We start from the raw sequence: 97,740 nt of genomic DNA, 5'->3' as shown, positions 1-97,740 counted from the left end.
CACTGCCGACGAATGCTCACGAAGCGATCGCTCGGATCAATCCAAGACCGACGTTCAGCCACCGTGCTCGGCCACTTTTTTTTTGAGCCAATCGAGCTCAACCTTCAGTCGACCGATTTGTTCATAGAGCTCTGCGGAACTCGGTTCGTCGGTGGTGGCCTTGCTCGCTGAAGGACTCTCGAAAATCGAAATCGCTCCTTCCAACAGCTGCTTTTTCCAAAGTGCAATCTGCGTCGCATGAACTTTATGAATCGATACCAATTCGCTCGTCGTCTTCAATCCACGAATCGCATCCAAGGCAACTTTCGCCTTAAATGGTCCGTCGAATTTACGTCTGCTCCGAGGCACGGTTGTCTCCCGCTCAATTGCTCGACACGATGCCTCAATAATCCTCGATCCAAACTCCGTTTTCTATCTAAGACGGTGGTCCGAAAAACGGGGTCCACTTCACAGAGAGCGGCGCGGACCCGATTTTCAATTGGCAAAGGATTGCTTGGTTGCGAATGCCTTGCGCGTTTTCGGCGATGTCAATGCGCATAGCATCACAATTTTCACTCTCTGCAGATATTCCACCCCATTCACGCAATCGAAGTTCGTTGCAAGCATCGAATTCGTCGAGGCAATAACGGAATTCCGAAGACGTGGCATAACGCTTGGGATAAAGCTGATGCGATTTTTCACATCCAAGGAATGCGAAGACTGGTGCCGACCATTGGGTGTGCCGCTCGATGAAAAGTTGAGACCGACGCATGGGCTCACGCAGCCGCATCGATTCCGCTGCGCTTTTCCTGACTCATTCTCGCAATTGCTCTGGTTCAGTCGCTGCGTCGAGTCGGCACTTCAGCCGCGCCAGACCTGTCTGCTGTGGGTCACGGACTTCGACATTTTCCCTGCGAATGAGAACCTTCACCTTTATTACCGCTTGCGCCAGTCGTACGGCGATATGCGTTTGCTGCACGAGGCACCGGGACATCTGTGTCTTGATTACGAAGTGCCCGATGTTGTGACGCTCGTCCACCTTTGCATGCTGTTCGGATGGGATGTGCATCTGATTCCGACGTTTGGTTACGGTCAGGCGCTCGTGTGTCATGACGAGTGGGTTGATTTCGGTTTCGACAACGATCAACAGTGCGACGAGACATTGCAAGAGCTTAAGCGGGCTGGCTTCCAAATCTCCTCCTGCGACGGTGTCTGACCCTCCTTGGAATAAGAGAAATGCGATTTCGATCGAAATGTTTCAGGTTCTCCATAATTAACCGATGACGGCCGTTCAGTCCGTTTGATCCCGCAGGAAAGTCTCTCGAAGATGCAGCGTTTCGGTCTGTTGGTTCTGACATTTGCCGCGTTGTGGACGGGCTACGACATTCTCACCGATGGAGGCGTTTTCGTATACTCGCGAATGATCTGGTTCCTGTTTCAGCAAACCCGCGATGGGATCAACTTTTCGACACTCAGTTGAGGCGATTAAAACAAGTATGACACTCGTTCCGCACAAGTGGATCTGTCGAAAGCGTAACTGTTCACAGACCGGCGGCTGGCTCAATTTCCAGCGCTAGAGGGAAGGCTTACCCTAGTCGATGCACTGTGGATTCCAGTTTGACCCGGAAAATGTGCCGGTCCCCCTCTCTTCGGGCTGTGAATGGTTACGTCGAAAGCTTCTGCGGCGAAGGAATTGAGAAATGGACATCGTCATTCGATTGGCAACGAATGCGGATCTCGGTCCCATTCGTGATATCTATAACTATTACGTTCATCGCTCGACCTGCACGTTCCAGCTCGAACCAGACACCGAGGACGCTCGGATAATCTGGTTTCGTGATCGTTCCCCAGCCCACCCGGTCATCGTGGCGGAATCAGGCGGTGACGTGATTGGTTGGGCGGCTCTATCCGCATGGAATCGAAGAGAGGCCTATGCTCATTCGGTCGAAGCGTCTGTGTATCTCCGCCATGATGTCCAGAGACGCGGGATCGGGCGGTCGCTGCTCTGTGATTTGATCGAACGTGCGCGGCAGGCCGGACATCATACGATCATTGGAGGTGCCTGTACGGAACAAGCCGCGAGCCTGGCACTGCAAGAATCCCTGGGATTCGAACGTGTCGCTTGTTTTAAAGAGGTTGGTCAAAAGTTCGGCCGCTGGCTGGATGTCGTCTATATGCAGTTGTTTCTGGATCACCAAACGTCATCGAACGTCGTTCGTGCATTGCCCTGACGATCTCTTCGGATCAAGTTGCTGATGTTGCTCGTTGATCGGTTTGAAAATCGAGGAGCGGTTCAATGACAACGCACGTCTCAAGACGACTGTTTGGGTTCGGTATTACTGGGATGCTTGTTGTTGCAACTATTCTTCTTTTGCCGCTATTGCAAGGTGTGAGGTGGGTCGGCAGGACGGATCTTGAAGTGCGTTTCCTATTGACCGATCGCGAAACGGGGCAGCCAATACCCAACGCGACGATCCATGTGCGTACAGGACCTGGAGGATTTTGTCGTGATCGAGAAACGCGGGAATTTACGATCGTGACAGATGCACACGGAAATGCGAAGCAGATGTGCGAGGAGTGTATGTGCTCTGGAAGTCGGAGCACTTTTGAGAATACCTATAACGTTCACCTTCCACGGTGGAGGTTTTATGCGACCGCCATCGACTACTCTGCAACTGATCCGACAGACCTCGAATTTGGTAACACGGTGCAGAAGGTTCAACGTGGCGACTCATTCGCCGTAATTTCTCTTTCAATCCGTTTGCAGAAAATTGCCACAAAGATTGATTGAGCCTCCACCAATAAGGTCGGACCGATGGTTGAGTCAACCAAAGCGGTTTGTGCGCTTACCATATTGACCGGAATGGTTTCTAGCTTGCTCCTTGGAATGCAATCAAGGCCAGAACGCTCAATCTATTGAACGGAAAGGATGCGTGACCTTGAATGTCAATTTTCTCCCGGGTGCCCTGTGCGATTTCGACGAATCCGATCGGCAGGCCTCGTCCTCAATGAATGCTACAAATCGTGTTCGCGTAATTTATCAATTAAAGGTCATACGACGAAATCCATGTCGATGCTCGCATCTCAAATCAAACGTTGTTCCCGGCTGAGTGGGCATTTTGTGCTTCGGTCTGGGAAGGTGAGCGATACCTACTTCGACAAGTACCAGTTCGAAGCAGATCCGAAGTTGCTGCATGCCATCGCGAAAGAACTGGCGTTGCTCGTTCCGCCGGGCACCGAAGTCCTGGCGGGGCTGGAAATGGGTGGGATTCCCATCGTCACGATGCTAAGCCAGGTCACGGGGCTTCCGGCGGCGTTTATCAGGAAGGAGCCGAAAGAATATGGGACATGCCGCTATGCCGAAGGCGCGACACTGGTTGGGCGGACGTTTGTGCTTGTCGAAGACGTGGTGTCGAGCGGCGGCGCCATTATCGACGCCCTGGAAAAGTTGAAAGCCGATGGTCTGACGCCGAGCCGTGCGCTCTGCGTGATCGATCGCGAGACGGGGGGCAAAGAAGCTCTTGAGTCTGTGGGATTGTCACTCAGTGCATTGTTCACGTTGTCGCAGGTCGAAGGGAGTGAGTAACGGCCCGTTGAGAGTCATTCCCGCGTGATGGTCTCCGGGCAATATGCGGGAATATCAATTCCAATCGCAATCGACCAGCGGACTGCGTTCAGAAGATCCCATGCAGTGGTCCGCCGGGGGCTGCCAGTTGATCAACTCGTTTCGTCACGGCGGGGTCTTCGATTAACGGTGGGGCGTGGTGAGGCTTTCGGCGTGCATCGATGATCAGCGATCCACGGCAGCCCCAGTGCTTCTCGTGCGTGAAGGCTTCGATACCGCTGATGTCTGCTGCGGGATTGGAACGTGTGAAGGTGACCCACAGCCAGTTGTTCAGCGATGTCGATGCGAATTGGCTGTCGTCGACGACGACGATCAGCGGAAACTGGGGGAGTGATGCAGTGAACCGAGCATGATCCGTGTTTGAGAACGATGTGTCACATTCACAGACAATCACGCCCGGTAGGGCGATTCGCGGGTTTCTCAGTCCGTCAGGCAGTGTCAGATCGGGGGGGAGCTCGGTCCCCAGTTCGCGCCGCTTTGGTCCTGCGGCGGCAATGACGACTTTCGAACCCTGATTAAATCCGCTGCCGGAATAGTCCAACGTGTCGATTGTGGTTCGGGTCTGAAAATGCAGGTCTTGAGTCCAATCCACGCGCTCCAGCAGATGCCGGAAATAAGCGGCAATATCGTGGATGTCCAGATCCGGCTGATCTTCCTGCGCGACGATCAGCAGATACTTCGCAAGCGACAATTGTCCTTGACCCAATATTGCATTGGCTGTCGTTAGCAGTTCCTGCGGAGTTCGCGTCGTTGCATAAGGCACGTAACGTTCGCTGCCGATCGCGAGGAGCAGGGGGTGGACGCCCGCCGCGTCGACTGCATGGACGGCTTTCACGCCGGGCAAGACCGTGGGAATGATGGGGCCGGTAATTTCATGAATGATTTCACCGAACGACGTGTCTTCTTGCGGCGGCCGCCCCACGACCGTGAACGGCCAGATCGCTCCCTTGCGGTGATAGACATGTTCCACTTCCATGACGGGAAACTGGTGTTGAAGGCTGTAGTAACCGAGATGGTCCCCGAACGGACCTTCAAGCTTGGTTCGTTGTGGGTCGATGGTACCGGTGATACAGAAATCGGCGTCGGCATAGATCGGCAGAGTACCGGGGCGCGAAATCATTCGGACTGGCCGACGGCCCAAGGCGGCGGCGAAGAGAAGTTCCGACAGCCCCTCGGGGAGCGGCATAACTGCCGACAGCGTCATCGCCGGCGGGCCACCGACGAAAATGTTGACCTTCAGTTTCTCACCGCGGCGAACGGCCGCTGCATGATGCACGCCGATGCTGCGGTGAATCTGGTAGTGCAGTCCGATTTCACGGTTCGGGATATAGTCGTTGCCACCGAGTTGGACCCGGTACATGCCAAGATTGGAGTTCTTGAAGCCTGGATGGTCGGGATGCTCGGTATAGACTTGAGGCAACGTGATGAAGCCGCCGCCGTCGTTTGGCCAACTCTTCAATTGCGGCAGTTGGTCGATGGTCGTTTCATGCTCGATCACGGGACCTGTCCGCGTGCGCCGCAACCACATGGTCCATAGCGATTGGGGTAGGTCAAGGTAGCGGAGCGGCCGTTTCAAGATCTGGGTCGGATCGATTTTCAATTCGACCAGATGCCGAACCGCTTCCAGCGAATCGCGGAACATGAACCGAGTTCGCTCGATGGTTCCGAACAGATTCGAAACCATGGGAAACGGACACCCTTTCACGCGTGTGAAGAGCAGTGCCGGGCCACCTGCAAGGTAGACGCGACGTTGGATTTCCGCTGCTTCTAGACACGGATCGATTTCGGTGTCGATCCGGACCAGATGGCCATGACGTTCAAGGTCAGTAACGGTTTGTGCGAGACTACGATAGCCCATGTCCGATTCAATGAATTGAGGTCGATTCTGCGTTTCATGCGTCCGGGGATCATAGTCGCAACGGCTCGTCGGGCGACAGCATCTCGCGTAGATCTCAGAGTAAGTCCCTCGCGCAATACGGCCATTCCGTTCTAGCTGAGTCGCGCGTGTCGCCTGCACGATCGTTGGCCTGCCTGCAACGAGTTCCTCGGCGTATTGATTCCGAGTTGAAGTTCCGCGTGTGGATGCGGTCGTTCCGTGACGTACGGCTTCACATCAATTATTGTTTTGGTGAACGGCGGACCTGCAGCCGAAACCGTCTTTGGTCCGACATCGCAAGTCATAACTTCAGTGTCGCGGTGCCGCTGTTCGCAAACCGTCGAAACCCGCGCGCGACCACCCCCATCGTCGCGTGCTGATGACATCCTGAGCACGAACATCTCGAATGAGGCTATCGCGTGAGTTCTGATTCCGAAAAATATGTTCCAGAGCAGTTTCCTTCGTGGTCGTTGAACGGCGAAACGCTCCCTCCTCCGCCCGACGTGCTGTATCCCGGCGAACACTGGGACTGGGCGGCGATCAATGCGAAGCCCGAGATTGATCCGACGGCCTGGGTCGCTGAGGGAGCTGTATTGATTGGCCGAGTTCGGTTGAAGGCGCGCAGTTCAATCTGGTACGGCTGTGTTTTGCGAGGGGACCAGCAGTACATCGAAGTGGGGGAAGAAACCAATGTGCAGGATGGTTCGATCCTGCATGTGGAGTCCGATACGCCTTGCATTTTGGGGAATCGCGTCACGCTGGGGCATCGCGCGATCGTGCACGGGTCGACCGTGTGTGATGGGGCGTTGATTGGAATTGCCGCTTCAGTGCTTAGCCGCTGCGTCATCGGTGAGGGGGCATTAATTGCCGCTGGAGCCGTGGTGTTGGAGCGGACTGTTGTGCCTCCACACACGCTGTGGGCTGGATGTCCCGCGAAACAGATTAAGGAGCTGACACTCCCGCAGCGTGAGCGGCTGGCGGCCACGTATCGTCATTACGTCAACAACTCTGCCGGCTATCGTCACTTTGAAGATCTGCAGAACTTGTAACGAACTCGCCAGATCGCCTGTCGGTTTTGTAACGGGAACTCGTCTTGCTCGGAAACGCGCGGCGTGGCTAGAAGACGCTCCGTGATACGCTCGTCTTGAGAGGGAATGTTGTCTTGCTCGATTCCCGAGAGCGACCGTTTCACCGGTGCGTTTCGTGAAACGTCGCAACGTCTCGACCTGCGATTCTCGCTGTTGCTTTGCCGATTTGAGGTTTTCTTCATGGCGAGTGTTGTTCAGGCGTCGGAGGTGTCGGAAGACGAGTTCCGGCCGCAGCAGTTACTGATGTTGCTGCTGTGTGTCTATTCACTGGGGTCTCTCGCCACCGAGACATTTGCGCCACTGTCGGCCGAGTATGTGGCAATCCTCGACGTCATCGATAACCTGATTTGTGGCATTTTCCTGTTCGATTTCGTTGTTGGCCTTTTGATTGCGCAGGATAAACTGCGCTTCCTGGCCTGGGGGTGGATCGATCTGGTGTCCAGTATTCCGGTGATCGACATCTTTCGTGCCGGACGCATTGTGCGCGTGATTCGCATTCTGCGGGTCTTGCGTGGGATTCGCTTGGCGTGGATTCTGGCCAGATACTTGCAGCGCGATCGCGCCAATGGGGCATTTCTTGCGGTCATTTTTTTGTCGATCCTGCTGCTCCTGCTTTCCAGTGTGGCTATTCTGCAGGTGGAGCAGGTTGAGGGAGCGAACATCCATTCCGCCTCGGACGCACTATGGTGGTCTGTCGTGACGATGACGACGGTGGGATATGGAGATAAGTATCCCGTGACGACCGTTGGTCGGATCATTGCCTCGGTAGTGATGATCTCGGGGGTGGGATTGTTCGGAGCGTTAAGCGGTTCAGTGACGTCTTGGATCTTGAACCCGGTCGAGGTCCGTCAGGAGGTCGATCTGGACGCGATTCATCTGGAACTGGCGGCCATCCGCACGCGACTCGATCACGTCCCCGCCGTCGGATTGAAAGAGCTCGATCCTCAATTGACGCGGATCATGGATTCCTGGGGAAACCTCACCGAAAACCGTCGCCGCCAGATTCTTAGACTCATGGATTCAACGGCGGAATGATTGTTCGATACGGCGCAACGAACGCCTGCCGTCCTGTGCCGACGCTCAGTCATCGCAAACAGGAATATGTTTTCAATCGGTCGGTTTGGGTTTGTCGTTGTCGGATGCGAAATCGAGATCGATTGCGCCTCTCGTATCCATTTGTGATTGATTGAGATCGCCCAGTTGGAATGACGGGTCTTGCCCCGCGTTTAACGTAGCAAGTGGTAACAAGTCGTCGGGTAAGATCTTTCTCTGCGGGGACATGCGTGTGCGGCGGCTGGACCAGATTGTCCAGGCGATCAACAAGAATCCGCCAGCGACAATGCCGCCGACAATCCAGGGATTCGTCGGTGCTGTTTTCACTACGGCGGCGCGCGACATGGCATCGAGCCGTGCGCGGCCGACAAGGAGCGGTGCACCGCGGGCATGGTCAAACGCGGTATAAGACATCACTTTCAAGAAGTAGCCGACGAATTCGATTTCCGCTCGAACATCGGTCCCGATTGGCAGATCGGCGGGCGGATCGGCGAAGACAACGACATAAGGAAACGAACGAGATTCGTCTGTCCAACCCCAGGCTTCACACACCTTGGAAATGTTCGAGGGATTCTCGGGGGCGTCGTACTGCAGGACGCGCCGGACGTGCATCCGCAATCGAATCAGTTTGGCTCGGTATTTTTCGGGTTGTTCCCAGAGCTGTGTGAATGCGATGTCCTGACTGGCGCGGCGTTCGAGTTCGGCGAATGACTGAGTCCGACTCCAGTCGATCAGTCGCCAGTAAGCGTCCATCTCGCGCGGCTTCAACGGTGCCCGGTCATTGACTCGTTCCAGCAGATCCTGAATCGCCGCGACTTCCGTTGCGTCCTGATCGTTGGAGCCAGAGACAATCGTCTCCGGGACTGTCGAGTCTGGTTTTTCTGCCTGAATTGCGCCGGCGGGGGGCTCGTCAACAAGCAGCCTCCATGTTCCCGGATCTTTCAAGCGTTCATACAAGGCCCAAAGGACAACCAGCGCCATCAGCATGGATGCCAGTCGCATCATGGTAGCCGATTGTCCAAAAGGTCGGGCAGTCTTGCGGCGCATTGCGTCTTTCCGTGCTAAAACTCCACTGTCACCCGTCAGTGAGACTCTATTTCGATTCGGTGGCCGGTGCCGCATCAACTTCCGTGAAGCTGATGCGCTGCATAAAAGTGCCATCGGGCAAATGTTGTTTGTGGCAGACGTCAATAATTCGCATCAGTTCACCATAGCGCAGCCGACCATCGACGGCGATTTGGACTCGGTCGTAGGGGATCTGTTGAACCGCGAAGGTCGCTTGCAATTGCTTGTCCAGTCGCACCATCTTCGTTTCGTCGAGGTGTCCCTCAATGACGGGATTCGATTCGATCTTGATCTCGGCCACGTCACCGCGATCGTTGGCGACGACATGAAGGTGCAAGGTCTGCATCGCCAAGACATCGGTGGTGCCTTGTCCGAATTCTTGAGGAGACTCGACATTGGTTTGTGGCACGGGCGGCGGCAGATTGAGTGCCAACTGACCTTCGATTGGTGCCGGGCGGAAGGTGAGGATGAAGAACGTCAACAATTGAAAAGCCATGTCCAGCATGGCCGCCAGGTTCATCTCCACTGATCCTTGGCTGCGCGAACGACGTCGACGACGGTGTCTGTGTCGCATGTTATTGACGCTCCTCGTGCGACAAGGCACTCAGTGAAAACTGGCGGTAACCCTGATCCTGGCAGATCTTCAAAACATTGTTGACGAGATGAAACGGTGCCGATCGATCGGCACGAATGATGACCGAGACTGGAAGTTCGCCGTTCTCGATCGCCGTTCCCACTGCCGTCAGTTGTTGCCGAAGGAGCCGCGCTTCCCGACTGACGTACTGTTCGACATCGACTTTCTGGCCGTAGGCATTCACGCGTCCTTCGGTATCAATGTTCAGCAAGAGGGGTTCCAGCTTGCCGTGATGATCCAGGGGGCGTGCCGAGCCCAGGACAGGCAGTTTGAGCGACATGTCGAGCGACGCGCCCTTAAAGTTGATGACGAGCATGAAGAACGTAATCAACTGAAAGACCATATCAAGCAGGGGCGTCAGGTTCGGCTCGGCTCGTTCCGAGAATTGTTCTGACATGACAGACGTCCTTTCACAGTGTTCAAGCGGTCGTGTCTGGGCCGGGACGTTTTTGAGCGGCCAGATACAACCGACGAATAAAGTCGTCGGCCAGATTGAGCGACTGCACGCTAAGCGTGGCGACACGGTTTTTGAACAAGGCGAAGAAATAGATCGCAGGAACCGAAAGACCGACACCTTCAAAGGTCAAAATCAGCGCTTCGGAAATCCCACCCGCCACTTCGCTGGCCTTCATCTGAGCGTCCGAGCGAGCAATCACGCTGAAGCTGGAAATCATCCCTTTGAGTGTTCCCAACAGTCCAATCAACGGGCCCAATGTCCCGACCACGGCCAGCATGCTGATTCGCTTTTCCATGTCGACGGTAATCACTTCCCCCTGACGATCAATGGCCTCACGCGCATCGGCCAGTCCCGACGAGAGCGACACCATGCCGGTCGCGATTAGTTGTCCCAATTCGCTCGGGCTCTCTTTTACCGCTTTGTAAATGGCGTTGAAGTCGCGCTTGGCAAGCAGTTCTTCGCACTGTTCGATCAATTGTGGTGGCATCACGATCGGAGCACGCAGTTCCATGAACAACTGCATGATCGTCGCGATGAAATAGATGGAAATGACCAGCAAGAGTGCTCCGATCCAGCCTGATGTGTGAATGATCCACATCAAGGCCGACTGTGGAGCAGGGGTGTTAGGCTTCTGCGCGGCATCCGCTTGAGCGACATTGGCGGCGTCGTCCGCCTGGGCAAACACCGGAAGCGGGTGTGTCAGTGTCATCGCCGACAATGCCAGGAGCATCAGCACCAGATAAAGCGGCGACAGGCGAACGGGTTGAGTCACGATCATCGAATCATTCCTGGTTGGTAAGCCATTGTCGCAATGGTTGGTAAGCCATTGTCGCAATGGTTGGTAAGCCATTGTCGCAATGGTTGGTAAGCCATTGTCGCAAGAGGTGAAGTATTGTGTTTCGTGAGTCGAAGTGAAGTGAGGCGTCACTTTATCATAAAGGGATCTGCCGGCAGCCGCATTCGCGAGGCCCGGCCCAATGCCTTCGTCTGTGTTGATAATGCCAAATCGAGATGGGCGTCCCGTGTCCGAAATGGATGCAAGCACCTGAATCAGATCGCACGAGAACGCATAACGACGTCGTGAAAGGTTGCCGTCTGCCCTGGGCCGGGCATTGGCCAATGAATGATCCCCCGATTCCAGAACACGCGTGGAAGCAACGAGGACAGTCCCTATCGAGGATGCAAAATCCTGGCCCTGAGACGAGTACCGGGGGCACTCTCCCGATTTCCACCAGGAATTAGACGCGCAGGACTTCGTGTTGATTGAATCGGATGATATGGACAGTGCAGCGATCCCCCTGAAGGCATGATCCCAAAATCGCTGGATCGAGGGGAAAGAGATATGCTGCGTGGCCGATCATCCGGCAGGTCGAGAATCCCATTCTTCGCAATGACTCTGCGAAAAGTGGCGCGCGTTCCGTCTCTGCAATCAGGGCCGCGCCTGACGCCGTTTCCGCCTTGGCTTGGGCTGCGACAACCTCGCGAAGGTGTTCGTGGCTCTCACCGTGAGGCGAACAGATCAGCAGCAGCGACAGTACGGCTGCGGCGAGTGCTGATCCGATAGTGGCTCCCGTCGTTTGCATGACAGCATCATAGAAGGGACTGACGGGCGGGTTCAATAGGGGCATTTTTCGAAACGAACCGATTGCTTGTCGAATCGGCGTGGTTTGAAGGGGACGGCATCTTGGTGACGTTTTCGACATGTCATAGACCCAAACCGTTCTTTCAACAGGCGGCGCACGCCATTGCCGACGATCGCGATTGACGGTGTTGGCGTTTTGAGTTAAAGCACGCCCCCTTCACGCAATAAAATGCCATTCGTTACGTCTCAAATCGCCCCAGACCTTTAAGGAGTCTTGTGATGCGAGTTTCTCGAGCGTTCTTCGGAAGTCTCGTCGTGGCGAGTTGCCATTCATTTGCGTTCGCTCAGGCTGGGATTTCTGACTCGGAACTGATCCTGGGCCCGATCATCCCAATCGGCATCCTTGAAGACGACGCGACGATTTCGGCTTCTCCGATTATCGAGCCGGAATTGGGCCCTGTGGTGCCTCTGGCCGGAACCACGGCGATCGAAGTCCGTCGACTTTCGGCCGCACCTCGGCTGGCCGTTTCGAATCCCGAACTTGGGATCTTTACGGTCGAAGAGGCTTCGGCTCCCACGCCACAGGTTCACACCGCACAGGCAGGAGTCATTCGTCAGCCGGCTGCCGCACCGACGATTCAGATGGTTCATCGAATGGCGCCAAATTCTCCGCGTCCGGTGGTTCATCCTGAGCAGGTGCGAGCGCATTTGACGACTGCGATTCAATCACTTCAGACCGCTGGGATGGCAGAGGAAGCGAATCAGGTACTCGCCATTCAGCAACGATTTCTGCAACGCCAATACCAGGAATTGCTCGTCGCTCACAAAGAATCCCAGGTGCAGGCTCTTCAGGAAGAGATTGCCCGGCTGAAACAAAGTCAGGCGACGACCGCGAATGATGCGCAGGTGACATTGCAATTGCAGCTTGTTCGCGTCAATCGCGACCAACGCGAGACGCTGGTGAAGGCACTTCGCGAAATGAGTTCCACGATTCATCCATCGAATCCGTTACAAGTCCTGAATCCTTGCGCGACGGAAGGCATTTTCGATGTCGAAGGTCAGGCCGTACGCGAACTCGTCAATGGCTTCACCGGAATGCAGCGTGCCAAGATTGTCGCCGAGCCGAGCGCAACCGTACTCAATGGCCGCACAGTTCATTTTGCCTGTGAGCCCGAGTCGGCAATGGCGGCGTTTGTGGTGACGCCTCGAGCGAATCGGCCGCTTTCACGAATTGCTGGATCGATGTTCGAGGTCTGTCCGAATGTGATGCCAACGGGGATGCTGCGCGTCGGACTGGTCGCCGATGTCGCGTGTCAACTCCCGAAGCCGATCGGCGACAAGGACGGAAATCCGATGCGTCGAATCCGGGTAGAAACGGTGATGGATCTCCGACCTGGTCGCACGCTCGCATTCGTCGGGCCGTCAGAATCGGCCGTGCAGGGGCAACCAAACTTGGAACACCCTTGGTGCGACCTGGTCGTCGTGACGCCGACGGTCATTCACGGTCCCGCATCAATGCCAATTCCGTCACACGCGGCGTTTCCTGTAGAACACGCGATTCCAAGACCCCTCATTGAGGCCAAGGCCATCAAACAATCGAATTCCTTTCGTTGAGTGACCGCGTTTTTCGGATGCTTGCGACGGCGTCACTCGTCGTGATTGGCGGCGCGATGCGGTTCGAAGGTCGCCAGAGCCGCGCGTGAGGCATCTTCGATCGCTTCGCTGGTCCGCCGATAAAGGGCTTCCTGGCTGCGAACCAGGGGTGAAGTACTTGGCGCGCGGACCGGTTCGTAACTGCCGTCAGACTGCAAGCGCCGCGCTTTCACGTTGTCAGCCAGGATCGTCTTCAGGATCGTGATCAAATTCCGGCGACAGGTCTTGTCTTCAACCGGAACCAAGAGTTCGACACGTCGGTCCAGATTTCGCGGCATCCAGTCGGCGCTGGAAATGAACACGCGTTCGTCGCCGCCGTGATAGAAGTACAGAATGCGAGCGTGTTCCAGAAATCGATCGATAACGCCCGTAACGGTGATATTCTCAGACAAACCAGGAACACCCGGTCGAAGGCAGCAGACACCGCGAATGCTGAGCCTGACTTTGACGCCGGCCTGTGACGCGGCGTAAAGAGCTTCGATCATTTTTTCGTCGACAAGGGCATTCAGCTTGCCAATGATCATGGCACGCTGCTTGTGACGTTTGCGATCGATCTCGGCTTCGATCATTTCGAGCAACTTCTCACGCAGGCCGAGTGGCGCCATCTCGATCTGACGGAATCGTTGCGGTTGCGAATATCCGGTCACGGCGTTGAAGAACGCCGTCGCGTCGGACCCCAGGTCGTCGTTGCAACTGATCAAACTGACGTCGCTGTAGATCCGCGAGGTGATCTCGTTGTAGTTTCCGGTTCCAAAGTGGACGTACCGCTGGATGCCTTGTGGTTCACGGCGGACGATCAGACAGATTTTGGCATGGGTCTTTAACCCGCGCACTCCGTAAACCACTTGAACGTCGGCCCGCTCCAGATCGCGCGCCCATTCGATGTTGCGCTGCTCGTCAAATCGGGCTTTCAGTTCGACCACGGCCGTGACGTACTTGCCCTTTTGCGCGGCCCGTTTCAGCGCTGCCACGATCGGACTGTTGGCACTGGTGCGATACAGGGTTTGCTTGATTGCCAGCACGTCGGGATCATCCGCCGCTTCATCGAGCAATCGTACGACCGTGTCGAACGATTCGTACGGATGGCAGAGCATGACGTCCTGACGGGAAATCGTTTCGAACAGACTTTCCGAAGGCGAGATTTGTGGCGAGGGCAGTGACGGCCAGGGTTCGTACCGCAGTGCCTCAAACCCCTGTGAATCGCACAACCGGAAATACGCGGCCAGATCCAGCGGTCCGGGAGCGAGGAAGACCCATCGATCCGGGGCGTCGATGGCGTCCTCAAGGAACTCGCGCAATTGGGAACTGGCGTGATCAGCCAATTCCAGGCGGACGCAGTCGCCCTGCCGTCGTGCATTGACGATTTCTTGCATTGTCGACAACAGGTCGGACGCCTGATCTTCTTTCAGTTCCAGATCTGCGTTGCGCGTCAGTCGAAAGGCCACGCTTTCGACAATGCTTTCGCCTGGGAAAAATCGCCCCAGGAACATGCTGACAACATCTTCCAGCAGGATGTAGCTGAAACCACTTTCCGCGGGCAATGTAATGAACCGCTGCCGATTGCGACCGAATGGGACGATGGCATAGCGCGGCAATGACGTTTCGTTATTCGGAGCCAGTCGAACGCACAAGCTGATCGAATTGTTGATTAAGGGCGGGAATCGCGGCGCGTCAAAATCGGCCGACGAATCGGACGCTGAGGCCAGTGTGTCCGCTGCCTTGGCGGCAGCGGACTTCTTTTTCCCCCCTTTGGCTTTCCGTAAGTTTGACTCGGTTGAGGTCGGGTTCATCGTGTCGACGGGGGAGACCGCGGGGCAGGCGACCGCCAGAGGTGTCAGGATCGGAAATACCTCTTGGTCGAAAAGCTTCTCGACATGTTGTGCCTGTCGTTCCGTCAATTCTTTTGGCTGGACGCGGCGCATGCCTGCAGCGGCCAAGGCCGGTTCGAGATCGGACAGCAGGCAATGATACTGCTGTGCCATAAACGACTGCATTCGCTCGCCGATGGCTTTCAACTGCTGAGTGGTCGTCAACCCGACCGGATCGGGGCGCATATCGCCTTCTGCTTCCAGCATCTGAAGGCTGCCGACCCGCACCATCGTGAATTCGTCCAGGTTGGACGCGGTAATCGCCAGAAACTTCAGACGTTCAAGCAGTGGGATCGACGAATCACTGGCCTCATCCAGAACTCGCTGATTGAATTCCAGCCAACTCAATTCACGATTAAAGAAGCGTGGCTCAGCAGACATGCCCGGAAGGTCTCTCAATGGAAAATCGCGTCGAATTCGGTGTCGTTCGATGCTTGGTGGTTACGGTACGTTCAGGACAGTGTGGTTGGCTTGCTCGTTGATGCGATGGCATCGGGTGTCATTTCGTTGCGGTGTCGTTCAGGGGCGAAACTTTCTTAGTAGAACCGGCATCCCGAAAGTCGCTTCGAACAGCGACCCCGATTGCTTCAGGGCCAATTGTTCAAGGCTCAGGTCTTCGACTTGCGGAATGGCGATCACCAGCCGACCGCCTTCGCGTGAGAATTTCAGCTCGTGCAGCCGCTGGCTGTGGGAAGCTTCGAGCGCGTCGGCCACGCGCAGCATGGCGGCCATTTTGACAACTGCGATCCGCTGATCGCGGCTGAGTGTCGTAAAGACCGTGTGCGTCGGCTTGGGCGAGGCGCGGCGGTGATATCGCGCCGTCAGGGCGACAAGCTGCACGTCGGACCGGCTGAGTCCAAACAGTTCGCTGTGCTGAATCAGATACATCGAGTGCTTGTGGTAGGCGCCGGTGCTGATATAGAGCCCGACTTCGTGCAGCAGGGCGGCGACACGCAGCAGCAACTCGTATCGCGGATCGAGCTGATGTTCTTCGCGCAGGCCCTGAAACAGAATGCCACACAGCTTTGAAACTTGTCGTGCGTGCAGTTCGTCAAATTCAAACTTGCGGCCCAGGTCGTAGGCCGATCGGATCACCTGATTGCTGAAATCTTCGTTCCAGCCCCCGCGAGAGGCCATTTCGTTCAGAAGTCCGTCGCGCAGATTGATGCTGGCGACGATGACTTCTTTCAGGTCGAACGCTTTGGCCAGCATGGTATAGGCGAGCAGGGCAGGACCCAGCGTGCCCGCTTCGGGGAACGTGATGTGGTACTTATGGACCAGCTTGTCTTCGTTCAGCGAAAGCACCGCGTCGGTCAGGTCGGCCAGGCGTTTGACCGGAATCCGTGTCAGTCGGTCAGGGTCCCATTCAGGGACAAGCTGCCGCGCGGCGAAACGCATATCACCACCCAAGGCGACCATCTCTTGAGTGGATTCGGCAGGGACCTGCTGTAGGACCTGATCGATCACCCGCTGGATCTGCGTTTCCATCAAGCGGCGTGTCGCCGATTGCGATGCTTGGTAGTTCTCGAGTGTTTGATGAATGCGAAGCGAGCCCAGCCGGTAGGTGTGTGCGAACAGCACGTCGGCATTCTGAACCTGGAGCAGTTCCGTGCTGCCGCCGCCGACTTCCGTGACGACGGTGCGGGCGTCGGTCAACTTGGGATCGCGTTTCAAAAGAGGTTGGATGCCCAAATAGGTGATTCGGTTGACTTCCGCTTCGTCAATCGGGACGACTTGGAATCCAGTCGCGGTGTAGACGCGATCGAGAAATGCGAGCTTGTTGGTGGCTTCGCGGACTGCGCTGGTCGCGACCAGACGCACTTTTTCGGGTGTCTCGATCCCGTATTCCGCCAACACGCGGCGGTAGCTTTTCAGCACCCGGACGCACTCTTCGATCGTGCTCTTTTCCAGGAAGCCTCGAGTGAACGTGTCTTTGCCCAAACTGACGGCTTGTGACAAGGACGAAAGATGTCGGACGCGGCCATCGTCTTCAATTTCGGCGATCGCCATGCGGATGGAGGTCGTGCCCACATCGATCACGGCCGAAGGCTGAGCGGTGGCACTGCGAAATGACAACGACGACGATGTTTCGAGAGGCGACATGAACTACCGAATACGTTCAAACAAGACCTGATCACGAAGCGGCATCACACGTGATTTTCGGATCGCACCTACGATCCAACTGGTGATGAACACACCCCGTGAACGCGAACTCCATAGCATCTGCAACTTTGCTTCGCGAAGCAAGCCGACTGGGGCATAAAGACGAAACGTCTTCGGTTTTCGATGTCCTGCATGTCACGAAGTCCGATTGGAAAATCCGCAAAAAGCCGCTGCCGGCCCGGCTCGACTGTAGTCGCTAGAGGGTGGCGTGAGCTATACCTCGAAGTCAGACAAGTCGCAATGTCTTTTCGAGACTCGCGAGAGCAGCACGATGTTGGTTTTTCTGATTTCTCGTTGGAAGCTCTGGACCTGGTCGCGCCGGACCTGGATTTCCGTCTTCGTGGCGACATCTCTGACGACCCCATTCGTGACCCGATGGATCTGTCTTTGGCAAATCCCTGATGTCGAGTTGCCATTTGATGTCGAAAGTAACATTCGAGAAGCTCCGCCAACGGACGACGATGCGCTTGTCAGATATCGAAACGCGGCACGGATGCTTTCTCAGTTGGACGAGGAAGACGTTGAACCGAAGTGGTTCAATTTAACTCGCCCACCGTATGGAGCGTGGGATGACAGAATCGTCCAACCACTAAAAGATCGCCATCAGGTTCTTTCAGAACTCGCGTGCCTGGTCGAAATGGGCGTTCTGCGAGATTTTTCTCAGGATACGTTTTCCGAGGTTGTGGACACTTTTTCTGACTTCCGCCGTCTCGCCCGATTTTCAGAGGCGACCGCGATTTGGCGTGCTCGTTGTGGACAGAACGAAGATGCCTGGGCGTGCCACCGAGCATCCCTTCGTATCGCGATGCATGCAGATCAGCCAGGATGGCTGCTGAATGCGTTGATAGGGCAATGCATTCGCGGTATGGCGTGCGACGGAATTCGCTATTGGGCTGCCGGACAGTCCGTCACCGCCCCGCAATTGAGAAATGCGCGTCGTGAACTCGAAGATCTCGCTGCTCGACGGCTTACCATTCTTCACATTGTGAAGGCGGAGTACGTGTTTGGTCGCAATTTCGTTATGGAAGGCAATGTTGCAGAAATTTTCTGGCCAGATTGGACAATCAAAGGGCCGCTGGAATCGCGCTTTCTTGCTTGCAAACGAGTCGGGTTGTGGTTCATTGGACAACCAGAGCTGACTCTCCGCCTGGCACGTCAGCAACTCGTAAATATCACGAACGAATGCGACAAACCGATTTCTGTGCGGCAGCCATCTCTGCGAAGTGACGACTACATCCTTTTTAAGGACGATGGTGTTCACCCGACAGCAGCAGGGCAACTGAATTCCGCGGCGTTGGATCGAGCCTTAAACTTGGTGTTGGCCACGCAAGGCGATGATCCCTTGTTTTTCAAATCCATTAAGGGACTGATCCAAAACCGTGACCGAGAGAATGCGCGAATTGCGTTAGTCTCTGTGGTGCTTGCCGCCCACGAATTCCATCGCGTCTATGGGACGTTTCCGAAGTCGCTTGACCAACTCGTACCCGGCTACCTTGACGAGATTCCGATTGATCCGCTGGATTGCGAGGGGCGGCCATTGAATTTTCGGTACGACGATTCGGACAACGCTTTCGTTTGGAGTGTCGGCCTGAGTGGTCAAGATCGTGCCAGCGATTTTGAAGATGAGGCAGAGCAGAGTCGTGACTTTGGACTTTGGATTCGTTTGCGAACGCCGGTCGATTGTGACGAAGGAAACCATACCACCGACGATGCGAACGGTGCCGCCTCGACGGAAAGGCTCCTGTTGGATCGCGAGAACGCCTTGATGAATTCTCTTTTTCATCCCAAAGAATGACTTGAGGACGGACCTCTTGGTCCGTCCTCAGAATTTTCGGCGGTCATCGGCTATTCCTTACCCGATTGATGTTTTTCTGGTTCTGCCACTTCATGCGGCAACGTGTGAATCATCGTCTGTCGCATCACCCGTGCGACGGAAATTGTTAGCCATCTCTTTCACTCGTGGATCGGAAATCTGACGGACTCCTTCATTGAGCACGGCGTCATCCGATTGCGAATCGGTCGAGTCGTTTGTTACGGCGATGTCCGGGGTGACACCGACACCCGCCATTTCGCGGCCCTGAGGGCTGTAGAACTTGGCGGTCGTCAATCGCAATCCCGCAGGTGATGACTGCAGCGGGAACAAGGTTTGGACAGTGCCTTTGCCGTAAGACTTCTCACCGACGATCAGGCCGCGGTGATTTTCTTGAATGGCGGCGGCGAAGATTTCACTGGCACTGGCACTGTTGTGATCGATCAGCACGACCAGCGGCATCTTCCATGTCTTGGCGAACTGGGCGACTTCTTTCGAATTGTCCGCTTCCGTTCGTCCTCGGGTTGAGACAATCGTTCCGCCTGGCAAGAACCGGTCTGACACCGCGATCGATGTGGTGAGCAAGCCACCGGGGTTGCCTCGCAGGTCCATCACCAGTGATTGCATTCCCTGTTGATGCAGTTTCAGCAGGGCCGCATCCAATTCGTTCGTGGTCGACTCGGCAAACTGTTCCAGTTTCAAGTATCCGACCCCTTTGGTTTCGTTCAGCATCTTGACGTCGACCACGCTGTGCATTGCGATTTTCTGTCGAACGAGAGTGACTCGCCCTGATCGGTCACCACGGATCGCTTGAATTTGAATCTGCGAACCTTCCGGTCCGACGATGAATTCAACGGCACGGTTCAGTTCCATCTGCTTCAGATCATTTCCGTCGACTTGGGTAATGACGTCACCTTTGCGGAGATCGGCTTGAGCGGCAGGCCCACCCGGCAACAGCTTGAGGATTTTCAAACCCGCTGGATGAGGTTCGACTTCGACGCCAATTCCCACCACATTGTCTCGCAGCCCCACGCTGGGACCGCCATCTTTTTCTGGCGGCAACAGCATCGAAAACTGATCAAGGCTATCAGTCGCACCGTAGACGAATTCGAGTCCGATCGCGGCAGGGTTGATATCGATTTCCTGTACCGTTTTCAGTTGGACGTTTCGCATCATGGCGATGGCATCGTTGGTACTGCGAATCTTGGCTCGCGTCCGCAATTCCTGCAGATCACTTTGAAGGCTGGCGATTGCGTTTGCATCGCCACGAACTTCCGCCGCATCCAGGAACGCAGGGACTTCCAAAGCCTGGATCAGATGATCCAGGGCACCATCGACACGTCGTGCATAGGTTGCGGGAGTGATATGGCGTCCATCGATCAGTTCCGAAACTTCGATGTACATCTGTTCGACACTGGACGATGAAAGTTGCTTCATCAACCGCTGGACACGTGGGTCCGAGTATCGCAGGGCGATCTTTTCCGCGACCGTTCGCTTATTCGCTGGAGTTGTACTCGGCGTTCGCGGTTTCTCTGTTGGACTTGTCGCTCGCGAATTCGAGATCGTCGAATCGGTCGGAATCAAGACCGGTTTCGACCCTCGTGAGCGTGTGGACGAACTACTAACGAAATCATCCGTCTTGGGTTGCTCTGGCGTATAATACGGTGATGGAACGGGCGGTGTTTCCTCGAACCGTGGACGGTCTGGCTTGAAGCGTGTCGCGACGTCCGTACGATTGGCTGGTTGCAAGTTCCAAAACGTCTGCAGCGGGGGTTGCGCACAGCGAGCACAGCCCGACTGACCATAGCTGGTATTCCAAATGGAACCTGCCAAGAGCAGGGCGAGTGTTCCAACTGTTTTCAGTGACGATGAAAAACGCATGAATCGGGTTCCTTCCAATATTGAGTCCAAAGTCATGTCTTCCTGTTTCTCTCTCATTTTCCGATGCGGCTGAGTCATTGGACTTTCGAGTTCCATCTCATCCGAACCGTCGGTTCATCGAAGTGGCTTCATCGAATCAGTGTTGGAACATCAGCGATTCGACCAGGCACTCGTCGAGTTCTCCATCCATCAGGTCAATCGTGATTTCTTGCGTTTGTGGCACATCAAGTGTCGCGAGTTCGCCACGCATCACTCGGACTGAAGGAGGGGCGTCGATCCCAATCTTGACGCTTCCTGCACCTGTCTTGATCACTCGGATGACAATGTTCGAGCCAATCTTGATTTCTTCGTCTCGTTTTCGCGTCAGTACCAACATGGCGTCTTCTCCGGTTCTTGTGGTTTTACATCCATCCGTCGATTGCGACTGACCGCACTTTGCGATCGCGTCGTTCGATGGTGAAGTGATATTGCAGGGCGCGTGCCAATCCCAGAATTCCTGTCAAGAGATGTTCGAAACTCCGTTTTTACGGCACTATTTGCCGTGTAAGCCATGCAAACGGCCTTGAGCGGCCAGATCCGCCGGTCTCATTTGTAATCCCTGCCATCCACCATCGAATTGGCTCGATGATGGAATGTAATCTTTACGATTGGGGTCAGCTTCGAATGATGACACTCGAAGTCTTTCAGCCAAGATGTTCGAGGCGCGATCAGCGCGAATGTAACGCCTGGATCGGGTGTCGATCGCCAATTGTCGCTTCGGATGGGGGCTCTGTCTGGTGACAATGAGGGCGCGATGATGGACTCATCGAGATGACAGATGGTTTTTTGAATTCGAATCGATTGATGGGTTGGGTCTTTTTGATCCCTCTGGCGGCGAAGTCAGCTCGACGCCGTCGTTTCCATCACCACAACCGTGATTCGCGGCGAATTCGGTCAGTTCGATGCGCGATGCGGCCCGGGCTTTCAATCGATCTGTTCGAGATCCTGTCGTGGGTTCGTCGTGGCGCGTTCGGTGCAGGAAATTGCTAATTTACATCTGACGCTGCTGAGTTACGAATTGCGCAGGGTGAAACGTTCAGTCCGGAGTGGTACGCCATGTTGAATCTTTCCGACGTTGTTGAGATGTGCCGCGTGGCGAGCGGCAAGAAGATCAAGTTGAAGGATCTGCCGACGAGTTGGGAGAGTGGATCTGACGAAGTCACAATAAGCCGACATCACGAAGCACGTAGGTTGCTCACAGAAGATGTGCATCAGTTGGCCGCTTCACAGGAATTGTTGTACTCGGCGAATTCCTGGTCGGTGCTGATGGTTCTGCAAGCGATGGATGCGGCAGGGAAAGACGGCACGATCGAACATGTCATGACGGGTGTGAATCCGCAAGGCGTGAAGGTCGTCAGTTTTAAACAACCATCAACCGAAGAATTGAACCACGATTTTCTGTGGCGTTGCAGCAAGGCGCTGCCCGCTCGCGGAGAGATCGGCATCTTCAATCGCTCGTACTATGAAGAAGTCTTGATCGTAAAAGTCCACCCCGAACTGCTCGCCAAGCAGCAGATTCCCGGCGCAAATCCGGCGAAGAAGTCGTTTTGGAAGGCACGCTACAAAGTGATCAATCAGTTTGAGCGGCATCTTGTCCGAAACGGGACGCAGGTGATCAAGTTCTTTCTCCACGTGTCCAAGCAAGAACAGAAGCGGCGATTTCTTGATCGAATTAATGATCCCAAGAAGAACTGGAAGTTCTCGCCCGGTGATTTGGTCGAAAGAGCTCACTGGGACGAATATATGTCGGCGTATGAAGAGATGTTAAGTGCGACGAGTACCAAGTTTGCACCTTGGTTTGTGATCCCGGCCGACGACAAGGCAACGGCTCGACTGCTGGTGGCGCAGATTCTGGCGAACTCCATTCAAAAACTGGACCTGAAGTCTCCTGTTCTGACACCTTCGCAGCATAATGCCCTCGTGGAATGCAAGGCGAAACTGGAAGCGGAAGTCGATTGATGCGGTTGGAAACGCAGACCATACACACGCCGGATGGCATCGAGCTTTTCGTGCGCACTTATCATCCCAAGAAGTTCGACCCGGCACGCACCCTGTATTGGGTGCATGGTCTGGGAGAGCATGGGGGGCGGCACGAACATCTTGCCCAGGTCCTGGCCGATCGCGGCTGGCGCATGATTATCGCGGATCTGCGTGGTCATGGGCGATCGACGGGAATCCGCACGCACGTTCGATCATTTCACGAGTATGTCGACGACATCGCGCATGTTTGGACGCAGATGGAACTGAATACCGGACGGACGGTTTTACTGGGGCACAGCATGGGAGGACTGATTGCCGCCCGTACGGCGCAATCTCAGTTGATCGCTCCGTCGTCGCTCATACTGTCGTCGCCACTTCTCGGTCTGAAATTGCGAGTGAACCCGGTCACTCTGATGCTGGGGACGCTGCTGGTACGAGTCGTTCCGACGGCTCGATTTTCCAATGGCATTGATCCGCGCAATATGACGCATGATCCCGAGTTTTCCACCCTGCGGCGCAATGATCCGTACATCAATAAGACGGTTACCGCGAGTTGGTACTTTGCGATGCGCGACGCGATGTCCGCCGCACAGGCGCACGCCGAAAATGTCAGTCTGCCTGTGCTGGCGCTGCAGGGGACGCTCGATCGTACGACCGATCCCGATGCGATGGCGGACTGGTGGTTGCGAATCCGGTCGCAAGAAAAATCGATGATCGTGTTGGAAGACCATTTCCACGAACTGTTTTTCGAGCCGGATTGGCGTGAAACCATTCAAAAGACGATCGACTGGCTGGACCTGCGAGTTCAATCCCTGTCGATTTCCGCGTCGAGTTCGACCTGAAACATGTCGAAAAGGTTCAGAGCGGCGATGCGAGACGTCATCGAACTTGTCGAGCCGGATATCATTGCAATGCGAGTGTGATTTCAATTCGTTGTAAAATCTCGACTGCGGTATTCTTCCGAAGGAATGAAGATGAACGGCTCATCGCACGCCCCCGGATTCACCGAAGATGTCGAACTGGCCGGGCATATCATTGACAGCCTGCTGTTACCCAAAGTTCTGGACGAAATCACGGGGCTTGGAGGGGATTATCGCAGTCAAGAGATTCGTATTGGACACGCGCGTCGCGATCCCAGTTACGTCCGCCTGACGGTTTCCGCACCGACCGAAGAAATTCTCGAGCGGATTTTGACGGCGATTGGACAACATGGAGCGATGCCGGTCCAGCACCAGGACGTCCGGATTGAGCTGGCGGACATCGAGGGCGCGTTCCCCGAAGGGTTTTACGCGACGACGAATGAACCGACCGAAATTCGACTTGGCGGACACTGGATCAAGGTGGAACGCCAGGAGATGGATTGCGGGATCGCCGTCGATCGCACTCAAAACCGCGCCTGGTGTGTCGCGATGGCCGATGTGAAGCCAGGTGATCCGATCATCATCGGTCGCATCGGCACTCGCGTGTTCCCCGTGGGACGGGATCGTGAGGGCGGACATTCGTTTGGTTTCATGAACAGCACCGTTTCGAGTGAAAAACCCAAGAACCTGACGGTTCGTGAAATTGCCGAAGCGATGCGCCGGGCGGCCGAAGGCAATGGCCGCATCCTGGTCGTGGCGGGGCCAGCCGTCGTCCATACCGGCAGTCGTGAACTACTGAGTTGGCTGATTCGACGCGGATATGTTGACGTGTTGTTCGCGGGAAACGCCCTGGCAACGCATGACATCGAGCAGTCCTTTTACGGGACCAGTCTGGGCATCTCGATGGAAAGCGGTGGTGGCAGCGAAGAAGGGCACGAGCATCATCTGCGTACAATCAACCGGATTCGCCGCATTGGCAGCATTCGTCAGGCGGTCGAGCAAAAGGTGCTCAACAATGGCATCATGCACGACTGCATCGTCAACAACGTCCCGTATGTACTCGCGGGCAGCATTCGTGATGATGGTCCTTTGCCGGATGTGATCACCGATTCGCTCGTGGCGCAAACCCGGATGCGAGAGCTGGTGCAAGGGGTGACGTTCTGCCTGATGATCGCGACGACGCTGCACAGCATTGCCGTGGGAAACATGCTGCCCGCCTGGGTCAAAACGGTGTGTGTCGACATCAATCCCGCCACCGTGACCAAACTGGCCGACCGCGGCACCTTTCAGACAATTGGCCTCGTCACGGACGTGGAACCGTTCCTGCGCATCCTTGTACAAGAGTTGGGCGGTTAAAATGCCACGTTGCCGCTCAGGGCATCCGTAGCGATGGAATTGTCAGAACTCGATGAGAAGTCTCATCGGAAAATGAAATTCGTCTGGGCTTCTCACGGCTCACGGTTGCGGTTGTGTCGAGCTCGCCACTGTTGGACGAGATAGGCGACACCGATCCCGACTCCGATCAACGCGACAGCGAGGAGCAGGATCACGACAACGCGCCAGGCGTTTGATGTTTCGCCTGGGTATTCAGAAAGCCTGTCAAAGTCGAACAGGGAATACTTGTTCTGGACGATCACGCATCCCGAAAGATTTGTCACAGCAAAGGCCATCGCGGCCGCCATTGTGTAGCCACCGATTACCGAGCGGCCACCGACACCATCTTTCCCCATGCTCGCGACTCCTCACGAATGGCTGATCCAACTCACTGCATCGATTGAAATCCGTCGACAACCGAAAATGGGCAGAGCGCGTCGAAGTTGCGTTGTAGGTCCGCAGGCCACGCGACTCCGCCTTATCCAACGAATGAGCGGTCCCACATTCTAGCGTCATCGTCTGTCAGGCAGATTGTCTATTTGCGATGAGCGAAGAGGGAGCACGATTTTTTGTATGGGCCCCTTTTCTTTTGCAGCCTGGTGAAGTCAGGGGGCAGCCACCCTGGCGTTCACAATGTCATGGCGTTTTTTAGTCTGGCCGGAGCCAGTCCCCGTTACTTCAACAGGCTGCTCGCCAGACGCATTTGGTTTTGTGTGGGACCGACAGCGCAACTGGACTGTTCTGATAAATTCAGAAGGAATGACGTTTGCGACTGTCTCGAGCATCTGCGAAGGTTTGCAATCAACAAATGCGATTCGTCATTGTTTCATGATCGCCGACGCTTGATCCAGCGGAAGTGATGAATCAAGTCGGAGAATTCCTCGATGCCTCAGTCTGACCCCTCCCGTGATCGGACAACGAATAGCCAACCGAACGGAAATCCGTCAAATGAGGATTCGGTGAAAGGAGGGACGCTCCCGAAGGAGCCGCTCAAGACTTCAACGGACTCTCAATCCCCCAAGCGTGACAATCCGAAAGCACCTCTCGTTGCAAAACCCTCGTCGCGCAGAAGGACCTGGGTTGTTCTTCTGATGCTGGTTGTGATCGGAGCGGGATTGTTCGCGTCGCTCTACTGGCTGCAAAAAGAGGTCGATGAAACAAATCTGGAATTGATGGGAAACATCGACGTTCGACAGGTCAATCTCGCGTTTAAGGTTGAGGGGCGAATCGAAACGCTTGCGGTCGATGAAGGCGATGCGGTGAAGGCTCATGACGTTCTCGCGACGCTTGATAAGCGGTATTTCAATGACGAACTGCGAATCCTGCGGGCCCGACGCGACAATCAGGCGGCGAATGTGGCGAAGCTTGAACATGGATCGCGGCCGGAAGAGATCGCTCAGGCCCGAGCCCAAACCGAGGATCGCGAGGCCGCGGTGACGAAGGCGAAAGAAGACTATCACCGCGCCGAATCTCTCGTCAGTAAAGGGGGCGTGTCCCGCCAGGAATTTGATCGGTACCAATCGGCATTGGACTCAGCGGAAGCACAACTGAAAGCGGCAAAGGAATCGCAGCGGTTGGTCGAGATTGGGCCACGGCAGGAAGACATCGACATGGCGAAGGCCTTTCTAGCGGAACAGGATGCGATGATCATTCAAAGTGAACGTCGTCTGGCAGACGCAGACCTGATTGCTCCAAACGATGGCACGATTCTGACACGCGCGCGAGAACGCGGTGCGATCCTGCAGCCCGGCGAAACCGTGTTGGCCCTGACGCTCACGTCCCCCGTCTGGGTTCGGACCTACGTGAACGAACGTGATCTCGGGCTGATCAAGCCCGAAATGCCCGCGCAGGTCATCACCGATTCTGCACCGGACCATCCGTACACAGGCAAGATCGGGTTTATCTCTCCCACGGCCGAGTTCACTCCGAAATCTGTGGAAACACGAGAACGACGGACGGATCTCGTTTATCGATTGCGAGTGGTTGTCGAAAATCCCGACGGGGGGCTTCGTCAGGGAATGCCCGTGACGGTGCGCGTCGAACTTCCCGCGCCTCGACAACGGACGTTCTTCGAACGCGTGCGAGATACGTTACGCGAGCGTTTCGGATCGAAACAGACAGGGAAGAAGTAGTCTCGTGAGCGATGCCCCACTCATCATTGCCGAAGGACTGACCAAGCAATTTCCGGGCACCACGGCACGGGCGATTGATCATCTTGATGCGCGGATTCAGGGCGGACGCGTGACGGGGCTAGTCGGACCGGATGGTGCCGGCAAGACGACTCTTATTCGGTTGTTCGCAGGATTGCTGCTTTCCACCGAGGGCAAGCTCACCGTGTGCGGGGCAAGTCCCACGAATCAACTGGCCGAGATTCGGCGAAAAGTCAGCTACATGCCGCAGCGTTTTGGCTTGTATGAGGACTTGTCGGTCGAGCAGAACCTGAAGCTGTATGCGGATCTGCGGAATGTGATTGGTCGCGAGCGCGACGAGGTGTTCGATCGGCTGCTGACGTTCACCGATTTGAAACGATTTACCAAGCGGTTGGCCGGCGATCTTTCTGGAGGAATGAAGCAAAAGTTGGGGCTGGCCTGTGCCCTGATTCGAACGCCAGACCTATTGCTCTTGGATGAACCCTCGGTGGGCGTCGACCCGATCTCGCGGCGTGAACTGTGGAAAATGGTTTACGAACTGGTTGATCAAGGGATCGGAGTCGTCTGGAGTACCTCGTACTTGGATGAAGCGGAGCGCTGCAGCGAAGTCATTTTGCTGTCAGAGGGAAAGTCGCTGTACTCGGGTGATCCGAAAGAGCTGACGAGTCAAGTGGCAGGTCGCAGTTTCCTGGTGGCCGGTACAGGCAAAGGGGGACGAACGCTCTTGGCGCAGGCGCTGAAGCGACGTGACGTGCTCGACGGCGTGATCCAGGGCGCCAGTGTACGCCTGGTGATGCGAAAAGGAGCCGCACCGCCAACTCCAGACGATTTGAAAGCATCCGACATCGAAATCAAACCGGCGCCGCCGCGATTCGAAGATGCGTTTGTCGACCTTTTAGGGGGCGCACCGAAGGAACAATCGGCGCTGTTCGAATCGACGGAAGCGAAGGACCCATCAAACAATCAAGCTGTAGTGGAGGCAGAGGGCCTGACCAAACGCTTTGGTTACTTTACCGCGGCCGACAACATTTCCTTTAAAATTGGACGCGGTGAAATTTTTGGTTTGCTCGGACCGAATGGTGCCGGGAAGTCGACCACATTCAAAATGATGTGTGGACTGCTCAGGCCGACCTCTGGAAGCGCGTACGTCACGGGGATGGATCTGTACGCCGCAGCAGGGGAAGCCCGTGGCCATATCGGCTATATGGCTCAGAAGTTTTCATTGTATGGCGATTTGAGCGTTCGCCAGAATCTGTCGTTCTTCGCCGGCGTGTATGGTCTCTCGGGCGAGCGGCGCGATCAGGCGATGCGACGCGTGATTGAGACCTTTCATCTCGACCCGTACCTGGATGCGAATTCGACTGAGTTGCCACTGGGCTTCAAGCAGCGCCTTGCACTGGCGTGTGCGATCATGCATGAACCGGCGGTGTTGTTCCTTGATGAACCCACCTCGGGCGTCGATCCGTTGACGCGCCGCGAATTCTGGTCACACATCAATGCGATGGTTGAGAAGGGGGTCACGATCATGGTGACGACCCACTTCCTGGATGAAGCGGAATATTGCGATCGAATTGGCCTGGTCTATCGGGGACGTGTGATTGCCGAGGGAACGCCCGATGAACTGAAGGAACGGGTTCGCAACGACGAGCGGCCAGAACCGACGCTCGAAGATGCCTTTATTGAATTGGTCGAAGAGTTTGACCGCAGTGAAGGACGCGAGCCTGAGTCGTCGTCCAATATGACGATGCAGCGCTCGACAGAACCGAAGCAAGGGGGGGACCGTCCCATGGCGGGATCGCGCCTTCGCCGGATGATGGCGCTGGTTCGCAAGGAATCTCAGCAGATTCTCCGTGACCCCAGTAGCTTCCTCATCGCGGGGATCTTGCCGTTAGTGTTGTTGTTCGTCTATGGGTTTGGGGTCTCGCTCGATTTGAAGCGTGTTCCCGTTGCACTCGTGATCGAGCAGCCATCTCCCGAAGCGAACAGTTTTCTGGCATCGTTTCGCGATTCGAAATATTTCCAGGTGCGCGTCGTGCGGCATCGGTCTCTGGTGGAAGAGGATCTTGTCTCTGGCCGAGTCAATGGTGTTGTCGTATTGGCCGCCGACTTTAGCGAGCGGCTGGGCCGCGGGGACACGGCGCCGGTTCAAGTGCTGGTGGACGGCAGTGATCCCAATACGGCAGGTTTGGTGGCGGGTTATGTTCAAATGCTGTGGGCAAACTGGATTCAACAGGAAGCGATCTCGCTCTCGAGCCTGGTCAATCGTCCTCGGGCCATTCCTTTGATTACGACCGAGCCTCGTGTCTGGTTCAATCCCGAAGTCAACAGCTATTACGCGTTGCTCCCCGGGGCGGTTGCAATCATCCTGACTCTGGTTGGAACGCTGTTGCCTTCCCTCGTCGTCGCACGGGAGTGGGAGCGCGGGACGATGGAAGCGCTGCTTACGACGCCGGTGACGCGACTGGACCTGCTTGTCGGAAAGATCGTTCCCTATTACCTGCTGGGGTTGGTTGCCATGACCCTCTCGGTCACCGTGACGGTCTTTGGTTTCGGCGTGCCATTTAAAGGTTCCGTGTTGGCCCTGTTTCTCATTTCGTCGGCCTATCTGGCGGTAACGTTGGCGCTGGGGCTGTTAATTTCAACGTTGGCGAAGAATCAGTTTGCGGCCGGGCAGGGGGCGCTGATCGCCGGATTTCTGCCGGCGTTCTTGCTGTCGGGGTACATCTTCGAGATCGATAGCATGCCCGCTCCTTTGCGATTGCTGACGGCACTACTACCGCCGCGATACTACGTCTTCAGTCTGCAAACATTGTTTCTGGCGGGAGATGTCATGAGTGTGCTGGTACCGAGCGGACTCATTCTGACGTTGATGGCATCGGTTCTCTTCGTGCGACTGGCCTGGGCAACGCAGGTCAGGTTGGAGTAGTTCCATGTGGTTGAGAATGGCATGCTTGATTATCAAAGAGCTGCTGGCCGTCTGGCGCGATCCGAAAAGTCGGTTTTTGCTGGTCGCCCCGCCGATCATTGAGTTGATGATTTTTGCGAACGCCGCCACGCAAGAAGTGAAGAATGTTCGAGTGGGTGTCTTCAATCAGGACTCGGGCATCTACGCCCGCGATCTCATTGCCCGGTTCGAAGGATCGCCGAACTTTCGCGAAGTCGTTCATTTGCGGTCACAATCCGAAATTGCACCTGCCATTGATTCACGAACAGTCTTGTTGGTGATCCAAATTGGGCAAGATTTTTCGAGGAACGTCGCGGCGCGGCAACCCACATCAGTGCAACTGCTGCTGGATGGCCGACGTTCGAATGCCTCGCAGATCATGGAGAGTTACGCCGAGCAAATTGTCGGTCAGTACAACGCGGAACTGGCCTCGACGAATTCCGCGCCGCCACCGGCCAGTTCGGTCGTTGCACGCATCTGGTTCAATCCCAATATGGACGCGTATTGGAGCACTGTGCCCAGTCTGGTCGTGATCCTCACTGCACTGGGTGGACTGATGGTGACAGCACTTTCCGTCGCTCGCGAACGCGAATTGGGGACGTTCGAGCAATTGCTCGTTTCGCCACTAAGCCCCTATGAAATTGTGGTGGGCAAAGCGGTTCCCGCATTTATCATTGGGATGGCAGAAGGGACTTTCATGGTTCTTGCTGCCGTGTTTCTGTTTCACGTCCCCTTATCAGGGCATCTCTATTTGCTGTACGCCGGGATCTCTGCATTTCTGCTGGCGATTATCGGGGTCGGGCTCTTCGTCTCCTCGTTGGCCAAAACGCAGCAGCAGGCAATCCTGGGAGCGTTCGCAACCATGGTTCCCATGACATTGCTTTCCGGGTTCGCCAGTCCGCTCCAGAACATGCCCGAGTGGCTTCAATATGTGACGCTGATGAATCCGTACCGGTATTTCGTCGTGATTGTCAAAGGCGTGTTTCTCAAGTCCATGCCGCCGTTTGTCGTGGTGCAAAACCTCGGGCCACTCCTTCTGATCGCGGCCATCACGCTTGGGGCATCCAGTTGGTTGTTCCGCCACCGAGTTGAGTGATCGGAGGATTCAGACGCACATGATCGATTCTTGCGATGAATCCACACTCGCCGATTGAATCAATTGTGCCGTTCTCTAAGTTGCGGGAAAGCCGCAAGGTCCTTTGTTTTTCTAACTTCCCAGGTGGCGAAGTTCGATGTTGGAAGTGGTCCAACAGGACGTTGGCCGACGTCGGGAGGGCGTGACGTGAAAAATGGGCCAGGATGGCGCAGTACCAAGTATGGATCAGGCAAAGCGGCAATTCTTGCCGTTGTTTTGCTGAGCGCCGCTGGCTGTACTCGTTTGAATCAGTGGGTACAAAACGGTTTTAAAGTCGGCCCAAACTACGGTCCGCCTTCTGCGCCGACCGCATCCGAATGGATCGATCACGCCGAGTCGAGTGTCATGAGCACTCCCGTGCAGGATCAGGCCTGGTGGGGGGTGTTCAATGACCCCATCTTAAATGGGCTCGTCGAGACCGCTCGCCAGCAAAATCTGACTTTGCAATCCGCAGCGGCACGTATCGTCGAAGCGCGATCCCGTCGCAGCATCGCTGCCGGAAACTTGTTTCCGCAATCGCAACAAGCGATTTCCAATTATGCGCATGCCCAGGTGACGCGGAATATTGGACTGCCATTGCCGGGGACCGTTAACGTCTTTGCCGACGGTTTCAACGCGTCGTGGGAGGCCGACTTCTGGGGCCGGTATCGACGGACGATTGAAACCGCCGATGCGACGCTCGACGCGAGTGTCGAGAGCTATGGCAATGCGATGGTCATGCTTGTCTCTGAAGTGGCGACGAACTACATCCAGCTTCGCACGTTTCAACAGCGTCTGGCGTTCGCCCATGAGAATTTGAATATCTTGCAGCGATCAACGGACCTGGCTCAATCGCGTTTCGATGCGGGAACCACGACGGAACTGGATCTGCGGCAAGCGAAAGCGAGTCTTGCGCAGACTCAGGCGACCATTCCCCCGCTCGAATCAGGGGCCAGACTTGCTGCGAATCAACTGTGCGTCCTGTTGGGAATGCCTGTCAGTGATTTGGCCGCGCAACTGGACGGGGCCTCGATTCCAGTTGCTCCCCCCGAGGTTGCGATCGGGATTCCCGCCGATCTTCTACGCCGCCGACCCGATGTGCGTCGAGCCGAGCGACAGGTCGCGGCCCAGTGTGCACAGATCGGTATCGCGGAGGCTGATTTCTACCCCAGGCTCGCGGTCAACGGATTTATTGGATATGTCGCGAATGACTTCAATGACCTGTTCCGGGGTGACAGTCTGACCACGTTCGTACTTCCGTCGCTGCAATGGAACATCCTGAACTATGGTCGGATCGTCAACAACGTTCGAGCTCAGGACGCGCTAACCCAAGCCGCGGTGCTGGACTATCAGCAAACCGTGCTCAACGCAGGCCGCGAAGTCGAAGATGCACTCGTCCAATTCATCCAGGCCCAGCGACAGACTAAGGCGCTCGAGCAAAGTGTCGACGAGTATCGTCGTGCGGTCGAAATTGCACAGACCCAGTTTGAGGGTGGAATCGCCGATTTTAACCGGGTCTACACGAGCCAGTCACAGTTGGTCACGCAGCTTGATTTGCTGGGGACGGCACGCGGAAATATCGCGCTGTCTTTGGTGCAAGTCTACAAAGCGATCGGCGGCGGTTGGGACGCGATGTGTCAGGGTGAGGATTCTGTAGAACTGGTGAACCAGCCCGCCTCAAGCTCCTTCATAGCACCCGAATAGATTCGTTCGTGCGTCTGCAATTCGATTTGTGGACAACGTCACGTTTCCCGGTCACCTGGCGACATTCGATTAGGCGTTTTTGTCTCAATCCGTGGGATTTTTTCTCTGTTACGGTTAGGATCAGGGTGAATGCGATGCAAAGCATTGGTGTCGATTGTGTCCGGCCTGTCTACTGATTGAATTCGTCTGTCATGAACTCTTCCGACGCTGGCCCGACATCACCTTCGAGAGACGAATTGTCATCGAATCGTGGCACGGCGGCACCCGAGCGATCGGCTGCGTCCAGTCGTGATGAAGATGATGAACTGATGTATCGGATGCAGGGCGGGGACCGGGCCGCCTTTGACCGGCTTGTCGAACGACATCAGGGATCGCTCGCTCATTTCTTCTTTCGCCATCTGCGTGACTGGCAACTTGCCGAAGATTTGACGCAAGAAACCCTAATCCGCGTCTACAACACGGCCTGGGATTATTTGCCCCGCGGTAGTTTTAAAGGCTGGATGTTTCGCATTGCGCGCAATCTGATGATCGACAGCACTCGGCGGCGATCGCACGATGCGCTCGTCAGCGCGATTCGATCTCAGCGCCCGCGCGATGATGAAGACGATGCTTTGGAACGACTTGCGGGAGAATTCGTGCTGCCAGAAGACAAAGCGGATCAGAATGAGTTTGCCAAGATTGTCGGTGAACTGCTGTCGAAAATTCCCGAAGACCAACGACTGACATTTACGATGCACCACTATTCGGGATTGAGCTTGCCGGAAGTGGCGGACGCGATGGAATCGAATTTGCCAACAACCAAAAGTCGCCTGCGGCTGGCCCGGGAAAAACTACGAGATTCGCTCGCCGCGCGCGGAATTCTTGATCCTCATTTACGGAGCGAAAAAAGTGCGGACGGGTCTTCCTAGAGTAGTTTCTCACCGGAATTTGATGAGCTCGCCACGAGCGGCCAGCGAAGCCTGGGGTTCGTCGGGGCCCAGCGACTTTTAGGCGACGATATAATCCCAATTGAGGCCGCCTGATGCCGAAAGAGTTCGGAATCAGAAAATTGTCCAGATAGAATAAAGTCCATGATCCGCTGACCCGTCGTTGACGTTGAGTGACTATCGACCGGACGGGTGCCAGCATTCGGAGCTTGCAAATGAGTTTTTTCAGCCGCCTAACCGACATTGTGACCTGCAATCTGACCCATTTGCTGGCTCAAGCGGAAGACCCCAAAGCGGCCATTGCCGAGATTATTCAAGAAATGCGAGAAGGGATTTCCGGGGCGCAGCGAAGCGTGAATACGGCGATGACATCGGAAGATCGGCTGCGGCAGGAAATCGATGCGCATCGGGTGCAAGTCGAGTCGTGGACAGGCAAAGCGAAAGAACAGTTGCTCGCAGGTGCCGAGACCGATGCACGACAGTGTCTGTTGCGGAAACGCGAAGTTGAAGACCTGATTGCCGGGTTGTCTCAGCAGCACAAAGCCGCGATCGCCACGCGTGAGCATCTGGCAACAATGCATCGGGCACTTGAAGCCCGCCTGGCCGAAGCGATGCGGCGGCAAGAGGCGCTTGGTGGTTCCTTAGAAGAGATTCCCACCAGCGTCCCCTCGTATCTTTCCGCGCCTCATTCGCACGCCAATGATCTCCATCGCGAGCTTGATGCTGAGCTCGAGGCGTTAAGACAAGAACTGAAATCGTAAATTGGTTTCCGTCTTCCCTCCGCTCAGGACATTCTTTCCTGCGCGACTCGATTCCCTCGCGTTCCGAAGCTTCCGCTTTTGAAATTGCGATCTTTGAGAAACTCCTCATTTAGGGGCAGTTGCACGCACGATCTCCGTTCCTCTGACCATCGCAACATTTTGCCCTGTCAGGGCAAAGGGACGGTGCAAATTGGGCAGTCGATCGCTTTCCCGCCGCCTGACAGGGTGGCGAATCTTGTGGAGGTCAGTGACCCAGGGCAGCGATCGAAACGATCACAGCCCTGGGTTTGTATGCATCCGCACGCTACGGGGCGGAGAAAGCGAGAGCTTGGTAGCGCGGAGAAGCAGGAGAGATGCAACAAAACGAATTGATTCCAGCCATCGCAGATCAATCGATCTGCCCGTCGGCGATGTGGACTCAGCCCGGCTCATGCTTCAACATTGTGACGCGCCCAAGCCGCGGCTCCCATCGCGCCGGCATCGTCGCCCAACCGGGCAATTCGCACTTCATACGATTTCGAGAATGACGGCATCACTTGCTTGGCGAGCGCTTTGCCGATTTCTTCGAGGAACAGTTTCGGCAATGCCTCGACCAGCCCCCCGCCGAGCACAATGACATCCGGTGCCAGCAGATTGACGGCGCCTGCGAGAACAAGACCCAATTGCTGTGCGCCGTTACGAAGGATCTCGTCAACGATTTTGTCGCCCGCATCGATCGATTCTTTGATCGTTCCGCTGCGAATGTTGGCCAGATCGGTTCCTGCGACGCGCAAGATGTAAGGGGCTTGCCCTCGATAAGCGGCCTTTGCAATTTCGGCCGAGAGTGCCAATCGACTGGCAATCGTTTCCAGGCAGCCACGTCGTCCGCAGCCGCACAGGGCACCGTCGGGGACCACGGGCACGTGGCCGATTTCCAGGCAGCTACCAGTCTTGCCACGGAAGATTTTGCCTTCGTAAATCATCGCTCCGCCAATCCCTGTCCCGGGAAAGACTCCTAATGCGGTGCGTGCACCGTCGGCGGCTCCAAATCGGTATTCGCCATACACTCCGGCATCGACATCGTTGCAGACGAATACGGGACAGCCGAATTCTTTCTCGAGCGATTTCTTCAGCGGAACGTTTTTCCATCCCAGATTCGGAGCTTCAAGAATCACACCCTCTTCGAGATCCAGGGGGCCCGGACAGCCGATGCCGATTCCGCCGAGCGATTCGCGTGGGAGTTGGGCTTCTTCCAGCAGCTTGGCGATGCTGGCTACGATTCGTTCGATGCCAGCTTCAACACCTTCCGAACCGCGGCTTTTCTTTCGTCGCCGACCGCGAACTTCGAATTCGTCGTTAAACAACATCGCGTTCATCTTGGTCCCCCCAAGATCGAACCCCACCCACGCACGATCACTAGCGAGCACGTCTTTCATCAGTCATCCTGCCATGACACCGTCACAGGTCACCCCGACAACGACCGCGTCGCAAGGGCTCCAGTACGCGACTCAAGAATAGCACATCGATCCAGCCGCGTCACAAGTGATGCAGGACTTGGTGTTGTTCTCGTCAAATTGCGAATGACATTTGCCAGACGCCGCCTAAGGGAATGCAAGTCCAAGTCTGTACAACGAGCACTGCTCAAATGCGACATGGAAAGGTTGACTGTGGCGAAACGGCTTAGTGTCGTTCCGTCGATGGTTGCGGCTGTTCGGCGGCGCGCTTCAAGCGAATCGCCTCTTGACGGTAACGCTCGTTGACTTCCAAATCGAATGCGGTTGCGTTTTTCAGTTCAGTGATGCGGCGATATTGAGCGTGGCAGCGATAGCAGACCAGCCGATCGGGCAAAACGGCATATAGAATCCAATCGGCCAGTCCAAAGCCCATCAGGATCAGCATTGCGATGCCGGGCATCATGTAGGCGACTGCGATCGTGCTGAACAGAATTCCCAAGCCGACAATAAACACGCCCAGCCGCTGGTCAAAATCCTTTTGCCGCCACAAATCTTCGCAACCGCAAACGAGGCACCGCGCCGGTTCTCCGTTTGTCACATCGCCCGCTGAAATCTGACGTGTCCAGCTACAATCCGGACACTCAACAGCGAGGCTGGAGTGAGTCACTTCCCCGTGAGCGATTTTCAAACATTTGGGACAGTCAAATGAGATCAGCATAGAGGACTTTAATGAAAAGCGGCGATCCGAACGAGATTTTTGTGATGCTTCAAACCTGGGATGATAAGTCGATGAACTCGGTGCGAGCGCGCCAACGAGCCTTGAGGCAATGTTCGAGAACCTGTCAGGACAGAGTGGCTGTACTACTAGAAGGGAACACGAAGTTCAGAGTAAAGCAGTGCGGCCGACATTTCACCGATAAATACGAGAATCACGCCGGCGAACAGCACACCTGTCGCCGCTTGCGTGTTCCGGTACCGTAGGATTCGAAGTGCCAGAACCGAAATCACGAGCGGTCCCAGGATGCCTGCGAGCCATCGAAGGGCAAACCAGGTCCATTGGGTTCCGCCGTGCAATTGTTCTCCAGCCGACATCCAGCCGACAACCGACACCGACAATCGCAGTAGAACCGCCCCAACCAGGAACCAACTGAGCGTCCTGAGCGGTTGGATCGACATTGTCGGGGCGGTCAGATACCAGTGTCCAAGCAGCATGCCGGTCACTGTGCTGCCCAGCACGGCAGCCGTTGCAAAGCTCGACAGAAACCGCAGTGCCCCCGCCGCGGTCATCAGCGAGTTGACACCGCCACGAGACGAGATCAGGCTGACCAGTGTGGCAGCCATGACGCAGATCATGGCGATCGTTCCGGGACGACGGCGGCCCAAAAGCCAAAAGATGGAACCGGCGTACGCGCTGACCAGTGCGATTCCAAGTGCAATTCGTGCGTACATTAGACCGGCAGGAGAGAGCGGCTGGCCGGCTGTGGCTGTTAATTGTCCCATCGTCAGCAGTCCGAGCGCCGACAACCCAATCACGATCAGCATCTGGATCCGGAAAAAGCCGGCGGTCACTTGAGCCCGTGGCATCATGCACCACATCAGGCTCATTCCGCAGATCAGCAACAGTGAGAACTCGGCAATCATTGTGGAATGCTACGGCTCGAGAACGGTTGTTCGAGGGAGGTCAGCACGAAGCTACCCGTGAGGCAGTGTTTTCACAACGCTTCGCCCCTGTGGGTTTCCACCCGGGCCCCTGACCGCCTACTAAAATCACGAGGACTGGCATCGCCCAGAGTCACAAACGTCATAGCAAACTGAATGCCAAGGTACCTATCTCTCCGTCTTGAGCAGACAGCTCGTCGAGGGGTGCCGAGACAACAGGGACCATCGACGGGTTTCGGCGTTTGATGAAAACCGGTGCCAATCAAAACTTGACTCAAGCTCTCAATTTTTCAATTGGGCAGAATTCTCTGATGACACGGACTCTATCGATCCAACGGACGGCTTAATGTGCGGACAAGCTTGTTACCAAACGTGCCGATCATTGCATCCTGCCGGTTCGACACCAATGAATTTGCACCAAAGCACTGAGGCCGCCTGATGTCCGATGCGACTTCTGACGTCCAGACAATGGACGCGTTGCGCCTGTACGTCCATGAACGACTCTGCCGCCACGAAAATCTCGTGGCCGAACAGTTTGCGTTGGAAGTCATACCGCTCACCAGAAAAGGGGAACTCTGCGGAATGCAGTTCCTGCTGCGGGGGCCACGTAGCGTTCGTTTGGGGGCCGTCTGGGCCTCGGAACACAACCAGCTGTATTTCTACGATGCCCGCGGTGAGCGTTTCCATAAAGAGCAACTGGCGGGGCGAATCCAAGTTTCGCTCGAAGCCGCCTGACGGCCTGTTGATGTCACGAATACTGACATCGCTCATTTGCCATGACTCTGTAGAGGCCATGGTTCCAGCTGCCAGGAATTCAACAGGCAGCTGAATCCTGTCGAAGTGCACAGATCGGTCTGGAAAATAGTCCTGTTGCTGCTGCGATTTCGACGCAGCAGCAACAGGGGAATCAGGCTAGGGGCGTCGTTACTTCTTCTCGACCAGCCAGATATTGCGGAAACGCACGGGGTCGCCGTGGTTCTGCAGGAAGAGCGGACCAGGTTTCTGATCCGAACGCCCGCCGCCGGGGGTGACGGCCAGTTCCAGATTGTCATGAATGACGACGTCGTTGTGTTTGATCGTGACACGTGCCGGTGAGACAACTTTGCCTTCGGCGTCAAACTTTGCGCAGGTGAAATCAACGTCATACGTCTGCCAGCTCAGCGGCGGAAAGCACATATTCACTTTGGGCTTGCTGTTCTTGTAGATCCCGCCGCATTCGTTGTCGGCGCCTTCAAGTCCAAATGAATCCAGAATTTGGCATTCGTACTGGTCACCCAGGTACATGCCGCTGTTACCGCGGCTCTGGCCGCTCTCCATAGGCATGAACGGTGTCCGGAATTCGAGATGCAGCGTGAAGTTTTCGAACGCTTGCTTTGTCCTCGTACCACCCGGCCCACCGACACCCATCAGTCCATTTTCTTGCAGGTCGCCGGGTTCCCATTGATCGACGCTGGTTCCATTGAACAGCACGATTGCGCCATCAGGAGCCGATTTCGCGAGCGTGGGCGATTCACGGTGAAGTCGTTTCAGTTCGTCGGTTCGTCCGCTGTGTTTGACGGTGATCACACCATTGGAGATCGTCGCTTCATAGCCATCGCCGCTGGCCTTCGTGATCCCGTCTTTCGTTTCCCACGTGGCTCGCAATTTTTCTTCGCCGTTCCAGCCTGCGCCGGGAAGACCGCCAATGAAAGTGACCGATTCAAATTTTCCTTCACCCTTCGCGATCACCTGAGTGCCGACAGGTTGATCGCCCAGCTTTCCGATGTATTCGCCTTGGATCTGAAAGTCGGGTCCAGCATCTTTCGCATTTTGATAGGCCACTTTTTGACGACGCTTTTCCTGGCTCATGAGGGGTGAAGCCGCAACGAAACAGAGGATGACCACCGAGAATTTCCAGTACCGATGCATTGTCGCAGGCTCCTGATGAGAAAACGGAAACACCGTTGCAAACGGGCAGAGTCTGTTACGTTAGCAGGGGACCTGACGCGATCTCAACTCTGACGGAACGAATTCATCGATCCCTGGTATCGGCACCTTGCCTGCCGGATGCGAACAGTCTTGGAGTTTGGGGCTTGCTTTCAGAGTCCTTGTGACAGAATCTCAAGCAAACTGATGATCGCGGCGACGTCTGGGTGTGAAGACAGTGGATTGTGTTGGTCTTGCTGATGGCGATCAAAAAGGATCTTGACGCCGTGGGGGGAATGCTCCGTCTGACGTCCCTTTGCCGATGCGACCAGCGAAAGCAGATGTTCTGGTGTCTTCGAGGTGACGGACTCACCGCGATCGTGTAGAGCGGTCCAAAGCCGCTTCAAGTCACGAACATACTTCATGTCCGCGTGTGCGTGGATTCCCCGAGGATCGAGACGAAAGATTTGGAGTGTCGCATCTTCCAATTGTTCGGGTGTCAAAAGGCCTGATTCGCTTTCGGCGGCCGAAATCAACGATCGCCAGGCATTCAGATAGTCGGGGTCAAGCGCCGTGGCATTTTGGTATGCCTCGATCGCGTCACGATTGCGTCCCTGTGACGATCGCAAATACCCCATCAAATAATGGACTTTGGGGTTTTTCGGCTGATCGGCCAGTAGCTTCGTGAACACACGTGTCGCAATGGTTTCCGCAAGATCCCCGCGAAACGCTCCTTCACAACCAAAGCAGTGGCTTTCGACACGTCCAAAGCTGTCGGGCATCAACTCAAATGCTCGCTGATAGTGCTTCGCGGCGCCTTCAAGGTCGCCTTGTTTGGAGAGTTGCACGGCCAGCCGTGATTGAATGCAATAGGCATCCGCGAAATGCGTCAGACTCTCGAGGTACATCTGAATGCCGCGTTTGAGTAATCCAGCGCCGTAGAACTCGTCGGCCCGTTCGGCGAGACGTATGGCGCGAACGGCCCCTTCATAGACGGCGGCGGTTTGTTCGTCGTTCTTCTGACGGAGAATTTCAGCCAGGATGGCATAGGCCCTCATGCGATCGCCGCGACCTTGTTCCCCGTCAGACGGATCAATCGAGATGGCGCGGCGGATCAATTCTTCCGCTTTGCCAACGTCTTTCCGGTCCAGGTGATAACGCGCCAGCCAAATCAAGGGGCGTTCTTCAAATTGATCGCTGGCAAAAATCTTGTCGGCCAGAGCAGGGAAGTCGTCCCCCTCCAGTTCCAGCGCCAATTTCCAACCTGCGTCAAAGCCAGGCCACTGCCAGACGATGGCTTCGGCAATTTTGCGAGCCTCGGCTGTTCGGGCCACATTGGCGAGAGCATCGGCTGCAAGAAAGGGGAGTGGCAGGGATTTTGGTTCGCCGTGCGAACCACCGAAAGTGTGATAGTGCGATCCGTCAAACCATTCGGAAAGATCGGATTCATTCCACCAGGGGGCCGTCTCGAGAAGGTCAACAATGTCTTGCCAGCGTCCCGCCGCATGATAGCTTGCGACGAGAAGCTGCAACGAACCGTCAGCGGCACCTTGCGAGATGCCGTGACCGTGACCGAGTTCTTGCTCTTGAATCGCGGTGACCTGACGAGTGAGTCTCGCTGTGAGCAATCGCTCGACCCGCGCGGACTGATCGAGTTCATTCAAGAGTTGAACAATCGATTTCAGTTGGCTTTCTTGCTCTGAATACTCGTCGTCTGACGATTCGGCGTCCATCGTGTCCGCGCGGAACACGTCCGTTCCCTTCTGGATCCATTCGGGACGGTTCATCAAAATACCGAGTCGCGCGATTCGCAGGCCAATCTTCGCCGCGGTTGGCGGATGGTCGCCCGATGGAATTGGCTTCTGCTCGTTTGCCTGGGCGAGAAGTTTCAAGTAAATCGCCACGGCCTCATCGACTCGATCCGTACTGAGCAGCGCATCCGCGAGCACGCGTTCCAGACGGGGACGACTCGTCTCGGGAAGATCGCGACGCTGCAGAACCGTCTCGATCAACTCGAGGGGCTCACGACTTTTGCCGAGGGTCGCGGCGAGATGCAGGTACGAATCCCAGAAAGGAAATTCTGGATGATCATCGAGTGAGCTGGCGAAGAACTCGCAGAATTTGGTGACGTCGGCAACGCGATTCGAGTAGGGCAGAATGTGATTGGTTAAGGTGTTTTGAAGGCTCGAGGCAAGACTCGTCAGATCACCACCCTCGTCAACGAACTCCTTCATGAATTTTTCAATGCCATCGCCACGATCGTGAACGATCAATCCCAACACATACCAGACCGACGCCTTCTTCGAATCGTAGTGTCGGTCTGGCCTGCCAGTGACATTCTTCTTGGAGAACGCTTCAAACAAGTCTGTGGTGTCGAACGATTCGCACAGCCCCCAGTGCTTTTGCGTGATTTGGTCGAGGTTTTCGCGGACAAGTTCGCGCGCCAGAACGATTGTCGGATTGTCTTGGCCACGATTGTTGCGATCCAGATTGTAAAATCGCAAATTGGCGTTCGGAAGCAGCAGTGCGCGCTTGAGCAGCGGTGCCGCGGCCTCTCGGTCTGCCATCTGCACCAGGTCGGGAATCGCGAGATAGTGACCATTCTCTTTTTCCGCCTCATCGAGTTCGTCGCGGAACGCTTCGAGCCCTGAATGCGGTTCAAATTGATTTTGAATTTTGCGAAGTTCACGTCTCTGTTGATCGCGGAGGAAGCTCTGGTCGTCAGACGACGATTGAAGCAGGCGGCTGAAAAATCCTTTTTGCTTTTTCTTACCATCGACGATCGACATGCCGTCTTTGACGTCCTGCTTTAACGCGTCGTATTGTCCATTGAGTCGATGCCCCAACATGCGCATGGCGATCGCACGCATACGTGCCGACTCTTCTGCGGGAAACTTGCGTGCATCGATCTGCCGCGAAATTTCCGGCCAGACGGACGGGGCAGGCAAAAGGGCGACAAGAGTCGCAAACCCCGGTTCGGTCTCCGTCGCATTGAATTGTTGCGCCGAATGAACCCGGTCGGCGGCTTCGAGCCACAACGCGGCGGCCTCGTCGGGAGGCAATTTCTTCAATTGGTCCGATAAGTTCTCGAGCGACTTCCGAACGGTACCGGTGTCGTCGGGTGACTTTCCATCATTCTTTTGCTTCTGCGCGCGAAGGATTACCTGCTTCGCACCAATCATCTCTTGCGCGACAATCGAGGCCGCGGTCCCGAGGGTGACCAAGGTTGTTGTCGCTGCGAACACGTACCCGCGAACACGATTCATCACAACATCTCCTCGTCACGCTTTACGATCGATCATTGAGAGACGACATGGCATGCGCCTGGGGGGAAGTCACGGACTCTCGTCACTCGTCGGTGCTCGCCATTGCATTTTGAATCTAGGAAAACACGAAGTGACAAATGTGGCACTGAAAAGGCTGTTTTGCAGACAACTTGAAGCCAAATTGGCCGACAATCGTGCTGTAAATGTCCCCGGGGACAGTAACAAGTCGAATCGTCTTGATCGAGGCCGTACCCAATCAAAAGGTGACACATCGGATGTTGTGCATCAATGGATCTCTTGATGCTTGCGAAAATTTGTCGCCATTCGTTGCGGGACGCCGCACTTGATATCGCGGGTCCCTTGAACGTCGGATGCTGTTCTCGTTAGTGTCGCTGGTTCGGATCGGGCCAGGAGATAAGGAATCCGTATTTTTTGTCGATGGATCGGATCAGGAAATGCCGTTTGCCGCTGCAGTGTCTGACAAGTCGAATCTGAAAGTTGCGATTCAAGAGACGACTCAGGTCATCGCTGATGAATTGGGATGCGTTCCCGATTTGACGCTGGTGTTTGTGACGCACCATCACGCGAGTGAATTCGCGACTCTGGCAGCCACGGTTCGCGAACGTCTTGGCGGCGGGTTGGTTCTGGGTTGTACGGGCGAAACCGTCATCGGGGGGGCTCGCGAACATGAAGACGGTCCCGCAATTTCTTTGTTAAGCGGTGTCCTGTCGGGCGCCGATCTGCTGCCGTTTCAGCTTGAGTTCGAGAATACGCCCGACGGAGTGATGTGCGGCGGACTTCCCGACGATCTGACCTCGGCGACGTCGGAAACACGTGCGGTACTGCTGTTGGGTGAACCGTTCAGTTCGGTCCCACAATCGGTCCTGGATCTTCTGGCTGACGAGTTGCCTGATATCCCCGTGGTGGGCGGTATGGCCAGTGGGGGCAATCCCGGGGAAAATCGGTTGTTTTTGAATGATCGCGAGATTGACCGCGGTGCGATTGGGGTCGTCATCCGGGGTGGGCCACGGATTCGAACGGTCGTCTCGCAGGGGTGCCGTCCAATTGGTGCGCCATTTGTTGTCACCAAAGCCGAACGCAATGTTGTGTACGAGATGGGCGGTTCTTCGCCCATGCAGCGGTTGCAAGAGCTTTACCACATGCTTCCGCCTCGAGACCAGAAACTGGTAGAGGGGGGCGTGCATATCGGTATTGCGCTGAACGAGTATCAAGAAACGTTTCATCGCGGCGACTTCCTGATTCTGAATGTCATGGGCGTCGACAAGAAATCCGGTGCGCTGAAAGCCGGCGGCACGATTCGAGTCGGTCAGACCGTGCAGTTCCAGATTCGCGATGGGGAAACGGCGGATGCCGACCTGAAGCGGTTACTCGAACGGCATTTGTCCGAGTCTCCTCGACTGCCCGCTGCCGGTCTGCTATTCAGTTGCAATGGTCGCGGGACGCGCATGTTTTCCCAGCCGAACCATGATGCCAGTCTGATTCAAGCACAACTGGGGCCGATGCCGCTTGTGGGGATTTTTGCCCAGGGAGAACTTGGGCCTGTCGGTGGTAAGAACTATATTCACGGGTTCACCGCCAGCCTTGCCTTGTTTGAAGAGGAAATGGCGTGAGCCTGAACGTCATACGAGTCGCCCGAAGCGGCTCGTCGATTTGGAAAGTCAGCCCTCAATGACCGTGCTGCACGGGTTTGAGTCTCCCGCGTCGTACCGCGACGGTTTTGTGTCCATCGGAAACTTCGACGGGGTCCATTGTGGCCACCAGTCGATGCTGTCCACTCTGGTCGCCCGCGCTCGCGCGCAACAGGTGCCCGCGGTGGCGCTGACGTTCGATCCCCATCCGATCGAACTGTTGCGGCCCGATGCAATACCACCGCGTCTGACCACCATCGAGCATCGTGCCGAGCTCCTGCAAAAGTTCGGTGTCGATTGTGTGATCGTGCTGCCCACGACACCGCGGTTCCTGACAATGACGGCGGAAGACTTTTTCCACACGATCATCCGGACGGAACTTCAGGCACGCGGTCTGGTCGAAGGTCCTAATTTCTTCTTTGGCAGAAACCGCGCGGGCAGCATCACCGTCTTGCGACAGTTCTGTACCGCTCATCAATTGACTCTCGATGTGATCCAACCGGTCATCGTCGATCAGCAACTCGTTTCATCCAGTGTCATCCGGTCATTGATCGATGCGGGTGACATCACCGAATCAGTCGGTCTGCTGGGGCACCCCTATCGACTGACAGGGAAGGTGGGGCATGGAGCCGAACGCGGGCGAACACTGGGCTTTCCTACGGCGAATCTTGTGGACTGTGCGAACCTGATTCCCGGACACGGGGTCTATGTCGCTGTCACGATGGTCGGGGGGATCCAGTACCCTGCCGCGGTGAACATCGGTCCGAATCCGACATTTGGAGAATCCGCCAAGAAAGTCGAAGTCCACCTGCTGGACTACACGGGCAACTTGTACGATCAGACGCTGAATGTCGATTTTGTGTCACGGCTGCGTGACGTAAAGAAATTTCCGTCGGTCAGGGATCTGGTGGAACAACTGCAGCGCGATGTCGCCGCGGTCAGATCGGTCGTGTCGACCAGCGGGCGGCAATAGCGACGAATGGTTGCTGCAAATGTGCGATAACGCGGCCGGTACCAATACACGCGTGCGCGGGGCCGCTGCGACATCCCGGGGCTGTCTGGCCAGGTGCTGTTGGCCTGCCGCCGGTGTCGCGAGCCAGTTTCAGAAAATGTGAAAACGAAAAAAGCGGCAGGGGCCGATCATCGACGCCTGCCGCTCATCAGTCTGGCAACGCGAACCTGCTGCGGACCCGTCCCTGGTCACAACAGATCGTTCTCCGGACGATTCATCTATGTTCTTCAAGCCAATTGTTTTTTCCGACCGACGAGGGTCCGAATGCGTTCGGCCAGCAAAGCTGAGTCGAATGGCTTGCGGAAGGTCTCGTTGAACGGGGTGCGGTCAAAACCACTGGCTGTGTCGTCATCGGTCAGAAGTGCCACGAGCACGGCGTCCGCGTATTCGTTGTTTTTACGCAGGTTTTGCGCAATCAACGTCGCTTCATGCCGACCCATGCCAAAATCAATCACCACGCAATCGGGATGCAATGATTCTGCCTGGATACCGGCCTCGAATCCACTGGCGGCGGATTCGATTTTGTAATCCTCGGGAGGCATCAATTCCAGGATCTGGCTGCGAACATTTGGATCGACTCCGACGAGGAGCAATTTGCCCATCGCTTCGTCTTCCAGTTCGCCCAGTGGCATCCCGTGTTCCTTAAGGAACCGAATCAAGTGCTCGCGTGGGATGCGCCGGTCCTGTGACCCGGGAATGCGGTAGCCTCGCAGACGTCCCGAGTCGAACCATTTGCTAACCGTGCGGGGTGCAACCTTGCAGATCTTTGCTACCTGTCCAGTAGTGAAGATCGTTCTCATCGCGGGCTCTCCAATCACTAGATAGTTCTCACACAGAAGGGCGTCGCGACCCTCCGGATCTTCACCCTCAAACGTGTTGACGAGGTCTCTTCGTCGAAGTGTTAATCTCTTCGAAAAGACCGCCGATTGCTCGGAGTCGGTGTCTTTCTTCACGTGGGAAACGACTCATCCTATTAAAGTCGTCGCTCACTCAAAAAAAGTCTTAACGTGTCGGGCATCGGCGGGCACATCGACTTGATCCCTGGTCGACACACCCGTGGAGGGAGGGAATACACGTTCCCTTTCGCAGAGCCTTAACTCTGTGTTGAGAAAAACCTGATTGTCCTGCCCCCCAGACGTTTCCGCTGTGCAACTCGCAAACTCCGGATCAATCGCCATCCAGAGTTTCGTCGTTCGCACCGCTGCAAACCGTCTAGCTATTTGAATCGTCTTTTCAGGATTCGCTCTTGACACGTTTTGTCGAAGAACTGCGCGATCCTGTCGGCGAACTTCATTTTCCCTGTCCAGTCGCCGCCGTTTCTCTGCAAACTCACGTTGGATTACCGAAATTGCCGCCGTCTCCGGTAGCGCCTGGAAAACGCATCCCGTCGACAATACGAATTGTGACCGAACCAAGGTGATGGCCAACTCGACGGCTGTGCATCAAGAGGTTGTGTTCTCATGAACAATCCTGTTTTCACAGACTTCTTGAGTGAATCCCTCTCGCATTGGCGGAAATCGTTCGCGTGGATTGCCAATCACGTCCCTTACGAGAAAGCGATTGAATTCTGTTGAAATAACGGGGAACAGTTGCCTTACAGATTCAAGAATGCCATGACAACGTGGACCTCACGCTGGTCCCCCTGATTTCAACAGGCTGATTGGGGCATGGCCGCAATGCATATAGAAGAGTACGCGGCGCCTACGGTCGGACGAGCCCCTGCGTCGTCGGTGTTGAGCAGATCGACAGCCCACGGTTTCTTTAATGGAACTCCCGAAATACGCATTCGAGAGAATCCTTTGACCTGGTTTCGATGTCCGTCCGACAACTCCAAGAGTTGATCCCGGGCGACGGTCCAAATAAACGATTCAACGCCGTTAGATGTGACGCAAATCTGTGAAAGCGCCATGCGCGCGGCGTCTCGGTCGCGGTAACGCAATCGAAACTGAATCTCGCCTGCGTGAAATCCACCTGAATTTGCCAAATAGCATAGGGACACGCTTTCTTTCAGCGTATCCTGACGATTTGTGGGGCTTGAACGCGCCTAATCGCATCGGTTGTAGCGACGACATCACGGATATCGATGTTTCAACGGAATCCGACCGTTTATTCTTTCGGGATGATGGCAATTCGCACGTCCAACCTGAGTGACGGCTGAGGAATCGACATGAGAACAAATCTCTTCTCACGCAATCATTGGAAAACACTCAGTCTGATTGTGCTGACGTGCCTGTTCACCTGTGATCTCGCCTGGGCCCAACCAGGGGGGAATGACGATCGCCGACGAGGCGGCCGCCGACGAGGTGACCCTACCAGCTTCCTTACGGCCTATCGCGATCAGTCGTTTACTCCGAGCTTGAAGCTGACAGAGGATCAGAGCAAACAATTGGAGGAATTCCGTCGGGAGTCGATCGACCTTCGCCGAAAGTTCGAAAATAGCCCCGATGAGTACGCTGCCGCCCGCAAAGAGCTTGACGAAAAAGCGATCCACCTGCTGACGGACGAACAGAAAGCGACCTGGCAAAAGCGTCTGGAAGAGATCAAGGCGGAGCAAGCGAAGGCAAACGCAGATTCTGCCGATCAACGCCCCGCTGCGGCCCCCCCAAAGAACGGGACACCTGCGGTCCCGATCGGACCGGAAACGGCTGTACAGACTCCGCAGGCCGAGACGAAGCGGACCGTCTTCGAAGAAAAGCCTCCCGAAGGGGCCATCACAATCATCTCTTTCGGGGCCACCGTCCCGGCGTCGGCAGACAAACCCGAAGTGGTCAAAGAGGCCGTGAAGGATGCGTCCGCTGTCACGCCCATCAAAGAGCAGCCAAAGTTATCCTTCAACTTCCGTTACGCTGCCTGGGCGGACGTCCTGAAATTGTTCGCGGACGTGAATGATCTGTCGCTCGATCTCAACGAAGTGCCTCCCGGCACATTCAACTATTGGGACGATCAGCAATACACGATGACCGAAGCCCTGGATATTCTGAACGGCTACCTGTTGATGAAGGGGTATGTCCTGGTCCGGCGTGATCGGTTTCTCGTCTGCCTCAACATTGCCGATCCCATTCCGCCGAACGTCGTTCCGAACGTTACGGCCGAAGAACTGCTGCAACGCGGCAAAAATGAATTGCTCAGTCTGATTCTTCCACTCGAAGGTGTTGACGCGACGAGTATGGTGACCGAAGTCAGCGCGCTCCTGGGGCCTCAGGGAAAAGCCTCGGCACTCAAGAGCACCAATTCATTGGTCTTGACCGACATCGGCAGCAATCTTCGACGAGTTGTGGAATTGCTGAAAGCCAGCAAACCGATCGACAATCGCGAGACCGCATTCCGTGCGATTCCGTTGACGCATATCACGGCGGCCGAAGCCGAGCGGACCGTTCGACGGTTGTTCGGACTGAATCCGACCGTCTCCACGGCCGCTCAGCCTGCGCCGGGACAGTTTCCCGGTCGGGGGGGCGGAGGTTGGCCGGGCGGATTTGGACGTGAAGGATTCCGCGGGCGAGGGGGAGATGGCGGTGATGGAAATGGCGCTCCGAACCAACCGGCGGCTCCCGCAGCACCCACGGCTGCGAACCCGCCCTCACCGTTCACGGGCAAGATCCAGGTTGCGGCCGACACCCGATTGAATATCCTGCTGGTCACCGCATCGGCACCGCTACTGAAAGTGGTCGAAGAGTTGGTGACAAAGCTCGACACCAATACCGATGCCTCCGGTCGCCTGCTGGAAGTCAGAAACAATCCAGTCTATTTCGAAGCCTATTCTGTCGCGGGCGGTGATTCTGCCGCCATGTCCCGCATGCTGAATAACGTGATTCCCGGCGTTGTCGTTGGCGACGATGCACGCGCCGGAAAGATCTTCGTCCAGGGAACGAAAGAAGATCACACCGAAATTCAGCGGCTGCTCAAAGCGTCGGGCGATGCCAGCAGTTCCGTCGCTGTGATTCCACTTCGCTCAGATCCCTTGATGGTGCAAAGCTCGTTGAAAAATCTGTTCGCCAACGATGCGACGAAAGCGCCGTCCATTGAGGCAGATGTGAATGGCCGTCGCTTGCTGGTTCGTGGAACCGCAGAGCAGTTGATTCAAGTGAAGGCTTTGCTTCGAGATCTTGGCGAACATGGATTTGGTGAAGCCGCCGACGGAGAGCGCGACCTCAGCACGTCTCGCACGCTCAACCTGGGGAACCACGATCCCGACGAGATCCTGAAGCTGGTTGAACGGTCGTGGGGAGCAGCCGGACATAGTCCGATTCGAGTCGTGATTCCTTCCCGAAACAATCCGATCAAAGATCGTCGCGTTCCCGGTGCCAGACCGCAGTTCAGCGACCCGAACGCGGATGAAGGGACGCCGGTTCGACCATCGCGGCGGGCCCCGGCACGATCCGAGAATGGAAAATCGACTGGAACGGAATTTCGACGTGGGGGCAATGGTCCGTCAGGGATTGAGGTCGAACGAGCTCCGAATCCACCGGCGACGCCACGTTCGGCAACGACACGCATACTTCCAAGGCGGCTGACAGTGGTCCCGGCGACGCAGACGACGGTGGAAGAGGCCTCCGAACCGGCGGCCGAGAAACGGGACAGTCGAGCGGTGAATGACGATCAGCCTGAGGTGAAGCCTGCCGCGGCGACGCTCGACCAGTCGGTGACGGATCAGTCTGTGCCGGTCGAGAAGAACGAGGCGAATCATCCTCTCGCGGATCAGTCAAAGGCCGCTGACAATCCCGATGCGATTGGAGTCACCGTTTTAGGGAACGAACTGGTACTAACCTCTCCCGATACCAAGGCGCTCGATCAGTTAGAAGCCTTGATCACCGCTGTCATCACTGCGATTCCACAGCGTCCCCAGTGGACTGTCTTTTATCTACGGACCGCCGATGCGACGGAAGCCGCGCAGATGATCGAGCGACTATTTCCGCAAAGCTCGGTCACTACAACTCCTGTTGGGAACGACAACAGTTTCTTTGGTGGATTTTCCAGCGGCTTTTCTGGGTTTGGGCGTAGCATGATGAATGCGACCGGTCTGACGCAGACATTGGGAACTGCCCAGAATTTGCGAATCATCACGGACGTCCGTTCAAATGCCTTGTTCGTGACCGGCGCGCCGGCGGTTGTTCAGGACGTCGAGGCGATGTTGGAGTTGCTGGACGCCAGCGAAGTACCGGGAACTATGCGCGATCGTTTTCCGCGTACGATTCCCGTGGAATATGCCGACGTCGACGAGGTTGCCGAGATCATCGAGAGTGTCTTCAAAGACTCCATGACGGCGGAGCCCCAACAACAGGGGAATCAGCAGTTCAATCCACTGGCGATGATGTTCGGTGGGAATCGCGGAGCACAACAGCAAGGTGCCAAGAAGCCACAGGGCGCCGAACTGTCTCTGGGTGTCGACAAGCGGACCAGCCACTTGATCGTCTCATGCAATGAAGTCATGTTTCAACGCGTCGAACTGATGGTTCAAGCTATCGACGAGCGTGCAAAAGAAGCCCATCGCACTGTCCGCATTGTGCCACTCAAAACGGCGGACCCCGCCGTAGTGCAATCCACGTTGACGTCACTCCTGCCGCGAGTCACTGTCGGTGCCACACGTTCCAAGCGAACAACGAAGCCCGACGGAACAAATCCGACACCCGGGCAGAATGTCGCACCGGATGCGACCCGCGACCCACGAATGATCCAACGCATGATGGAACAAAACGGCGGCCAGTCCGGCGGCGGACGATTCGGTGGTCGCGGCGGATCGGGCGGCAACGGTCAAAATAGTGGTGGCCGACGCGGTAACTGAGTTTTCCAACTCCACGAGGATCACAGAATCGTCGTGTGACATTGCCGCGGACTACGGAGAGTCATTCGCCGTGGATTGGCGATCGTGATTGCCGTACCGCTTGGCAGCCTGATGCGTAAACTCGGTCGATCCATTGAGTGTGAGCGAACAGAACTCCCAATGTGCGACGGCCATAGGCCGGCAATCCATATTGTGTGGCGTCAATTTGCCTTCAGTCGTGCTTCGCAGCAACTGTTCGAGGTTGAGCTGCGAAGCCATTCTGAACCCCTTGACTGTGACTTCTGAGAGATGTGGCACAAACCGAAATCGGGTGTCAGGACTCTTTCGTAGGCGACTTGAATTCATCGACGCGCGAATCTATGCTCTGATGTTCTTTAGAATGTTAGAGTTTTGGGCCAAGCCGCGAGCGGCTTTAGATTGTGTGTCGGAACATAGGCCGTCGAGGGATCTTGAATGATTCGTAGATCATCCTGTCAGGTGTCCGCGATTGAACATCCGCGTCGTGCGGGCTTCACGCTCATCGAACTGCTGGTCGTCATTGCCATTATCGCAGTTCTCATCGCATTGTTGCTGCCGGCCGTCCAGCAGGCACGACAAGCGGCATATCGAACGCAATCACGAAACAATCTTCATAATCTCGCCTTGGCGGCCTTTAACTTCGAACAGACTTTCGGCCATCTTCCCACCGGCGGCGGTTACGATAGCCCGACGCATACAGTTCCAAGTGTCTCGCAGGTCAACGGTGCCGTGACGACGATGCCGCTGGTAACAACGACGGCCCCTACCTTCAGCTACAGTCCAAGCTGGGGTGACCCATCCGATGAGCCAAAGTATCAACTTGGTTCGGCGTTCTACTCACTGTTACCGTACCTCGAACAAACTGCCTTATTCAACGATCCGTTGAAATGTATGTCGACAGCGTTGCCCGTCTTTAGCATGCCATCACGCCGATCGGGTGCTTTTCCCATCCCAGCCACAGATCCTTTTTACCCTGGTTGGAGCTATTCAGCTCCAGGTGTGACGGCGGCTGCACGATCGGATTACGCGGCCAACGATCAGGTGTTCAAGACCACCTACGGATCCAACTGGGGAAAACCGCTCTTCCTTCGAGAGATCACGGATGGAACGTCGAATACGGTGATGTTCGGAGAGAAGGCGATGGCCGCTCGGGGATGGCAAGGGAACGGCTTTTATTGGGACGAGCCTTGGATTCTTGGTGGAACCGGAGGATCGGGCCGTTGCGGCAATGAAATGTATTCGGACGGTGTTCTGAATTCGTTCCCGAACAAGGCATCAGATATCACCGTCATTGTTCCCGCGAATAGCGGGTGCGGTGGAGGAAATTGGGGCTCTCCAGATCCGGGTGCTTGCCAACTTGCATTCAGTGATGGCAGCGTAAGAACGTTGAGCTATTCGATGAGCACGACCGTTCTGGCCTACATGATTCAACCGGCTGATGGTCAAGTCATTTCTGAGTGACGTTAGGTGGAAGTCGTTTTATGGCAACGATGCTATCTCGATGGGGAGCGATCCTGATCGTAGTTCTGGCAATCAACACGGGCGGCTGTGGGAAATCGGGCCGCCCCGTTCTTGTGCCAGCGATCGGCGAAGTGATGTTCAAAGGCGAGCCGCTGACTGCGGGGTCGATCATTTTCTTTCCCGATAAGAGTGTTGACTATCAGAACGATAGGCCCTCGAGTCTGCTGCAAGTCAACGGCAGCTTTATCATGAAGACCTATCCATTCGGTGATGGAGTTTCCCCAGGGAAATACAAGGTCTGTTTGAATCCTCCCTTGGCCAACGCAATTAAGTTGCCGCAATACGGCGATCCTAAAAAGACGCCTTGGGAGATTGAAATTCCCGAGACTGGCGATAAGAACATCATCCTCGAGGCGCAATAACGTGCGCACGTTGTTCTACCCGCGAGTTGACCTCCGAACTCACGCTATCGCGACTTTGTTCGAATTCTTGAATCAGGTCGTATCCGCGAACGTTTAGAGGGGGCGGCCAATCGCACGTGGGGGTGGTGCGGGCGCGGCGGCACGTGGTTTCTCAAGTTGACATCAGATACCAGCGCCGGTTTTGAAATCGAGCCGTAGACTATGGTTGATTCAGGATTCGCTCGCTAGGGTTTGATTAATGGTATCCGCTGTCTAAAGTATTCGGTGCCCCAGCCAAGATGTTGATCGGAGAGCGACAAATGACCGTTCAGACTTGTGATACGACGATCTTGAATCGAACTCCAGTCGAGGCGATTTCGCAGGTCAAGTTTCATGCGAGCCTGAATGTTTCGGATCTTAATCGTTCCGTTCCGTTTTATGCGGCATTGTTTGGTGAGTCGCCCGTCAAATGGTATGAGGACTACGCTAAGTTTGAGCTTAACGAACCACCACTCGTGCTTTCATTGAAGCCCAAACGGGCCTGTACGGGCGGGCCTCTCAATCATCTTGGGCTGCGGCTGACGTCGCTCGAAAATCTTGAAGCAGTGCTTGCCCGCATGAAGTCGGTCAACGCGAGAATTGGTCGGCAAGATGATGTGCAGTGCTGTTATGCGCATCAGTCGAAGCTCTGGATCACCGATCCCGATGGAACATTGTGGGAAGTCTATGTTTTCCACAACGACGTTCCAGATTGGGGCGAAAAGCACAACAAAGTCAAACTCTGGTCTGCGCCGCTGAAGGCGTTCGGCATTCGTGGAATGCTCAGTCGATGGTGGAACAACGCGTTTGGTCCCAAACATCTGTCGGATCAAAGTGCGGTCGAATTCGAATCACCCATTCCTGCAGACACTTGCCAGGTTCCGTCGCCTACTGCGAATTCCTGAGGTCCTCATTTGCCTGTGAAACTCGGCGTTTCTGACTCGTATAGTCTCATCATCGTAAGATCTTGTGAGTAAGCGAATGATTCAGTCGGCGGGCGGCGAACTTCTCGACAATTCGCAGCTTGAGAGCTGTCGAAGAGAAAATGCTTCTTTAGCATATGAACGTAGTCCATTGAGGCGACGCTCACATGTGCCTTCCACGGGCCTGTTCGACGAGTCTGTAGCCTATTGGCTGACGCTACCGCTGCATTGGAGCGGGCAGATGTTTCGGAATGGCAGCGACATCCTCCGCGTGCTCGACATTCTGCGTTTCCGGCCGTTGGCTGCCGGCTTGGTGAACGTCGATCATCCTTGGGTCACAGGCGTCAGTCCGCATACGGGCGAACTGATCTGGCGCGATAATCTGATTTACAGATCGCCGCCCGCCGAGCACTTGGCGAATATCTCGGATGAGACTGTGCTACTGGCCAATGGACGGTTTCTTGCGCAGCGCGTTCGACAATCGGCAATCGTGCCCGAAGTTCCCATCGGGCCTGCGCGGCGAATGCCGCATTGCATCAACTACATGCACGGCAGCTCGCACTTCAACAGCGGGATCATTCTGCTGAATGATTTGCAGGACGCCTATCGGCACATCAACGATCCTGCCTTCCGCCGCGAGCTGGCGCGATTCGTCAAGGCGGAACGTCGAGAAGTCTTGTTCATGTTGCGCGATCGTGATTATGACCCGCGCGAGTACGCGTATCTGTCCTGTTGCATGCGGACGCATTTTCGCTGGTTCTGTAATCCGAACGGTCCACAGGCCCATGTCTTATGGGGCAACTCCGCTCCATTTCCGGCGGCGAATTTGATCACCGGGTATTGGTCCGACGACGTGTATGCATTGAAGAAATCAGGGGGCGCTGACGCTGTGGCACGTCCTCCCATTGGTCATGGGCACTATTTCCAAAGTGGCCCATACGATCAAGGTCGCGAGTACGCGATCTGGCCCGAAAAGCTACTGGCATGGGGTAGTTATTACCGAATCAGAATGCGCGGACGCAAGGGCGGAATGTTCTTCATCGACCGGCGTGATGTGTATGCCGATCAGATTGCGCGACGCGCGCAGCGCGGATTGCCGGACGAAGAACGAGCGAGGTTCTAGTCATGCTGGATCGTCCCGTTCGCCGGTTGATCGATCCCTGGTTGGATCTGCTGGCGGGAATGCTCGCCGCCGCCCGGATTCCCGCCGATGCGATCACCGTCATTGGTTTTGTGCTTGGCATGTTGGGATGCTTGGCGATTGCATCGAACCAGCCTCTCGTGGGGTTAGGGCTGATTCTTGCCAACCGTCTGGCAGACGGATTGGACGGGATGGTCGCCCGTCGCAATGGATCGTCTGACGTCGGCGGATTTCTTGATTTCGTGCTTGATATTTTGTTCTACGGAGGCGTTCCGTTTAGTTTTGCAGTGGCCGATCCGGCATTGCTGCTGCCCGCATGTTTCCTGATCTATAGCTTTATGGGAACAACCGGTTCGTTTCTGACGTATGCCGTGATTTCCGCCAAGCGCGGTGTGACCAGTGATGCCGAAAAGAAAAAATCGTTCTTCTATTCGATCGGCCTCATGGAAGGGACCGAGACGGTCATCTTCTTCGTTCTGTTCTGTGTGCTCCCGACGCATTTTGCGGTGCTAGCCTGGACCTTCGGCGTCCTTTGCTGGCTCACGATTCTGATTCGAATCGTGACGGGTGTTCTGGTTTTTCGAGGTACGCCATGATGGCTGGCCGTTTCTTTCATTCATTCGCGTTGATCTTTCTTTTGTGCGCGAGTCTGTGCTGTTCGAATGGTTGCGAATCGAAGCGTGTGGATGCTCCGGTCGCTGCTGATGCGAGCTGGGACCAGATTTTAACGCAAGCACGTGGTCAAACCGTCCGACTGTCGATGTGGGACGGCGATCCGATGATCAATGCCTACATGCGGGATTACGTCATTCCCGAGTTAAAACAACAGTTTGATGTCACCCTGAAGCTGATCGGCGGGCAGGGGCAGAATATCGTCAGCAAATTGCTGGTCGACAAAGAAGCGGAGCGCGTGCAGGGTGACATTGATCTGATGTGGATCAATGGTGAAACATTCTATCAATTGCGGAAGATGGACGGGCTGTACGGGCCATTCACGGATCGATTGCCCAACAACCGCTCTATCGACTGGAACAATCCGTTCGTCGCGATCGATTTTCAACACGTTGTCGAAGGGTTTGAATGTCCCTGGGGGAACGTCCAACTGGCATTGATCTACAATCGTAGCACCGTCGGTGAACCGCCGCTCACGATCGATGCGCTGGCGTCCTGGATCAAATCGCATCCCGGTCGATTCACCTTTGACAACAGTTTTACGGGAATGACGTTCCTCAAGTCGCTACTCTATCAGTTCGCAGGTGGGCCGCAGTCGCTCAACGGTCCGTTCAATGAAGAGGTTTACGCGTCGTCGTCGCGGAAATTGTGGGACTGGCTGATCGACGTCAAACCATTCCTGTGGCGCGAGGGCCAAACATACCCTGAAAGCGTCTCGCAACTGCATCAGCTATTCAGCAACAGTGAAGTCGACTTCACGATGAGCAACAATGATGGAGAAGTAGACAATAAGGTTCTTCAAGGCGTGCTGCCCGAGACCGCGCGGGCGTATGTTCTGGATTCGGGCACGATTCGCAATTCGCATTACTTGGGGATTCCGTTCAACGCCGCGAATATTGCAGGTACGCTCGTGGTGGCCAACTTTATGATTTCCCCGGACGCGCAACTGCGAAAGGCATTGCCGGCCGTCTGGGGTGATGGCACCGTGCTTTCCATCGAACTTTTGCCCGCCGAATGGAAAGAGAAGTTCGAGCATATTGATGGCCGAACCCGAGTGGCACCACGAAGCGAGCTCGAACAGAAAGCTCTGCTCGAACCGGCGTCCGAGGTGATGGTTCGTTTGCACGCTGATTTTCGCCGCGAGATCATCGAAAATGGCAACTAGCTGCGGCCATATTCGTTGCAATCTCGGCCAATGGTTCGGACTGTTGCTGCTTGTGATCGCGATCGTCTTTCCCATGTGCTGGGTGATCGGATATTCGGTGCTCTACAGCTTGGGTGGAATTGGGGCGTTGAGCGAGGGATGGACGCTGAAGCATTGGCATGCGGCGTTCACGGTCGGTGGCTTGAGAGAGAGCCTTCTCGTCAGTCCACTGATTGCCGGAATCGTCACGGTGATCGCAGTCGCGGTTTCGATCGGCATCGTCTTGATTGCGCCGCAATCCCGTCATAGTTTCATTGTGCTGGCGACACTAGGAATTCCACTCGCGACTCCCGCTGCTGTGGTCGCTGTGATGACGTATCAGATTCTGAGTCCTGGTGGACTTGTCGCACGATTGTGCTTTCACGCGGGATGGGTGACTTCGCCATCGCAATTTCCAGCCTTGGTCAATGATCCGTGGGCGATCGGAATCATCGTCGCACAGTCCTGTACTGCGATCCCGCTGCTGTCGCTGTTTTTTCTCAAGACTTGGACGACAGCCCGAATTGATCGTTACTGCCAATTGGCTCAGGCACTGGGAGCCAGCCAGGCACGGTCGCGGTGGCGCATCGGCTTGCCAATGCTACTCAGTCGTGGTCGGCAGATGATCATTCTGACATTTCTTCTGAACTTGGGCAGTTACGAGATTCCGTTGTTGCTTGGGCGACAGTCGCCGCAGATGTTTTCGGTCCTGACTCAGCGACGATTCGGACAATTCAACTTGCTTGAGCGGCCGCAGGCATTCGTGCTAGCGACGACCTACGTGCTACTTGTGGGAATCGGCGTCAAGCTCATGCTCGCGTGGAGGCGTTCGCATGAATGAACCTGTGCCGACCTCGGAGCGGCGGCGGAACGCACCCACCTGGTATGTGACGCTGACCCGGATTGTGTTCTACCTGATCCCGGTGTTGTTGCTCGTGATGATCTTGTTGCCATTCGCACTGATGGTGTTGATTTCACTGGGCAGCGGATGGGCATTCCCGCGGTTGCTGCCTGATCGGATGGACCTCGCGGCATGGCGACACTTCTTGTCGGATCGAGACCAGATGCTCATCGCGATTGCCACTTCGGCCGTCATGAGTCTTACGGTGGGCGTGTTCAGCGTATCGGGGGGATTATTGATCGGTCGCGCCGTTCGACGAACAGGTTCGAGATTTGCGCACTTTCTGATTTACCTTCCGTTCGTGATATCGCCGGTCGTGGTAGGTATCTGTTTGTATGACCTGTTGATCCGAATGCGGGTGATCGGAAATGTGGTGGGGGTGATTCTGATGCAAACGGTGTTCGCCTTGTCGTTTTCATCAGTCTTTTTCTACGAGCTTTGGTCGCCTCGTGCCGAACGGCTGGAGCAACTTGTCAGCAATTTCGGCGGGAGTCGGTGGGATGTCTGGCGCCACGCCGTGTTCCCGCAGATCTCGGGTTTGATTCTGGTTTGCTTTCTACAAACGGCTCTATATTCCTGGCTCGACTATGGGATCGTTTCGATCGTTGGTGGGGGCTATGTGCCATCGGTCACAACGCGGCTGTTTGGATATATTCGCGAGGCGAGTGTCAATCAAGCGGCGCAGGCCAGCCTGATCCTACTGGCGCCGGCGCTGCTCGGATTTCTCATCACGACATCGGTTTACTTTCTACGCCTGACGTTGCCAGGCGACACGAGGCAATCGTCATGACGTTTGTGGAAACCGCGCAAGCGTCATCCGCATCAAGTGCAAATTCTGCTGCTCATCAGCCTCTGATGCGGGTGCAGAACTTGTCCGTTAGGTTCGGAACGCAAGAGATCTTGCGTTCACTCAGTTTTGATCTGATGCCGGGGCAGACCCTGGTCATTTTGGGTGAATCGGGATGCGGCAAGACGACACTGATGCGGGCGCTGGCGGGGCTGATCCCCGTGACGAATGGAGAGATCCAGGTCAATTCCGTCTCCGTTGCGAGGCAGGGGTCGCGAGATCGAGGAATTATCTATCTGGACCAGGAGCCGTTGCTATTCGAGCACCTCAATGTGACAGAGAACATCGCGTTTGCGTTACGCCTGCGCCGAATGGCGGCGAAGAAGGTGGCAGACGCGGTGACTTTGATGTTGCAAGAGATTGATCTGTGTTTGCACGCGCGAAAGCGTGAGTGGCAGTTGTCAGGCGGACAGAAGCAGCGGGTCGCGTTCGCACGTGCCATCCTCGCCCATCCCCAGTTGTTGCTTTTGGATGAGCCGTTTTGCAGTCTCGACAGCCAGTCGCGAAACCAGATGCAACAACTCTTCTCGCGCCTCAGCCGTCAGCATTCGTTGACGTCGATATTTGTGACGCATGATGTGAAAGAAGCACTGGTTGTCGGCGACTGCTTCGCTCGAATGACGACGGGCAACCTGCTGATCTACCCCGATCGACGGTCGTTTATGATCGATCCTGCCACGGGAATTCCTGCTGAAATCGCATTTTGGCAGAAGTCGGCCACGCAACGTGAGTGAAGGCGTTAGTCGCTGGCAGGATTAGATGGAAGCCCAGAATGAGAAAGACTCGCATGCCATTAAAAGGATTGATCGTCGATAACGGAACCGGCTCGGGACGGGGTTATCCGGATCAGGCCGAGATTGTGTTTGATCGAGTGGTCACGTGTCGTCAGTTCCAACCGGACTTAAGCTCGTATGATTTGCTGATCGTCCCGAATGGTTCCGATCATGTGGCGATGCTTAGAATTCGCGATCAAGTGAAGCAGATGCTGGATGGAGGCAAATCCGTGTTCTGCTTCTGTGGCTGGTTCACGGATTGGCTGCCAGGTCATCGTTGGTTCCATGACAATTCTCATCCCACGAAGGAAGTGAGGCACTTTATCGGGAACGATCCTCATGGATTGCTCTCTGGTTTTGACCCGACTGATCTTGATCGCAATGCTCATGGAATCTCGGGTTGGTGGGCCTGCGGGGCGATCGAATCTGACGACCCAACGAGCGTTCTGATTCGTGACACGTGGGGAAGGAGCCTTGTCGTCGCGGACGACGAGTCGACAAATGGATTCATGTTTCTCACCGCCAGCGGTCCAGTCGGGGATTACTCGTTGTATCCGGCTTGGAGCTCCCTTTCGGTGCTTTACAAGAACGCGCTACAGCATGTCATTCGACGATCGAATCGCTGAATCGATCGTTTTGATTCACTCGAGGGAGACTTCGAAATGTTTGGGAAAATTGGGTTGATCTTCAACGGTGTCTGGTCGCAGTACGCCATGGCAACCGCTCCAAAGTATTCACCATTTTACGAATTGGTTTACGTGCACGATCTTAGTTTCGCCGATCTGAGCGGACTGGATGCACTCGTTATTCCATTTCAGTCGCATCAGGCCGCGATCGAGCAGCATCAAGATGTGCTCTATCAGTTTCTCGCATCGAATCGAAAGATTGCCGTCTTTGGTGACAGTACGCCAGGCTGGATCGATGCCCAGTGGGAACATCGTCCTACGAATAACTACTGGTGGGTCACCGATCCGACCAAGCCTCCCGTGACCGAGACGAACTACGATCATCCGGTGTTTCGTGGACTCCAGCCCCGGCAGGCATGCTGGCATACGCATGGTTGCTACACGCGGTTGCCCGATCAAGCCGAAGTGATTCAGTGCAACGCAGAAGGCGAAACCATTACTTGGCAGACGACGCGGTATGGAGGTGTTCTTTTCGTCTCGACCCTCGATCCGATCGTTGAGCACGGGATTCAGCAAATTCGTCACCTCGATCATTTTGTCGACAACTTGACGACGTGGCTTAGCGGAGTGCGACCATCTGGTTCGTTCGAAGTGCCACGCTCGGCGTATGCTTTGAACTCATGGCCTGCTGCGACGCACTGATCGACAATGGCAGGCAGAACCACGATGTCACCACCTTGGGAAGCGACACTGCGACTCATCTGTTTTCTCGGTGTCCTGATGACCATGACGCTGTGGGAGATCGCGGCTCCGCGCCGTCCTTTGACGGCGAGAAAGTCAACTCGATGGCCGGTGAACTTGGGGCTGATGGCGTTCAACACCGTGCTGGTTAGGCTCTGTTTGCCAGTCAGTGCGGTGGCGATGGCCCACTATGCGAATGAACGAGGTTGGGGCTTCCTGAATTTGTTGGCGTGGCCGCCCCTAGTGAAAGATGCCTTCGGGATTGTCGTGCTCGATTGTTTGATCTACGTTCAGCACGTACTCTTCCATGCGGTGCCGTGGCTGTGGCGAATTCATCGATTGCATCACGCAGATGTCGATCTGGATGTCACGACGGCAGTGCGGTTCCACACGCTGGAAATCCTGTTGTCGGCATTCGTCAAAGTGGCGGCTGTGCTCGTGATTGGCTGTTCCGTGACGGGAGTGGTTCTTTTTGAAATCCTGTTGAATGTGATGGCGATGTTCAATCACAGCAATGCGAAATTGCCACTTGGGATTGACCGCGTCCTCCGGTGTATTGTGGTGACCCCCGATATGCATCGAGTTCATCACTCCGCTGATTCCCAGGAAGGGAATCACAACTTTGGTTTCAATCTCTCCTGGTGGGACTTCTTGTGGCGGACCTACCGAGCGCAGCCCGCCGCAGGTCATCAGGGAATGCGGATTGGGATTAATGACGGGGCGATTTAATCCCTCTCTTATTCGCTCGTTGCCCTTTGTCGCTAAGCTCCGCTTGGCGACACTTCTTGTGCCTTCGGTTATTGTAGAGCAACAAAACGAGCAGTACCCCTCCTGTGCAGGGTGGGGTCTACGAGGAAAACTCATCCTGCGGAACCTCAACGATTCCTCAACGCGCCTTGACGTTCCAGCGTTCGTCGAAGAAATCGGCGTCGACGATTTTGCCGGGGTAGCGGGCGTTCGGCGGGGTTCGCAGATCAACGATGGCCCAGTCGGGTAGCTTTGGTACCTGACGTGCGTTGTTCAGATAGTCGTACTCGCGGTAGGTAAAGCTGCTGTTCAGAACGACATATCGTTCCGGATTCAGCGGGTTGGGGTAAACGGCCACCGGTGCGTGATTGGCCGCATCGAAGGTGCGATCACCCACCACGATATCGCGCCCCGTCCAGAGGATGGGCAGTCGGTCGGCAATCTTTGCCAGCACCGAGTTGGATTGGGTATCGCCCCAAAGGATCAGGTTTGAGTTCGCGACGTCCTCTGCGGTGATCTCACTGTCGAGTTTCACGATCGCGTCGCCGCGCATTTGCCGTCGCCAGTGCGTCACGGCATGTTCGAATTCGGCGTTGACCCAGCGTTCAACCATTTCGTTGCGAAACTTTCCGCTGGGCTTCACAAAGATGAACGAATCCATCAAGGCATCGTCGATCGGACCTTGCAAGCCGTGCTTCTTTCGCAGGCCAGACAGTTGCCCCGCTTTCCAGGCGCCGCCTTCTCGAACAAACGATCCGTTCGCGGGAATGTCGAGTGCGCTTCCACCGTCGATCCGAACTTGTTTGGGTGCTCCAGCGGGCGGTGTCACACTCAGGGCCGACACGTTTCGCGTCGTGATTGCCAGGACACCGTCCACGGGTTCGGCGACGACACGTGCTTCGCTCCAATGCTCATTCATGCCGTCGATTGTCAGCCAGTACATGCAGTTGTACTTCAGCGTGAAGGTGACCAACTGCACTTTTGCCGGTGTGCGGTTGCGGCCCTTGAGGGCCCACTCCGCTAGTTTGGCTTCGATTTGCTTTTCCGATTCGGGATGAATCTGGTGGCCGGTCATTGGGCCGATAATGTGCAGCAACTTCATCCCTTCGCGTTCAAACGCGGTTTCCATGATGTCCGCGGCCTGCTTTTGAATATCCATATCACCGCTATAGGCCACGGTCGGCAATTGCGCCAAATTGGCTGCATATCCCGGGCAGTCGTACATTCGCCAGAGCTTTTCCTCATAGACGGTCGGGCTGAGCGTTTCCTTCTGGAAGAATTTCAGGAACTCGGGGGTTTCCGAGAATCCCGCACCTGGATTGGCCGCGAACCATTGGTCTGCATAGTGAACCGCGAACTGCCAGGCGGCCGCACCACCCATCGAGAAACCACGTACGGAAATGCGGTCGTCGTCGATTCGGTACTGCCGCTTCGTTGCGTCCAACGCCTCGAACAAGTCGACTTCACCAGCAAGCTTATTCGCGTTGCAGTATCGACCGTAGAGATGCAAGGTCAGCGTATTTGCGGGCGAGATCGGACCTGCGTACCGCGTGCGATCGTTCACGAAATTGAGCTCGCTCAGCAGTTCACCTCGACCATGAAACCAGGCATCCAGGCGAATCTTGTCGGTTCCATCGAACTTGTAGCTGGCGGGAACCACCAGTCCATACGGCTGGACGGTCTGATCGAGTTTCGAAATGTAACCCCGAACCACCGTTCCCGTCTGCCTGGTCCAGGGAGCGTCTCCTGCTGTCAATTCATCTGCCCGCTGAATCCCTTGCTGCAGCAGTTTCTTGGCAATCGGAATCTCTTTCGCGTCGAATAACTCCTGATAGCGCAGAGCCTGGTCCACGGCGCGATGATAAATCAACACGTCGGGCAAAAGTGAGTTCACCTTGTCCGACTTGAGTTGGCGGAGATGATCAATTTTTTTCTGAAGATCTTGCAGTCCCGCGGTTAGCTCGGCACGGTCTGCTTCGGGAACGTCGATTCCCAGCTTCGGAACGCGGCGCACTTGATCCAGCGAGTTATCCGCGGGGCCATCGGCCAGCCCATGGCCAGTCACCAGGATCATCAATCCGACGACCAGCAGCAATCGATCGATACGAACGTCCATTAGATGTCCTTCGCAGGAGGCAGCAGTGCAGGGGGGGAAGGTTGGCGGGTTGAACGACGCGGTGTTAACAGTTTCGTCAATGCGGGGGAGCGGTCACATGTCTCCGGCGATGGTGACCTGGTGCTGCGATGGCGGGACCAGCCCAACGTCGACCGAAGTTTGGGGATCACGACAACGAATGAACGACCAATCCAGAGAGTAGTTTCGGGTAGAAATACGTGCTTTTGGGCGGCATCGTCTCGCGACCGGCGGCAATTTCACGAACATCCTCGATCGTGGCCGGTGCGACTAAACACGCAAGCTGATGCGTTTTGGCGTGCAGTGCCGCTGTGGTCTCGTCCAGTCGATGCACATATTGGAATTTCGGATCACCGCCGACGCTCTTCAAGATCAACTCTTCCAGCAGCAACCGGTGGAGCATACTGACTCCCAGCAATTGCCAGGCTTCGCTATGGTCGGCGGCGAGCGTCGACATCAGACTGTTGTCGAGGATGCGAACGAACAGCCATGTGTCATCCGCCGCTGTGCCGAATCCGAAGACATCCTGACCGCCATCAGCCTCAATCAGTTCCCAAGTCTCCGTTGCGGCCTTGTCGCCCTGACCGATGACATCGACTTCGCAGCACGATTTCAGTGCTTCGGCGACTTGGCCGGACGTCAGTGTGGCGGGTAATCCTGAAACAAGTCGGTGCGTCGGCAGAATCTGCAAGCCCGGATCCTGCATTCCGACAAAGTGCATCAGGACGAAGTTCGCGGCCGCCTGATCGTCGTTCAGCTTTCCTGCGGCTTTCAGTTCCTTGCGGTAGTTGAGCGCGGTTTCGTAGCGGTGATGACCGTCGGCGATGAAGACGGGTTGATCACGCAGGCCCGCCTTGACCTGACCGATGACCTGATGATCGGTGACCACCCACAGGCGGTGGATGACGCCGAGATGATCCGTGGCCTGCGACGGAGTCAGTTTCAGGCAGGCGTCGTCCAGGATTCGCTGCACCGATGCGGTCTCGTCGGGGTAAAGTCCGAAGATCGGAGACAGGTTCGCATTTGTGGCTCGGATCAACATCAGTCGATCCAACTTTGGTCCGGAGAGTGTCTGTTCATGCGGAAAGACATTGCCGGTACCGAATTCTTCGAGGCGAATTCTCGCCATGAAGCCACCGCGAATATAAGTCGATCCTTCCCAGGTGAACTCTTGAGAATAGACATACAACGCATCTTCCGGCTCCATCTGCAGCACGCCGTCGAGCTTCCAGTGCTTCAGAAAATCGGCGGCGCGGCCGTATTTCGCGTTGGCATCGGTGTCACTGGGTTCGCTGCGATTGAGCTCCAGACGAATGAAGTTACACGGATGGACCTTGTAGAGGCGATCCTGGAACTGCGTGTCAATGACGTCATACGGAGGGGTAATCACATCGGACAGATCGCCCACCTGAGAGACGTCGTACCGCCAACCACGAAACGGACTGACATCAACCATTTTTCAAACAGCCTTCCTGCGATCAAAAACCGAAGCGGACTCCGTTGTCCGACAAGGCGCATACAATGAAGGATGTCGGACCGGGGTTCAAGGTCTGGGTCAAAAGACCCGCAGGGCGAGACTCCAAGAAGGGAAGGGAAATGCTCAATTCAGCGAAAACCTCGCCATTCGAGCCGTTCGTCACGAGCATCGCGAGATTCTTAATCGTCACTCATTGGCGCTGGTCGCTTCATGACTTCAGACCATGTATAGGCCAAACCGGGATGGTTGGCCGGTGTCTTCAGCAGGCATCCAAGCAGGGCGGCGATTGCAAACCCGGCCAGATACGGCACGGCGGTGGTCAGCGTAATCGAGGGCTGGTAACTGGTACCGAACAGGATCTGCCAATAACTCCACAGAAACGAAATCAAGATGCTGCAGGCGACCGACAGTTTCGCGACACGTCCGTCGCATTTCAGAAACATGCCGATCAGGAATAGCGACGCCAGGGGGCCCAGAAACATATTGAACGCGGGGGCCATCATATCAATGATGTTTCGTCCCGAATGCTGTGCCAGGTAGGCCACGCCGGTCGCCAATGCGGTTACCGCGAGTCCCACGATCACAGACAGAAAACGCGCAAATCCGACATCGCTGAGGAGCGGCTTTTGGTCGGGGCGAATTCGGCCGTATAAATCCTCCGCGAAGACGGCGCTGATGCTGTTGACGCCGGAAACCAAAGTCTGCATCGCGTCGCACAAGAGCACCGCCAGAATCACACCGCCAATTCCTGCGGGAAGTTGATGCGCGAAGAAGTGCGGCAGTACTCGGTCGCCGTGCTTCACAACGGTGTGTCCGTTTTCCGTGACGAAAATGCCGTCGGGCAAATAACTCGGATGTTGCAGATAGAACGCGAGCAGGGCTAGGCCAGACAGCGCCAACAGCACGCCAATCGTCAAATCGGTCAGAGCTGCCACGATGTAGCTTCGCCGTGCGGATTTGAGCGACGTTGTGGAAAAGTACCGCTGCAGAACGACTTGATCGGAACCGTGCGTGCAGATCGTCCAGAAGAAACTGAGCATTGCGGCCGTGACCACCGTCATCCGGACCGTTGGGTCGAAACTGAAAATAATTGGCTTGGTATGCTCACCGGAATTCTCCGCCGCGATCCTCCACCAGTCTGAGGGGCCGGTTCCTGTTGTCCAGAACACGTATCCCAATGTCACGATCGTCCCTCCAAACAACATGAGCGACTGTAGGACATCGTTCCAGATCGCTGCTCGGAATCCGCCAACACTGCTGTAGACGGTGGCCGACAGTCCGACGACCACGACGATCCAGTACAGCAGCGTCTCGCGAAATAGAATGGGCGTTTCGGGCGAACCGCCCAACAGACTGAGCAGCGGGTCAGACATCCCAGCGGGAACGAGTGTCCCCAGCATTTGTGTCAGGGCGAGGGAGCCGACATAGGTCACCATCGACATCCAGCCCATTCGCAGCAGGAAAAAGAGCAAGCTGCCAATCACGCGCGTCTGTACGTCGAATCGACGCTCAAGATATTCGTACGCACTGGTAAATCTGAGACGCATGAAGAAGGGAACCCAGACACCCAAGACGACCATCATGCTGAACGGCAGTGCCAGGTACTGGGCGAACATGGCGACGCCGTTCTTGATCATCTCGCCCGGCACCCCCATGTACGAGATGCTCGACATCAGTGTCGCCAGGACGCTCAGTCCGACCGCCATCCAGGGCATCCGGCGACCGCCAAGGAAGAATTCACTCGTTGTATCCGACTTGCGCGAAGACCAGTAGACGATCCCAATCGTCACCAGCAGATACGCACCGACCGACAAAAAGTCGATCCATTGCAAACCGTTTCGTGGAGGGGGCGCCGTTCGAACGTCGGCAAAAACCAGCCCGACAAACAGTGTCGCTGAATTCATGGACCGCTTTCAAAAACGTCGATCGAGATGCAAGCGATTGAGCGGACAACTCAATCGGTCGGTGATGAACGGCGACCAGCGCCATTCATGAGAGTACGGCTCTCGCACTGACGAATCAACGAATGCGCATGTGATTGATGGGCGGGAAGCCGAAGTGAACGCCGGAATTGTCGGTTCGAAGAACCGTCGGGCAGGGGCGATCCCATGGCCGCAAAACGAGACTTATGGACGTTGGAACGGGAAAGTGTCCATCACAACGCGTAAGCTCGTGCCAAGTCCAATCGAGAGCCCCAAAGCGATCAAGATGCTCGGCCCGAGACGTGGACACGAACAGAAATCTGGGTCGGAAGTCGACCTTAACGCGCGCCCCTCGCTCGGGGGAAAGTTAGGTGAAATCGGGGGCTTTTCAGCGGCAATCCCGTTCATCTTGTCGTGCTTTTGAAGATGCGAGGCCGCTTGGATTGCAGTTGAGACCCGCACTTGGGACAACTTTGGTCCTGTGCATCGATTGAACGAGCCCAAATCGACAGACATTCGGACCCGAACGTATGTCGTCGGGACGAACCCCGCAACAACGAGGCGCGACCGCTCGGTGTTCGAAGTTCGACACGCAGTGAGATTGAAACGACACGCAGTGAGATTAAAGCATTGTCTGTTGCTACGAAGATTAAGGTGCCATGAGCGCGCTGGAAGTTTCCCACCTCACGAAGAGCTATGGTGATCGAACCGTCGTCGATGACGTGAGTTTCCACGTGGCATCGGGCGAAGTGTTCGGAATGATCGGCCCCAACGGCGCCGGGAAGTCGACGTGCATGTCGATGATCGTCGGATTGCTGAAAGCCGATTCAGGCTCGATTTCGTTCGATGGAACAGAGTACGACCTCAGTAATCCCGAACTTCGGACACAATTGGGCCTTGTTCCGCAGGAACTGGCCATCTATCCCGAGCTGACGGCTTGCCAGAATCTTCAGTTCTTCGGCGAGCTGTATGGGATGCGTGGTCAGTATTTGCGTCAACGTATTGATGATGTCTTGCATCTGACAGGCTTGACGGCGAATGCCCATCATTCCCCGAAGACGTTTTCCGGTGGCATGCAGCGGCGGCTGAATTTTGGCATCGCATTACTGCATGAACCGAAATTTGTGGTGCTCGACGAACCCACCGTCGGAATCGATCCGCAGTCACGATCCAATCTGCTCGACTGCGTCCGTGATCTCGGCCAGCGTGGAGTCGGCGTGATCTATGTGACGCACTACATGGAAGAGATCGAAGCCGTCTGTCAGCGTGTCATGATTATCGATCATGGCCGCAAACTGCGTGAGGGAACGCTCGACGAACTCATCGACCGATCGCAGATCGATCTTTGCATTACCGTCGGACCGATTCCCGCAGAACTGGTCTCGAAACTCGGCCACTATGGCAAGGTGGAAGACGCGAGCCATGGGGCCAGGCGGGTTTGTATTCGGGAGAACCTGCAAGATGCAAATGGTGAACACCGTGGAAGGATCCGTACCGTGCTTGAGCTCCTGGAAAACGCGAAAGTTCCGCTCTTGGGAATGACGTCGCAGGAAACCAGCCTCGAAACGCTATTCCTCAGCTTGACGGGCCGTAAATTGCGAGATTGAGAATTCCCATATTGACCCCGTCCGACATTGAAAAAAGTTGAGTGACTGAATGGGTATCTGGGCCCTGACGATCAAAGATATTCGCATCATCCTGCAAGACCGGGGCGCGCTGTATACGCTGCTGGCGTTGCCGGTGGTTTTTATCGCCATTCTGGGGGTCTCAACCGGCCAGTTGTTGTCCACACGCGACGAACTGAAACTGATCAAAATCGGACTCGTCGATGAAGACAAAACTGAGTTGTCCGAGCAGGTCTATCACGACCTGTCGATGATTGGCGGATTGAAAGTCGATAAGATTTCGACGCGTGATGATGCTGCCATCCGCCTGCAAGATGGGCGAAGCGGTATCGTGATCGTTCTGGGAAAGGATTTTGATGATCGGGTCGAGGAACTCGATCTTAGCGATGTCTTCGATGCTCAGAATGGAAAACTCTCACAGGGGGTTGAGGCCCTCGATATGCAGGTTCTCAGTGGTGCGTCGTATGTTGGCGTTTCCGATCTTGTCGAGTATGTCGTGTTGTCGGCCGTGCTTAAGGTCGTTTCTCCCGAAGTTGTCCGTCGAAATCCGTTGCTGCGCCGGTTGATCGATCGCATGAAAGAGCGACATGCCGAGGACGCGCTGCCGAAACCACCTGTCATCGCGGTCGTGAAGTCCGGATCAAGCATTATCTATCAGACACTCGTCCCCGCATTCATCGTGATGTTCGCCTTTTTCCTGGTGAATATCATGGCCAGTTCGTTCATCAGCGAGCGACAGCTCGGGACGTTGAAACGGATGCAGACGACGCGAATTACTCCTTCGCAACTCCTCTGCGGGAAGACGCTTCCGTTCCTCTTGATTTCGATCGCCCAGAGCAGCCTGTTGTTTCTTTCGGGCAAGATCATGTTTGGCATGTCGTGGGGCACTTATCCCTTCCTGCTGATCCCTGTCATCATCACGACCGCGGTGTCGGCGACGGGGCTGGGGTTGCTGCTCGCCACATTTGTTCGGACCGAATCCCAGGTTGCATCGTATTCCACGTTTCTGGTGGTCGTGCTGGCCGGCATCAGCGGATGTTACATGCCCCGCGACTGGCTGCCGGAACTGATGAAGACGGTCAGCTTGGGAACGCCTCACGCCTGGGCCCTCATCGCCTACCAAGAGTTGCTGACGCATCCGCACCCCAGTCTGAATGTGGTCGGCGAATGTTGTCTGATGCTGTTGGGCTTTGGGGTGATCGCATTCATCCTCGGTTGGATCAGATTTCGAAAGCTCGAGTACCACATCTAGCCGACTGATGAAGGACCGGGGACTGGCTCCGGCCAGATGAAGAAACGCCATAACATCATGAATGCCAGGGTGGGTGTCCCCCTGGCTTCAACAGTCGTCTAAGTCGTCCCTCGGCGAAGCTCTCGTCCACGCCCTGAAATGGCGAAATCGTTAGCTTGGATGACGTTTGGCCGGTCGGAACTCATTCTGGCGTGCCCAATGCCATTCACTGTGGAAATGCCTCCTGCCTGAATTCACGCATTGTTCCGAAAATCTCCGTGTCAAACGCTTTTTCCCGCGAGAGTGACAGAACTTCTGACTCGGTTTCTAGTGATGGTATGCGCTTTGCATAAGCGGTGTCATGGACAACTCCATGAACATTACCGCTCACACCAGGGAACTGAACGATGAGACGCCTCACCATCAGCGGCCTCTTGCTGCTTTGTGTTTCCGCCTGCTCTGAGACGACGAACCAGACCGCCAATAAACCTCCGGTCTCGAAGACAACTCCAACGGCTGAGGAGTCACTTGTGAGCCCCAGCGAACATCGATCGTCGAGCTCCACGCAGCCGCTTGATCAGGAAAAGTCCAATAGTGATGAGCAGGTGACTGCGGACATCCGCAAGGGCATGATGGATTCGAAAATGGCGGTCAGTTTGGAGCAGATCAAAGTCAATACGAGCGATGGCAAGGTCACACTCACCGGTCTGGTCAAAACGCTCGAAGAAAAGCAGAAAGCCGGTGAAATCGCTGAATCGATCGCCGGCGCGGATCATGTCGACAACTGGGTCGAAGTGGAATAGTCCGATCCACGCGGAACGCTCGATGCCGTTCTGCAAAATACGCTCTTTCCTGGCTGGGCCGATCCGAAATCGGTTCCCCGTTCCTTGCGCGCACGAATGGCCGATTCGTTGATGCGGCCGTTGCTCAACCACTTTTTTTAAGTCATTTGACAACCATGGCACGACTGAATTCTCGTCTCGTACCGCGCTTTGTCGTCCTGTCAAAGCCGTATTTTTTTTCTGATGAGAAGTGGGTTGCTCGCGGCCTGCTCGTCTTATTGGTCGTCTTGATGCTCACGAATACCGCCGCGAGCGTGTTGCTCAACCAGCAAACGGGCGAGTTCTCGTCTGCTCTGGCCGCCCGCGATTCCGATCGCTATTGGCGATCGATCTATTACGCGACAGCACTCATTGCGGTCGCCGTTCCAATCTATGGGTTGTACTACTTTGTTCGGGATCGATTGTCGAACTATTGGCGACGATGGATGACGCAGCGGTTCGTCGGCAATTACTTCAGTAATACGGCGTTCTACAAACTGACCTATTCCGCGGAAATCGATAATCCCGATCAACGTATTTCGGAAGACATCAATTCGTTTACGCAAAAGTCGATCTACTTCCTATTGATCTTCATCGAAACCGCATTGCAACTGATTGCATTTTGCGGTGTCTTGTGGTCGATCTCGCACATTCTGGTCTACTTCATTGTCGTATACGCCGCGATCGGAACGGGTATCACCACGCTCATCTTCGGACGGCCCCTGGTCGGACTGAACTTCTTCCAGTTGCGACGTGAGGCCGATCTACGCTTTAGTTTGGTTCGCGTTCGCGAAAATGCCGAATCGATCGCCTTTTATCGAGGTGAAGCACAGGAGTCGCAAAACATTCGCGACAAATTTGCGGAAGTCTTCCAGAACTTTAACAAGCTGGTGAACTGGCAATTCTTCTTGAACGTGTTCCAGTATTCATTCATCACGGCCACGATGATCATTCCCGGAATCATTCTCGCACCCCGCGTCATGGCGGGGGAGATCGAAATTGGTCGCGTCGTTCAAGCGACCGGTGCATTCGCTGCGATCTTCGGGGCGTTAAATATCGTCGTCAACAAGTTCGACGTACTCAGCTACTTTGCCGCGGGAATCAGCCGCCTGGATCGGTTTGCGAAGATTCTTGAAAATAAAGCCAATGAGGTCCCTGACGAGGGAAAACGTGTCTCAACCGTTGAGGGGCCGCAGTTCTCGGTCGAGAATCTGACCGTGGAGACGCCCGACGGAAAACGAACGTTAATCGCAGACCTGTCGTTGTCCATCGGTGAAGGTGAGGGACTCTTGATCGTGGGGCCAAGCGGCGGCGGCAAGAGCTCTTTGCTACGTGTGTTCGGCGGTTTGTGGGATACGGGAGACGGAACCGTCACGCGGCCATCCTTGGACAGCATGTTGTTCTTGCCCCAGCGGCCTTACATGATTATCGGCAGCCTGCGCCAGCAACTGCTTTATCCGAATAATCGTGATGGAGTCACCGATGAAGAGTTTCAGCAGATTCTCGAATCGGTGAATCTACCGAAGCTGATTGAGCGATGCGGCGGCCTGGACGTTGATGCCGATTGGGGAAAATTGCTGTCACTGGGTGAACAACAGCGTTTGGCCTTCGCGCGGGTCTTACTCGCCGAAAAACCATATGTGATCCTTGATGAAGCAACCAGCGCGCTCGATGAGAAAAATGAAGCGAGCTTGTACGAGAAATTGCGTGAAAGCAACGCGACGATCGTGAGCGTCAGTCACCGCCCGCAAGTTGCGAAATATCACACGCACGTTCTGGTTCTGGAGGGCAAAGGAAAATGGCACATCCAGGACGCGAGCGAATACCTGGCAGAAATCACGGAAGACAACTCTTCACCTGCAGCAACTGCACTTTGATGGGGCTCGCTTGCAGGGCGAGCGTCATCCCATCGTGATCGCATCCGCATCCGCGAGAAGGAAAATACTGATGACTTCCAGCGATAAATCGAAACAGGCCGCTCATTCCGCAGCAGGCAAACCCGAGGTCTCGAAGGGCATCGAACTCGATGAAGATCGGCCATTCGGCAGTAGTGGCGCGTGGGCTCCACAGGGCGGCCAACACTTGGGTGTGCCGGAACGAAACCCCGACGGATCACCCCGCGCCGCCCCCGATGAACCTGATCACGTTGGAAACACGCAAAGTACGACGAACAGCCAATAAGTCGTGTCGGATGAGTCCCGCTCTTGTATCCGGTAATGCTGGAAACCGGGACGGCAGAATCACAGCCAGTACAGGCATGCGAGTGCCAGCAGGATTCGATAGTAGCCAAACGGACTCAATCCGAATTTGCTGAGTGCTCCGACCATGAATCGCACGCTGACGACGGCCGCGACGAAGGCGACAAAAAGGGCGATCAGTGGCGTCGTCATGCCATAGTCGGCGATCATATCCTTTCCGTGCTTCAATCCTTCATAAGCGGTCGCTGCCGACAGCGTGACCAGCCCCAACAAAAAACTGAACTCAACGGCGGCCATCATCCGCATTCCGGTCCACCGGCATCCCAAAATGGTCGCGAGACTGCGGCTGAACCCCGGCCAGAACGCCAGGCATTGCATGATGCCGACAAACAGTGCGTCACGAACAGACAGTTGCGTCAATTCTTTCCCGGTGTCTTGGTTCTGCTTCATGCCAAACAGAGACTGAGCCAGAATGAGGACGCCGCCGACGAACAAGCCGATGGCAACTGGTATGACACCGAACAAATGCGCCTTGATCCATTTGTTGAACAGCAGGCCGATAACGGCCGCTGGAAAGAATGCAACCAGCAAGTTGAACAGCAGCTTAAGGCCTTCGGGATTGCGTCCCAACATGCCCGCGACGATCTGTCGGATTCGGCCGAAATACAGCACCAGCACCGCTAGAATTGCACCGGATTGAATACAGATGGCCAACGATTCGGCCGCGTCCTTTTGTCGTTGGGTGGTGTCCATTCCCAGCAAGTGCACGGCAATCAGCAGGTGGCCGGTGGAACTGACCGGAAGGTATTCCGTCACTCCCTCGACAAATCCCAGCGCCACCGCCTGGAACGGGCTCAGCGTTGCACGGGCTGGTTCGGGCGATTCGACCCTGGCCTCGGTTTGCGCGTACACCTGACGTGCCGTCAACAGAATTGCCATCAGTAGCAGGCAAACAATCGTCCGCGAAATCTTCATTCAGCTCTTTCCAAAGGCGTCCAGTTTGATGACACGATCCGGGCAACACAACAAACCGGCCGAAAATCATGAGGCGCCTTGAGGGGACGGGGACTGGCTTCGCAAGGTGCCTGTCCCCGTTCCCTCAACACACCGATACGGTCTCCGCGTAATTCTTTCGGATTCCCATCGGACCGTATCAATTCAAGTGGCAGGAACGATGACGAGGATGCCTCGACGCGTCAAGGACATTGGCGCAGGTCACGCACGAGCAAGCTTACGAATCCACCGTAATTGATGGGCCGGATCGATGCGTCTATGAGAATTTGAGGCGTCGAGCCGGCTTGCCACAGGCTGCTAAGCGAACAGCTGATGTACGACATTTCCTTCCACGTCCGTCAGGCGGAAATCGCGACCCGCATAGCGATAGGTCAACCGTTCGTGGTCCAACCCCATCAGATGCAAGATCGTGGCGTGCAGGTCATGGATATGAACCTTATCCTCGGCTGCGTAGTAGCCATAGTCATCGGTCGAGCCATACCTCAGCCCGCCCTTGACACCCCCGCCCGCCAGCCACATCGTGAATCCCTCGCAATTGTGATCGCGTCCGTTTTGCCCTTCGGCCGTGGGCGTTCGGCCGAATTCACCGCCCCACCAGACCAGTGTGTCTTCCAGCAACCCGCGCGCTTTCAGGTCGCGCAGCAATCCGGCGATCGGTTTATCAACCTCGCGTGCGTTCTTCTCGTGACCGTTCTTCAAGTCGCTGTGTTGATCCCATTGAACGTTGCTATCGCTATGAGTCACCTGGATGTAACGCACACCCCGTTCGGCGAATCGACGTGCCATCAGGCACATCCGGCCAAAGTTGGCGTTCACCGGGTCGTCCATGCCGTACAGCTTCTGCGTCTCTTCAGACTCGCTCGACAGGTCTTCAACCAGCGGCATCGCGGTCTGCATACGAAATGCAAGTTCAAACGAATTGATTCGAGCCTCAAGTGATGGCTCCAGGCCGCTGACCGCCTGATGCTCGCGATTCATCTGGTTCAGCCGTTCCAACTGCATCCGCTGGACCTCGCGTGAGACGACGGAATTGCTGATGTAACGTACGCGCGCCTTGTCTGAAGGTACACTCGCGTTGCCGAGTGGTGTTCCTTGATAGGCGGCGGGCAGGAAGGCCGATCCCCAATTATTGATTCCGCCATGGCCGAGCGTCGGACAAATCGTCACGAATGCTGGCAGATTGCTGTTATCCGTTCCCAATCCATAACTGATCCAAGAGCCGATACTCGGTCGCACAAAATTATCGCTGCCCGTGTGAAGCTTCAGCAGTGCTCCGCCGTGTGCAGGGTTCGTGCCGTGCATTGAATGGACAAAACACATGTCATCGACGCACTGGGCCACGTGAGGAAACAGATCGCTGACCCAGGCACCTGATTCTCCGTATTGTCGAAATGCCCATGGCGATTTGAGCAGATTACCGGTGCTGTTGAATTGGACACGCGGTTTTGCAAACGGCAGGGGCTTGCCATCGTCGCGGTCCAGCAGAGGCTTCGGGTCGAACGTGTCGACGTGTGAGGGCCCGCCCGTCATGAACAGGAAGATGATGCGTTTGGCTCGTGCGGGGAAATGCGGGGCTTTGGATGCCAGCGGGTCAGCGGCGAGAGCACTTTCTGACAGCAGGGACGACAGAGCCAACGATCCGAATCCTGCCGCCGATTGTTTCAGCCAATGTCGGCGTGAGACCCTGCTGGTCAAAGACGCACCGCTCAAGTCCGATTGCATATCAACCTCGTTCACTTGATGTAGACGAATTCGTTCGAGTTCAAGATGACATGGCACAGGCTTTCCCAAGCCACTTGTCGATGCTGTTCCGGTGCGCCCGCAGCTTGCCTGACCGCGTCGGAGATCCGGCCGACGAACTGCAAGGATTCCGTGATTTCGTCGCGTGAGGGAACGCGTCCCAGCGCGATCTCATAGGCACGAATTACCCGTGCCGAGTCATCGCTTGCCGGCTCTGCCAATAAGTCACGAGCAAACTCCGTACTGCTGCTCGCGACAAGATCGCTGTTCATCATCAGAAGGGCCTGCGGAGCAATCGTCGTTGTGACCCGGTCGCCGGATGGAACCGCCGCGTCGGGATAGTCGAGCAATAGCAGCACATCGTAAACGTTGTTCCGCACGATCGGTTGATAGACCGATCGGCGTCGACTGTGATAGTCGGTCAAGTCTTTCGAGGTATGGTCGAAGAAGAACTCACGATTCTTCACCTTTAATAGCGATCCTCCGAGCGTTCGATCCAATCCTCCACCGATGGCAATCAACGAATCACGGATCGCTTCCGCTTCTAGCCGCTTGATATTGGCTCGGCCGAACAGTCGATTTTCTGGATCATGTTCGATGAGATCGTGATTTGCGCGGCTGTCGAGCTGATACACGGACGAACCCAGGATCTGGCGGTGCAGTGCCTTCAGCGACCAGCCCTGACGCATGGTTTCTCGCGCCAGCCAGTCGAGAAGGTCGGGATGCGACGCCTGTTCACCGAGCATCCCAAAATTGTCGGGCGTCCGAACGAGCCCTTTGCCGAAGTGCCACCGCCAGAGGCGATTCACCAGCACACGACTCGTTAATGGGTGCTCGGGGTTCACCAACCATCGTGCCAGTTCCAGACGACCGCTGGATGTCGCTGCGAATTGGGGCGGTGTCACACCCGCGACAACGTCCGGAACGCGTCGCGACACCACGTCACCCAGTTTCTGTGGGTTGCCGCGAATGTGAATCGCCACATCGACGATCGCGTCCTCGGTCACTCCCATGGCCGACGGAATCACCGGAGCGAGCTTTTCAAACGCGGCCAGTTCGTCTCGCAACAATTTCAGCTCGGACTTGGTCGCATCGGGATAGCGGTCTTCCAGTTTTTCCGGCACCGCCTGCTCAGGCGTCAGCGAGGCCTTCACCAACCCATCGGCTTTTTCGGTGAACGATTGAAGCGTCTCCTTCTTTTTGGCGACGTCGGCATCGTGAACTGCCTTCTGTGCCAGGATCTCGGGTGTCGGCGTGGGATTCTCATGCCACTGCGCGATCTTCGTGTATTGATCCATCGTGCGCGTGCTTTTGAAGATTCCCGCCAGACCGTAGTAGTCGGCCGTCAGAATCGGATCGAATTTGTGATCGTGGCAGCGTGCACATCCGAGTGTCAGACCCAGAAAGGCGCGGCCGACGGCGTCGATTTGCTCGTCGATAATGTCCATCCGCATCTTGGATTCGTCGACTTCTGCCAACACCTTGGGACCGATGGCGAGAAACCCCGTCGCGACCAACATGCGATGCCGGTCGGCGTCGGTCGTGGCGGTCAGCAAATCGCCCGAGAGTTGCTCCAGTAAAAACTGGTCGAACGATCGATCTTCATTAAACGAAGAAATCACATAGTCACGATAACGCCACGCATTCCCATGCGCAATATTTTCGTCGAGACCGTTGGAGTCGGCGTAGCGTGCGACGTCGAGCCAATGTCGGCCCCATCGCTCGCCGTAGGCAGGAGCGGCCAGCAGGCGATCAAACAATCGTTCGTCGGCGTCGGGACGGTCATCCTGCAAAAATGCCTCGACTTCATCAGGTGTCGGCGGCAATCCGGTCAGATCGAATGTGGCCCGGCGAATCAACGTCCGTTTGTCCGCCCGTTCCGCGGGAACGAGATTCTCGCGTTCCAATCGGTTCAAAATGAACTGGTCCAGCGATCCGCGTCCCCACGTCGAGTTTTGTGTGAGCGGCACGGCCGGACGCTGGAGTGGTTGAAACGACCAGTGATTTGGATCGCGGTACTTGCCCTTGGCGGCGGCCGATGCAGGGTAGGGGGCTCCCATCGAAACCCAGCGAGTGAGATCCGCGATCTGTTGATCTGTCAGCTTCTCTTTCGGAGGCATCTTGACGTTGTCGTCGGTATGGCTGACGGCACGAATCAACAAACTTTCGCCCGGCGCTCCCGGTGCGATCGCCGGGCCGGAATCGCCGCCCGTCAAAATTGTTTCGCGAGAATCGAGACGCAGCGATCCCCATTGTTTGTCTGCACCGTGGCATTTATGACATTTGTCGACCAGGAGCGGGCGGATCGACGTCTCGAAGAATCGGATCTCTTCCGTCGACACTTCCACGTCCGCCCAACTGGCGCACGGCAGGACCAGAACTGAAACGACAATGACGATCAGACTGCCAAATCGCATTCGCTAGCTCTCCACAAGTCATTTGCGAGACATTCAACAGTATGACAGTTTTGTCATGAGTTCGCGAGTGGAATCGGACATCCCGTGATGCTGGCACGGCATCAAGAATGGTGAACAGGTCACCGCCGTTGGTTCGCTCGTTCGCGGGTTGAAACCGAGTGAAGTGGGCTGCGTCGGCCTTCGAAATGAATTCTCGGCAAGCCTGGCCAGCTTCGGTGTGAAAAACGGATTCAGATCGATAGTCTGGCTCAATGCATTGTCGTCCCGCCATTTGCAGCGACAGTGCACCAGCATCCATTCTCGCCGAAATACATCCCGGTTGTTGTCATTCCAATCGTCCCATTCAAGGATCTTCGATGCATCGCTTGATCAGAGTCATTGCTTTCGCGGTTGGTCTGCTGGTCGTCTCGACGGTTCAGGCAGAACGAATTGATCTGACGCGCGCGGTTGTGGTCATCCGAAGCGGTGATCTTCCTGCTGCCGAAAAGGTGGCCTCGACCATCTTGACGGAAGAAATTGCCCGGCGGACGGGACTTTCCTGGAAAGTGGTCAGCGAATGGCCCGCCAAGGCCGATGTCGTGATTGCGATTTCCACCATCGCGAATTCGCCGACCTGGGTCGGTCACGTCTCGACCGCTTCCTCGACAGTTTCTTCCAAGGCCGAGTCGTTCGCGATCACAGTGGCCGCGGCAGCAGGCGGAAAGCCCGCCACAATTGCCATCACTGGTTACGACGCGCGCGGTGTCATGTTCGGTGTGGGCAAGCTGCTTCGATCGGTCGATTGGAAGTCGGGCGCCGCTTCGATCGGGGCTGATTTTCAGGCGGCAGAAACGCCCGACCGTCCGCTCCGCGGTCACCAGGTTGGGTACCGGGATACGGCCAATAGCTGGGACGCCTGGACCTACGATCAATACGAGCAGTACTTTCGCGAGATGGCGATCTTTGGTGCGAACGCGGTTGAGAATATCCCGTTTCAAGAAGATAAGCCCAGCCCATTGTTCAAATATACGCGCGACAAAATGAACATCAAGTTCGCCGAACTGTGCGACAAATACGACCTGCAGCATTGGATCTGGCTACCCGTCTTGATCAACCTTCCAGATGAAGACAAAGAGGTTGAGTTCCTGAAACAGCAAGCAGAGTTCTACACCAAGATCAAACGCCTCGACGCCATTTTCGTTCCCGGTGGTGACCCCGGCAACAACAAGGCGAACGTCCTGCTGCCGCATCTGGAACGAACGGCGGCCCTCGTGCGGAAGTCTCATCCCACTGTGAAAATCTGGCTGTCACTGCAATACTTCAAGCCGGACGACGTCGAGTTCCTCTACAACTACCTTGAGCAGCAGAAGCCGATCTGGTTCGGCGGACTGGTGATGGGACCCAGCAGTCCACCGATGGAACCGACCCGGATACGACTGCCAAAAAGCTACCAGTTGCGGTGGTATCCCGATATTACGCACAGCGTGCGCTGTCAGTATCCCATCCCGTGGCTTGACCCTGCTTTGGGAATGACACTTGGTCGTGAACCGGTCAATCCCCGACCCGTCGATTACACCGACATCTATCAGATGGACTACCGTTTTACCGATGGATTCCTCAGTTATTCTGACGGCGTCCATGATGACTTCAACAAGAGTCTCTGGACGCAGCTTGGGTGGAATCCGCTCGTCAATCCCCGCGATGTCGCACGAGAGTATTCGCGATTCTTCTTCGGGGCCGAGCTGGCGGAAATAGGAGCGGACGGCCTGTTCTCGCTCGAATCCGATACGCGCGGTGCTCTGGCCGATCGAGGTTCTGTCACGGCGACCTATCTGCTTTGGAAAGAGATGGAGCAGCGTCTTCCCGCGCCGGGAAGCAAATGGCGATTTGGCATGCATCTTTTCCGAGCTTATTACATGTACTTCACTCGGAACCGCTTGATTTACGAGACCGACCTGGAACGTCAGGCTCTCGCGAAGCTCGACGAGGCTGACAAGATCGGTGCAACTCCCGCGATGACGAAGGCGCGTGCTGTGCTCGAACTGGCCAAGTCGCAGCCCGCCGAACCCGAATTGATCAAACGCCTGAATCAGTTCGGAGAAGAACTGTTTAGGGAAATTGGTCTGCAGACCAGCGTACCGAAGTACAAGGCGAACAATTCCCAGCGCGGCGCGGTGCTCGATTTTCTCGACTATCCGCTCAACAATCGCTGGTGGCTGGAAGATCAGTTCGACAAGATCGAAACGATGTCCGATCCGAAAGCCCAACTCCGGCGGCTCTCGATCGTTCGGAACTGGGAAAATCCCGGTAAACAGGGCTACTACGATGTGCTGGGGCACGTGGGCAAATCACCCCGCGTCATGAAGCTGTTGACCGCGGGCGACATCATGCGACACGAAGACGAAGTTCCTGCACCCAATCAGCGATGGATGCGCGAAGTGAAGACGCCACTTCGCCAAGCCTGGCATGCCTATCTTTACAGGCTGACGCAACCGATGACGTACAATGACCTCGATCCCAATAGTCCTTACGTCGTGAAGCTGTTCTCGCAGCGGTCATCACCGCTCGTCATCGACGGAGTGAAGGCCAAACTGCTGTCCACGGGAGAAACGTTCGACAAAGTGACTGAGCAGATTTTCGAAGTCCCACTCGAAGCAACTCAGGATGGACGGATTATCCTGACCTGGGAAAAGCTGGACGAAAGCGACCTCAACTGGCGCGATCGACACTATGTCACCGAATTGTGGGTCATGAAGAGGCCCACAAACTGAACCTGGGCTTAGCAGTCTGTTGAAGTAACGGGGGTTGGCTCCGGCCAACATAAAAAACGCCATGACATCGTCAACGCCAAGGTGCCAGTCCCCCCTTACTTCAGCAGGATGTTAGAGCCCGTTGATCGATTGGCAAGGTCCGCGCCATCCCCCCTCGCCGCGTCCATCCTCTCCCATCCATCCCCCTCGTTACCAAGCTCTGCGTTGGTAACGCCTCTTCTCTCAGTCTCTGCCGAACAAGAAAGTGACTGGAGATCTTCCCGCGTCCATCCAGGGTAAGAAGCGTTCCCAAGCGGAAGCTTGGGAACGAGGTCAATGCCGTTTCAAAAATCGGCTCGGAATGGGCGTGACGGATCAGATTCGCGAGAATCCGCGCCTTATGCCAGCTTCACATTCTCGGCGCACGGGCCTTTTTGCCCCATTCCTTCTGTGTACGTGACTTTTTGGCCCGCACTCAGTTGATTGAATTCGGTCCCTTGAACGGCCGAAGAATGGAAGAACAGGTCTTTGCCATTGTTGGTCGTGATGAATCCGAATCCCTTGTCCAAAACCTTCTTGATGATACCTTCGGCCATGTCTCTGTTCCCCGGAATTAGGTGTGATCGGGATTCTTTCCGGCGACGATGCCGAATTGCGTCCGTCAAGTGAATACACCTAGCATACCACGTTCTGCGTGTTGACAGCACGTCACCCCAGTCTTACGCTCCCCAAGTATTTTCTAAGTTTCAACTTTCGGAAGAAAAGGACGGGAAAACACCGTGCCAGACCAAGCGACCGAGGAGGACGTCAAGCACTTTATCTATGGATCAGCATCCACTCCTGACTCATACGACGAAGATGACGACGAAGACGACTTCGGCGACGACGAAGAGTTCGACGATGACTTTGATGACGAATCTGACTCGGACGACGATTTCGAAGACGATGATGATGATGACGACGACGACGATCAAGATGACGACGAGGATGACGACGACGAGTGAATCTCGTCAGGCGGGGGGACTCGTGGACGCAAACTCTTGCGGTCAACCTCTCGCGGTCGCATGTCAGGCCACATGAAATGCCAGTGCCACAAACACTCAGGCCTGTGTCGTCGTTGGTGAATCTCTCATCGCAACGTCAGTTTGCGGGGGCTTCGTCGCGCGTTTCATGTGGCTGTTGAGACGATGGATTTGAAGAGTTCAAGCAGCATTGCCAGGTCCACCGGCTTCACGTAGTAATGGTTGAACCCCGTCTCTTCCTGGCGTTGGCGATCGGCGTCACTGGGGGTGAAGCCCGTCAACGCACACATCTTCACGCCCGCGAAGTTGGGAAGCTCCCGCAGACGCTTGGCGACCTGATAGCCATCCATTCCAGGCAGCCCGATATCGAGCAAAACCACATCGGGCCGTGAATTGGCCGCCATTTCGATCGCCGTCGGACCCGTCCGAGCCACTTCGATCCGATGCCCGTAAAGCCGTAGCAACAAACTCAGGCTGTCGGCGGCGTCGACGTTGTCCTCGACGATCAGGACGTGAAGCGGAGGACCGGTATGTTGTCCCGGCAGCAAGGCGGTTGTGGACTCCGGCGCCGATGGGTTTGGCATGACGGGAATTTTGATCGTGAATTCACAACCTTTCCCCAGTCCAGGGCTTGCGGCTTGAAGTCGGCCGTCGTGCATTTCGACCAGATTGTGCGCCAATGCCAGGCCGATCCCCAGCCCTCCATAAGATCGGCCGAGCGAACCGTCGACTTGGCTGAAGAGTTCGAAGACGTGTGGCAGCATTTCCGGGGCGATCCCAATCCCGTTGTCACGCACCCGAATGACTGCGTCATCCCCCTCTCGGCTGACGGTCATTCGAATCAATCCACCCGTGTCGGTGTACTTCGCAGCATTGTTCAGCAAGTTCACGATAACCTGCTCCAGTCGCGCGGGGTCTGCCTCCACCCAGATGGAAGCCGTCGGAAGTGACACGGAAAATTCGTGTCTCCGGGCATCCATGAATGGTCTGGACGTCTCGGCCGCGTGATTGGCCACGACGCGCAATTCCACTTCTTCCTTGGTCAGACGCAGTTTGCCCTTGGTGATTCGGCTGATGTCGAGCAGATCATCGACCAGCCGAACCATCACTCCCACTTGTCTGTCGATGATGTTCCCGGCTTGTTCGATAATGGGATCGGTCGTCGACATGTGTCGCAGGATACTAAGCGCGTTGACGATTGGTGAGAGCGGGCTGCGAAGTTCATGAGACAGTAACGCCATGAACTCTTCTTTGCTGCGATTGGCCTCTGCCAGCCGATCTCCCCGTTTGAGCTGCGCCTCCAACGCATCATGATCCGTCAGATTGTGCATGACTCTCGCAAACGATCGAACCTGCTTGTGCTCATCGAGTAGCGGAGTCACGATCGCCTGGCACCAGAACCTCGTACCATCTTTACGGACCTGGAAGCACTTGTTGTCAGCGCGACCCTCCGCAAGCGCCGTCTTCAACTCATGTTCCGGTTGTCCTGTCAGGATTTCGTCAGGTGGAAAGAAGCGGGAAAAATGCTGTCCGATAATTTCGCCGGACTGATATCCGAAAAGGTGCTCGGCACCGACATTCCAACAAATAAGACGCCCCGCTAAATCCATCAGGAAGATGGCATACTCTTTCGCGTCCTCGGCAAGCAGATGGAACCGTTCTGCAAGTTCTCGATTGGACACGGGAAGGTCTGAGGACATTGCTTCTACCTTTTCAAATCTGATCGTTTGCCATCTTCATGGCTCATGAAATGAGCCGCTTCAGGCCCCGCGGCACCTCGCAAAGCTCATGGCGCTAATCAATGCCATGGAACCCATTCTCCTATTTAGAATGGGCGGCAAAGGCCGAACCTTCTCGTACGTCGGCGTGCCAGATTGGTTAAGTGGACGTCACGCGAACATGACGTTCAGATAAGAAATAGAGGCCGTCCGGCTCGATTCACAACACTGCGATATTCGGGAACAGGCTGCTGCTTAGCCCGAAAAAGGCACAACGTCGATTGCGTCAACGGGCCTAATCGTTGCGATTTCAATCTCCTCGCCCCCAGCCTACACCCGCTGTCTGACGAATGCGAGGTCGATATCCCGCTTGGCCCCGCAAATAACGCATGACAACGTGCGAATCTTCGAAGAGGGCCGGGAAACATCGGACCAGAATGATCTGGCATAGAAATGTCTCGATCCGATCGTGAGGCTGGCAAGGAACTTCGATTCCACCGCTGGACAGGGGTGCAAAGACTGCTCGTCTTGGAACTTAAATCCGACAACTCTCATCACAGCGAGGCGGGCGGCATGCGACGAACGTGGCTCAAGGGCATCGTCAACGTCTCAAAGCGAACACAACGTGGGACGCTTGCTCGGAATGATGATTGAAGCGGGAAAACAACAGGGCTTGCAGGGGGGGGGCGCCGCTCTTCTTGAATTGGTTGCGGACCGTTTCGAACGCTCCCAAGTAATACGAATCTCGCGCGCCCGAGCAAGTTCATCGAATTCCCATGGCTCGCGCGTGTCCGGTCGTTAAGTTGAAGACACGTAATGGTCAGAGGGCTGTTCAGCGACAGGATATTCCGCGACTGCCGTGCCGACTTGGCGGTTCTTATCGCGTTCTCACGCGCTACGGTTCGCGAATTCAGTCATATTGGGGAGAAACATCAGGTGCCGTTCTTGCATCTGAGTTGGACGCGTGAATTGGTGTCGCGAACGGCCTTCCAAACGTTTGGAAACAAGAGGCATTCTGGTGCTGAATGGGCCGCGGAAACGGTTATCATGGGCAGCAAGTTTCGATGATGGTGTCTCCCGAAAAGCGGGGGGCGTCTCAAGCGGGCGAGGCAGGCGTGAATTGAATGGACTATGGCATAGATCGACCAGCTGGTTTTGGGGCGATTGCATGGTTGCCATGGCTGGCACTGGACCTCGGTGACAAGGCTCCAACACGGACAGAAATGTCTGTGCCACCCGGGATTCATTCCAATTGCGGGGCATTAGGGATTGGGACGGGGCGGCCGTCGAAGTTGGTCCAAACGAGGGGCACTGTCGGGGAGCATCGGTCCGAAGAAAGATGATCAAGATGCTCAACAAGATGATCAAATCAAAATGTTGCAAATCCTCATGAAAACAAGGGAAAGTCAAACAAGAAGATCAAAAGGATCAAGGCGATACATTGATGAGCGGTCACCTGTGTTCTTGTCAAATTGGGCAGGGTGATTCTGCGGATCAGAAGACCTAGGGCGAGCATTGAAAAAGAGGCGGGATGACGTGGCGGCGAGTGGCTGTGGGCCGATGTGAATCCTGTCTCTTTCTCCATGTGCTCCAGTCGACTCTCTTCGCGGGAAACGCGACACCGCGATGTCGTTTGCTTTTCACGCTGGGGCAGGTCCGGTAGGCTGAATTGTGCGATGTGCCTATCTTCGTCTGACGTTTTTTGTTTTCTGACCGTTAAGGTGCATCGAAATCACGACCTGCCGAACTGCTCGCAGCGATCTTTCAAGGACCATTGATGCTTCGCCTGACCTCCAGCCTTGTGGCTCTGATTTGTCTCATTGTTCCCTCGTTCACGCATGCCGCGTCGATTGATCTGACCAAAGCCACGATCGTCATTCGCCAAGGCAATCTGCCCGCCGCCGAGAAGATCGCTCCCACGATTCTCACCGAAGAAATCGCACGCCGAACAGGGGTGCAGTGGAAGGTCACGACCGAGTGGCCCGCTTCGGCGGAGGCGATCATCGCGATTTCGACTCTTGCGGAACCGCCGGCCTGGAATGCACGGATTGCAGAAACGGTCTCCTCGGTGCCCAAGCAGGCCGAAGCGTTTTCGGTCACCGTCACACCTGCTGTAAAGGGGCAGCCCACCGTCGTTGCGGTCACGGGATTCGATTCTCGAGGTGCCATGTTTGGTGTCGGAAAGTTGCTGCGATCACTGCAGTGGAAATCCGGCGCCGTGTCGCTCTCCAGTGAATTCCATGCCCATGAATCGCCCAGTCGCCCCCTGCGAGGCCACCAGATCGGTTACCGCGATACCGCCAACAGTTGGGACGCATGGACCTACGAGCAGTTCGATCAGTACTTCCGTGAAATGGTGATTTTTGGCGCAAACGCCGTCGAGAACATTCCGTTTCAAGAGGACATCGTCAATCGTTTGATGAAGTACTCACGCGAAGAAATGAATGTGAAGTTTGCCGAGCTTTGCGAGAAGTACGACCTCGCCCACTGGGTCTGGGTGCCCGTTCTAATCCCGCTGCCTGACGAAGCCAAAGAAGCCGAGTTTCTCAAGCAGCAGGAGAAGTTCTATCGCCAGATCAAACGACTCGACGGCGTCTTCGTTCCTGGTGGTGATCCCGGCAACAATCACGCTGCCGTCTTGCTACCGTTCCTTGAACGGATGGCGGCACTTCTCGAGAAGCATCATCCCAAGGCAAAGATCTGGTTGTCGCTGCAGCACCATCTGAATACCCCTGAAGATGTGAAGCTCGTCTATGACTATCTCGAAACGAAAAAGCCCACCTGGTTCGGCGGTTTGGCGATGGGACCAGGTTCGCCCCCGATGGAATTGACGCGTCAGCGTCTGCCCAAGCAATATCAATTGCGCTGGTATCCAGACATCACACACTGCGTTCGCTGCCAATACCCCGTGCCGTGGATGGATCCAGCGATCGGACTGACCCTCGGCCGTGAACCGGTCAACCCTCGCCCGGTGGATTACACCGATATCTATCGAGCGGATTACTCATTCACCGATGGATTCTTGACCTATTCCGACGGGGTGCACGACGACTTCAACAAGAATTTGTGGTCGCAACTTGGTTGGAACCCCGAGGCTGATCCACGTGACATCGCGCGTGATTATGCGCGATTCTTCTTCCGATCGGATGTCGCGGAAGAAGGGGCAGACGGACTGTTTGCACTCGAGTCTGACACACGCGGGCCCCTGGCCGAGAACGGTTCCATGGGGGCGACCTTCACGCTTTGGAAAGACTTGGAAAAACGCCTGCCGACCTCTGGCAGCAAATGGCGATTCCGTATGCATCTCTTCCGCGCGTACTACGCGTTCTTCAGCCGGAATCGTCTGCTGTACGAAAACGAACTGGAACGACAGGCACTCGAAAAGTTGGTCCAAGTCGACAAACTGGGCGTCAAGCAGACTCTGCAAGACGCGCGCGCGATTCTGGCACGAGCGACCACGCAGCCCAACGATCCTGAACTGATCGCACGGCTGAAGGCGTTCGGCGACGAACTGTTCGCCGACATCGGCCTGCAGACGAGTGTTCCCAAATACAGTGCTTCGGGAACGGAACGCGGTGCGGTGCTCGACTTCCTGGATTATCCGCTCAATAACCGCTGGTGGCTGGAAGATCAGTTCGATGCCATTGAGAAAATGACCGACGCCAAAGAGCAGCTCAAGCGACTGGATGCCGTCCGAAACTGGGAAAACCCGGGCGAGGGAGGGTACTACGACGTCGTGGGGCATGTGGGTCGCTCGCCTCGACTTGCCAAATTGCTGATGTTCGGCGATGTGGTGCGTCACCGCGCCGAATTTCCGATCCCGGTTCAGCGCTGGTTGGATGTGAAGCGGAACGGACTGCGACAAGCGTGGCATTTGTATCTCGATAGCTTCCCGCACGGGCTCGATTACAACGATCTCGACACGACCAGCCCGTACATCGTGAAACTGTTTGCTCAGTCGGATTCGCCGCTATTGATTGATGGTGTGAAAGCGAAGCTGCTGAAGAAGGGAGAGACCTACGATCGCGTCACCGAGCAGATTTTCGAGGTGCCGCTCGAAGCGACCAAAGACGGGCGGATCACGCTGACATGGGAAGCCCTCGACCAGCGACATCTCAACTGGCGTGACTGGCACTATGTCACCGATATCTGGGTGATGAAGCAGCCAAAGTAGGCCTGAAACAGATGACGGGGCTGGCTGCCATTGATGAGACGGCCCCGATCCTTCCCATGAACAATGTTTCCAAATGGACAGAACGGAGCAGGGGAACTCTGATGTTGCAACTGGACACTTTGCGAGAATCGTTGAAATACGAAGGCGGAATCAGTCGTCGTTGGTTCATGGCGTACGGCGCGGCGCTCGCTTCAATTCCCTGGATGAACCGGGCCGCCCTCGCGCAAACCCGGCCGCGATTCGACACGAATCCGTTTTCGCTCGGGATTGCGTCGGGTGACCCCGACAGTTCCAGCGTGGTCTTATGGACACGCTTGGCCCCCAAGCCACTCGAACCGTTTGGCGGGATGTCCAAAGAGCCCGTACAGGTCAGTTGGGTGCTGGCCGACGACGACAATATGCGGAACGTCGTGGCGAAGGGAACTGCCATCGCCACACCTCAGTTGGGGCATTCCGTGCATGTCGAGGTGCATGGGCTGAAGCCTGATCGTTGGTACTGGTATCGATTCCGTGTGGGCGATGTCGAGAGTCCGCTCGGTCGGACTCGAACGCTTCCCAGTGCCGACGCGGTCAAAGACGAACTGAAGTTCGCGTTTGCGTCCTGTCAGCATTTCGAGACGGGGTATTACACCGCGTATCAGCATATGGCCGAGAACGATCTGGATCTGATCTTTCACCTCGGCGACTACATCTATGAAGGGGGTGGGCGAAAAGACCAGGTTCGACAGCATATTGGCAGCGAGATTCATTCGCTGAATGACTATCGCGTGCGCCATGCCCAGTATCGTGGCGATCCCCAGTTGCAGCGTGCGCACAGCAATTGTCCCTGGTTCGTCACTTGGGACGATCACGAAGTCAGCAACAACTACGCGGGTGAGATCTCGGCGAAAGAGAATGTCGATACCGCCGAGTTCCTGCTTCGTCGAGCCAATGCCTATCAGGCCTACTACGAAAACATGCCGCTCCGCCGCCGCTCGCTGCCGACCGGTCCGCACATGGAACTGTACCGCAGCGCGTCATTTGGACAGCTTGCGGAATTTCAGATTCTCGATACACGGCAGTACCGATCCGATCAGCCAAACGGGGATCGCCGTTCACCCTTGAATGAGGAAGCTCTCAATCCACGAAATTCCTTGCTGGGCGCGAAACAGCGGGATTGGTTGCAAGCTTCGTTGTTGCAGTCGCAGGGGACGTGGAACATCCTCGCGCAGCAGGTGATGATGGGGCTGGTGGGGTTCACAAAGGACAGCGACCCTCTGTCGTATTCGATGGATCAGTGGCCGGGCTACGCCGCCGAGCGAATCGCGCTGATGCAGTTCATGGCCGATCGACGAATCCCTAACCCCATCGTTCTAACGGGGGATATTCATTCAAACTGGGTCAACGATTTGCGCGTCGATGACCGCAATCAAGAGACGGAAATCGTCGCAACAGAATTCGTGGGAACGTCGATCTCCAGCGGAGGAAAGGGGATTGATCGGCGCGAAGGCCATGATCAATTGCTGTCTCAGAATCCTTTCATTCGCTTCCAGAATACGCAGCGCGGATATGTCCGTTGCCGCGTGACACCGGCCGAGTGGCGGTCGGACTATCTGGTCGTCGACGATGTCACCGTCGCTGACGGTAAGACTTCAACGCGTGCCTCGTTCGTGGTTGAGGCCGGACAAGCCGGTGCCAAGCTCGTCTGAATCAGGTTGAAAATGGTCCTGTTCGTGGAGGCAGCAGGAGGTGAACGGCCGGCCATTCATTTTCCCGTTGATTTCCGAATCCCTTGTCAGGTTCCGGTTTGCCACGGACGTGATTGCCTGCGATAATCCTTTCAGTGCCCGCCGTAACAATCCGCAGATTGTCCCGCCTGAACTTTTGCTGACATCTTAAGGAATGGAGCCCGAGGCCTGACTGCAGCCACCTTGGGCCATGACGACGCAACATCCTCTGTGAATCGAGTCGCGTTCGTAAGTGCGCGTTTTCGCTTCTGCCGTCGTGCCGTTCCCGATTGGGAAGCTTGAAGCATGCCATCATTCGTTCGAGTCGCCGTCGCCCTGATCTTCATGACGAGCCTCACCGTCGCGGCTGACTCTCCGTCCACAGAACAGGTTGAGTTCTTCGAAAAACAAGTCAGGCCATTGCTCGCCGAGCATTGTCAGGCCTGTCACGGCGCGAAGAAGGAAGAAGCCGGCCTCCGTCTGGACTATCAGGCGGGATTTTTGAAAGGCACCGACAGCGGTCCGGTTGCTGTGCCCGGAAACCCTCAAGGCAGCCGGCTGATTCAAGTTCTGCTCTATGCGGATAACGACACGCAAATGCCGCCAAAAGGAAAGCTGGCGGACGAACAAATCGCGGTCATCCGTAAGTGGGTCGAGCAAGGTGCGGTGTGGCCCAAGGACTCGGCTGCGGTCGAAGCTTCGGCACAACCGCATTGGGCGTTTCAGCCAGCCCATCGTCCCGAGATCTCTCGCGAGCAGGGTGCTCAAACCCAGACGCCCATCGATTCGTTTGTTGTGGCCAAACTGCGAGAGAAGGAACTCAATCTTTCGGCTGCTGCCGACCGGTATACGCTGATCCGTCGTGCCACGCTCGATATGTGGGGAATTCCCCCCACATTCGCACAGGTGCAGGAGTTTCTTCAAGACACAACACCCGATCATGTTGAGCGCTTGATTGATCGTTTGCTGGCATCGCCGCTTTACGGTCAGCGCTGGGCACGCCACTGGTTGGATGTCGCGCGGTATGCGGATTCCAAAGGCTATGTCTTCACCGCCGAACCGCGCTATCCGTATTCCTACACGTATCGAGACTATGTCGTCGACGCGTTCAATCAGGACACGCCATATGATCAGTTCATCAAGGAACAACTGGCTGCGGATCAAATCGTGGAAGGACAAGCGGCTGGCGCGCCGCCAGCCGCCGAAACGCATGATCCCCGTTTGGCGGCACTGGGGTTCCTGACGGTCGGACGCCGGTATCTAAACAACAATAACGACATCATCGATGATCGGATCGATGTCGTGACGCGCGGACTGCTGGGGCTCACGGTGGGCTGTGCGCGCTGCCACGACCACAAGTTCGATCCCATCCCGACTGCCGATTACTACTCATTGTTTGGCGTATTCGCATCCACCACCGAACCCGAAGAGTTACCGATTATCGGTGTTCCCAAGAATCCCGTCGCCTATCAGCAGTTCCTCCAAGAATTGGCAAAGCGCGAAGCAGAGGTGCTGAAATACGAGCAAGAATCGGTTCCCAAAGTGGCCCAAGAGATTCGGGACGTTGCGGGCGATTGTTTCCAGCAAATCGCGAGGCAGCTTCCGGCTTGGGCTCCAATCCCGGCCATGTTCCACGGTAAGAATGAACCTCGCGGTCCGATTGTTCAGAGATGGAAAGACGCTCTCAGCCGAACGGCAGCGCAGCCTCATCCCGTCTTGGGGACGTGGCACCGACTCGCAGCGATTGCTAAGGCTGAAGAGTTCCCGGGTGAAGTCAATCGCCTGGTGGACTCGTGGTCGAACGGAGAAGAGGCGGCCAAGGTGAACCCGCGCCTGCGTGCGGCCATGACAGAACAGCGACCGAATACACTGGTCGATCTGGCTCGCATTTACGACTCGCTGTTCCGCGCGGCTCAGGGTGAATGGAACGAACTGGTCAAAGCCACACCCGATGCCAAGCAGCTACCCGATAGCTCGATGGAAGAACTGCGGCAGGTGCTCTACGACGCCAATTCGCCCGCGAATTTGACGCTGGACGAAGCGCGAGCGATCTATGGCAATGATATTCGCAACATGGTGACGAACCTCAAGCGGAACGTCGACAACCTGAAGGTAACCTCGCCAGGGGCACCTCCTCGAGCAATGGTCTTGAGCGATGGACCGATCCATGAACCTGTGATCTTCATCCGAGGCAATCCAGGTCGTCATGGCAATCGAGTTCCCCGCCAGTTTCTTGCGGCGGCATCTTCCAGCGAGCGAAAGCCGTTTGCGAAGGGGAGCGGGCGGCTGGAACTGGCCGAGGAAATCGTGGCGGCACGCAACCCCCTGACGGCGCGCGTCATCGTCAACCGAATCTGGCAACATCACTTTGGGACAGGACTGGTCCTGACGCCCAGCGACTTCGGGACGCGAGGGCTGCCTCCAACTCATCCAGAACTTCTGGATTGGTTGGCAGTGGAAACGTCTGGCAGTTCGGGCACCGAGACCTCGCCGTCACCGCATCGCTGGTCGATCAAACGGATTCACCGCTTGATTGTCGGGTCTGCAGTCTATCAACAGTCTTCGACAGAGAATGCCGCTGCCCGCGGTCGCGATCCCGAGAACCGGCTGCTGTGGCGAATGCCCCGAATTCGTCTGGACTTTGAATCGTTCCGTGACTCGCTGCTGGCGGTGGCGGGCAAGTTGGACGACGTGATGGGAGGGCAACCTTTTGACGCGGTCATGAATCCTGGAACCACGCGTCGCACGATTTATGCCTTCATCAATCGCAATGACCTGCCAGGCGTGTTCCGTGCATTCGACTTTGCGGATATTGATACGTCCGCTGCCGAGCGGCCGCAAACGACGGTACCTCAGCAGTCGCTACTGGCGATGAACTCACCGTTCATTCAAGAACAGGCGCGTCGGCTGGCGTCGGATTGCCATTCCGCCTCCGACGACTCGGCAGCGCAGATTCAGACGCTCTATCGGCGAATCGTCTCGCGTGATCCTAACGATGAGGAACGTCAGTTGAGTCTTGCGTATCTACAGTCGGCCCAAACCACGACCACCGAGAAGTTGTCGTCGCTGGAGCGTCTGGCGCAAGTGCTACTGATGACGAACGAATTCATGTTCGTGGACTGACGGCATTCTCGAATGTACGTGCGATCGACATCGCGACGCGCAGGTGTCACGACGGTATCGGCCCTTTTGGGGATTCGTCGCCCTTGATGGTACGGTCCATTACGTCGTTGCGATGGCCCGATCGATTCTCGCTCGAATCTGCTGCCATCGTTCGGCAGACCAGGGTAGAGTGATGCGTCGGACTTGTGGACGAAACGCAATCAACGACAACTCCTGAGGAACGACGCCAAACCATTGCTCGACCGCATAGGCGTAAATGCCCAGTTGCAGTTCGTACGGGGCGAGCAGTTTTTCGTTCGCCGCCTTCAGTGGGAAATCACCCGTCTTGTAGTCCAGGACGTGCCAGCCATTGTCCGTCTCAATCAACAGGTCGATGATCCCGGCGATCATCGGCGTGGATCGCGTCACTGTCGATGGCTCGGCTCCTGATTGTGTTGCTTGCGGTGTCCACGGAAGTAAGAAATCAATCTCGCGATGGATCGACTTGGCGCGTGCCAATTCCGCGTGGAATGGTGACTTAAAAAACGAGCCTAACATCCCGCGGGCCTGCTCAATCAGGGTTTCGTGCGGCTGATCGGGGCTGTGATGGGCGGCACTGATGAGTAACTGTTCCCAGTTGTCGACGTTCCGAAAATCGACTCGTTCCAGTACCGAATGGACCAGCGTGCCAAGTGCGCTTGCCATATCGAGGTCGACCACCTCGCCTTCAAGATCAATGGATCGTTTGTTTCCATGCGAATGAGAAATCGCATTCAGTTCCGCGTCGATCGCCTCGAGTCGTGAGACGCTGGTTACAAACGCATCGCTGGTATCGCGTCCGAAAACCCGGGCTGAGGTGGGAAATTCGGCAGGTTCCGCGGTCAGCACTTGCTGCGGAAGTTCGCCAACAGCAATTTCTCGTGCGGAAACTGCTTCGGCGATTTTCGCGTCGCACGGTACGCGATGAACCAGCACTTCGGGAATCGTGGCCGGATCCGCTGTCGCGTTAGCCGACGCACCGAGAAGCGCATCGAACTTCAGCAGCCCGGTCTTGATGTCAAAGCGGGATTCGACCACGTTCATCCAGGGGGAATGCGAAGACTTGCTCGTGTCGAGGCCCGCCGAAAGGATCAGGTAGTCGGCAGCGCGCGTGCAGGCAACATAAAACAGTCGAATTGTTTCTTCAGAATCGGCTTCTTCCTCGGCCAACAGATGCATGCGTAGCGCAAGATTTTTGGGTTCGTTGCCAAACTGCTGGGGAAGCGTGACGAGAGGGCCCAGGTCGGGGTGCAGCACCGAATCACTGGATCGTGGTGGTCCCTTCCGGTCGATATCGGCGACGATGACCACCGGGAACTCGAGTCCTTTGGATTGATGGATCGACATCAGGCGAACGACGTCGCCCGATTCTGGCAGCGTCGTGGCAAATTCTTCGTCTGTCTCGTCCAGGACCGATGTCTGAAGCCTCGTGACGAAGTCCTTGAGGGTGAAGAATTCGCCTTTGTCGAATTGGCGGGCCATTTCAATCAGTTTTCTCAGATTGGCCAGCTTGCGACGTCCCAGGAATTCCGCCAGTAGAGAGGCATCGTAGCCGGTCCGTTCGATGGCCCGATTTAGCAGGTCCGTCAAGGGAATGCGATCCTTGCTCGCGCGCAGTTCAGACAGGATGCGCGCGGCGAACGCAATTCGTTCACGCTGTGACTCAGGTAGATGAGTGGGGGGCTCAAGGTACAGATTTGTATGGAGTGAACTTGCAAACCGCGAATACGATGTCGAGGGCAGGGGGCCTTCTGCGTCGGAATTGGCTCGTGGATCGGTGAGCGGATCGTCTGCTGATCGGAAGACGATGGCGTGAATTGCGTCATCGTCCAGATTGAAGAAGGGGGACCGCAGCACTCCCATCAATCCAATCAGGTCGTCACAGTCGTCCAGATAGCGGCACAGGTTGAGCAGATCGAAGACTTCCTGCTGCGCAAAAAACGCCTTGCCTCCGACCAGGTAGTATTCGATCCCGAATTTGCGGAGGGCCGACTCGTATTCCTGAACACTGGAGAGCGCCCGGAACAGAATCACGATGTCGCCCGGTTCGGTTCGTCTCAGAAGCGGGCGACCGCTCGCATCGCGATTCTTCGTGCGGATGCGAGGTGTCGGGTCGTTGAGCAGCGACGAAATGCGGCGCGCGATCCAGTCGGCTTCCCGTCGACGCAACTCTCCCGCCTTCGGTCGCAGGTCATCGTCGCCCAAGGATGCGCCGCTTACCGAATCGTTGGCCGAAGGATCCATCTCGGCCGCATCAAACGTCGCGAACAAGAATTCGATCGCCGGTGTGGGTGAGTACTGCTCCTCGCGGAAAGGCTGCAGTCCCTCGTATCCCTCCATTGCAGAGGCAAACATCTGATTGACGAAATTCAGCACCGCAGGCTGGCTGCGAAAGTTGATGTTCAGCGGAAGGCGACCGGCGGCCGGCAACTCGGCACTCATCGTGGCAAAGACGGTCGGATCGGCCCGTCGAAAACGATAAATCGACTGCTTGCGGTCGCCCACCATGAACAGCTTGCCACGGGTCATCGCTTCGCCGCACAAAAATCTGACGACATCCGCTTGAACCGGATCGGTGTCCTGAAATTCGTCGACCATCAGCAGTCGAATTCCGGCGGCAACTCGTTGCCGAACGTTGGGATGGTCGCGAAGCAGATTGCGAGCGTGAAGCAACAAGTCGTCGAAGTCGAGCACGCCTTGGGACCGCTTTGCAACGGCATAGGCATTTGCGGTTTGTTCGGTGAGACGCAGCGCCCGGCAGGCGATCTCGGCGGCCAGCGTCACGTCGCCTTCCTCGAAACTCAGGTCCTTCTTCAGGCCATCGATTGCCGCTCGCAATTTTGTGAATGCCTCTTTGACCTGTTCTTGTCGCTCTTTCGAGATCCAGTCTTTTTCTGTACCCCCGCCGACCACCGTCGCGTTCTCGCGAACGAGGGTCAGCGATTCCAGTGGATCTTCCCAAGGAATTTGAATGGGCAGCAATGTGGCGAGATTTGCAATCCGTTCGACCATCTTGTCGCGAGTGCAGGGGGCGCCGGAAATCAGTTCCAACACGCGCGCGACGAGAGGTGATTCGCGGAAGGTCCGGATCAGTTTTGGGGCGACTTCCGTTCGCCACTTTCGTAGCCAAGCCGCAGCCAGTTGTTCGGGTGTCGTCTCCGCAAATGCACGAAAGTCGATTTGGAATCGCTGAGCCGTCAGGTTTCTGAGGAGATCGCGCGTTCGTTCCAGTCCGTAAAGCACGACAAACTGGACTGCGTCCGGATCGCGAAGTTCGAGTAACCCATTGAGAGTATCGCGGACGACATGTCGCAAAAGCGTGTCGGCAAGCGCGGGTTCAAGTACGGAAAAGGAGGGGTCAAGCCCCGCTTCGACGGCTTGCGAGCGAAGCAGACTGGTACAAAACGAATGGATTGTGCTGATTCGAGCGGAATCAAGTCCCCGCAAGATCTCCAACCAATGATCGACAGCTTCGCTGGGGCAGTGACGCAATCGTTCGTGGCACGCGGCGCGAATTCGGTCCCGCATCTCTCTGGCGGCACGGTCTGTGAACGTGATCGCAACGAGCGAGTGCAGACTGACGTCACGCCCTTCCGTCGACGACGGCTCCAGACCCGCCAGAAACCGCTGCGTCAGGACAAACGTCTTTCCGCACCCTGCGCCGGCGGAAAGGGCAATCGATACGTTTCGCGTCGTAATTGCGGCGGATTGCTGGTCGGTAAACTGCGGTTTTGCATCCATGGGCGCATCGATTCTTCGAGGGAGACGCTTTTTTTGTGCTCATCATGCCATTCTCGACGGCAGAATACGTCCTTTGCTCCCACGAGAGCAGTCATTGGCGGTGGAGTCACGACCGTCACGATCGATTTTTTGGTGTCATGAACATCGAGCCCGCGCCGCGAATACACAACCAACATGAATCTGCTCGATCCCGTAGTTGAAAGCAGGTCTCCTGATGGCTCTTTGCGTATTGTTTTCCTTAAATATATGTGTGTTTTGATGTTACGTTGCGTGTTGCGGCCACGAATCCAGCCAGCTTGATGTGGAGATCACGCGTGTTTGCTACCTTTGACGGCTCATTTTGCCAGAGATCTCAGGATTCTGTGCTGTCGAAGCTCTTCCACTTGAATGTGAAAACAAAAGTGTTTAGAGTTCCGAGCTCGCGACCGAAACCTTTCTGGGGTTTCGTCGGGGCGTATAGCTCAGTTGGCTAGAGCGCAGCTCTGATAAAGCTGAGGTCCGTGGTTCGAATCCACGTACGCCCACTGGCGGGGATGTAGCTCAATTGGGAGAGCGCCGGCTTTGCAAGCCGGAGGTTGCCGGTTCGACCCCGGTCGTCTCCATGGGTTACTGAAATCAGTAGCCCGCAGGGTCATCTGAAAAGTTGGTCCGCTGGGTGACTCGTAAGAGTTGCTCAGGAATCGCTCGAAAGTGCGGTTCGACGGGAAGTGTGAAAAACGAAAAGATTTCTGCCGGACAGTTGACGGCCAATCTCTTCCTGACTAACATCTCCCTCCCGCGTCGCCGCCAGCAAACGCTGAACGCGACGTAAAGCTCTTTAACAACTCGGTTTAAGCGATAAGAACTTGGTGATCTCACCAGTTGTCTTGGCGGCAATTTTCATGAATTGCGAATAGCTAAGGCAAGGGAATCTGCGTGAGATTCTGAAACCAAGTGGTCAAGTTATTAAGGGTGTGTGGAGGATTTCTCGGTGCCAAGAGGCGATGAAGGGCGTGGAAGACTGCGATAAGCCTGGGGAAGCTGTCAAACGAGCGTTGATCCCGGGATTCCTGAATTATTGCATGCTGAATTCATAGGTATGCAAGGCAAACCCAGGGAACTGAAACATCTAAGTACCTGGTGGAAAATAAAGAAAGTTCGATTTCCTGAGTAGCGGCGAGCGAAACGG

Annotated in this window: 72 protein-coding genes and 2 tRNA genes; 46 read left to right on the top strand and 28 right to left on the bottom strand. The window is 55.8% G+C overall.

The genetic code is table 11. The features are described from left to right. Positions 1 to 54 precede the first annotated feature (54 nt). On the bottom strand, positions 55 to 348 hold the full coding sequence (locus tag OSO_RS0131045; RefSeq protein ID WP_010582138.1) for an IS3 family transposase: 294 nt from the start codon (positions 346 to 348) through the stop codon (positions 55 to 57). 319 nt (positions 349 to 667) lie between these two features. On the opposite strand from OSO_RS0131045, the gene OSO_RS0131035 reads away from it, so the two are divergent. The 5 genes from OSO_RS0131035 (at position 668) to pyrE (ending at position 3,565) form a co-directional block, all read left to right on the top strand. Further along, entirely contained in the window at positions 668 to 1,195 is a 528-nt protein-coding gene (locus OSO_RS0131035) for a hypothetical protein (RefSeq protein ID WP_010586816.1), read from the top strand. 111 nt (positions 1,196 to 1,306) lie between these two features. Next, complete coding sequence (locus tag OSO_RS51075; RefSeq protein ID WP_157605554.1) at positions 1,307 to 1,459, top strand: hypothetical protein; 153 nt, start codon at positions 1,307 to 1,309, stop codon at positions 1,457 to 1,459. 220 nt (positions 1,460 to 1,679) lie between these two features. Beyond that, the gene (locus OSO_RS0131025) at positions 1,680 to 2,210 is read left to right on the top strand and encodes a GNAT family N-acetyltransferase (protein ID WP_010586815.1); all 531 of its coding nucleotides are present in this window, start codon (positions 1,680 to 1,682) and stop codon (positions 2,208 to 2,210) included. A gap of 65 nt (positions 2,211 to 2,275) precedes the next feature. Next, on the top strand, positions 2,276 to 2,770 hold the full coding sequence (locus tag OSO_RS0131020) for a hypothetical protein (protein WP_010586814.1): 495 nt from the start codon (positions 2,276 to 2,278) through the stop codon (positions 2,768 to 2,770). A gap of 282 nt (positions 2,771 to 3,052) precedes the next feature. Further along, positions 3,053 to 3,565 (top strand): orotate phosphoribosyltransferase, encoded by a 513-nt coding sequence (pyrE, locus tag OSO_RS0131015; RefSeq protein ID WP_202799994.1) that lies wholly within the window; start codon positions 3,053 to 3,055, stop codon positions 3,563 to 3,565. An 88-nt stretch (positions 3,566 to 3,653) separates the two neighbouring features. On the opposite strand, the gene OSO_RS0131010 is transcribed toward pyrE, so the two are convergent. Further along, positions 3,654 to 5,462, bottom strand: coding sequence for a UbiD family decarboxylase (locus tag OSO_RS0131010; protein WP_010586812.1), 1,809 nt, complete (start codon positions 5,460 to 5,462; stop codon positions 3,654 to 3,656). A 437-nt stretch (positions 5,463 to 5,899) separates the two neighbouring features. On the opposite strand from OSO_RS0131010, the gene OSO_RS0131000 reads away from it, so the two are divergent. Both OSO_RS0131000 and OSO_RS49530 read left to right on the top strand, forming a co-directional pair. Continuing rightward, positions 5,900 to 6,529 carry a gamma carbonic anhydrase family protein gene (locus OSO_RS0131000; RefSeq protein ID WP_010586811.1) on the top strand — a complete coding sequence of 210 codons (630 nt, stop codon included), beginning with the start codon at positions 5,900 to 5,902 and terminating at the stop codon, positions 6,527 to 6,529. Positions 6,530 to 6,634: 105 nt separating this feature from the next. After that, positions 6,635 to 7,603, top strand: a complete 969-nt coding sequence (locus tag OSO_RS49530; protein WP_010586810.1) for an ion transporter — start codon at positions 6,635 to 6,637, stop codon at positions 7,601 to 7,603. Between the two features lie 72 nt (positions 7,604 to 7,675). On the opposite strand, the gene OSO_RS0130990 is transcribed toward OSO_RS49530, so the two are convergent. The 5 genes from OSO_RS0130990 to OSO_RS0130970 all read right to left on the bottom strand — a co-directional run bounded on the left by OSO_RS0130990 (position 7,676) and on the right by OSO_RS0130970 (position 11,405). Next, positions 7,676 to 8,668, bottom strand: a complete 993-nt coding sequence (locus tag OSO_RS0130990; protein ID WP_010586809.1) for a hypothetical protein — start codon at positions 8,666 to 8,668, stop codon at positions 7,676 to 7,678. Positions 8,669 to 8,714: 46 nt separating this feature from the next. Then, positions 8,715 to 9,260, bottom strand: coding sequence for an ExbD/TolR family protein (locus tag OSO_RS0130985; protein ID WP_040592719.1), 546 nt, complete (start codon positions 9,258 to 9,260; stop codon positions 8,715 to 8,717). A gap of 1 nt (position 9,261) precedes the next feature. Then, entirely contained in the window at positions 9,262 to 9,717 is a 456-nt protein-coding gene (locus tag OSO_RS0130980) for an ExbD/TolR family protein (RefSeq protein WP_010586807.1), read from the bottom strand. 22 nt (positions 9,718 to 9,739) lie between these two features. Then, positions 9,740 to 10,555: a MotA/TolQ/ExbB proton channel family protein gene (locus OSO_RS48820; RefSeq protein WP_083843038.1), complete on the bottom strand. Its 816-nt coding sequence runs from the start codon at positions 10,553 to 10,555 to the stop codon at positions 9,740 to 9,742. A gap of 460 nt (positions 10,556 to 11,015) precedes the next feature. Then, positions 11,016 to 11,405, bottom strand: a complete 390-nt coding sequence (locus OSO_RS0130970) for a nitroreductase family protein (RefSeq protein ID WP_029247662.1) — start codon at positions 11,403 to 11,405, stop codon at positions 11,016 to 11,018. Between the two features lie 233 nt (positions 11,406 to 11,638). On the opposite strand from OSO_RS0130970, the gene OSO_RS0130960 reads away from it, so the two are divergent. Continuing rightward, on the top strand, positions 11,639 to 12,973 hold the full coding sequence (locus OSO_RS0130960; protein WP_010586804.1) for a hypothetical protein: 1,335 nt from the start codon (positions 11,639 to 11,641) through the stop codon (positions 12,971 to 12,973). Positions 12,974 to 13,005: 32 nt separating this feature from the next. On the opposite strand, the gene ppk1 is transcribed toward OSO_RS0130960, so the two are convergent. After that, positions 13,006 to 15,261 (bottom strand): polyphosphate kinase 1, encoded by a 2,256-nt coding sequence (gene ppk1 / locus OSO_RS0130955; protein ID WP_010586803.1) that lies wholly within the window; start codon positions 15,259 to 15,261, stop codon positions 13,006 to 13,008. Between the two features lie 138 nt (positions 15,262 to 15,399). Further along, positions 15,400 to 16,983, bottom strand: coding sequence for a Ppx/GppA phosphatase family protein (locus tag OSO_RS0130950; protein WP_010586802.1), 1,584 nt, complete (start codon positions 16,981 to 16,983; stop codon positions 15,400 to 15,402). A gap of 331 nt (positions 16,984 to 17,314) precedes the next feature. On the opposite strand from OSO_RS0130950, the gene OSO_RS0130940 reads away from it, so the two are divergent. Next, positions 17,315 to 18,838 (top strand): hypothetical protein, encoded by a 1,524-nt coding sequence (locus OSO_RS0130940; protein ID WP_010586801.1) that lies wholly within the window; start codon positions 17,315 to 17,317, stop codon positions 18,836 to 18,838. Positions 18,839 to 18,928: 90 nt separating this feature from the next. Here the strand turns inward: OSO_RS0130940 and OSO_RS48815 are convergent, their stop codons facing one another. Further along, a complete protein-coding gene (locus OSO_RS48815; RefSeq protein WP_010586800.1) occupies positions 18,929 to 20,734 on the bottom strand; it encodes a S41 family peptidase in 1,806 nt (601 codons plus the stop codon). 136 nt (positions 20,735 to 20,870) lie between these two features. Then, a complete protein-coding gene (locus OSO_RS45860) occupies positions 20,871 to 21,110 on the bottom strand; it encodes a carbon storage regulator (RefSeq protein WP_010586799.1) in 240 nt (79 codons plus the stop codon). A 719-nt stretch (positions 21,111 to 21,829) separates the two neighbouring features. Between OSO_RS45860 and OSO_RS0130915 the strand changes: the two genes are divergently transcribed. From OSO_RS0130915 to OSO_RS0130905, 3 genes are all read left to right on the top strand, one after another. Beyond that, positions 21,830 to 22,732, top strand: a complete 903-nt coding sequence (locus OSO_RS0130915) for a polyphosphate kinase 2 family protein (protein ID WP_010586797.1) — start codon at positions 21,830 to 21,832, stop codon at positions 22,730 to 22,732. Continuing rightward, on the top strand, positions 22,732 to 23,595 hold the full coding sequence (locus OSO_RS48810; protein WP_010586796.1) for an alpha/beta fold hydrolase: 864 nt from the start codon (positions 22,732 to 22,734) through the stop codon (positions 23,593 to 23,595). The genes OSO_RS0130915 and OSO_RS48810 overlap by 1 nt, the downstream gene beginning before the upstream one ends. A gap of 132 nt (positions 23,596 to 23,727) precedes the next feature. Continuing rightward, positions 23,728 to 24,969 carry an ornithine cyclodeaminase, nickel-pincer nucleotide-dependent gene (locus OSO_RS0130905; RefSeq protein ID WP_010586795.1) on the top strand — a complete coding sequence of 414 codons (1,242 nt, stop codon included), beginning with the start codon at positions 23,728 to 23,730 and terminating at the stop codon, positions 24,967 to 24,969. A gap of 92 nt (positions 24,970 to 25,061) precedes the next feature. On the opposite strand, the gene OSO_RS0130900 is transcribed toward OSO_RS0130905, so the two are convergent. Continuing rightward, the gene (locus OSO_RS0130900) at positions 25,062 to 25,343 is read right to left on the bottom strand and encodes a hypothetical protein (RefSeq protein ID WP_010586794.1); all 282 of its coding nucleotides are present in this window, start codon (positions 25,341 to 25,343) and stop codon (positions 25,062 to 25,064) included. Positions 25,344 to 25,871: 528 nt separating this feature from the next. Here OSO_RS0130900 and hlyD point away from each other — a divergent pair. From hlyD to OSO_RS0130865, 6 genes are all read left to right on the top strand, one after another. Further along, on the top strand, positions 25,872 to 27,119 hold the full coding sequence (gene hlyD / locus OSO_RS0130890; protein ID WP_010586793.1) for a secretion protein HlyD: 1,248 nt from the start codon (positions 25,872 to 25,874) through the stop codon (positions 27,117 to 27,119). Between the two features lie 4 nt (positions 27,120 to 27,123). Beyond that, positions 27,124 to 30,063 carry an ATP-binding cassette domain-containing protein gene (locus OSO_RS0130885; protein WP_010586792.1) on the top strand — a complete coding sequence of 980 codons (2,940 nt, stop codon included), beginning with the start codon at positions 27,124 to 27,126 and terminating at the stop codon, positions 30,061 to 30,063. A gap of 4 nt (positions 30,064 to 30,067) precedes the next feature. Continuing rightward, on the top strand, positions 30,068 to 31,177 hold the full coding sequence (locus tag OSO_RS0130880; RefSeq protein ID WP_010586791.1) for an ABC transporter permease: 1,110 nt from the start codon (positions 30,068 to 30,070) through the stop codon (positions 31,175 to 31,177). Between the two features lie 186 nt (positions 31,178 to 31,363). Beyond that, on the top strand, positions 31,364 to 32,899 hold the full coding sequence (locus OSO_RS45850; RefSeq protein WP_010586790.1) for an efflux transporter outer membrane subunit: 1,536 nt from the start codon (positions 31,364 to 31,366) through the stop codon (positions 32,897 to 32,899). 191 nt (positions 32,900 to 33,090) lie between these two features. After that, positions 33,091 to 33,807 (top strand): RNA polymerase sigma factor, encoded by a 717-nt coding sequence (locus tag OSO_RS0130870; protein ID WP_010586789.1) that lies wholly within the window; start codon positions 33,091 to 33,093, stop codon positions 33,805 to 33,807. Between the two features lie 233 nt (positions 33,808 to 34,040). Next, positions 34,041 to 34,586, top strand: coding sequence for a PspA/IM30 family protein (locus tag OSO_RS0130865; protein WP_010586788.1), 546 nt, complete (start codon positions 34,041 to 34,043; stop codon positions 34,584 to 34,586). 428 nt (positions 34,587 to 35,014) lie between these two features. Here the strand turns inward: OSO_RS0130865 and OSO_RS0130860 are convergent, their stop codons facing one another. The 3 genes from OSO_RS0130860 to OSO_RS0130850 form a co-directional block, all read right to left on the bottom strand. Continuing rightward, the gene (locus tag OSO_RS0130860) at positions 35,015 to 36,001 is read right to left on the bottom strand and encodes an ROK family protein (RefSeq protein ID WP_010586787.1); all 987 of its coding nucleotides are present in this window, start codon (positions 35,999 to 36,001) and stop codon (positions 35,015 to 35,017) included. A gap of 244 nt (positions 36,002 to 36,245) precedes the next feature. After that, positions 36,246 to 36,569 (bottom strand): hypothetical protein, encoded by a 324-nt coding sequence (locus OSO_RS45845; RefSeq protein WP_157605552.1) that lies wholly within the window; start codon positions 36,567 to 36,569, stop codon positions 36,246 to 36,248. A 314-nt stretch (positions 36,570 to 36,883) separates the two neighbouring features. Beyond that, positions 36,884 to 37,660 (bottom strand): hypothetical protein, encoded by a 777-nt coding sequence (locus tag OSO_RS0130850; RefSeq protein WP_010586785.1) that lies wholly within the window; start codon positions 37,658 to 37,660, stop codon positions 36,884 to 36,886. Positions 37,661 to 38,116: 456 nt separating this feature from the next. Here OSO_RS0130850 and OSO_RS0130840 point away from each other — a divergent pair, with 456 nt between their 5' ends. Beyond that, positions 38,117 to 38,413 carry a hypothetical protein gene (locus OSO_RS0130840; protein ID WP_010586784.1) on the top strand — a complete coding sequence of 99 codons (297 nt, stop codon included), beginning with the start codon at positions 38,117 to 38,119 and terminating at the stop codon, positions 38,411 to 38,413. A 189-nt stretch (positions 38,414 to 38,602) separates the two neighbouring features. Here OSO_RS0130840 and OSO_RS0130835 read toward each other — a convergent pair whose 3' ends face one another. Beyond that, positions 38,603 to 39,586: a 3-keto-disaccharide hydrolase gene (locus OSO_RS0130835; RefSeq protein ID WP_010586783.1), complete on the bottom strand. Its 984-nt coding sequence runs from the start codon at positions 39,584 to 39,586 to the stop codon at positions 38,603 to 38,605. A gap of 170 nt (positions 39,587 to 39,756) precedes the next feature. Continuing rightward, complete coding sequence (locus OSO_RS0130830) at positions 39,757 to 42,849, bottom strand: tetratricopeptide repeat protein (RefSeq protein WP_010586782.1); 3,093 nt, start codon at positions 42,847 to 42,849, stop codon at positions 39,757 to 39,759. Between the two features lie 371 nt (positions 42,850 to 43,220). Between OSO_RS0130830 and OSO_RS0130820 the strand changes: the two genes are divergently transcribed. Continuing rightward, positions 43,221 to 44,480, top strand: a complete 1,260-nt coding sequence (locus OSO_RS0130820) for an FIST signal transduction protein (RefSeq protein ID WP_010586780.1) — start codon at positions 43,221 to 43,223, stop codon at positions 44,478 to 44,480. A 58-nt stretch (positions 44,481 to 44,538) separates the two neighbouring features. Continuing rightward, entirely contained in the window at positions 44,539 to 45,471 is a 933-nt protein-coding gene (locus OSO_RS0130815) for a bifunctional riboflavin kinase/FAD synthetase (protein WP_010586779.1), read from the top strand. Between the two features lie 266 nt (positions 45,472 to 45,737). Here OSO_RS0130815 and OSO_RS0130810 read toward each other — a convergent pair whose 3' ends face one another. Then, positions 45,738 to 46,310, bottom strand: a complete 573-nt coding sequence (locus OSO_RS0130810; protein ID WP_029247659.1) for a helix-turn-helix domain-containing protein — start codon at positions 46,308 to 46,310, stop codon at positions 45,738 to 45,740. Positions 46,311 to 47,677: 1,367 nt separating this feature from the next. Between OSO_RS0130810 and OSO_RS0130795 the strand changes: the two genes are divergently transcribed. Continuing rightward, positions 47,678 to 51,289, top strand: coding sequence for a secretin N-terminal domain-containing protein (locus OSO_RS0130795; RefSeq protein WP_010586775.1), 3,612 nt, complete (start codon positions 47,678 to 47,680; stop codon positions 51,287 to 51,289). A gap of 51 nt (positions 51,290 to 51,340) precedes the next feature. Here the strand turns inward: OSO_RS0130795 and OSO_RS0130790 are convergent, their stop codons facing one another. Continuing rightward, positions 51,341 to 51,547: a hypothetical protein gene (locus OSO_RS0130790; protein ID WP_157605550.1), complete on the bottom strand. Its 207-nt coding sequence runs from the start codon at positions 51,545 to 51,547 to the stop codon at positions 51,341 to 51,343. A 195-nt stretch (positions 51,548 to 51,742) separates the two neighbouring features. Here OSO_RS0130790 and OSO_RS0130785 point away from each other — a divergent pair, with 195 nt between their 5' ends. The 12 genes from OSO_RS0130785 to OSO_RS0130730 all read left to right on the top strand — a co-directional run bounded on the left by OSO_RS0130785 (position 51,743) and on the right by OSO_RS0130730 (position 61,744). Further along, positions 51,743 to 52,768, top strand: coding sequence for a DUF1559 family PulG-like putative transporter (locus OSO_RS0130785; protein ID WP_010586773.1), 1,026 nt, complete (start codon positions 51,743 to 51,745; stop codon positions 52,766 to 52,768). A gap of 20 nt (positions 52,769 to 52,788) precedes the next feature. Next, on the top strand, positions 52,789 to 53,190 hold the full coding sequence (locus OSO_RS0130780) for a hypothetical protein (protein WP_010586772.1): 402 nt from the start codon (positions 52,789 to 52,791) through the stop codon (positions 53,188 to 53,190). 299 nt (positions 53,191 to 53,489) lie between these two features. Further along, complete coding sequence (locus OSO_RS48805; RefSeq protein WP_010586771.1) at positions 53,490 to 54,113, top strand: ArsI/CadI family heavy metal resistance metalloenzyme; 624 nt, start codon at positions 53,490 to 53,492, stop codon at positions 54,111 to 54,113. Between the two features lie 169 nt (positions 54,114 to 54,282). After that, entirely contained in the window at positions 54,283 to 55,254 is a 972-nt protein-coding gene (locus OSO_RS0130770) for a hypothetical protein (protein ID WP_157605548.1), read from the top strand. A 2-nt stretch (positions 55,255 to 55,256) separates the two neighbouring features. Continuing rightward, a complete protein-coding gene (locus tag OSO_RS0130765; protein ID WP_010586769.1) occupies positions 55,257 to 55,868 on the top strand; it encodes a CDP-alcohol phosphatidyltransferase family protein in 612 nt (203 codons plus the stop codon). After that, positions 55,865 to 57,109: an ABC transporter substrate-binding protein gene (locus OSO_RS0130760; protein WP_010586768.1), complete on the top strand. Its 1,245-nt coding sequence runs from the start codon at positions 55,865 to 55,867 to the stop codon at positions 57,107 to 57,109. Before OSO_RS0130765 ends, OSO_RS0130760 begins: the two co-directional genes overlap by 4 nt. After that, positions 57,099 to 57,968 carry an ABC transporter permease family protein gene (locus OSO_RS0130755; RefSeq protein ID WP_010586767.1) on the top strand — a complete coding sequence of 290 codons (870 nt, stop codon included), beginning with the start codon at positions 57,099 to 57,101 and terminating at the stop codon, positions 57,966 to 57,968. The genes OSO_RS0130760 and OSO_RS0130755 overlap by 11 nt, the downstream gene beginning before the upstream one ends. Further along, positions 57,961 to 58,818: an ABC transporter permease gene (locus OSO_RS0130750; RefSeq protein ID WP_010586766.1), complete on the top strand. Its 858-nt coding sequence runs from the start codon at positions 57,961 to 57,963 to the stop codon at positions 58,816 to 58,818. Before OSO_RS0130755 ends, OSO_RS0130750 begins: the two co-directional genes overlap by 8 nt. Then, complete coding sequence (locus tag OSO_RS0130745) at positions 58,815 to 59,609, top strand: ABC transporter ATP-binding protein (protein ID WP_010586765.1); 795 nt, start codon at positions 58,815 to 58,817, stop codon at positions 59,607 to 59,609. Before OSO_RS0130750 ends, OSO_RS0130745 begins: the two co-directional genes overlap by 4 nt. A gap of 38 nt (positions 59,610 to 59,647) precedes the next feature. Next, positions 59,648 to 60,274, top strand: a complete 627-nt coding sequence (locus OSO_RS45835; protein WP_010586764.1) for a hypothetical protein — start codon at positions 59,648 to 59,650, stop codon at positions 60,272 to 60,274. Between the two features lie 36 nt (positions 60,275 to 60,310). After that, positions 60,311 to 60,976, top strand: a complete 666-nt coding sequence (locus tag OSO_RS0130735; RefSeq protein ID WP_010586763.1) for a hypothetical protein — start codon at positions 60,311 to 60,313, stop codon at positions 60,974 to 60,976. 24 nt (positions 60,977 to 61,000) lie between these two features. Further along, positions 61,001 to 61,744: a sterol desaturase family protein gene (locus OSO_RS0130730; RefSeq protein ID WP_157605544.1), complete on the top strand. Its 744-nt coding sequence runs from the start codon at positions 61,001 to 61,003 to the stop codon at positions 61,742 to 61,744. Positions 61,745 to 61,901: 157 nt separating this feature from the next. Here the strand turns inward: OSO_RS0130730 and OSO_RS0130725 are convergent, their stop codons facing one another. The 3 genes from OSO_RS0130725 to OSO_RS0130715 all read right to left on the bottom strand — a co-directional run bounded on the left by OSO_RS0130725 (position 61,902) and on the right by OSO_RS0130715 (position 67,277). Further along, positions 61,902 to 63,878, bottom strand: coding sequence for a prolyl oligopeptidase family serine peptidase (locus tag OSO_RS0130725; RefSeq protein ID WP_010586761.1), 1,977 nt, complete (start codon positions 63,876 to 63,878; stop codon positions 61,902 to 61,904). A 166-nt stretch (positions 63,879 to 64,044) separates the two neighbouring features. Beyond that, complete coding sequence (locus OSO_RS0130720; RefSeq protein ID WP_010586760.1) at positions 64,045 to 65,352, bottom strand: DUF1015 domain-containing protein; 1,308 nt, start codon at positions 65,350 to 65,352, stop codon at positions 64,045 to 64,047. A 200-nt stretch (positions 65,353 to 65,552) separates the two neighbouring features. After that, on the bottom strand, positions 65,553 to 67,277 hold the full coding sequence (locus tag OSO_RS0130715; protein ID WP_010586759.1) for a sodium:solute symporter family transporter: 1,725 nt from the start codon (positions 67,275 to 67,277) through the stop codon (positions 65,553 to 65,555). 677 nt (positions 67,278 to 67,954) lie between these two features. Between OSO_RS0130715 and OSO_RS0130705 the strand changes: the two genes are divergently transcribed. From OSO_RS0130705 to OSO_RS0130685, 5 genes are all read left to right on the top strand, one after another. Continuing rightward, entirely contained in the window at positions 67,955 to 68,902 is a 948-nt protein-coding gene (locus OSO_RS0130705) for an ABC transporter ATP-binding protein (protein ID WP_010586757.1), read from the top strand. 49 nt (positions 68,903 to 68,951) lie between these two features. Next, on the top strand, positions 68,952 to 70,172 hold the full coding sequence (locus OSO_RS0130700; RefSeq protein WP_010586756.1) for an ABC transporter permease: 1,221 nt from the start codon (positions 68,952 to 68,954) through the stop codon (positions 70,170 to 70,172). A 386-nt stretch (positions 70,173 to 70,558) separates the two neighbouring features. Continuing rightward, on the top strand, positions 70,559 to 70,954 hold the full coding sequence (locus tag OSO_RS0130695; RefSeq protein WP_010586755.1) for a BON domain-containing protein: 396 nt from the start codon (positions 70,559 to 70,561) through the stop codon (positions 70,952 to 70,954). Positions 70,955 to 71,109: 155 nt separating this feature from the next. Next, positions 71,110 to 72,849, top strand: coding sequence for an ABC transporter ATP-binding protein/permease (locus OSO_RS0130690; protein ID WP_010586754.1), 1,740 nt, complete (start codon positions 71,110 to 71,112; stop codon positions 72,847 to 72,849). 70 nt (positions 72,850 to 72,919) lie between these two features. Further along, a complete protein-coding gene (locus OSO_RS0130685) occupies positions 72,920 to 73,153 on the top strand; it encodes a hypothetical protein (RefSeq protein ID WP_010586753.1) in 234 nt (77 codons plus the stop codon). A gap of 59 nt (positions 73,154 to 73,212) precedes the next feature. On the opposite strand, the gene OSO_RS0130680 is transcribed toward OSO_RS0130685, so the two are convergent. The 3 genes from OSO_RS0130680 to OSO_RS0130670 form a co-directional block, all read right to left on the bottom strand. Continuing rightward, positions 73,213 to 74,145: an undecaprenyl-diphosphate phosphatase gene (locus OSO_RS0130680; protein WP_010586752.1), complete on the bottom strand. Its 933-nt coding sequence runs from the start codon at positions 74,143 to 74,145 to the stop codon at positions 73,213 to 73,215. A gap of 336 nt (positions 74,146 to 74,481) precedes the next feature. Continuing rightward, positions 74,482 to 75,906 (bottom strand): DUF1501 domain-containing protein, encoded by a 1,425-nt coding sequence (locus OSO_RS0130675; RefSeq protein WP_010586751.1) that lies wholly within the window; start codon positions 75,904 to 75,906, stop codon positions 74,482 to 74,484. Between the two features lie 11 nt (positions 75,907 to 75,917). Beyond that, positions 75,918 to 78,341 carry a PSD1 and planctomycete cytochrome C domain-containing protein gene (locus OSO_RS0130670; RefSeq protein ID WP_010586750.1) on the bottom strand — a complete coding sequence of 808 codons (2,424 nt, stop codon included), beginning with the start codon at positions 78,339 to 78,341 and terminating at the stop codon, positions 75,918 to 75,920. A 356-nt stretch (positions 78,342 to 78,697) separates the two neighbouring features. Between OSO_RS0130670 and OSO_RS0130660 the strand changes: the two genes are divergently transcribed. Continuing rightward, on the top strand, positions 78,698 to 81,091 hold the full coding sequence (locus OSO_RS0130660) for a hypothetical protein (protein ID WP_010586748.1): 2,394 nt from the start codon (positions 78,698 to 78,700) through the stop codon (positions 81,089 to 81,091). Positions 81,092 to 81,468: 377 nt separating this feature from the next. Here the strand turns inward: OSO_RS0130660 and OSO_RS0130655 are convergent, their stop codons facing one another. Beyond that, positions 81,469 to 81,666, bottom strand: coding sequence for a cold-shock protein (locus OSO_RS0130655; protein WP_010586747.1), 198 nt, complete (start codon positions 81,664 to 81,666; stop codon positions 81,469 to 81,471). A 183-nt stretch (positions 81,667 to 81,849) separates the two neighbouring features. On the opposite strand from OSO_RS0130655, the gene OSO_RS51430 reads away from it, so the two are divergent. Beyond that, complete coding sequence (locus tag OSO_RS51430; RefSeq protein ID WP_010586746.1) at positions 81,850 to 82,074, top strand: hypothetical protein; 225 nt, start codon at positions 81,850 to 81,852, stop codon at positions 82,072 to 82,074. A 164-nt stretch (positions 82,075 to 82,238) separates the two neighbouring features. Here the strand turns inward: OSO_RS51430 and OSO_RS45830 are convergent, their stop codons facing one another. After that, complete coding sequence (locus tag OSO_RS45830) at positions 82,239 to 83,792, bottom strand: hybrid sensor histidine kinase/response regulator (RefSeq protein ID WP_010586745.1); 1,554 nt, start codon at positions 83,790 to 83,792, stop codon at positions 82,239 to 82,241. A 1,795-nt stretch (positions 83,793 to 85,587) separates the two neighbouring features. Between OSO_RS45830 and OSO_RS0130630 the strand changes: the two genes are divergently transcribed. The 3 genes from OSO_RS0130630 to OSO_RS0130620 all read left to right on the top strand — a co-directional run bounded on the left by OSO_RS0130630 (position 85,588) and on the right by OSO_RS0130620 (position 92,813). Then, the gene (locus OSO_RS0130630) at positions 85,588 to 87,984 is read left to right on the top strand and encodes a hypothetical protein (protein ID WP_010586742.1); all 2,397 of its coding nucleotides are present in this window, start codon (positions 85,588 to 85,590) and stop codon (positions 87,982 to 87,984) included. A 101-nt stretch (positions 87,985 to 88,085) separates the two neighbouring features. Continuing rightward, positions 88,086 to 89,672, top strand: a complete 1,587-nt coding sequence (locus OSO_RS0130625) for an alkaline phosphatase D family protein (RefSeq protein WP_040593413.1) — start codon at positions 88,086 to 88,088, stop codon at positions 89,670 to 89,672. A gap of 324 nt (positions 89,673 to 89,996) precedes the next feature. Next, positions 89,997 to 92,813 carry a PSD1 and planctomycete cytochrome C domain-containing protein gene (locus OSO_RS0130620; RefSeq protein WP_010586740.1) on the top strand — a complete coding sequence of 939 codons (2,817 nt, stop codon included), beginning with the start codon at positions 89,997 to 89,999 and terminating at the stop codon, positions 92,811 to 92,813. Between the two features lie 99 nt (positions 92,814 to 92,912). Here OSO_RS0130620 and OSO_RS0130615 read toward each other — a convergent pair whose 3' ends face one another. Next, positions 92,913 to 96,572, bottom strand: coding sequence for a UvrD-helicase domain-containing protein (locus OSO_RS0130615; RefSeq protein ID WP_010586739.1), 3,660 nt, complete (start codon positions 96,570 to 96,572; stop codon positions 92,913 to 92,915). A gap of 450 nt (positions 96,573 to 97,022) precedes the next feature. Here OSO_RS0130615 and OSO_RS0130610 point away from each other — a divergent pair. Both OSO_RS0130610 and OSO_RS0130605 read left to right on the top strand, forming a co-directional pair. Continuing rightward, positions 97,023 to 97,096 (top strand) — tRNA-Ile (locus OSO_RS0130610). A gap of 5 nt (positions 97,097 to 97,101) precedes the next feature. Continuing rightward, positions 97,102 to 97,174: transfer RNA gene (locus OSO_RS0130605), tRNA-Ala, on the top strand. The last annotated feature ends 566 nt before the right edge of the window (positions 97,175 to 97,740 follow it).

This window comes from Schlesneria paludicola DSM 18645 (assembly GCF_000255655.1).
In the GTDB taxonomy this organism is placed as follows: Bacteria; Planctomycetota; Planctomycetia; order Planctomycetales; family Planctomycetaceae; genus Schlesneria; species Schlesneria paludicola.
This window is presented reverse-complemented; position numbering and strand designations above follow the sequence as displayed.

Bases quoted from the DNA above. Each gene is read 5' to 3' on its own strand.
- OSO_RS45860 (WP_010586799.1), bottom strand. From the start codon at position 21,110: ATGTTGGTACTGACGCGAAAACGAGACGAAGAAATCAAGATTGGCTCG.
- OSO_RS0130915 (WP_010586797.1), top strand. From the start codon at position 21,830: ATGTTGAATCTTTCCGACGTTGTTGAGATGTGCCGCGTGGCGAGCGGC.
- OSO_RS0130820 (WP_010586780.1), top strand. From the start codon at position 43,221: ATGCTGTTCTCGTTAGTGTCGCTGGTTCGGATCGGGCCAGGAGATAAG.
- OSO_RS0130685 (WP_010586753.1), top strand. From the start codon at position 72,920: ATGACTTCCAGCGATAAATCGAAACAGGCCGCTCATTCCGCAGCAGGC.
- OSO_RS0130840 (WP_010586784.1), top strand. From the start codon at position 38,117: ATGTCCGATGCGACTTCTGACGTCCAGACAATGGACGCGTTGCGCCTG.
- OSO_RS0130620 (WP_010586740.1), top strand. From the start codon at position 89,997: ATGCCATCATTCGTTCGAGTCGCCGTCGCCCTGATCTTCATGACGAGC.
- OSO_RS0130695 (WP_010586755.1), top strand. From the start codon at position 70,559: ATGAGACGCCTCACCATCAGCGGCCTCTTGCTGCTTTGTGTTTCCGCC.
- OSO_RS0130715 (WP_010586759.1), bottom strand. From the start codon at position 67,277: ATGAATTCAGCGACACTGTTTGTCGGGCTGGTTTTTGCCGACGTTCGA.
- OSO_RS0130830 (WP_010586782.1), bottom strand. From the start codon at position 42,849: ATGAATCGTGTTCGCGGGTACGTGTTCGCAGCGACAACAACCTTGGTC.
- OSO_RS0130670 (WP_010586750.1), bottom strand. From the start codon at position 78,341: ATGCGATTTGGCAGTCTGATCGTCATTGTCGTTTCAGTTCTGGTCCTG.
- OSO_RS0130865 (WP_010586788.1), top strand. From the start codon at position 34,041: ATGAGTTTTTTCAGCCGCCTAACCGACATTGTGACCTGCAATCTGACC.
- OSO_RS0130765 (WP_010586769.1), top strand. From the start codon at position 55,257: ATGCTGGATCGTCCCGTTCGCCGGTTGATCGATCCCTGGTTGGATCTG.
- OSO_RS0130745 (WP_010586765.1), top strand. From the start codon at position 58,815: ATGACGTTTGTGGAAACCGCGCAAGCGTCATCCGCATCAAGTGCAAAT.
- OSO_RS0130780 (WP_010586772.1), top strand. From the start codon at position 52,789: ATGGCAACGATGCTATCTCGATGGGGAGCGATCCTGATCGTAGTTCTG.
- OSO_RS0131025 (WP_010586815.1), top strand. From the start codon at position 1,680: ATGGACATCGTCATTCGATTGGCAACGAATGCGGATCTCGGTCCCATT.
- OSO_RS48810 (WP_010586796.1), top strand. From the start codon at position 22,732: ATGCGGTTGGAAACGCAGACCATACACACGCCGGATGGCATCGAGCTT.
- OSO_RS0130985 (WP_040592719.1), bottom strand. From the start codon at position 9,260: ATGCGACACAGACACCGTCGTCGACGTCGTTCGCGCAGCCAAGGATCA.
- OSO_RS0130625 (WP_040593413.1), top strand. From the start codon at position 88,086: ATGTTGCAACTGGACACTTTGCGAGAATCGTTGAAATACGAAGGCGGA.
- OSO_RS0130700 (WP_010586756.1), top strand. From the start codon at position 68,952: ATGGGTATCTGGGCCCTGACGATCAAAGATATTCGCATCATCCTGCAA.
- OSO_RS0130940 (WP_010586801.1), top strand. From the start codon at position 17,315: ATGTTGGTTTTTCTGATTTCTCGTTGGAAGCTCTGGACCTGGTCGCGC.
- OSO_RS0131035 (WP_010586816.1), top strand. From the start codon at position 668: ATGCGATTTTTCACATCCAAGGAATGCGAAGACTGGTGCCGACCATTG.
- OSO_RS0130730 (WP_157605544.1), top strand. From the start codon at position 61,001: ATGTCACCACCTTGGGAAGCGACACTGCGACTCATCTGTTTTCTCGGT.
- OSO_RS0130615 (WP_010586739.1), bottom strand. From the start codon at position 96,572: ATGGATGCAAAACCGCAGTTTACCGACCAGCAATCCGCCGCAATTACG.
- OSO_RS0130790 (WP_157605550.1), bottom strand. From the start codon at position 51,547: ATGGCTTCGCAGCTCAACCTCGAACAGTTGCTGCGAAGCACGACTGAA.
- OSO_RS51075 (WP_157605554.1), top strand. From the start codon at position 1,307: ATGCAGCGTTTCGGTCTGTTGGTTCTGACATTTGCCGCGTTGTGGACG.
- OSO_RS0130810 (WP_029247659.1), bottom strand. From the start codon at position 46,310: ATGAGAACGATCTTCACTACTGGACAGGTAGCAAAGATCTGCAAGGTT.
- OSO_RS0130960 (WP_010586804.1), top strand. From the start codon at position 11,639: ATGCGAGTTTCTCGAGCGTTCTTCGGAAGTCTCGTCGTGGCGAGTTGC.
- OSO_RS0130630 (WP_010586742.1), top strand. From the start codon at position 85,588: ATGCTTCGCCTGACCTCCAGCCTTGTGGCTCTGATTTGTCTCATTGTT.
- OSO_RS0130705 (WP_010586757.1), top strand. From the start codon at position 67,955: ATGAGCGCGCTGGAAGTTTCCCACCTCACGAAGAGCTATGGTGATCGA.
- OSO_RS0130690 (WP_010586754.1), top strand. From the start codon at position 71,110: ATGGCACGACTGAATTCTCGTCTCGTACCGCGCTTTGTCGTCCTGTCA.
- OSO_RS0130905 (WP_010586795.1), top strand. From the start codon at position 23,728: ATGAACGGCTCATCGCACGCCCCCGGATTCACCGAAGATGTCGAACTG.
- OSO_RS48805 (WP_010586771.1), top strand. From the start codon at position 53,490: ATGACCGTTCAGACTTGTGATACGACGATCTTGAATCGAACTCCAGTC.
- OSO_RS0130860 (WP_010586787.1), bottom strand. From the start codon at position 36,001: ATGAAAGACGTGCTCGCTAGTGATCGTGCGTGGGTGGGGTTCGATCTT.
- OSO_RS0130990 (WP_010586809.1), bottom strand. From the start codon at position 8,668: ATGCGCCGCAAGACTGCCCGACCTTTTGGACAATCGGCTACCATGATG.
- OSO_RS0130900 (WP_010586794.1), bottom strand. From the start codon at position 25,343: ATGGGGAAAGATGGTGTCGGTGGCCGCTCGGTAATCGGTGGCTACACA.
- OSO_RS0130735 (WP_010586763.1), top strand. From the start codon at position 60,311: ATGTTTGGGAAAATTGGGTTGATCTTCAACGGTGTCTGGTCGCAGTAC.
- OSO_RS0130675 (WP_010586751.1), bottom strand. From the start codon at position 75,906: ATGCAATCGGACTTGAGCGGTGCGTCTTTGACCAGCAGGGTCTCACGC.
- OSO_RS0130760 (WP_010586768.1), top strand. From the start codon at position 55,865: ATGATGGCTGGCCGTTTCTTTCATTCATTCGCGTTGATCTTTCTTTTG.
- pyrE (WP_202799994.1), top strand. From the start codon at position 3,053: ATGCTCGCATCTCAAATCAAACGTTGTTCCCGGCTGAGTGGGCATTTT.
- OSO_RS0130755 (WP_010586767.1), top strand. From the start codon at position 57,099: ATGGCAACTAGCTGCGGCCATATTCGTTGCAATCTCGGCCAATGGTTC.
- OSO_RS49530 (WP_010586810.1), top strand. From the start codon at position 6,635: ATGTTGTCTTGCTCGATTCCCGAGAGCGACCGTTTCACCGGTGCGTTT.
- OSO_RS0130950 (WP_010586802.1), bottom strand. From the start codon at position 16,983: ATGTCGCCTCTCGAAACATCGTCGTCGTTGTCATTTCGCAGTGCCACC.
- OSO_RS0130970 (WP_029247662.1), bottom strand. From the start codon at position 11,405: ATGCCCCTATTGAACCCGCCCGTCAGTCCCTTCTATGATGCTGTCATG.
- ppk1 (WP_010586803.1), bottom strand. From the start codon at position 15,261: ATGTCTGCTGAGCCACGCTTCTTTAATCGTGAATTGAGTTGGCTGGAA.
- OSO_RS0130795 (WP_010586775.1), top strand. From the start codon at position 47,678: ATGAGAACAAATCTCTTCTCACGCAATCATTGGAAAACACTCAGTCTG.
- OSO_RS0130880 (WP_010586791.1), top strand. From the start codon at position 30,068: ATGTGGTTGAGAATGGCATGCTTGATTATCAAAGAGCTGCTGGCCGTC.
- OSO_RS0130720 (WP_010586760.1), bottom strand. From the start codon at position 65,352: ATGGTTGATGTCAGTCCGTTTCGTGGTTGGCGGTACGACGTCTCTCAG.
- OSO_RS0130750 (WP_010586766.1), top strand. From the start codon at position 57,961: ATGAATGAACCTGTGCCGACCTCGGAGCGGCGGCGGAACGCACCCACC.
- OSO_RS0130660 (WP_010586748.1), top strand. From the start codon at position 78,698: ATGCATCGCTTGATCAGAGTCATTGCTTTCGCGGTTGGTCTGCTGGTC.
- OSO_RS0130725 (WP_010586761.1), bottom strand. From the start codon at position 63,878: ATGGACGTTCGTATCGATCGATTGCTGCTGGTCGTCGGATTGATGATC.
- OSO_RS0130785 (WP_010586773.1), top strand. From the start codon at position 51,743: ATGATTCGTAGATCATCCTGTCAGGTGTCCGCGATTGAACATCCGCGT.
- OSO_RS0131010 (WP_010586812.1), bottom strand. From the start codon at position 5,462: ATGGGCTATCGTAGTCTCGCACAAACCGTTACTGACCTTGAACGTCAT.
- OSO_RS0130850 (WP_010586785.1), bottom strand. From the start codon at position 37,660: ATGATTGCCGAGTTCTCACTGTTGCTGATCTGCGGAATGAGCCTGATG.
- OSO_RS0130655 (WP_010586747.1), bottom strand. From the start codon at position 81,666: ATGGCCGAAGGTATCATCAAGAAGGTTTTGGACAAGGGATTCGGATTC.
- OSO_RS0130835 (WP_010586783.1), bottom strand. From the start codon at position 39,586: ATGCATCGGTACTGGAAATTCTCGGTGGTCATCCTCTGTTTCGTTGCG.
- OSO_RS0130815 (WP_010586779.1), top strand. From the start codon at position 44,539: ATGACCGTGCTGCACGGGTTTGAGTCTCCCGCGTCGTACCGCGACGGT.
- OSO_RS0131020 (WP_010586814.1), top strand. From the start codon at position 2,276: ATGACAACGCACGTCTCAAGACGACTGTTTGGGTTCGGTATTACTGGG.
- OSO_RS45835 (WP_010586764.1), top strand. From the start codon at position 59,648: ATGAGAAAGACTCGCATGCCATTAAAAGGATTGATCGTCGATAACGGA.
- hlyD (WP_010586793.1), top strand. From the start codon at position 25,872: ATGCCTCAGTCTGACCCCTCCCGTGATCGGACAACGAATAGCCAACCG.
- OSO_RS45830 (WP_010586745.1), bottom strand. From the start codon at position 83,792: ATGTCCTCAGACCTTCCCGTGTCCAATCGAGAACTTGCAGAACGGTTC.
- OSO_RS0130870 (WP_010586789.1), top strand. From the start codon at position 33,091: ATGAACTCTTCCGACGCTGGCCCGACATCACCTTCGAGAGACGAATTG.
- OSO_RS48815 (WP_010586800.1), bottom strand. From the start codon at position 20,734: ATGCGTTTTTCATCGTCACTGAAAACAGTTGGAACACTCGCCCTGCTC.
- OSO_RS48820 (WP_083843038.1), bottom strand. From the start codon at position 10,555: ATGATCGTGACTCAACCCGTTCGCCTGTCGCCGCTTTATCTGGTGCTG.
- OSO_RS0130980 (WP_010586807.1), bottom strand. From the start codon at position 9,717: ATGTCAGAACAATTCTCGGAACGAGCCGAGCCGAACCTGACGCCCCTG.
- OSO_RS0130680 (WP_010586752.1), bottom strand. From the start codon at position 74,145: ATGAAGATTTCGCGGACGATTGTTTGCCTGCTACTGATGGCAATTCTG.